The 114,536-nt window shown below is 71.2% G+C and carries 103 protein-coding genes, 3 rRNA genes, 2 pseudogenes and 1 riboswitch (1 of these 109 running past the window's edge); of the genes and pseudogenes, 41 read left to right on the forward strand and 67 right to left on the reverse strand.

What is annotated here, in order from left to right:
* Positions 1-327: 327 nt before the first annotated feature.
* The 3 genes from RI138_RS05195 to RI138_RS05205 are packed head-to-tail and all read right to left on the reverse strand — an operon-like array spanning position 328 to position 3,466.
* Positions 328-1,293, reverse strand: coding sequence for a helix-turn-helix transcriptional regulator (locus RI138_RS05195; protein ID WP_311118951.1), 966 nt, complete (start codon positions 1,291-1,293; stop codon positions 328-330).
* Positions 1,294-1,340: 47 nt separating this feature from the next.
* A complete protein-coding gene (locus RI138_RS05200) occupies positions 1,341-2,186 on the reverse strand; it encodes a transferase (protein WP_311118952.1) in 846 nt (281 codons plus the stop codon).
* Positions 2,183-3,466 (reverse strand): glycosyltransferase family 4 protein, encoded by a 1,284-nt coding sequence (locus RI138_RS05205; RefSeq protein WP_311118953.1) that lies wholly within the window; start codon positions 3,464-3,466, stop codon positions 2,183-2,185. Before RI138_RS05205 ends, RI138_RS05200 begins: the two co-directional genes overlap by 4 nt.
* Positions 3,467-3,803: 337 nt before the next feature.
* Between RI138_RS05205 and RI138_RS05210 the strand changes: the two genes are divergently transcribed.
* Entirely contained in the window at positions 3,804-4,583 is a 780-nt protein-coding gene (locus tag RI138_RS05210; protein WP_096627756.1) for a hypothetical protein, read from the forward strand.
* 137 nt (positions 4,584-4,720) lie between these two features.
* The gene (locus RI138_RS05215) at positions 4,721-5,044 is read left to right on the forward strand and encodes a hypothetical protein (RefSeq protein ID WP_311118954.1); all 324 of its coding nucleotides are present in this window, start codon (positions 4,721-4,723) and stop codon (positions 5,042-5,044) included.
* 65 nt (positions 5,045-5,109) lie between these two features.
* On the opposite strand, the gene der is transcribed toward RI138_RS05215, so the two are convergent.
* The 5 genes from der to aroH form a co-directional block, all read right to left on the reverse strand.
* The gene (gene der, locus RI138_RS05220) at positions 5,110-6,582 is read right to left on the reverse strand and encodes a ribosome biogenesis GTPase Der (RefSeq protein WP_311118955.1); all 1,473 of its coding nucleotides are present in this window, start codon (positions 6,580-6,582) and stop codon (positions 5,110-5,112) included.
* Between the two features lie 68 nt (positions 6,583-6,650).
* A complete protein-coding gene (locus RI138_RS05225; protein WP_311118956.1) occupies positions 6,651-7,307 on the reverse strand; it encodes a lysophospholipid acyltransferase family protein in 657 nt (218 codons plus the stop codon).
* A complete protein-coding gene (gene cmk, locus RI138_RS05230) occupies positions 7,304-7,999 on the reverse strand; it encodes a (d)CMP kinase (protein WP_311118957.1) in 696 nt (231 codons plus the stop codon). Before cmk ends, RI138_RS05225 begins: the two co-directional genes overlap by 4 nt.
* A gap of 122 nt (positions 8,000-8,121) precedes the next feature.
* Positions 8,122-9,207 carry a prephenate dehydrogenase gene (locus RI138_RS05235; protein ID WP_311118958.1) on the reverse strand — a complete coding sequence of 362 codons (1,086 nt, stop codon included), beginning with the start codon at positions 9,205-9,207 and terminating at the stop codon, positions 8,122-8,124.
* Entirely contained in the window at positions 9,204-9,566 is a 363-nt protein-coding gene (gene aroH, locus RI138_RS05240) for a chorismate mutase (protein ID WP_096633025.1), read from the reverse strand. Before aroH ends, RI138_RS05235 begins: the two co-directional genes overlap by 4 nt.
* Positions 9,567-9,855: 289 nt before the next feature.
* Here aroH and RI138_RS05245 point away from each other — a divergent pair, with 289 nt between their 5' ends.
* Together RI138_RS05245 and RI138_RS05250 are read left to right on the forward strand one after the other, a co-directional pair.
* On the forward strand, positions 9,856-10,272 hold the full coding sequence (locus RI138_RS05245; RefSeq protein WP_096633026.1) for a Rieske (2Fe-2S) protein: 417 nt from the start codon (positions 9,856-9,858) through the stop codon (positions 10,270-10,272).
* An 81-nt stretch (positions 10,273-10,353) separates the two neighbouring features.
* Entirely contained in the window at positions 10,354-11,088 is a 735-nt protein-coding gene (locus tag RI138_RS05250) for a nucleotidyltransferase domain-containing protein (RefSeq protein ID WP_311118959.1), read from the forward strand.
* Here RI138_RS05250 and RI138_RS05255 read toward each other — a convergent pair whose 3' ends face one another.
* The 11 genes from RI138_RS05255 to RI138_RS05305 form a co-directional block, all read right to left on the reverse strand.
* On the reverse strand, positions 11,089-12,114 hold the full coding sequence (locus RI138_RS05255) for an ADP-ribosylglycohydrolase family protein (protein WP_311118960.1): 1,026 nt from the start codon (positions 12,112-12,114) through the stop codon (positions 11,089-11,091).
* On the reverse strand, positions 12,111-12,863 hold the full coding sequence (locus RI138_RS05260) for an NUDIX hydrolase (RefSeq protein ID WP_311118961.1): 753 nt from the start codon (positions 12,861-12,863) through the stop codon (positions 12,111-12,113). Before RI138_RS05260 ends, RI138_RS05255 begins: the two co-directional genes overlap by 4 nt.
* Before the next feature lie 143 nt (positions 12,864-13,006).
* On the reverse strand, positions 13,007-14,254 hold the full coding sequence (locus tag RI138_RS05265; protein WP_311118962.1) for a pseudouridine synthase: 1,248 nt from the start codon (positions 14,252-14,254) through the stop codon (positions 13,007-13,009).
* Positions 14,254-14,910: an SMC-Scp complex subunit ScpB gene (scpB, locus tag RI138_RS05270; RefSeq protein ID WP_311118963.1), complete on the reverse strand. Its 657-nt coding sequence runs from the start codon at positions 14,908-14,910 to the stop codon at positions 14,254-14,256. Before scpB ends, RI138_RS05265 begins: the two co-directional genes overlap by 1 nt.
* A complete protein-coding gene (locus RI138_RS05275; protein ID WP_311118964.1) occupies positions 14,907-15,950 on the reverse strand; it encodes a segregation and condensation protein A in 1,044 nt (347 codons plus the stop codon). The genes scpB and RI138_RS05275 overlap by 4 nt, the downstream gene beginning before the upstream one ends.
* A gap of 82 nt (positions 15,951-16,032) precedes the next feature.
* A complete protein-coding gene (locus RI138_RS05280; RefSeq protein ID WP_311122806.1) occupies positions 16,033-16,596 on the reverse strand; it encodes a hypothetical protein in 564 nt (187 codons plus the stop codon).
* Positions 16,593-17,711: a ParA family protein gene (locus tag RI138_RS05285; protein WP_096632213.1), complete on the reverse strand. Its 1,119-nt coding sequence runs from the start codon at positions 17,709-17,711 to the stop codon at positions 16,593-16,595. Before RI138_RS05285 ends, RI138_RS05280 begins: the two co-directional genes overlap by 4 nt.
* A 368-nt stretch (positions 17,712-18,079) precedes the next feature.
* The gene (ald, locus tag RI138_RS05290) at positions 18,080-19,195 is read right to left on the reverse strand and encodes an alanine dehydrogenase (RefSeq protein WP_311122807.1); all 1,116 of its coding nucleotides are present in this window, start codon (positions 19,193-19,195) and stop codon (positions 18,080-18,082) included.
* A gap of 143 nt (positions 19,196-19,338) precedes the next feature.
* A complete protein-coding gene (locus RI138_RS05295; RefSeq protein ID WP_311118965.1) occupies positions 19,339-21,471 on the reverse strand; it encodes a tetratricopeptide repeat protein in 2,133 nt (710 codons plus the stop codon).
* Between the two features lie 198 nt (positions 21,472-21,669).
* Positions 21,670-22,296 carry an NUDIX domain-containing protein gene (locus RI138_RS05300; RefSeq protein WP_096632211.1) on the reverse strand — a complete coding sequence of 209 codons (627 nt, stop codon included), beginning with the start codon at positions 22,294-22,296 and terminating at the stop codon, positions 21,670-21,672.
* Between the two features lie 85 nt (positions 22,297-22,381).
* Entirely contained in the window at positions 22,382-24,037 is a 1,656-nt protein-coding gene (locus RI138_RS05305) for a CTP synthase (protein WP_096632210.1), read from the reverse strand.
* Between the two features lie 442 nt (positions 24,038-24,479).
* Here RI138_RS05305 and RI138_RS05310 point away from each other — a divergent pair, with 442 nt between their 5' ends.
* Together RI138_RS05310 and RI138_RS05315 are read left to right on the forward strand one after the other, a co-directional pair.
* Positions 24,480-26,282: a glycoside hydrolase family 15 protein gene (locus tag RI138_RS05310; protein ID WP_096632208.1), complete on the forward strand. Its 1,803-nt coding sequence runs from the start codon at positions 24,480-24,482 to the stop codon at positions 26,280-26,282.
* Between the two features lie 185 nt (positions 26,283-26,467).
* Positions 26,468-28,093, forward strand: a complete 1,626-nt coding sequence (locus RI138_RS05315) for a PucR family transcriptional regulator (RefSeq protein ID WP_311118966.1) — start codon at positions 26,468-26,470, stop codon at positions 28,091-28,093.
* Between the two features lie 7 nt (positions 28,094-28,100).
* On the opposite strand, the gene RI138_RS05320 is transcribed toward RI138_RS05315, so the two are convergent.
* The 5 genes from RI138_RS05320 to RI138_RS05340 all read right to left on the reverse strand — a co-directional run bounded on the left by RI138_RS05320 (position 28,101) and on the right by RI138_RS05340 (position 33,638).
* Positions 28,101-29,198, reverse strand: coding sequence for a glycosyltransferase family 4 protein (locus tag RI138_RS05320; RefSeq protein WP_311118967.1), 1,098 nt, complete (start codon positions 29,196-29,198; stop codon positions 28,101-28,103).
* A gap of 518 nt (positions 29,199-29,716) precedes the next feature.
* Entirely contained in the window at positions 29,717-31,462 is a 1,746-nt protein-coding gene (gene recN, locus RI138_RS05325; protein WP_096632205.1) for a DNA repair protein RecN, read from the reverse strand.
* Positions 31,463-31,589: 127 nt separating this feature from the next.
* Positions 31,590-32,495, reverse strand: a complete 906-nt coding sequence (locus RI138_RS05330) for an NAD kinase (protein ID WP_096632203.1) — start codon at positions 32,493-32,495, stop codon at positions 31,590-31,592.
* Complete coding sequence (locus RI138_RS05335) at positions 32,492-33,307, reverse strand: TlyA family RNA methyltransferase (protein WP_311118968.1); 816 nt, start codon at positions 33,305-33,307, stop codon at positions 32,492-32,494. Before RI138_RS05335 ends, RI138_RS05330 begins: the two co-directional genes overlap by 4 nt.
* A gap of 7 nt (positions 33,308-33,314) precedes the next feature.
* Positions 33,315-33,638 carry a hypothetical protein gene (locus tag RI138_RS05340; RefSeq protein WP_096632200.1) on the reverse strand — a complete coding sequence of 108 codons (324 nt, stop codon included), beginning with the start codon at positions 33,636-33,638 and terminating at the stop codon, positions 33,315-33,317.
* Between the two features lie 42 nt (positions 33,639-33,680).
* On the opposite strand from RI138_RS05340, the gene RI138_RS05345 reads away from it, so the two are divergent.
* A complete protein-coding gene (locus RI138_RS05345; RefSeq protein ID WP_311118969.1) occupies positions 33,681-34,028 on the forward strand; it encodes an SCP2 sterol-binding domain-containing protein in 348 nt (115 codons plus the stop codon).
* A gap of 124 nt (positions 34,029-34,152) precedes the next feature.
* On the opposite strand, the gene RI138_RS05350 is transcribed toward RI138_RS05345, so the two are convergent.
* Both RI138_RS05350 and RI138_RS05355 read right to left on the reverse strand, forming a co-directional pair.
* Entirely contained in the window at positions 34,153-34,953 is an 801-nt protein-coding gene (locus RI138_RS05350) for an ABC transporter ATP-binding protein (RefSeq protein ID WP_311118970.1), read from the reverse strand.
* A 197-nt stretch (positions 34,954-35,150) separates the two neighbouring features.
* Positions 35,151-36,182, reverse strand: a complete 1,032-nt coding sequence (locus RI138_RS05355; protein ID WP_311118971.1) for an HAD hydrolase-like protein — start codon at positions 36,180-36,182, stop codon at positions 35,151-35,153.
* Positions 36,183-36,252: 70 nt separating this feature from the next.
* On the opposite strand from RI138_RS05355, the gene RI138_RS05360 reads away from it, so the two are divergent.
* The gene (locus RI138_RS05360; protein ID WP_096632193.1) at positions 36,253-37,545 is read left to right on the forward strand and encodes a DUF1015 domain-containing protein; all 1,293 of its coding nucleotides are present in this window, start codon (positions 36,253-36,255) and stop codon (positions 37,543-37,545) included.
* 75 nt (positions 37,546-37,620) lie between these two features.
* On the opposite strand, the gene RI138_RS05365 is transcribed toward RI138_RS05360, so the two are convergent.
* From RI138_RS05365 to RI138_RS05390, 6 genes are all read right to left on the reverse strand, one after another.
* Positions 37,621-38,373 (reverse strand): tetratricopeptide repeat protein, encoded by a 753-nt coding sequence (locus RI138_RS05365; RefSeq protein WP_311118972.1) that lies wholly within the window; start codon positions 38,371-38,373, stop codon positions 37,621-37,623.
* On the reverse strand, positions 38,373-39,620 hold the full coding sequence (locus RI138_RS05370; RefSeq protein ID WP_311118973.1) for a hypothetical protein: 1,248 nt from the start codon (positions 39,618-39,620) through the stop codon (positions 38,373-38,375). Before RI138_RS05370 ends, RI138_RS05365 begins: the two co-directional genes overlap by 1 nt.
* A 212-nt stretch (positions 39,621-39,832) precedes the next feature.
* A 5S ribosomal RNA gene (gene rrf, locus RI138_RS05375) occupies positions 39,833-39,949 on the reverse strand.
* A 111-nt stretch (positions 39,950-40,060) separates the two neighbouring features.
* A 23S ribosomal RNA gene (locus tag RI138_RS05380) occupies positions 40,061-43,181 on the reverse strand.
* 308 nt (positions 43,182-43,489) lie between these two features.
* Positions 43,490-45,014 (reverse strand): 16S ribosomal RNA (locus tag RI138_RS05385).
* Together the 16S, 23S and 5S rRNA genes form the textbook arrangement of a ribosomal RNA operon.
* A gap of 657 nt (positions 45,015-45,671) precedes the next feature.
* Complete coding sequence (locus RI138_RS05390) at positions 45,672-46,325, reverse strand: DNA-3-methyladenine glycosylase (protein ID WP_311118974.1); 654 nt, start codon at positions 46,323-46,325, stop codon at positions 45,672-45,674.
* An 87-nt stretch (positions 46,326-46,412) separates the two neighbouring features.
* Here RI138_RS05390 and RI138_RS05395 point away from each other — a divergent pair, with 87 nt between their 5' ends.
* From RI138_RS05395 to RI138_RS05405, 3 genes are all read left to right on the forward strand, one after another.
* Positions 46,413-47,195 (forward strand): sporulation protein, encoded by a 783-nt coding sequence (locus tag RI138_RS05395; RefSeq protein WP_096628248.1) that lies wholly within the window; start codon positions 46,413-46,415, stop codon positions 47,193-47,195.
* A 106-nt stretch (positions 47,196-47,301) separates the two neighbouring features.
* Positions 47,302-47,838 carry a YbhB/YbcL family Raf kinase inhibitor-like protein gene (locus RI138_RS05400; RefSeq protein ID WP_311118975.1) on the forward strand — a complete coding sequence of 179 codons (537 nt, stop codon included), beginning with the start codon at positions 47,302-47,304 and terminating at the stop codon, positions 47,836-47,838.
* A gap of 138 nt (positions 47,839-47,976) precedes the next feature.
* On the forward strand, positions 47,977-48,486 hold the full coding sequence (locus tag RI138_RS05405; protein ID WP_096628244.1) for an HNH endonuclease: 510 nt from the start codon (positions 47,977-47,979) through the stop codon (positions 48,484-48,486).
* Between the two features lie 100 nt (positions 48,487-48,586).
* Here the strand turns inward: RI138_RS05405 and RI138_RS05410 are convergent, their stop codons facing one another.
* The 4 genes from RI138_RS05410 to RI138_RS05425 all read right to left on the reverse strand — a co-directional run bounded on the left by RI138_RS05410 (position 48,587) and on the right by RI138_RS05425 (position 51,858).
* Positions 48,587-49,354, reverse strand: coding sequence for a sulfite exporter TauE/SafE family protein (locus tag RI138_RS05410; RefSeq protein ID WP_311118976.1), 768 nt, complete (start codon positions 49,352-49,354; stop codon positions 48,587-48,589).
* A gap of 84 nt (positions 49,355-49,438) precedes the next feature.
* Positions 49,439-50,413 (reverse strand): SPFH domain-containing protein, encoded by a 975-nt coding sequence (locus RI138_RS05415; protein WP_096628242.1) that lies wholly within the window; start codon positions 50,411-50,413, stop codon positions 49,439-49,441.
* Positions 50,414-50,510: 97 nt separating this feature from the next.
* Positions 50,511-50,939, reverse strand: coding sequence for an NfeD family protein (locus RI138_RS05420; RefSeq protein WP_311118977.1), 429 nt, complete (start codon positions 50,937-50,939; stop codon positions 50,511-50,513).
* Positions 50,940-51,060: 121 nt separating this feature from the next.
* The gene (locus RI138_RS05425; RefSeq protein WP_096628238.1) at positions 51,061-51,858 is read right to left on the reverse strand and encodes an ABC transporter ATP-binding protein; all 798 of its coding nucleotides are present in this window, start codon (positions 51,856-51,858) and stop codon (positions 51,061-51,063) included.
* Positions 51,859-52,003: 145 nt separating this feature from the next.
* Between RI138_RS05425 and RI138_RS05430 the strand changes: the two genes are divergently transcribed.
* Entirely contained in the window at positions 52,004-52,795 is a 792-nt protein-coding gene (locus tag RI138_RS05430) for a hypothetical protein (protein ID WP_096628236.1), read from the forward strand.
* 265 nt (positions 52,796-53,060) lie between these two features.
* Here the strand turns inward: RI138_RS05430 and RI138_RS05435 are convergent, their stop codons facing one another.
* The 3 genes from RI138_RS05435 to RI138_RS05445 all read right to left on the reverse strand — a co-directional run bounded on the left by RI138_RS05435 (position 53,061) and on the right by RI138_RS05445 (position 55,254).
* Positions 53,061-53,312 carry a chaplin gene (locus RI138_RS05435; RefSeq protein ID WP_311118978.1) on the reverse strand — a complete coding sequence of 84 codons (252 nt, stop codon included), beginning with the start codon at positions 53,310-53,312 and terminating at the stop codon, positions 53,061-53,063.
* A 159-nt stretch (positions 53,313-53,471) separates the two neighbouring features.
* The gene (locus RI138_RS05440) at positions 53,472-54,116 is read right to left on the reverse strand and encodes a response regulator (RefSeq protein ID WP_096628233.1); all 645 of its coding nucleotides are present in this window, start codon (positions 54,114-54,116) and stop codon (positions 53,472-53,474) included.
* Positions 54,109-55,254 carry a GAF domain-containing sensor histidine kinase gene (locus tag RI138_RS05445; protein WP_311118979.1) on the reverse strand — a complete coding sequence of 382 codons (1,146 nt, stop codon included), beginning with the start codon at positions 55,252-55,254 and terminating at the stop codon, positions 54,109-54,111. The genes RI138_RS05440 and RI138_RS05445 overlap by 8 nt, the downstream gene beginning before the upstream one ends.
* A 1,005-nt stretch (positions 55,255-56,259) precedes the next feature.
* Here RI138_RS05445 and RI138_RS05450 point away from each other — a divergent pair.
* Positions 56,260-57,027 carry a transglycosylase SLT domain-containing protein gene (locus RI138_RS05450; protein WP_311118980.1) on the forward strand — a complete coding sequence of 256 codons (768 nt, stop codon included), beginning with the start codon at positions 56,260-56,262 and terminating at the stop codon, positions 57,025-57,027.
* 83 nt (positions 57,028-57,110) lie between these two features.
* Here RI138_RS05450 and RI138_RS05455 read toward each other — a convergent pair whose 3' ends face one another.
* On the reverse strand, positions 57,111-59,711 hold the full coding sequence (locus tag RI138_RS05455) for an ABC transporter ATP-binding protein/permease (protein WP_311118981.1): 2,601 nt from the start codon (positions 59,709-59,711) through the stop codon (positions 57,111-57,113).
* Between the two features lie 469 nt (positions 59,712-60,180).
* On the opposite strand from RI138_RS05455, the gene serB reads away from it, so the two are divergent.
* Positions 60,181-61,428, forward strand: coding sequence for a phosphoserine phosphatase SerB (gene serB, locus RI138_RS05460; protein WP_096628226.1), 1,248 nt, complete (start codon positions 60,181-60,183; stop codon positions 61,426-61,428).
* Positions 61,429-61,561: 133 nt separating this feature from the next.
* Here the strand turns inward: serB and RI138_RS05465 are convergent, their stop codons facing one another.
* From RI138_RS05465 to RI138_RS05480, 4 genes are all read right to left on the reverse strand, one after another.
* Positions 61,562-62,080, reverse strand: a complete 519-nt coding sequence (locus RI138_RS05465) for a SixA phosphatase family protein (RefSeq protein WP_311118982.1) — start codon at positions 62,078-62,080, stop codon at positions 61,562-61,564.
* Between the two features lie 101 nt (positions 62,081-62,181).
* Complete coding sequence (locus RI138_RS05470) at positions 62,182-62,388, reverse strand: hypothetical protein (RefSeq protein ID WP_096628223.1); 207 nt, start codon at positions 62,386-62,388, stop codon at positions 62,182-62,184.
* A gap of 176 nt (positions 62,389-62,564) precedes the next feature.
* The gene (locus RI138_RS05475) at positions 62,565-62,681 is read right to left on the reverse strand and encodes an SGM_5486 family transporter-associated protein (RefSeq protein WP_096628221.1); all 117 of its coding nucleotides are present in this window, start codon (positions 62,679-62,681) and stop codon (positions 62,565-62,567) included.
* Positions 62,682-62,698: 17 nt separating this feature from the next.
* Positions 62,699-64,090: a CynX/NimT family MFS transporter gene (locus RI138_RS05480; RefSeq protein ID WP_311118983.1), complete on the reverse strand. Its 1,392-nt coding sequence runs from the start codon at positions 64,088-64,090 to the stop codon at positions 62,699-62,701.
* Positions 64,091-64,206: 116 nt separating this feature from the next.
* On the opposite strand from RI138_RS05480, the gene RI138_RS05485 reads away from it, so the two are divergent.
* Positions 64,207-64,881 carry a FadR/GntR family transcriptional regulator gene (locus tag RI138_RS05485; protein WP_096628217.1) on the forward strand — a complete coding sequence of 225 codons (675 nt, stop codon included), beginning with the start codon at positions 64,207-64,209 and terminating at the stop codon, positions 64,879-64,881.
* 13 nt (positions 64,882-64,894) lie between these two features.
* Here RI138_RS05485 and RI138_RS05490 read toward each other — a convergent pair whose 3' ends face one another.
* The 3 genes from RI138_RS05490 to fabG form a co-directional block, all read right to left on the reverse strand.
* Positions 64,895-65,281 carry a hypothetical protein gene (locus tag RI138_RS05490; protein WP_311118984.1) on the reverse strand — a complete coding sequence of 129 codons (387 nt, stop codon included), beginning with the start codon at positions 65,279-65,281 and terminating at the stop codon, positions 64,895-64,897.
* Positions 65,282-65,490: 209 nt separating this feature from the next.
* Complete coding sequence (gene fabI / locus RI138_RS05495; protein ID WP_006123573.1) at positions 65,491-66,258, reverse strand: enoyl-ACP reductase FabI; 768 nt, start codon at positions 66,256-66,258, stop codon at positions 65,491-65,493.
* Positions 66,259-66,263: 5 nt separating this feature from the next.
* Entirely contained in the window at positions 66,264-66,983 is a 720-nt protein-coding gene (fabG, locus tag RI138_RS05500) for a 3-oxoacyl-[acyl-carrier-protein] reductase (protein ID WP_096628214.1), read from the reverse strand.
* 216 nt (positions 66,984-67,199) lie between these two features.
* Here fabG and RI138_RS05505 point away from each other — a divergent pair.
* The 3 genes and pseudogenes from RI138_RS05505 (at position 67,200) to tyrS (ending at position 71,619) form a co-directional block, all read left to right on the forward strand.
* Positions 67,200-68,818, forward strand: a pseudogene (locus tag RI138_RS05505) (TldD/PmbA family protein).
* Between the two features lie 82 nt (positions 68,819-68,900).
* Complete coding sequence (locus RI138_RS05510) at positions 68,901-70,295, forward strand: metallopeptidase TldD-related protein (protein WP_311118985.1); 1,395 nt, start codon at positions 68,901-68,903, stop codon at positions 70,293-70,295.
* A gap of 52 nt (positions 70,296-70,347) precedes the next feature.
* A complete protein-coding gene (tyrS, locus tag RI138_RS05515; protein WP_311118986.1) occupies positions 70,348-71,619 on the forward strand; it encodes a tyrosine--tRNA ligase in 1,272 nt (423 codons plus the stop codon).
* 146 nt (positions 71,620-71,765) lie between these two features.
* Here tyrS and RI138_RS05520 read toward each other — a convergent pair whose 3' ends face one another.
* The gene (locus tag RI138_RS05520) at positions 71,766-72,131 is read right to left on the reverse strand and encodes a cupin domain-containing protein (protein ID WP_311118987.1); all 366 of its coding nucleotides are present in this window, start codon (positions 72,129-72,131) and stop codon (positions 71,766-71,768) included.
* A 188-nt stretch (positions 72,132-72,319) separates the two neighbouring features.
* On the reverse strand, positions 72,320-72,598 hold the full coding sequence (locus tag RI138_RS05525) for a GlsB/YeaQ/YmgE family stress response membrane protein (protein WP_311118988.1): 279 nt from the start codon (positions 72,596-72,598) through the stop codon (positions 72,320-72,322).
* 218 nt (positions 72,599-72,816) lie between these two features.
* Between RI138_RS05525 and RI138_RS05530 the strand changes: the two genes are divergently transcribed.
* Both RI138_RS05530 and RI138_RS05535 read left to right on the forward strand, forming a co-directional pair.
* Entirely contained in the window at positions 72,817-73,194 is a 378-nt protein-coding gene (locus tag RI138_RS05530; protein WP_311118989.1) for a DUF3099 domain-containing protein, read from the forward strand.
* A 271-nt stretch (positions 73,195-73,465) separates the two neighbouring features.
* Positions 73,466-73,720: a hypothetical protein gene (locus tag RI138_RS05535; protein WP_311118990.1), complete on the forward strand. Its 255-nt coding sequence runs from the start codon at positions 73,466-73,468 to the stop codon at positions 73,718-73,720.
* A gap of 3 nt (positions 73,721-73,723) precedes the next feature.
* Here the strand turns inward: RI138_RS05535 and moaA are convergent, their stop codons facing one another.
* The 3 genes from moaA to RI138_RS05550 form a co-directional block, all read right to left on the reverse strand.
* Positions 73,724-74,713, reverse strand: coding sequence for a GTP 3',8-cyclase MoaA (moaA, locus tag RI138_RS05540; protein ID WP_096628203.1), 990 nt, complete (start codon positions 74,711-74,713; stop codon positions 73,724-73,726).
* A gap of 234 nt (positions 74,714-74,947) precedes the next feature.
* The gene (locus RI138_RS05545) at positions 74,948-76,591 is read right to left on the reverse strand and encodes a solute symporter family protein (RefSeq protein ID WP_311118991.1); all 1,644 of its coding nucleotides are present in this window, start codon (positions 76,589-76,591) and stop codon (positions 74,948-74,950) included.
* On the reverse strand, positions 76,588-76,956 hold the full coding sequence (locus RI138_RS05550; RefSeq protein WP_311118992.1) for a DUF485 domain-containing protein: 369 nt from the start codon (positions 76,954-76,956) through the stop codon (positions 76,588-76,590). The genes RI138_RS05545 and RI138_RS05550 overlap by 4 nt, the downstream gene beginning before the upstream one ends.
* A gap of 376 nt (positions 76,957-77,332) precedes the next feature.
* Between RI138_RS05550 and RI138_RS05555 the strand changes: the two genes are divergently transcribed.
* Positions 77,333-78,871 (forward strand): S8 family peptidase, encoded by a 1,539-nt coding sequence (locus tag RI138_RS05555; RefSeq protein WP_311118993.1) that lies wholly within the window; start codon positions 77,333-77,335, stop codon positions 78,869-78,871.
* Positions 78,872-78,992: 121 nt separating this feature from the next.
* A complete protein-coding gene (locus RI138_RS05560; protein WP_311118994.1) occupies positions 78,993-80,492 on the forward strand; it encodes a CoA transferase in 1,500 nt (499 codons plus the stop codon).
* Here the strand turns inward: RI138_RS05560 and RI138_RS05565 are convergent.
* Together RI138_RS05565 and RI138_RS05570 are read right to left on the reverse strand one after the other, a co-directional pair.
* Complete coding sequence (locus RI138_RS05565; RefSeq protein WP_311118995.1) at positions 80,479-81,159, reverse strand: lysoplasmalogenase; 681 nt, start codon at positions 81,157-81,159, stop codon at positions 80,479-80,481. The genes RI138_RS05560 and RI138_RS05565 overlap by 14 nt on opposite strands.
* Positions 81,156-82,088 carry a sterol desaturase family protein gene (locus RI138_RS05570; protein WP_311118996.1) on the reverse strand — a complete coding sequence of 311 codons (933 nt, stop codon included), beginning with the start codon at positions 82,086-82,088 and terminating at the stop codon, positions 81,156-81,158. Before RI138_RS05570 ends, RI138_RS05565 begins: the two co-directional genes overlap by 4 nt.
* A 150-nt stretch (positions 82,089-82,238) precedes the next feature.
* Here RI138_RS05570 and RI138_RS05575 point away from each other — a divergent pair, with 150 nt between their 5' ends.
* The 8 genes and pseudogenes from RI138_RS05575 (at position 82,239) to RI138_RS05610 (ending at position 91,057) form a co-directional block, all read left to right on the forward strand.
* Positions 82,239-85,334 (forward strand): NACHT domain-containing protein, encoded by a 3,096-nt coding sequence (locus RI138_RS05575; RefSeq protein ID WP_311118997.1) that lies wholly within the window; start codon positions 82,239-82,241, stop codon positions 85,332-85,334.
* 66 nt (positions 85,335-85,400) lie between these two features.
* Positions 85,401-86,423 (forward strand): DEDDh family exonuclease, encoded by a 1,023-nt coding sequence (locus tag RI138_RS05580; protein ID WP_096628190.1) that lies wholly within the window; start codon positions 85,401-85,403, stop codon positions 86,421-86,423.
* 63 nt (positions 86,424-86,486) lie between these two features.
* A complete protein-coding gene (locus RI138_RS05585) occupies positions 86,487-86,720 on the forward strand; it encodes a hypothetical protein (protein WP_006123591.1) in 234 nt (77 codons plus the stop codon).
* An 87-nt stretch (positions 86,721-86,807) separates the two neighbouring features.
* Positions 86,808-87,155: pseudogene (locus RI138_RS05590) on the forward strand (SURF1 family protein); the annotation flags it as partial.
* Positions 87,156-87,295: 140 nt separating this feature from the next.
* Positions 87,296-87,529, forward strand: coding sequence for a hypothetical protein (locus RI138_RS05595; protein ID WP_006123591.1), 234 nt, complete (start codon positions 87,296-87,298; stop codon positions 87,527-87,529).
* An 87-nt stretch (positions 87,530-87,616) separates the two neighbouring features.
* Positions 87,617-88,423: an SURF1 family cytochrome oxidase biogenesis protein gene (locus RI138_RS05600; RefSeq protein WP_096628189.1), complete on the forward strand. Its 807-nt coding sequence runs from the start codon at positions 87,617-87,619 to the stop codon at positions 88,421-88,423.
* An 80-nt stretch (positions 88,424-88,503) separates the two neighbouring features.
* Positions 88,504-90,297 (forward strand): glycoside hydrolase family 15 protein, encoded by a 1,794-nt coding sequence (locus tag RI138_RS05605; protein WP_311118998.1) that lies wholly within the window; start codon positions 88,504-88,506, stop codon positions 90,295-90,297.
* 4 nt (positions 90,298-90,301) lie between these two features.
* Positions 90,302-91,057, forward strand: a complete 756-nt coding sequence (locus tag RI138_RS05610; protein ID WP_311118999.1) for an SDR family oxidoreductase — start codon at positions 90,302-90,304, stop codon at positions 91,055-91,057.
* Positions 91,058-91,095: 38 nt separating this feature from the next.
* Here RI138_RS05610 and amaP read toward each other — a convergent pair whose 3' ends face one another.
* Genes amaP through RI138_RS05635 form a run of 5 tightly spaced genes read right to left on the reverse strand, consistent with a single transcriptional unit; the run spans position 91,096 to position 93,419 of the window.
* A complete protein-coding gene (gene amaP, locus RI138_RS05615; RefSeq protein WP_311119000.1) occupies positions 91,096-91,674 on the reverse strand; it encodes an alkaline shock response membrane anchor protein AmaP in 579 nt (192 codons plus the stop codon).
* A 5-nt stretch (positions 91,675-91,679) separates the two neighbouring features.
* A complete protein-coding gene (locus tag RI138_RS05620) occupies positions 91,680-92,369 on the reverse strand; it encodes a DUF6286 domain-containing protein (RefSeq protein ID WP_311119001.1) in 690 nt (229 codons plus the stop codon).
* The gene (locus RI138_RS05625; RefSeq protein WP_311119002.1) at positions 92,366-92,713 is read right to left on the reverse strand and encodes an Asp23/Gls24 family envelope stress response protein; all 348 of its coding nucleotides are present in this window, start codon (positions 92,711-92,713) and stop codon (positions 92,366-92,368) included. The genes RI138_RS05620 and RI138_RS05625 overlap by 4 nt, the downstream gene beginning before the upstream one ends.
* Positions 92,710-92,901 carry a hypothetical protein gene (locus RI138_RS05630; protein ID WP_096628179.1) on the reverse strand — a complete coding sequence of 64 codons (192 nt, stop codon included), beginning with the start codon at positions 92,899-92,901 and terminating at the stop codon, positions 92,710-92,712. The genes RI138_RS05625 and RI138_RS05630 overlap by 4 nt, the downstream gene beginning before the upstream one ends.
* A gap of 56 nt (positions 92,902-92,957) precedes the next feature.
* Entirely contained in the window at positions 92,958-93,419 is a 462-nt protein-coding gene (locus tag RI138_RS05635; RefSeq protein WP_311119003.1) for an Asp23/Gls24 family envelope stress response protein, read from the reverse strand.
* A 95-nt stretch (positions 93,420-93,514) separates the two neighbouring features.
* Here RI138_RS05635 and RI138_RS05640 point away from each other — a divergent pair, with 95 nt between their 5' ends.
* Entirely contained in the window at positions 93,515-94,219 is a 705-nt protein-coding gene (locus RI138_RS05640) for a hypothetical protein (protein WP_311119004.1), read from the forward strand.
* A gap of 83 nt (positions 94,220-94,302) precedes the next feature.
* Here the strand turns inward: RI138_RS05640 and RI138_RS05645 are convergent, their stop codons facing one another.
* The 3 genes from RI138_RS05645 to RI138_RS05655 all read right to left on the reverse strand — a co-directional run bounded on the left by RI138_RS05645 (position 94,303) and on the right by RI138_RS05655 (position 97,380).
* Complete coding sequence (locus tag RI138_RS05645; protein ID WP_096628174.1) at positions 94,303-95,094, reverse strand: enoyl-CoA hydratase/isomerase family protein; 792 nt, start codon at positions 95,092-95,094, stop codon at positions 94,303-94,305.
* A 145-nt stretch (positions 95,095-95,239) separates the two neighbouring features.
* On the reverse strand, positions 95,240-95,461 hold the full coding sequence (locus RI138_RS05650; protein ID WP_006123601.1) for a helix-turn-helix domain-containing protein: 222 nt from the start codon (positions 95,459-95,461) through the stop codon (positions 95,240-95,242).
* Between the two features lie 320 nt (positions 95,462-95,781).
* Entirely contained in the window at positions 95,782-97,380 is a 1,599-nt protein-coding gene (locus RI138_RS05655) for an ABC-F family ATP-binding cassette domain-containing protein (RefSeq protein ID WP_096628172.1), read from the reverse strand.
* Between the two features lie 202 nt (positions 97,381-97,582).
* Here RI138_RS05655 and ypfJ point away from each other — a divergent pair, with 202 nt between their 5' ends.
* Both ypfJ and RI138_RS05665 read left to right on the forward strand, forming a co-directional pair.
* Positions 97,583-98,473, forward strand: a complete 891-nt coding sequence (gene ypfJ, locus RI138_RS05660; protein WP_311119005.1) for a KPN_02809 family neutral zinc metallopeptidase — start codon at positions 97,583-97,585, stop codon at positions 98,471-98,473.
* Between the two features lie 117 nt (positions 98,474-98,590).
* Complete coding sequence (locus RI138_RS05665) at positions 98,591-99,004, forward strand: VOC family protein (RefSeq protein ID WP_311119006.1); 414 nt, start codon at positions 98,591-98,593, stop codon at positions 99,002-99,004.
* 25 nt (positions 99,005-99,029) lie between these two features.
* Here the strand turns inward: RI138_RS05665 and RI138_RS05670 are convergent, their stop codons facing one another.
* From RI138_RS05670 to RI138_RS05680, 3 genes are all read right to left on the reverse strand, one after another.
* Positions 99,030-100,382 (reverse strand): hypothetical protein, encoded by a 1,353-nt coding sequence (locus RI138_RS05670; RefSeq protein ID WP_311122808.1) that lies wholly within the window; start codon positions 100,380-100,382, stop codon positions 99,030-99,032.
* 185 nt (positions 100,383-100,567) lie between these two features.
* The gene (locus RI138_RS05675) at positions 100,568-101,695 is read right to left on the reverse strand and encodes an alpha/beta hydrolase (RefSeq protein WP_311119007.1); all 1,128 of its coding nucleotides are present in this window, start codon (positions 101,693-101,695) and stop codon (positions 100,568-100,570) included.
* Positions 101,696-101,828: 133 nt separating this feature from the next.
* A complete protein-coding gene (locus RI138_RS05680; protein WP_311119008.1) occupies positions 101,829-102,488 on the reverse strand; it encodes a class II aldolase/adducin family protein in 660 nt (219 codons plus the stop codon).
* Positions 102,489-102,765: 277 nt separating this feature from the next.
* Here RI138_RS05680 and RI138_RS05685 point away from each other — a divergent pair, with 277 nt between their 5' ends.
* The 7 genes from RI138_RS05685 (at position 102,766) to RI138_RS05715 (ending at position 111,362) form a co-directional block, all read left to right on the forward strand.
* Positions 102,766-104,034 carry an inorganic phosphate transporter gene (locus tag RI138_RS05685; RefSeq protein WP_311119009.1) on the forward strand — a complete coding sequence of 423 codons (1,269 nt, stop codon included), beginning with the start codon at positions 102,766-102,768 and terminating at the stop codon, positions 104,032-104,034.
* A 12-nt stretch (positions 104,035-104,046) separates the two neighbouring features.
* Positions 104,047-104,292: a hypothetical protein gene (locus RI138_RS05690; RefSeq protein WP_311119010.1), complete on the forward strand. Its 246-nt coding sequence runs from the start codon at positions 104,047-104,049 to the stop codon at positions 104,290-104,292.
* Between the two features lie 154 nt (positions 104,293-104,446).
* Positions 104,447-104,601: riboswitch (cobalamin riboswitch) on the forward strand.
* 127 nt (positions 104,602-104,728) lie between these two features.
* A complete protein-coding gene (locus RI138_RS05695) occupies positions 104,729-105,706 on the forward strand; it encodes a cobalamin biosynthesis protein (protein ID WP_311119011.1) in 978 nt (325 codons plus the stop codon).
* A 40-nt stretch (positions 105,707-105,746) separates the two neighbouring features.
* Positions 105,747-107,378 (forward strand): cobyric acid synthase, encoded by a 1,632-nt coding sequence (locus RI138_RS05700; RefSeq protein ID WP_311119012.1) that lies wholly within the window; start codon positions 105,747-105,749, stop codon positions 107,376-107,378.
* The gene (locus RI138_RS05705; protein WP_311119013.1) at positions 107,375-109,411 is read left to right on the forward strand and encodes a putative cobaltochelatase; all 2,037 of its coding nucleotides are present in this window, start codon (positions 107,375-107,377) and stop codon (positions 109,409-109,411) included. The genes RI138_RS05700 and RI138_RS05705 overlap by 4 nt, the downstream gene beginning before the upstream one ends.
* Positions 109,411-110,010 (forward strand): cob(I)yrinic acid a,c-diamide adenosyltransferase, encoded by a 600-nt coding sequence (cobO, locus tag RI138_RS05710; protein WP_015607771.1) that lies wholly within the window; start codon positions 109,411-109,413, stop codon positions 110,008-110,010. Before RI138_RS05705 ends, cobO begins: the two co-directional genes overlap by 1 nt.
* On the forward strand, positions 110,004-111,362 hold the full coding sequence (locus tag RI138_RS05715; protein ID WP_311119014.1) for a cobyrinate a,c-diamide synthase: 1,359 nt from the start codon (positions 110,004-110,006) through the stop codon (positions 111,360-111,362). The genes cobO and RI138_RS05715 overlap by 7 nt, the downstream gene beginning before the upstream one ends.
* Before the next feature lie 47 nt (positions 111,363-111,409).
* Here the strand turns inward: RI138_RS05715 and RI138_RS05720 are convergent, their stop codons facing one another.
* Positions 111,410-112,132 (reverse strand): ZIP family metal transporter, encoded by a 723-nt coding sequence (locus RI138_RS05720; RefSeq protein WP_311119015.1) that lies wholly within the window; start codon positions 112,130-112,132, stop codon positions 111,410-111,412.
* 176 nt (positions 112,133-112,308) lie between these two features.
* Between RI138_RS05720 and cobC the strand changes: the two genes are divergently transcribed.
* Positions 112,309-113,934 carry an Rv2231c family pyridoxal phosphate-dependent protein CobC gene (cobC, locus tag RI138_RS05725; RefSeq protein ID WP_311119016.1) on the forward strand — a complete coding sequence of 542 codons (1,626 nt, stop codon included), beginning with the start codon at positions 112,309-112,311 and terminating at the stop codon, positions 113,932-113,934.
* Positions 113,935-114,069: 135 nt separating this feature from the next.
* Here the strand turns inward: cobC and RI138_RS05730 are convergent, their stop codons facing one another.
* On the reverse strand, positions 114,070-114,536 hold the 3' end of the coding sequence (locus RI138_RS05730) for an SCO1860 family LAETG-anchored protein (RefSeq protein WP_311119017.1). It continues 547 nt past the right edge of the window; only the last 467 of its 1,014 coding nucleotides appear in the window; the start codon falls outside the window, past its right edge; its stop codon occupies positions 114,070-114,072.

The following is a 114,536-nucleotide window of genomic DNA, read 5'->3' on the forward strand; positions in this document are numbered from 1 at the left end:
ACGCCGTGCATCTCCGGATGCCGTGGCGGTCACGCTTGTGTCACAGGATTCCCACACCTGTATACCGGTGGCTTTTCACTCGAACGGGCCGCCCGGAAGCATCTGTACGAAATGACCGACGCCCCGGATCGGCCCGGTGACGGAGGTCGTGACGGCACTCCGGAATCACCGGGATGACCTTCTTCTTTTCCATCCGGGCGGGTCATCACCCGAATGGCCGGGCACCGCGATTTTCCCCGTTCCTTGAACGGGACCCGCTTTTCTTCACGCTTCTCTCACTTCTCGTGCGGGAGCACGCTTCCCGCACGAGGGCGCACGACCGGAGTCTCACGATCCGCCGAGCGCGCGGGTGAGCCGGTCCCGGGCCTCCCGCATCACCTCGGTGAGCTCGGGCGGTTCGACGACCTCGAAATCGATCCCCATCATCAGCACGTGGATCACCAGCACCTCAAGATTCGGAGCGCCCGCGGTGAGCCGGCAGGTGTCCGCGTCCACGGCCTCCAGCACCCCGGCGGACGGCGACACCCGCCGGGCCGCCTCCGCCAGCGGAGCCTTCAGCAGGATGACCGCCCGGGCCGCGTAGGCGGAGACCGCGACGCCCCGGGAGACGTACGCCGCCAGGTCCTCGGAGGGCGGGGTGCGCGGGGAGAAGCGGGGGCCGTGCGGCGGGGTGGGGGTGATCCGGTCCGCCCGGAAGGTACGCCAGTCCGCCCGGTCCAGGTCCCACGCCACCAGGTACCAGCGGCGCTCGGTGCAGACGAGCCGGTGCGGCTCCACGGTCCGGCGCGAGACCTCCCCGCCGTGGGTGCGGTAGGCGAACCGCAGCCGCTCGGCGTCCCGGCAGGCGCTCGCCAGCTCGGTGAGTACGGCCGGATCGACGGCGGAGGCGTCCGGCCCGTGGACCATCGGCACGGTGAACGCGCCGAGTGCGCTCACCCGGCGGCGCAACCGGTTCGGCAGCACCTGCTCAAGCTTGGCGAGCGCCCGTACGGAGGACTCACCGATGCCCTCGACACCATGGCCGGCCGCCGTGCGCAGGCCCACGGCGACCGCGACGGCCTCCTCGTCGTCCAGGAGCAGCGGCGGCAGCTGCGCGCCCGCCCCGAGCTGGTAGCCGCCGCCGGTGCCCCGGCTGGCGTTCACCGGGTAGCCGAGCTCGCGCAGCTTGTCGACGTCCCGCCGCAGGGTGCGCGGAGTGACGCCGAGCCGGTCGGCGAGATCGGCGCCGGACCAGTCCCGGTGGGCCTGGAGCAGTGAGAGCAGGCGCAGCAGCCGTGCCGAGGTCTCCAACATGCGGGAGAGTCTGCCAGGGCTTGCGGACAGTTTGTGTCCGCAAGCCCTCATCCGGCGGCGGGTGAGGACGCAAGCCGTACGCAGAGATCGTTGTCGGCGGTGTAGCAGGGTGTGGCGAGCACCCCGTCGGCGGCCGCGCGGCCCGGGTAGACGAAGGACTTGTTGCGGGACCAGACGTCGTCCAGGATGCGCGAGATCCTGACCCCGGCCGCCCGCTCGGCCGGAACCAGCCACAGCTGCCAGAGCTGCTCCCCACGCACCGGCCCGGTGACCAGCGCGGCGAACGGCAGAGCGAAGGCGAAGCCGCCGGACGGCGCGCCCGGCGAGCTGAGCGGGAAGCGGTGCACCTGCTCAGGCTCGCCGGGGAGCCGAGCTTCGACGACCGCCGTCTCCCCCGCCGTGACGCCGTACAGCACGCCCTCGGCCGTCATGCCCGACGGGCCGACGGCGATGGCCCCCGCCTCGGCGTGCGGGGCGCGGACCCAGCAGCGCAGTGCGAGCCGGCCGTCAGCGGTCGGGTAGGGGACCCGGGCGCTGACCTCGGGGGTACGGGTGTCCGGGCTGCGGTCGACGAGGGCGCGCAGATCCCGCAGTCCCGGCTCGACGGTCCGGGTGCCCTCGCCCCCGGGCTCCTGGACATAAGCGTCCCAGCGCCCCTCGGTCAGTGCGGTGGTGGACGGCAGGACGGCCCGCAGCCGCCGTCCGGGCCCGGACGGGCTGAGCGGGAGCCGCACCGTACCGCCGGGGCGGCTGCCCGCCGCGCCCCGGCGGCGCAGCAGCAGTACGGCGTCCGGATCGGGGGCGGCCGCGGGGGCCAGGTCGAAGGTGAGCGCTCCGGCCGGATCGGCGGCGCAGTCGGCGCGTACGGCGGCTGTGGCGGTGGCGTCGGTCATGCGGCCCTTCCCCTGCGGAGTACGTCAGCGGCCTTGTAGCGCAGGGCGTACGCCCCGTCGAGCACGCTGCCCCGGGTGCGGTGCAGCGCGGTGCGCAGGGCGCTGTGGCCCCGGCCCTGCGCGCCGCGGGCGACGAGCTCGGTGAACAGGCTCTCGTGGCGCTCGGCGATCCGCGCCGGGTCGAAGCGTGCCGATGCGTCGAGCGCCGCCCGGCCCATCCGGTGGCGCAGTTCGTCGTTCTCGATCAGCTGGAGCAGCGCGGCGGCGATCGCGTCGGGGTCGCCCACCGGTACGAGTCGGCCGTCGGCGCCGTCCTCGATGATCTCGGCCGGTCCGTGCGGGCAGTCGGTGGCGACGACGGGCAGGCCGCCGCGCATCGCCTCGACGATGGTCATGCCGAAGGACTCGCGGTCCGAAGCGACGGCGGCGATCGACCCCTTGGGCCACTCGGCCTCCATCGGGTTGGCCGAGCCCATCAGGAACACGTGGTTGTGCAGGCCGAGTTCGTCGATGAGTGCGCGCAGGGCGGCCTGTTCGTCGCCGGTCGCGTCCCCGCCGCCGTAGATCCGCAGCCGCCAGTCCGGGCGGGCGGCTGAGACCTGGGCGAAGGCCCGTACGAGCAGGTCGTAGCGCTTGACCCGGGTCAGCCGGCCCGCCGCGACGACCCACTTCAGGTCGCCCCCCGCGGGCGGACAGGCGGGCTCGGGGACCGCGTTGGGGATGGCCTCGATCCGGACACCGGGCAGCTTCAGGCGGCTTCGGTAGTCGTCGGCGTCGGCGCGGGTGACCGTGGTGAGCGCGTCGAGCAGGGTGTACCGGTGGGCGATCTCACGGCGCAGCCGGTAGCTGTGGCTGTCCAGCGTCAGGTGCTCCTGCCCCACGCGTACCGGCCCGCGGCGGGTCTGGCGGCTGAGGTGGACGTTGAGTCCGGGGCGGGTCCCGACGACGACGTCCGCCTCGATTCCCTGGAGGTGGGCGGCGATCCGGGCATCGGTGAGCCGACTGTACTGCCTGTGCCGGCTGTCGCCGCGCGGGAACACCGCGGCGGGCCGCGCGTGTTCGGCGGCATCCCCGTCGTAGGCCGCGCTCTTCTTGCGCAGGTCCACGAGGTGGCGCAGCGTCACGCCCTCGGGTGCGCCGAGGGCGGGTGCCTCGCGGTGGCGGAAGACCGACACGATCTCGACGTCGTGCTGTTCGGCGAGCGTGCGGGCGAGCGTGAAGGTCGTCCGGATTGTTCCCCCGATCCCATAAGCATTGTGAAGAAGAAACGAAATATGCATGGTGTCGCTGTTTTCCCCCTGGTCGACCTGATCTGCCAGGCTGCGCTTCCCGGCAGATTTCCCCTCTGTTCACCGGTCTGTTCACCGGCGCTTCCCTCCGAGCTTGACGGGGAACGATGTCGGGAGGTTGCCCGCACCCGGGTAAAACCTCCGGAAGGCGCGCCGCAGGCGGCCACGGACGGCGCTCGACCCGTGCGTCGACTCCTCGACGTACCGATGTGTCGACCTGTGCCGCACTTCCGTCCGCTCCGGTGCGTGACCCCGGCCACAGCTCCCGCGTTGTCTTTTCATGAGTCGGGAACCGCCCGGCCCACGCACCGAGTTCGAGGAGCCACCCGTGCCGCGCATGCTCGACGTCAGCCAGGACGTACGCGCCGAGATCGGCGACGACGAAGCCGACCGGCTGCTCGTCGGCGACGACACCCCCGGCAGTTACGACTGCACTTCCTGCCGCACCCCCGGCGACTCCGACCAGGAACGCACCAGCACGGTGCTGTTCATCGGGGACGAGACCGCCGTGCTCGCGTTCGCCCACGCGACGTGCATCCCTTCGCAGGTCGTCAAGGTCGCGGAAGAACAGCTTCAGGGCGCGGTGCGCAGCATCACCGGCAGCGAGCAGAAGACAACGGAGGGGCTCATGCCCGAACAGGCCGTCCTCGGCATCACCAGCGGACTCGTCCTCATCGAGGACGATCTCCGCCCGGCCCTGGTCGTCGAACCGACCGGTCCGGTCGCCCGGCCCGGCACCGACGGCAGCGGGGGTGACGAATTTCTCCAGCTGCTGCTGGAGCAGGGCTTCCGCCCCGCCGATCTGAACGGGCTCCCCGAGGTCCTCCCCGGCTGGTCCGTGCTGCTGGCGGTGGGCCAGCTGCACGCCGTGCTCCAGCCGAGCGCGGGCGGCGGAAACCCGGTCGCCTGGTGGCAGGCCCACCAGCCGCTCCAGGTGACCGAGGGCTGGCGGGCCGCGGTCAACAAGACGCAGACGGTCCTCGTCTTCGCCGCCCCGGCCGGGACGATCGGCCAGCAGCCGCGCGAGGACCTGCTCCGGGACGCCCTGGAGAAGGCCGCGGTCAACGGGCTCCTGGTCGCCGCCACGATGCCGCTGGCCGGGACCTGAGCATGACCGCCCAGCTCGGGCACCCCCGCCGAACAGCGTTTTCTCCGGTGGGGCCGCATCCGACGGGCGGTGAGGTCGTTGGCACCTACGTGCACTCATACGACTCCCCCCGCCAGCATCAGAGTCAGATCCCCGCCATGCGTCCTTCGCAGGATCCGTCGGGGGGCCTGTCCCCCACCCCGATCTACGACGCGCTGTACTCCGAGTACCGGCGCTCGTTCCGGGCGTTGCCGGGCGACCGGAGCGGCGAGGAGAATCTGGGCTTTCCTGCCTTCGGTGCCGGTCTCTTCGCCTCCAGGACCCCGCTGAGCGGCCACCAGGCCCCGTCCGGGTACGGCGGCCACAGCGGCTACGGGGGGCAGAGCCAGCACACCGGGAGCCTCGGCTCCTGGCAGCGGGTGGGTCGGCACGCGAGTCGGCCCGGCCCAGCGGCGCTGCCGCCGGGGTTGCGGGACTCCTGAGCGCACGAAGCCCCGGACCGCTCCCTGTCAGCGGGGGCGGTCCGGGGCTTCGTCGTGCCGTCGTGCTACTTGTTGCGGCCGCGCTTCTCGCGGACCCGGACGGAGATGTGGATCGGGGTGCCCTCGAAGCCGAACTCCTCACGCAGCCGGCGCTCGACGAAGCGGCGGTAGCCGTGCTCCAGGAAGCCGGAGGCGAAGAGCACGAAGCGCGGCGGCTTGGTGCCCGCCTGGGTGCCGAAGAGGATGCGCGGCTGCTTGCCACCGCGGACCGGGTGCGGGTGGGAGGCGACGATCTCACCGAGGAAGGCGTTCAGCCGGCCGGTGGGGACGCGGGTCTCCCAGCCCTCCAGGGCGGTCTCGATCGCCGGGACCAGCTTCTCCATGTGGCGGCCGGTGACGGCGGAGACGTTGACGCGCGGGGCCCAGGAGATCTGTGCGAGCTCCGTCTCGATCTCGCGCTCCAGGTAGTAGCGGCGCTCCTCGTCGAGGGTGTCCCACTTGTTGAACGCCACGACGAGCGCGCGCCCGGCCTCCACGGCCATGGTGATGATGCGCTGGTCCTGGACGCTGATGGACTCGCTGGAGTCGATCAGGACGACGGCGACCTCGGCCTTCTCCACAGCGGCGGCCGTACGCAGCGAGGCGTAGTAGTCCGCGCCCTCCTGGAGGTGGACGCGGCGGCGGATGCCCGCCGTGTCGATGAACTTCCAGGTGATGCCGCCGAGCTTGATCAGCTCGTCGACCGGGTCGCGGGTGGTGCCCGCCAGTTCGTTGACGACGACCCGGTCCTCGCCCGCGACCTTGTTCAGCAGGGAGGACTTGCCGACGTTCGGGCGGCCGATCAGGGCGATGCGGCGGGGGCCGCCGAGGACGCCGTTGCCGAAGGTCTGGGCCGGAGCCTCCGGGAGGGCTTCGAGGACCGCGTCGAGCATGTCGCCGGTGCCGCGGCCGTGCAGTGAGGAGACCGGGTAGGGCTCGCCGAGGCCGAGCGACCACAGGGCGGTGGCGTCCGCCTCGCCGCTCTGGCCGTCGACCTTGTTGGCGCAGAGCACGACGGGCTTGCCCGCCCGGCGCAGCAGCTTGACGACGGCCTCGTCGGTGTCGGTGGCGCCGACGGTCGAGTCGACGACGAAGACGACCGCGTCGGCCGTCTCGATGGCGTACTCGGCCTGGGCGGCGACGGAGGCGTCGAGGCCCAGCACGTCCTGCTCCCAGCCGCCGGTGTCGACGACCTTGAAGCGGCGCCCGGCCCACTCGGCCTCGTAGCTGACGCGGTCGCGGGTGACGCCGGGCTTGTCCTGCACGACCGCCTCGCGGCGGCCGATGATCCGGTTCACCAGGGTCGACTTGCCGACATTGGGGCGGCCGACGACCGCGAGGACGGGAAGCGGGCCGTGACCGGCCTCGTCCAGGGCGCCTTCGACCTCTTCGAGGTCGAAGCCCTCCTGCGCGGCGAGCTCCATGAACTCCGCGAACTCGGCATCGCCAAGTGCTCCGTGCTCGTGGCCCGAGCCCTCGGAGTGAATCTGGTCGTTCATGAAGTCCGTTCCTCTTTGCATCATCATCGATGGACCGCGATCAGCGCGGTCCACTACTCAAGTCTGGCCTATCGCCCGGTGAGGCGCTTGGCACTTTCCAGGTGGGCGGTGAGCTTCGCCTGGATCCGCAGGGTCGCCTCGTCCAGCGCCCTGCGCGTACGCCGCCCGTCGCCGGCACTCGCGTCGAACGCGTCACCGAAGACGACGTCGACCCGGCTGCGCAGCGGGGGCAGCCCTCGTATCAACCGTCCACGACGCTCGGTGCTTCCCAGGACGGCGACGGGAACGATCGGCGCTCCGCCGCGCACCGCGAAGTACGCGAGTCCGGCCCGCAGTGAGGCGAAGTCTCCCTCGCCCCGGGTGCCCTCGGGGAAGATCCCGAGCGCCCCGCCGTTCTCCAGGACACCCAGCGCGTGGCTGATGGCGGTGCGGTCGACGGTCGTACGGTCCACCTCGATCTGTCCGATCCCGTGCAGGAACGGGTCCAGGGGCCCGACGAACGCCTCTTTCTTGATCAGGAAGTGCACCGGCCGGGGCGCGGTGCCCATCAGCATCGGTCCGTCGATGTTGTGGGAGTGGTTCACCGCGAGTATGACGGGTCCGGTGGCGGGGACGCGCCAGGCGCCGAGCACCCGGGGCTTCCACAGCCCGTACATCAGGCCGATGCCGATGGTGCGCCCGACGGCCGCTCCGCGCAGGGTGGGCGCGGCTGTGGCATCGCTCACGCGGCGACCCGCTTCTCCTCGACGAGGGTGACGACGCACTCGATGACCTGCTGGAGGGTCAGGTCGGTGGTGTCCACCTCGACGGCGTCGTCCGCCTTGGCGAGCGGCGAGGTCTTGCGGCCGGAGTCGGCCGCGTCCCGCTTGATCAGGGCCTCACGGGTGGCGGTCAGGTCCGAGCCCTTGACCTCGCCGCTGCGGCGGGCGGCGCGGGCCTCCGGGGAGGCGGTGAGGAAGATCTTGAGGTCGGCGTCGGGCAGCACGGTCGTGCCGATGTCCCGGCCCTCGACGACGATGCCGCCGGGCGCGGCCGCGGCGATGGAGCGCTGGAGTGCGGTGATGAGGGTGCGCACCTCGGGGATCGCGCTGACGGCGCTGACCTTGGAGGTGACCTCCTGGGTGCGGATCGGCCCGGAGGCGTCCTCGCCGTCGACGGTGATCGTCGGGGCGGAGGGGTCGGTGCCGGAGACGATCACGGGCTTGGCGGCCGCGGTGGCGATCTCCTCCGGGTTGCTCACGTCGATGCCGTTGTTCAGCATCCACCAGGTGATGGCCCGGTACTGCGCGCCCGTGTCCAGGTAGCTCAGGCCGAGCTTGGCGGCGACGGCCTTCGAGGTGCTCGACTTGCCGGTGCCCGAGGGCCCGTCGATGGCGACGATCACGGGGGAGCCTGCGGTTTCCACGGTGGTGGACACCTTCCTGGTACACGGGGCGGGGACGGAGGGGCCGCGCGACGGCCTCGTACCAGGTTACCGAGTACCGGGCGGGCCCTTGTACCCCGTACGGGGGAGGCCGGGACCGCCCCCGTACGGGACCGTCAGCCGCGGATCGACCAGCCTCGCTCCTGGAGCGCCGTGCCGAGCACCGGGGCGGCGCTGGGCTCGACCATGAGCTGGACCAGGCCCGCCTGCTGGCCGGTGGCGTGCTCGATGCGGACGTCCTCGATGTTGACCCCGGCCCGGCCCGCGTCGGCGAAGATCGCGGCCAGCTCGCCCGGCCTGTCGCCGATCAGGACGGCCACGGTCTCGTACACGGCGGGGGCGGCGCCGTGCTTGCCGGGGACCCGGACGCGGCCCGCGTTGCCCCGGCGCAGGACGTCCTCGATGGCGTCGGCGCCCGCGCTGCGCTTCTGCTCGTCGGCGGAGTGCAGGCCGCGCAGCGCGGTCACGGTCTCCTCCAGGTCGGCGGCGACCCCGGCGAGCACGTCGGCGACCGGGCCGGGGTTGGCGGAGAGGATCTCCACCCACATCCGGGGGTCGGAGGCGGCGATCCGGGTGACGTCGCGGATGCCCTGGCCGCACAGCCGTACGGCGGTCTCGTCGGCCTCCTCCAGCCGGGCGGCGACCATGGAGGAGATCAGCTGCGGGGTGTGCGAGACGAGGGCGACGGCCCGGTCGTGGGCGTCGGCGTCCATCACCACGGGGACGGCCCGGCACAGGGCGACCAGCTCCAGGGCGAGGTTGAGCACCTCGGTGTCGGTGTCCCGGGTCGGGGTGAGGACCCAGGGGCGCCCCTCGAAGAGGTCGGCGGTGGCGGCCAGCGGTCCCGAGCGCTCCTTGCCCGCCATCGGATGCGTACCGATGTACGGGGTGAGGTCCAGGCCGAGCGCCTCCAGCTCGCGGCGCGGGCCGCCCTTGACGCTGGCCACGTCCAGGTAGCCGCGGGCCACCCCGTCGCGCATCGCGTCGGCGAGGACGGCTGCGGTGTGCGCGGGCGGTACGGCGATGACGGCCAGGTCGACGCGGCCCTCCGGCGGCCCGTCCGTCCCGGCCCCGAGCGCGGCCGCGGTGCGGGCGGACTCGGGGTCGTGGTCGGCGAGGTGGACGTGGATGCCGCGGCCCGCGAGCGCGAGGGCGGCGGAGGTGCCGACGAGCCCGGTTCCGATGACGAGGGCGGTTCTCACTGGGCGATGTCCTTGCGCAGGGCGGCGGTGGCGCCGAGGTAGACGTGGTTGATCTCGGCGCGCGCGAGGTAGGTCTCGACATGCACGAGGATACGGACGACCCGGGGCATGGCCCCGTCGATGTCCAGTTCCTGGGCGCAGATCAGGGGGACGTCGACGATCCCGAGGCCGCGGGCCGCGGCGGCCGGGAAGTCGCTGTGCAGATCCGGGGTGGCGGTGAACCAGATGCTGATCAGGTCGTCGGCGACGAGCCCGTTGCGCTCCAGGACGGCCGTCAGCAGCTCACCGACCCGCTCGTCCATGTGCCCGGCCTCGTCCCGGTCCAGCTGGACGGCTCCGCGGACCGCTCGTACCGCCACGTCGTACTCCCTCAGTCACTCTTCGCCGCTCGCTCGTGCCTGTCAGCCTAGAGGTGTCCGGGCGGCGGTGATCTCGGTGCTCCGTCCGTGAGACGGACGGGCCGCCGAGATCGTTGCCGGCCATGGTTGTGCCCCTCGTGAGGTGCGCGTACCGGCTCGATGTCGGCCGAAATCACCCTATCTACCACTCGGTCGGGCGTACGGTCCGCCCGGTTGCTTCACCTGGGGCCGCTCCGCCGCCACGATGGCCTGCACCCACCGCCCCACCCCCGTCACCGAAGGAGAGCCCATGAACGCACGGCGAAGGACGGTGCTGGTCGCGGGCGCGGCGGGCACCGCCGCCCTGGCGACCGGCTGCGGATCATCCGGAGACGAGGGCGGGGCCGGGGAGGCCACGGGTACGCCGACCGCGTCGGAGGGCGCGGAACTCGCCGGGACCGCGGACGTCCCGGTCGGCGGCGGCACGATCCTCAAGGAGCAGAAGATCGTGCTGACCCAGCCGGTGGAAGGCGAGTTCAAGGCGTTCTCCGCCGTCTGCACCCACCAGAGCTGCCTCGTCTCGACGGTGCGTGACGGCACCATCAACTGTCCCTGCCACGGCAGCAGGTACAGCATCGCGGACGGGGCGGTGGAGGCAGGCCCGGCGCCCCGTCCGCTGCCTCCCGAGCAGATCACCGTCTCGGGCGGCACGATCCGCTCGGCCTGACCGGTCCGCCCGGGCCGGGAGCCGCGTACGCCCCCGAAATGGGCGGGCGGGGGCGGCCCTGCCTCCCGTAGCCTCCCGGCCATGATCACCATTGCCGACGAGATGCTCGTACGCGACCACACGGTCTACGCCTGTGTGATGGGCTCGCGCGCGTTCGGGCTGGCCACCGAGGACAGCGATACGGACCGGCGCGGGGTGTTCCTCGCGCCCACCGCGCTGTTCTGGCGCTTCACCAAGCCCCCGACGCATGTCGAGGGCCCCGCGCCGGAGCAGTTCTCCTGGGAGCTGGAACGCTTCTGCGACCTGGCGCTGCGGGCCAACCCGAATGCCCTGGAGTGCCTGCACTCGCCGCTGGTGGAGTACGTGGACGACACCGGCCGCGAGTTGCTGGCGCTGCGCTCGGCGTTCCTGTCGCGCCTCGCGCACGACCGCTTCGTCCGCTACGCGCTGGGACAGCGCCGGAGGCTGGAGGCGGACGTCCGGAATCACGGGACGCCGCGCTGGAAGCACGCGACGCATCTGCTGCGGCTGCTGGCGAGCAGCCGGGACCTGCTGCGGACCGGTGAACTGCACGTCGACGTCGGTGAGGCGCGGGACGGGCTGCTGGCGGTGAAGCGGGGCGAGGTGCCCTGGCCGGAGGTGGAGCGCCGGATGAACCGCCTCGCCGAGGAGAACGACGAGGCGGCGGCCCGCTCCCCGCTGCCGGCCGGCCCCGACCGGGCGGCGGTGGAGGACTTCCTGGTCCGGACCCGGCGGGCATCCGCGGCCCGGGAGACGGCCGGGACGCCGGGCGTCCACGGCCCGGACCGAGGGTGATCAGGAGTCCCAGAGCGCCGCGAGGGAGAGCAGGTCGCTGCGGTACTCGATGCGCTCCGACCACTCCTTGGGCCAGGCGGCCGCGCCCAGGTGCGCCCCGGCCAGTGCGCCGGTGAGGCAGGCGATCGAGTCGGAGTCGCCCCGGGTGCAGGCGGCCCGGCGCAGGGCGGTGAGGGGCTCCTCGGGGAAGAGCAGGAAGCAGTGCAGGGCGGTGGCGAGGGCCTCCTCCGCGATCCAGCCGTCCCCGGTCCGCTCGCAGGGGTCGGTCTCCGGCGACGGGTCGCGCAGGGCGTCCTGCACGGTGGCCAGCGCGGTCAGGCACTCCTCCCAGCCACGGCTGATGAAGGCCTCGGGCGAGGCGTCGTGCGTGAAACGCCACAGGTCGCCGAGCCACCGTGTGTGGTAGCGGCCGCTGTTCTCGTACGCGTAGCTGCGCAACTGGCCGATCAGGCCGAGCGGTTCGGCTCCCTGGGCGAGCAGGAACACCGCCCGGGCCAGCAGGTCGGAGGCGGCCAGCGCGGTGGGGTGGCCGTGGGTGAGGGCGGCCTGGAGCTGGGCGGCTCCGGCGCGCTGTTCGTCGCTCAGTCCGGGGACGAGGCCGATCGGGGCGACGCGCATGTTGGCGCCGCAGCCCTTGGAGCCGGTCCGGCTGGCCTCCTGCCAGATCCGGTCGCCGTCGAGCAGTTCGCACGCCTCCAGGCAGGTGCGGCCGGGGGCGCGGTTGTTGTCGGGCGAGTGGTACCAGGCGACGAACTCCGCGCGGACCGGGCCCACCATCCGCTCGGGGGTGAGCAGTCCGCTGTCCATGGCGGTGCGGATGCCCCGGCCGAACGCGATGGTCATCTGGGTGTCGTCAGTGACGAAGGCGGGCTTCGGCAGCTCCATCCGCCGCCAGGGGCCGCACTTGGCGAGGATCGAGGGGACGTCGTTGAACTCGGTGGGGAAGCCGAGGGCGTCGCCGAGCGCGAGCCCGGTGAGTACGCCGGTGGCGGCCTGCTTGGTGAGGGGCGGGGTGGTGACGGTCATCCGTCTCGTCCTTTCCGTGCGGCGGGGTGGGGCCTGGTGGCGGGCGGGCGCAGGAGCGGTGGGTGCAGGGCGGTGGCGTCGCCCGCCCGGTAGAGCGCGGCGGGTTTCCCGCGTCCGCCCGTGCGGCGCGGGGGGCCTTCGACGGGCCGGACGAAGCCGGGCGCGCCCAGGACCTTGCGCCGGAAGTTGGGGCGGTCGAGCTCGACGCCCCAGATGGTCTCGTAGACCTGCTGGAGCTCGCCGAGGGTGAACTCGGCGGGGCAGAACTCGGTGGCCAGGCAGGTGTATTCGAGCTTGGCGCCGATCCGGTCGCGGGCGTCGGCGAGGATCCGGTCGTGGTCGAAGGCCAGCGGTCCGGTGCGGGCCGCGTCCTCCCAACGGGCGCTCACCGCGTCCCCGCCGCCGTGCGGTTCGGGCAGGTCCGGCAGGAGCGCGGCGTACGCGACGGAGACGACCCGCATCCTCGGGTCGCGGTCCGGGTCGGTATAGGTGCGCAGCTGTTCGAGGTGGAGGGCGCCGACGGTGCCCGGGCCGAGACCGGTCTCCTCGGCGAGTTCGCGACGGGCGGCACCCTCCGCCGACTCGCGCGGCAGGAGGAACCCGCCGGGCAGCGCCCACCTGCCCCGGAACGGCTCCTGGCCGCGTTCGACGAGCAGCACGTGCAGCCGGGTCTCACGGACGGTGAAGACCGCGAGGTCGACGGTGACCGCGAACGGGGCGAAGGCGTGCGGGTCGTAGCCCTCGGACACGGAATCCCTCCTAATAGTCACTCTGACTATAAAGGATGGACGGGGACGGCAGAAGGCCCGCGGCCGGTCCTGTTCGAGAATCCTGAACAGAACCGGCCACGGGCCTTCAAGCGGAACCCGGATTCCAGCGGAACCCGGTGCGGCTACAGGCCGACCTCGCGCATCAGCATGCCGACCTCGGTGTTCGTCAGGCGGCGCAGCCACCCGGACTTCTGGTCGCCCAGCGGAATCGGCCCGAACGACGTCCGTACGAGGCGCTCGACCGGGAAGCCCGCTTCGGCCAGCATCCGGCGCACGATGTGCTTGCGGCCCTCGTGGAGGGTCACCTCGACCAGGTAGTTCTTGCCGGTGTTCTCGACCACGCGGAAGTGGTCGGCGCGGGCGTAGCCGTCCTCCAGCTGGATGCCGTCCTTGAGCCGCTTGCCGAGGTCGCGCGGCAGGGGGCCCTGGATGGCGGCCAGGTAGGTCTTCTTGACGCCGTACTTGGGGTGCGTGAGGCGGTGGGCCAGCTCACCGTGGTTGGTGAGCATGATGATGCCCTCGGTCTCGGTGTCCAGCCGGCCGACGTGGAACAGCCGCGTCTCGCGGTTGGTCACGTAGTCGCCGAGGCACTGGCGGCCGTCCGGGTCCTCCATCGAGGAGACGACCCCGGCGGGCTTGTTCAGCGCGAAGAAGAGATAGGACTGCGCGGCGACGGTCAGGCCGTCGACCTTGATCTCGTCCTGGTGCACATCGACGCGCATGCCCTGCTCGACGACGATCTCGCCGTTGACCTCGACCCGGGCCTGCTCGATCAGCTCCTCGCACGCGCGGCGCGAGCCCATGCCGGCCCGGGCGAGGACCTTCTGCAGCCGCTCGCCCTCCTGCTCGGCGCCCGGGTGGGTCTTGGGGAGCTTGATGTCGGGCTTGTTCGCGTACCGGTCGCGGTTGCGCTGCTCGATCTTGGCGTCCAGCTCGCGCGGGCGCGAGGGCGCACCGCGACGGAAACCGCCGCTGCGGCCGCCGCCCTGCGCGGGCTTGGGGCCGCCCTTGGCGCCGCCGCGCGCCGCCGCGCCGCGCCCCTTGCGGGGGCCGTCCTGCTCGGGCCGGGCGCCGGGGGCGTCGTTGCCCACGTCGTAGCGGCGCTCCTCGGGGCGGGGACGGCGAGGACGCTTGTCCTTGTCCTGCTCGTCGCGACCGCCCTGGAAGCCCGGACGGCCGCCCTGGCCGCCGGAACGACCGCCCTGCGCGCCGCCGCGTCCGCCCTGGCCACCGGGGCGTCCGCCCTGGCCGCCGCTCTGGCCCTGGCGGAAGGACCCGCCGCCGCTGCGGCCGCCTCCGCCCGCGCCGTTCCCACTCCTGGGGGGCCGGCCGCCGCTGCCGCTTCCGCTGTTCCTGCCACTGCTTCGCATCAAAATTCCGTCTTGTCGTCTGCGTGAGTATCCGGGGTGTCCGGTGCGTCCGGATCGAACGACGGCACACCCTCTAGCGTCTCAGCCTCGATCGCGTCCGCCTCCGGGAGGAAGGGCGCGAGCTCCGGGAGCTCGTCCAGGCCGCGCAGGCCCATTCGCTCCAGAAAGTAGTTCGTCGTCCTGTACAGGATCGCACCTGTTTCGGGTTCCGCGCCCGCCTCGGCCACCAGGCCCCTCTGGAGGAGGGTCCGCATGACGCCGTCGCAGTTGACCCCGCGCACCGCCGAGACCCTCGACCGGCTCACCGGCTGCCGGTAGGCGACCACCGCCAGGGTCTCCAGCGCGGCCTGTGTGAGCCGGGCGTGCTGGCCGTCCAGGACGAAGCCCTCCACGGCCGCCGCGTACTCGGGACGGGTGTAGAAGCGCCAGCCGCCCGCCACGAGCCGCAGGTCGAAGCCGCGGCGCTGCACGGTGTACTCGTCGGCCAGCTCCCGCAGCGCGTCCGCCACGGCCCTGCGGGGCCGCTGGAGCACCTTGGCCAGCTGGTCGACGGTGGCGGGCTCGTCGACGACCATGAGGACCGCCTCCAGGGCGGGCTTCAGGTCGAGCGCGGCGACCGCCCCCTCGCCCTCCACCTGAGTCGGCTGCTCGCTCATTCCCGTACGTCCTTCTCATCGGGGGTCCCGTTCAGCGCCTGGATCTCCTGGTCGAACTCGTCCGTCACCACCGGCTCCGCGTCCGCCCCGCCGCACCAGGCCACCAGCAGGTCTCCCAGCGCCTCGTCCTGGTCCAGGGTGACGGCCTTCTCGCGGTACAGCTCCAGCAGGGCGAGGAAGCGGGCGACCACGGTGAGGGTGTCCGGCGCGTCCTCGGTCAGCGTGCGGAAGCTCACCGCCGCCCCCGCCTCGCGCAGCCGCTCCACCACGATGCCCGCCTGCTCCCGCACGCTGACCAGGGGGGCGTGGATGTGGTCCACGTACACCTGGGGCTTGGGCTTCGGCTGCATCGCCTTCACCGCGAGCTTCGCGAAGCCCTCGGGTCCGATGCTGATGACGACCTCGGGCAGCAGCTCCGCGTGGTGGTCCTCCAGGCCGACGGTACGGGGGTGGCGGCGGGCCTCGGACTCCAGACGGCCCTGGAAGATCTCGGCGATCTGCTTGTACGCCCGGTACTGGAGCAGCCGCGCGAAGAGCAGGTCCCGCGCCTCCAGGAGCGCGAGGTCCGCCTCGTCCTCCACCTCGGCGGCGGGCAGCAGCCGGGCGGCCTTGAGGTCGAGGAGGGTGGCGGCGACGACGAGGAACTCCGTGGTCTGGTCGAGGTCCCCGTCGGGGCCCATGGCGCGGATGTACGCCATGAACTCGTCGGTGACCTTGGAGAGCGCGACCTCGGTCACGTCCAGCTTGTGCTTGGAGATCAGCTGGAGAAGCAGGTCGAAGGGGCCCTCGAAGTTCACCAGCCGGACGGTGAAGCGCTTGTCGTCGGCCGCCGTGCGCTCAGCCGCGGACTCCGGTACCACGGCGACGGCTTCCGGCTCCCGTACCGGCTCCGGCTCGGCCGCCGGTACCTCGGCAACGGCTTCCGGCCCCCGTACGGCTTCCGGAGCCGCCGCCACCGCCTCCACGGCTGCCGCTGCCGCCCCCGGCCCCCGCCCGAGCGCACGGCGGCGCGGGACGGCGGGGTCGGCGGGCGTCGGCATGGTGGTCCAGGGGTGGGGCGGGGCGGGGACGGGCCCCGCCGGTCGGCGGGCCCCAACCGGCAGGCTACCCGCGCCGTGCCGCTCAGCGGCCGCGCAGCCGCCGCACGAGGATGCTCGCGTCGCCCCGGGACTCCAGGTCTGCCAGGACCACCGCCACCGCCTCGCGGACGATGCGGCCGCGGTCGACGGCGAGGCCGTGTTCACCGCGCAGGACGAGCCGGGCGTGTTCGAGGTCCATCAGCTCCTCGGCGGAGACGTAGACCGTGATCTTCTCGTCGTGCCGCTCCCGGCCGCTGGGGCGGCGGTTCGCCCCGCGTCCGCCGCCGCGCCTGCGCTGCGGCTGGACCGCCGGGGGCTGCTCCGCCGGGGCCGCGGAAGCCGCGGGGCGATCGCCGGAGGCAGTCTTGGCGGAGGAGGAACGTTCGCCCTCGCCCCGGCCGCGCGTGTCGTCGCCGTCGGCGTCGGCCGCGGTGTGCTCCTCGCGGTCGGCGGACGCGGCCCGGCCGGAGGGATCGCTCTCTCCGGCGGGCGCCGGGACGCGCGGCTCGGCGTTCGCCTTGCGCCGCCTGTCCGCCGGGGAGGAGGGCTGGAGGCCCATCCCGCCTCCGGTGGTACGGAACAGCTCGTCGGCACCGGGCAGACTCACTCGGCGTGACACCGGGCGAGCACCTCCCTGGCGAGCTGGCGATAGGCGGCGGCGCCGACCGAGTTGGAGGCGTACGTGGTGATGGGCTCACCGGCGACCGTGGTCTCCGGGAAGCGGACCGTGCGCCCGATGACCGTGTGGTAGACGTGGTCGTCGAAGGCCTCGACGACGCGCGCCAGGACCTCGCGGCTGTGCACCGTACGGGAGTCGTACATGGTGGCGAGGATGCCGTCGAGCTCCAGCTCCGGGTTGAGCCGCTCCTGGACCTTCTCGATGGTCTCGGTGAGCAGCGCCACCCCGCGCAGCGCGAAGAACTCGCACTCCAGCGGCACTATGACCTTGTGAGCGGCCGTCAGGGCGTTCACGGTGAGCAGGCCGAGCGAGGGCTGACAGTCGATCACGATGTAGTCGTAGTCGGCCATCAGCGGCTTCAGGGCGCGCTGGAGCGTGGACTCGCGGGCCACCTCGCTGACGAGCTGCACCTCGGCCGCGGAGAGGTCGATGTTGCTGGGCAGCAGGTCCATGTTGGGGACCGCGGTCTTGAGCAGGACCTCGTCGGCCGCCATGCCCCGCTCCATGAGCAGGTTGTAGACGGTGAGGTCGAGCTCCATCGGGTTGACCCCGAGGCCGACCGAGAGGGCGCCCTGCGGGTCGAAGTCGACGAGCAGGACCCGGCGTCCGTACTCCGCGAGGGCGGCACCCAGGTTGATGGTCGACGTGGTCTTGCCGACGCCGCCCTTCTGGTTGCACATCGCGATGATCTTCGCGGGGCCGTGGTCGGTCAGGGGACCCGGGATCGGGAAGTACGGCAGGGGCCGTCCGGTCGGGCCGATGCGCTCGCGGCGCTGACGCGCGGCGTCGGGCGCGAGGGTGGCCGCGTACTCCGGGTCGGGCTCGTACTCGGCGTCGGGGTCGTAGAAGTGCCCCTCGGGCACCTCGGCGAAGTCGGCGAAGCTGTCGGTGTCCCGGCTGCTCTCGTTGCCGGCCGTGGCGTTCACGTGTGGGCCGTCCATCATCTGGGGGGCTGTCGTCATGTGCTGTTGGGTGGCGAAGGTGCGGACAGCGACGGAGCCGACAGCTTCGAGCCCGATCGGGCTCAGACCCCGTGCAGGCATCCCTGGTTGACCACCCCCGGGAGTAATTGTCGACTCATTCACAAGTCGTCTTACCTCCTTGGACGTGACCAGGAAACTTATCGATAGGTCAGCGTGGCACCATGCCGACGATTGGCGACTCTATGGCGTGTCACCGGTCCGCAGCAACACAATCCGCCGGACCCGGCCCGATGTGTCGGCAATCGAACGTCTCGCTGTCAAGGGTGCACAGCGTCCAAGCCGCACATTTCGCCGCTGCACGAAACGGGTAAAGGGTTACGTTCGAGGCGAGTTGCGCAAGGGCCTCGGCGGGCCCGACGCACGTCCGGCCGGACCTTGCTCGGCAAGGTCCGGCCGGACGTGCGATGTTGACGGAAGAGGTTGACCCGTCAGCCGAGGAGGGTGCTCAGCTCGACGTGCGGGAGGTCGTGCGCCTCGGCCACCTCGCGGTAAACCACCTGGCCCTCATGGGTGTTGAGGCCCTTGGCGAGTGCGGCGTCCCGGCGCAGCGCTTCGACCCAGCCGCGGTTCGCCAGCTCCACGATGTAGGGCAGCGTGGCGTTGGTGAGCGCGTAGGTGGAGGTGTTGGGCACCGCGCCAGGCATGTTGGCGACGCAGTAGAAGACCGAGTCGTGGACCCGGAAGGTCGGCTCGGCGTGGGTGGTCGGGTGCGAGTCCTCGAAGCAGCCGCCCTGGTCGATCGCGATGTCGACAAGGACACTTCCGGGCTTCATCTTGGCGACGAGCTCGTTGGTGACCAGCTTCGGGGCCTTGGCTCCGGGGATGAGCACGGCGCCGATGACGAGGTCGGCCTCGACGACGGCCTTCTCCAGCTCGAAGGCGTTGGAGACGACGGTCTTCACCTTGGTGCCGAAGATCTTGTCGGCCTCGCGGAGCTTGTTGATGTCGCGGTCGAGCAGCGTGACGTGGAAGCCGAGGCCCACGGCGATCTGCGTGGCGTTCCAGCCGGAGACACCGCCACCGATGACGACGGCCTCGCCGGCGTGGGTGCCGGGGACGCCACCGGGGAGCACACCGCGGCCGCCGACCGAGCGCATCAGGTGGTACGCGCCGACCTGCGGGGCCAGGCGGCCCGCGACCTCGGACATCGGGGCGAGCAGCGGGAGCGCGCGGTTGGCGGTCTCGACCGTCTCGTACGCGATGGCGGTGGTGCCGGAGGCCAGCAGCGCGTCGGTGCACTCGCGGGAGGCGGCGAGGTGCAGGTAGGTGAAGAGCGTCTGGTCCTTGCGGAGGCGGTGGTACTCCTCGGCGACCGGCTCCTTGACCTTGAGCAGCAGGTCGGCGGCGGCCCAGACCTCGTCGGCGGTGGGCAGGATCTGCGCACCGGCGGCGACGTACTCCTCGTCCGGGATGGACGAGCCGACGCCGGCGTTCTGCTCGATGACGACCTGGTGGCCGTGGCGGACGAGCTCATGCACTCCGGCGGGGGTGATCGCCACCCGGAACTCGTTGTTCTTGACTTCGCGGGGGATGCCGACCTTCACGTCGATCACGGTCCTTGGCTCGGAGGGTCATCCGGGCACATCGGTGCAGACCCGGACATATACAGCATAAATGGAGACGCCACGAAGGAACGCGGCAGAGCCAGTCTAATGAAGGACTTCGCGCTGTCTAGCCTTACAAAGCATTAACTTTCTGTCGAAGCACTACGGATTTCGCAGGTGGAGCCCTCCTCGCCCAGCAATCTATCGGCCGCGCCCCGGTGCAGCCGGGCCGCCGCCGGATCCCCCAGCCGGTCCAGCGTGTCGGCAAGACGCAGCTGGAGCGCCGCCTGAAGCCGCACGTCACCGGCGCGCCGGGCCAGCTCGACGGCCTCCCGGCAGGTCTGGAGCGAGTCGTGCGGCCGGCCCGCGTACTCCTGGACCCGGCCCGCCTCGCTGAGCGCCCGCGCCTGCGCCGCCGGGTCGCCGAGCCTGCGGTGGCCCGCCGCGGCCGCCCGCCAGTTCCGCAGCGCCTCGCCGTAGCGCCCGGCGTACGTGTGCACGGCGCCGAGCCGCCCGTAGAGGCGCGCCTCGTCCGCCCGCTCACCCTGGGTGAGGCGCTGGGAGAGTGCCCGGCCGTACCAGTCGGCGGCCCGGTGGTAGTCCCCCAGCTCCTCGTACGCGCCGCCTACGGATTCCATCGCGCGGCCGGTGGCGTACAGGTCCTTCGCGGCCCTTCCGGCGTCCAGCGCGGCCCGGTAGCGGGTCAGCGCCTCGCGGGTGCGACCGGTGCGGGCGTCCAGATCGGCGAGGTTCAGCAGGGCGGCCGCCTGCTCCCGGGGCAGTTCGCGGCGCTGCGCCACGTCGAGGACCAGGCCGTGCAGCCCGTACAGCTCGGGGGCGGCCGCCTCCGTCCCCCGGTGCACGGCCAGGGCCCGCACCAGGGCGGCCACCAGCCGCCGGGCCAGGGTGTCGAGCTCCCCGTCCGCGACGGCGAGCCGGGCGGAGGCCAGCAGGGCGGGCTGCCGCTTGCGCAGCCAGGCGCCCGCCTCCTCCGCGTTCGGGAAGCGCAGCGAGCGGGGCAGCCCGGCGAGCTTGCGGCGGGCGGTGGAGCCCTCCGGTTCGGTGACCGCCCGGCAGGACTGGAGGCGGCGCACGGTCCGCTCCAGCATCCGGGCGCGGGCGAGCTGGATCTCGGCGGGCCGGTCCCGGTCCTCCAGGAGGGCCCGCAGCATCGGGGCGAGGCAGCCGGGCACCGCGTACTGGGGGTGGGCGGCGCCGTCCGTCCGCAACAGGCCCAGCCGCACGAAGTCGTCCAGCGTCGAGCGGGCGGCCGAGACCGAGCAGCCCGCCAGCGCGGAGGCCGTGTGGGCGTCGGCGAGCCCGGCGGGCGCGAGGGCCAGCAGACGCAGTATCCGGGCGGCGGCCCCCGGCAGGGAGTCGTGGACGAGCCGGAAGGCGCGGGCCAGCGGGCGGGCGGCGGTGGGCTGCTGCTCGCCGGAGTCGGGCAGCTCGTGCAGCTGCTTGGCGACGTCGGCCACCGAGGCCATCGGGTGGGCGGCGAGCAGCCCTCCGACCAGGGTGAGCGCAGCGGGCTGCCCCCCGCACTCCTCTGCCAGGGTCTGGGCGGTGCGGGGGTCGACGGTGATGCGGACCTGCCCGATGGCGCGGGCGAGCAGTTGTACGGCCGCGCCCGCCTCCAGTCCGCCGAGGGTGCAGGGCCGCACGTCGGGGATGCCGGTCAGGGGTCCTGTCGCGGTGGCGACGACCAGGCAGTCCGGGTTCTCCGGGAGCAGCGGGTCGACCTGTTCGGCGTCGGCCGCGTCGTCGAGCAGCAGGACGAGCCGGCGTACGGCGAGGGCCTCGCGGACCATCTCGGACAGCTCGTCCTGATCGGCACCGGGCGGGACGGCCACCCCGAGGAGGCCGAGGATCTCCCCGGCGGTGCGCTCGGTGGGGACGGCTTCGCCGCCCGGGTCGGTGAGGCCGACCCGGATCACCCCGTCGGGGTAGTCGCCCGACCCCGTACCGGGAACGGCCCACGGCAGCGCGCCCGTCGCGGAGGCGGCGGGCCCGGCGGTGTCGGTGCCGGTGAGGGCTCCGGCCAGCTCCTCGGCAAGTGCGCTGCGGCCGGAGCCGGGACGCCCCGCGATGAGCAGGACGCGGGCACGGGGGGTCTTGCGGCCCGCGAGGGTGTCCAGTCCGGCCCGCTCGATGTCCTCGCGCAGGGCCTTCAACTCACGTTCGCGGCCGAAGAATCGGGGCGGAGCGGCACCGGACGGCTCCTCGGTCGCCGGGGCCTTTGCCAGGCCGCTGGTGTCCACCGCCTGATCGGTCACGAGCCACGCTCCCACTTCGCTGCACGCAGTGCCCGCCGGATCTCCGGTCGGGGCCTTTCGAGCGTAGTTCAGCGGTGGCGAGGATCACCGCAGAGCGGGGCGGAGGGCGGGGGAACATCCCCCGATCGGATCAGCATGTCTTCGGATCGGCATTTCTTACGATCGTCCGACCGGGGGGGAAAGGGAACGAACGGGCTGTCAGGCCTCGAAGGGCCGGGCCGGCCAGGGCGCCTCGGCGGGGCGCAGCGAGTCGATCCCGTCGCCCGCGAGGACGGCGGTGAGCGCGAGCGCCCCGACGACCAGACAGTTGTTGTGCAGGTCCCCCGCGATCACCGAGCGGACCAGCTCGGGCAGCGGTACCCGGGCGTGCTCCATGTCGGCCTCCTCCTCGGAGACCGCGTACCGCTCGCCCTCCGCCTCGGAGAGGTCGCGGGCCAGGAAGATCCGTACGGCCTCATCGCAGCCGCCGGGCGTGGTGTAGACGTCGGTCAGCACCCGCCAGTCCTCGGCCTTGACGTGTGCCTCCTCGTACAGCTCGCGCTGGGCGGCGTGCAGGGGGTTCTCGCCGGGGACGTCGAGCAGCCCGGCAGGGATCTCCCAGAGCCGCTGGCGTACCGGGTGGCGGTACTGCCGCAGGACGATGACCCGGTCCTCGTCGTCGAGCGCGAGGACCGCGACGGAGCCGGGGTGGACCTGGTAGTCGCGGCCGTGGACGGAGCCGTCGGGCATCACCACCTGGTCGGTGCGGACGCTGGTCTTGTTGCCGGTGAAGGGGGTCACGGTCGCGTTGACCTGCCACTCCTCGGGCGTGTCCTGGATACCCATGTGCGTCCTCCCACGTACAAAAACGAGAAACCGGGGCACGCGTCCGTGAAGGACCCGTACCCCGGCCAACCGTAGTACCTCTCGGCTACTCGCCTGCGCCGACCTTGCGCGCGACGGCCGCCTTCACCAGGCCCGCGAAGAGCGGGTGGGGGCGGGTCGGGCGGGAGCGGAGCTCCGGGTGCGCCTGGGTGGCGACCAGGTAGGGGTGCACCTCGCGCGGGTACTCGACGTACTCGACGAGCTTGTTGTCCGGGGAGGTGCCGGAGAAGACCAGTCCGGCCTTCTTCTCCAGCTCGGCGCGGTAGCCGTTGTTGACCTCGTAGCGGTGGCGGTGGCGCTCCTCCACGTACGGCTCGTTGTCGTAGGCCTCGCGCACCAGGGAGCCCTCGGCGAGCTTGGCCGGGTAGAGGCCGAGCCGCATGGTGCCGCCGAGGTCGCCCGCGCCCTCGACGTAGGCGAGCTGCTCCTCCATGGTCGAGATGACCGGGTGGGAGGTGGCGGCGTCGAACTCGGTGGAGTTGGCGTCGGGGATCTCGGCGAGGTTGCGCGCCGCCTCGATCACGATGCACTGGAGGCCGAGGCAGAGGCCGAGGAGGGGGACCTTGCTCTCTCGGGCGTAGCGGATGGCGCCGACCTTGCCGTCGACACCGCGCTCACCGAAGCCGCCGGGGATGCAGATCGCGTCGACGTCGCCGAGGTGCTCGGCGGCGCCGGCGGCGGTGCGGCAGTCGTCGGAGGTGACCCACTTGACCTTGACCCGGGCCTTGTTGGCGAAGCCGCCGGCGCGGATGGCCTCGGTCACCGAGAGGTAGGCGTCGGGCAGGTCGATGTACTTGCCGACCAGCGCGACGGTGACCTCGTGGTCGGGGTTGTGGACCCGGTCCAGCAGGTCGTCCCAGGTGGTCCAGTCGACGTCCCGGAACGGCAGGTCGAGCTTGCGCACGACGTAGGCGTCCAGGCCCTCGGTGTGCAGCACCTTGGGGATGTCGTAGATCGACTTGGCGTCGATCGCGGCGACCACGGCGGCCTCGTCGACGTCGCACATCAGCGAGATCTTGCGCTTGATGGAGGTGGGGACCTCGCGGTCGGCGCGCAGCACGATGGCGTCGGGCTGGATGCCGATGTTGCGCAGGGCGGCCACCGAGTGCTGGGTGGGCTTGGTCTTCAGCTCGCCGGAGGGGCCGATGTAGGGCAGCAGCGAGATGTGCACGACGAAGACGTTGTCCCGGCCGACCTCGTGGCGGACCTGGCGGACGGTCTCCAGGAACGGCAGCGACTCGATGTCGCCGACCGTGCCGCCGACTTCGGTGATGACGACGTCGACGTCGTCGGTGGCCATGCGCCGGATGCGGTGCTTGATCTCGTTGGTGATGTGCGGGATGACCTGGACGGTGTCGCCCAGGTACTCGCCGCGCCGCTCCTTGGCGATGACCTGCGAGTAGACCTGGCCGGTCGTCACGTTGGCGGAGCCGTCGAGGTCCACGTCGAGGAAGCGCTCGTAGTGACCGATGTCCAGGTCGGTCTCGGCGCCGTCGTTGGTGACGAACACCTCACCGTGCTGGAAGGGGTTCATCGTGCCGGGGTCGACGTTGAGGTAGGGGTCGAGCTTCTGCATGGTGACCCGCAGGCCCCGTGCCTTGAGCAGGGCACCCAGGCTGGAGGCAGTCAGACCCTTGCCGAGGGAGGAGGCGACACCCCCGGTGACGAAGATGTGCTTGGTCGTCGTGGATGTGGGCTGCATAGCCAAAGGGGGCTCCCGTGGTCGCGATTCTGAGGTGCGTACCGGCCGCCGAACCGGGGATTCCGGGGGTGCCGTCGCTGCGGTTCGGGGGCCTCGTCCGCTCTCGCGAACGACCACCGGTCCACGGGCTACCAGGGTAACAGCGACGAGGGGAGGCTGCTTCCGGCCACACCCTGCACAGGGGCCTCACACCATCACCCCAGTCGTTTCACGTCCCACCCGATCAGCTCAGAGATGTTGCGGGGACCGTCGCGCGGATCTTCGCGGTGCGTCGTATCCTGCTCAAACACTCTCTGCCGAGACGGCCGGGCGGCGGCACCACCCAGGCCGCCCACCGGTACAGGACTCGTCGGATCTTCCCGGGTGAAAGACCCTACGACCCCCTTGACCCGCAGTAAGCGCCCTTTGACGGGGCGACATGGCCGTTCGACTGGAGACGCACGTGGCCGGGCGCATCGAGGATTACGCACTCATCGGAGACATGCAGACCGCGGCGCTGGTCTGCCGGGACGGCACGGCCGACTGGCTGTGCCTTCCCCGCTTCGACTCGCACGCCGTCTTCGCAGGACTGCTGGGCACCGAGGAGCACGGCTTCTGGCGCCTGGGCCCCGCGAGAGCGGAGGGAGCCGAGCCACCCTCCGCCGACCGGCGGCGATACCGCGGTGACTCCCTCATCCTGGAATCGGAGTGGGACACACCGCGCGGCACCGTACGGGTGACCGATTTCATGCCCCCGCGTGACGGCGCTCCGCAGCTCATCCGGATCGTGGAGGGCGTGAGCGGCCGGGTGCCGATGCGCTCCGAGCTGCGCATGCGGTTCAGCTACGGCCGGGTGACGCCGTGGGTGCACAAGGTCGACAATCGCACGGTCGCCGTCGCCGGACCGGACTCCGTCTGGCTGGACACCGAGGCGGACACCTATGGCCGGAATCTGACCACGTACTCCGACTTCACCGTGGCGCCCGGCGACCGGGTGGCGTTCACGATCAGCTGGCAGCCCTCGCACCACGAGCCGCCGGCCCTCCCCGACCCCGAGGGGTCCCTGGAGGCGACCGAGCTGTTCTGGCGCGAATGGGTCGACCAGTGCACGTACCACGGGCCCTATCGGGAGGCGGTCGTCCGCTCCCTGATCACCCTCAAGGCCCTCACGTACGCCCCGACCGGCGGCATCGTCGCCGCGCCGACCACCTCGCTGCCCGAGGAGATCGGGGGCGTACGGAACTGGGACTACCGCTACACCTGGCTGCGGGACGCCGCGATCACCCTCTCCTCGCTGCTGCGCACCGGCTATCGGGAAGAGGCCCGTGCCTGGCGCGAGTGGCTGCTGCGGGCGGTGGCGGGCGACCCGGAGAACCTCCAGATCATGTACGGCATCGCGGGCGAGCGCGAGCTCGGTGAAGCGGAGCTGGACTGGCTGCCCGGCTACGAGAACTCCGGCCCTGTCCGGGTCGGCAACGGCGCGGCGAACCAGCTCCAGCTGGATGTGTACGGCGAGGTCACCGAGGCGCTGCACCTGGCGCACATGACGGGCCTGACCCGCAACGACTACGCCATGGGCCTCCAGCTCAAGCTGATCGAGTACCTGGAGAAGCACTGGGAGGAGCCCGACGAGGGCATCTGGGAGGTGCGCGGCCCGCGCCGCCACTTCGTGCACTCCAAGGTGATGGCCTGGGTCGCGGTCGACCGGACGATCAAGCTGGTCGAGTCCGGGGACGTCGAAGGCCCGCTGGAGCGGTGGTACGAGCTGCGCGACGACATCCACCGGGATGTCTGCGAGCGCGGTTACGACAAGGAACGCAACACCTTCACCCAGTCCTACGGCTCCAAGGAGCTGGACGCCTCCTTGCTGCTCATCCCGCAGATGGGCTTTCTGCCGCCGGACGACAAGCGCGTCATCGGCACGATCGAGGCGATCCAGCGGGAGCTGTCCACGGAGGACGGCTTCATCCTGCGCTACCCCACGGAGGGTGAGGACGCGGGCGTCGACGGTCTGGAGGGCGACGAGGGCGCGTTCCTGGCCTGCTCGTTCTGGATGGCCGACGACCTCGCGATGATCGGCCGGGTCGACGAGGCGCGTCAGCTGTTCGAGAAGCTGCTGTCGCTCCGCAACGACCTGGGCCTGCTGGCCGAGGAGTGGGACTCCAATCTCCAGCGCCAGGTGGGGAACTTCCCGCAGGCGTTCAGCCATGTCCCGCTGATCGACACGGCGCTGCGGCTGACGGCGAGCGGCGCGTACGTCGGCTGAGCTCCCGAAGAGCACCGGCGCCGGCCCTGGCAGGTCGGCGGCATCGCGATCGGCGGGGACGTCGCCTGAGCACGGCGATTCCGCCTCCCCTGCCATGCGCACCGCGTACCCCGGGCGGTAGCGTCCTGAACAGGACGACCACCCGGGGTATCGGGTGCGGAAACAAGGGGAAGCGGGCCGGGTACGTGGAGAGCCACAGCGGAATCACCGTGCAGCGGGCGCTGGAGCTGCCGGGGCTGCGCGCCGGGCTCCCGGAGGTGGTGGCGGGCGCCGACCGGCTGAACCGTACGGTGCGCTGGGTGCACGCGGGCGAGGTCCCGAACATCGCCTCGCTCCTCAAGGGCGGCGAGCTGCTCCTGACCACCGGTCTGGGCCTCGGCACCCGCCCCGCCGAACAGCGCGCGTTCGTCCGCCGCCTCGCCGACCGGGGCATCGCCGCCCTGGTCGTGGAGCTCGGCCCGCGCTTCGGCAGGCTGCCCGCCGCCATCGTGGACGCCGCCCGCACGGCCGCTCTGCCGCTGGTCCAGCTGCACCGCGAGGTCCCGTTCGTCGAGGTGACCGAGGAGGTGCACACCGAGATCGTCAACGGCCACTACGCGCTGCTCCAGCAGGCGGAGGAGGTGCACCGGCACGCGACGCGGGCGCTGCTCGACGGGGGCGGGGTGCCGCAGGTGCTCGGGATCCTCGCCGACTTCACCGCCAACCCGGTCTTCCTGGAGACGCCCGACGGCCAGCTCCTGTACGCGGCCTCCACCGGCACGGGCCCGGTGGGCGCGGACCCGCTCCAGGTCTGGGAGGGCATGCGCGGCGACCGGGCGGCCCGGGAGAGCCCGCCGTCGGGTGCGGTCCTGGTGGATGTGCCGGGCGGCGGTCCGGAGACCGGTGCGGTACGGGCCCGGCTCGTGCTCCTCGCGGTGTCCGGGCCGCTGGCGACCGTGCACCGGATGGCGGCGGAGCGCGCGGCGGGCCTCCTCGCGGTGGTCCTGATGCAGGCCAGGCAGGAGGAGGAGCTGGCCGCCCGGGGCCGGGGCGACTTCCTCACCGACCTCGCGGAGGGCCGGATCGCCCCGGAGGACGCCCCCGCCCAGGCCCGGGTGCTCGGCTTCCGGCCCGGGGACACCCCGCTGCTCCCGGTCGTGATGCGGCTGGCGCCCGAGCTGTCCCCGTCCGGCAACTGGGCACTGCTGGCCCGGGCGGTCCTGGAGGAGCTGGCGTCGGTCGGCGTTCCGGTGCTGCTGGGGGTGCGGCCGGTCGAGGGACGGGTGCCGCTCCTGCTCGGGCTGCGCTCGGAGGGGGAACGCACAGCGGTCGCGGACCGGGTCGCGGCGGCCCTACGGGCGGGCGTGGTGCGGGCGGGGCTGGACCGCACCGGTTCGCATCCGCCGGTGGTCGTGGTCGGCGTCGCGGGCGGCTGGGCCGCTGCGGGCGCGGGGCTGCGGCATGCCTCGGAGACGGCGACGGCCGCGCAGGGCCTGGACGACCGGCCCTGGTACGACGCGCGGCGGCTCGACATCGACCTGCTGCTGTGGCGGCTGCGGGACCATCCGGACCTGGCGGCGTTCGTGAACCGGGCGATCGGTCCGCTGCGCGAGCACGACCGCACCTCGCGCCCGCCGCTGCTCCCGACGCTCCAGGCGTATCTGGCGCACGCGGGCCGCAAGGCGGAGACCGCCCGCGAGCTGCACCTCAACCGCCAGACCCTCTACAACCGCCTCGCCCGGATCGGCGAGCTGCTGGGCACGGACCTGGACGACCCGCAGACGGTGCTGGCGCTCAGCCTGGCGCTGCGGGCCCGCCGCCACACGACGTAAGGCCTTCTCAGCGACCGCGCCCCGGGGCCAGGGGCTGCGCCAACTCGTCGTACACGCTCAGGACATGGGCGATCGTGTCGTCCTCGGTGGGCCAGCCCGCCGCCTGGACCCGCCCGGCCTCGGCGAGCCGGGCGAGCGCGCCGGGGTCCCCGAGCAGCCGGACGACCGTGCGGGCGAGCGCCTCGGCGTTGCCGTACGGGACCAGCTCCGCTGCCTCGCCGACCAGCTCGGGCACGCCGCCGACGGCGGTGGCCACCAGCGGCACGCCCGTCCGCAGCGCTTCCTGCGCCAGCAGGGAACGGCCTTCCCACCGGCTGGGCAGCAGAGCGAGATCGGCGGCGGCGAGCAGCTCCCCCACGTCGTCCCGGCAGCCGACGAGGCAGACGGGCAACTCCTCTTCCCCGATCCGCTGTTGCAGGGCCGCACGCTCGCGCCCCTCCCCCGCGATGACGAGCAGCGGTACGGGGTCGAGGCGGCGCCAGATCCGGGCGGCGTCCAGCAGGGTGTCGAAGCCGTGGTGCGGGACGAGGCTGCCGACGGCCATCAGCAACGGCCGGTCGACCGCACCGAGTTCGGCCCGCACCTTGCTGTCGTCGACGCCCCCGGCCAAGCGCGGGAGCGGGGCGGTGACCGGGGCGAGCCGGGCATCGCGCGCGCCCCGCACCCGGGCCCGGTCCACCAGGTCCGACGAGGGGGCGAGGACCACGGCCGCAGCCCGCGCGGCACGCCGTTCCAGCAGGTGCAGGATCTGACGGCGGGCGCCCTCCGCGTACCGCCGGGTGTGCCAGGTCATGACCAGGGGCACGCCCCGCCCGCTCAGTGCCAGGGCGGTACGGGAGGCCGCGTGCAGCCCGTGCGCGTGGACGACGTCGGCGCCGGTGCACGCGGCCCGCAGCGCGGCGACGGCGGCCGGGTCGCTGCGCCGGGGCACCGGAAGGAAGCGGGCTCCCGCCGCCGTGAAGTCGTAGGCCCGGTCCACCGCGGACGGGGCGCAGACGGTCACCTGAACCCCGCGCGCCACCAGCCCGGCGGCCAGCGAACTGACGTGCGCGCTGCTGCCCGCGCTGCCGCCGCCCAGAACTTGGACCGTACGCAGCTGTGACACGTTGATTGGCTCCCCGGGGTCACCGAGTCGGCGGTAAGTACAGCGCCAAGGATGCCAGTCCGTAGGCGCGTTCCGGGACCGCCGGAACGTTGCTGCCGCACCCGCAGCGACAACCGGCCACACGGCACCACCCTTACGGGTGAACATCACGTCGCACTGTTGCCGCCGGTCGCCGTCCGTCCGCCACGGCGCCACCACGCCGACGGCCACACGGCGAACACCCCGGCGGCACATGCCCGGGCCGGGCGCGGCGGCGATCCCGGCGGCGGCACCGAGCGCGGCCGCCGGTCCGGCGTACAGGGTGACGGTCCGTCCGGCGTGGCTGGTCCGCTGCCAGACGGCATCCGTACGGCGGCTCAGCGCCGCGTACACCCTTGCGGCCGACGAAGCGGCAACTCCCGCACCGACGCGACCTGCGACGGCGGTCCTCCTCACGTACTCACCCAAGAGGGAAGCGTGGATACGCCTGCGGGGCCGGGCGGGGAGCCTCCCCCGTCCGGCCCCGCCGAGCGGCAGGCCTACCCGTCCTTGCGCGCCGTGGCGAGCAGCTCCTCCGCATGGGCGCGGGCCGTCTCCGAGTCCTCCTGGCCCGCCAGCATCCGGGACAGCTCCCGGACCCGGTCCTCGCCCTCCAGGACAGTGACACCGCTGCGGGTCACCGAGCCGTCCACGGTCTTCTCCACGAGCAGCTGCCGGTCGGCGAAGGCCGCGACCTGCGGCAGGTGCGTCACGACGACCACCTGCGCGGACCGGGCGAGCTTGGCGAGGCGCCGCCCGACCTCGACCGCCGCCTTGCCGCCGACGCCCGCGTCGACCTCGTCGAAGAGGTACGTGGGCACCGGGTCGGAGCCCGCGAAGACGACTTCCACCGCGAGCATCACCCGGGACAGCTCACCGCCCGAAGCTCCCTTGGCGATCGGCCGGGGCTGGGCCCCTGGGTGCGGGGCGAGCAGCAGCTCCACCTCGTCGGCGCCCGAAGGGCCGTAGACGACGCTGCGCCCGCCGATGTCGATGCCGGACTCCTCGTCCGCCGACTCGGTCTGCCGGATGGCGAAGGAGACCCGGGCGTGCGGCATGGCGAGCGATGCCAGTTCCCCGGTCACCGCCTCCGCGAACCGGGCCGCCGCCTCCGTCCTCGCATCCGTCAACGCCTGCCCCAGCACGGAGAGTTCAGCCCGCAACGCATCCCGCTCAGCCGTCAGCTCGCCGATTCGCTCGTCGTCGCCCTCCAGCTCGGTGAGCCGGCCCGCACCCTCCTGCGCCCAGGCGAGTACGGCCGCGATGTCCTCGCCGTACTTGCGGGTCAGGGCGGTCAGCGCGGCCCGGCGCTCCTCCACGGCGGCCAGCCGCAGCGGATCGGCCTCCAGCTGGTCGGCGTACCCCGCCAACTCGCCGGACACATCGGCGATCAGGATCGAGATCTCCCCGATCCGGTCGGCCAGCGCGGCCAGCGCCGGGTCATGGGCCCGAACCCCGTCCAGGGCCTGCCCGGCGGCGGCCACGACGGTCGTCGCGTCGATGCTCTCGGGGTCCTCGGGGTTGCCCGCCAGCGCGGTGTGCGCGAGGGAGGCGGCGGAGGCGAGGGCCTCGGCGTGCCCGAGCCGTTCCGCCTCGGCGGCCAGTTCGACGTCCTCGCCCGGCAACGGCTCGACGGCGGCGACCTCGTTCAGCCCGAACCGCAGCAGATCCGCCTCCTGGGCCCGCTCCCGCGCCCGGGTGGTCAGCTCCTCCAGCTCAGCGGCCACGGCTCGCAGCCGCCGGTAGGCCGCCGCGTACTTGGCGTGCGGGACCTCCACGCCGTCCCCGGCGTACCGGTCCAGCGCCTGCCGCTGCCGAGCGGGCTTGAGCAGGCCCTGCTGGTCGGTCTGCCCGTGCACGGCGACCAGCTCGTCCGCCAGCTCCGTGAGGACCCCGACCGGCACGGATCTGCCGCCGAGATGGGCCCGTGAGCGTCCTTCCGCCGAAACGGTACGGCTGATGAGCAGCGCACCGTCGTCGAGCTCCGCCCCGGCCTCCTCGGCCCGCAGCGCCGCCGCGTCGCCCTCGGACACCGTGATCCGGCCCTCCACGACCGCGGCCTTGGCCCCGACCCGTACGAGGGCGGGGTCGGCGCGCCCGCCGAGCAGCAGCCCGAGGCTCGTGACGACCATGGTCTTGCCCGCGCCGGTCTCACCCGTCACCGCGGTGAAACCGGGTGACAGCTCCACCACCGCGTCGTCGATGACTCCGAGCGACCGTATCCGCATCTCCTCCAACACGGACATGACCTTACGAGGTCCCGGGCCGCGCGCGCGACGGCCCCCGCTCCCGGATTCACTCTCCCGAGCGTTCCCGAGCGCTCCCGAGCGTTCCCGGGGGCCGCCGGGAGGCCGCAGGGCATCGCGGGAACCGTCAGTGGGGCGCGCCTCGCCACCCCGAGACGGGCAGCGCGAACTTCGCCACCAGCCGGTCCGTGAACGAGGCCTGGTGCAGCCGCGCCAGCCGTACGGGCACCGCCCCGCGCCGCACCTCGACCCGCGCCCCGGCGGGCAGCTCCACGGTCCGCCGCCCGTCGCACCACAGCACCCCGTGCGGGGTGTGCGGCTGGACCTCGACGGCGAGCACGGAGGACGGGGAGGTCACCAGCGGCTTGGCGAACAGGGCGTGGGCGCTGATCGGGACCATCAGCAGGGCCTCGACCTCGGGCCAGACCACGGGCCCGCCCGCCGAGAAGGCGTACGCGGTCGAGCCGGTCGGGGTCGCACAGACGATCCCGTCGCAGCCGAACCCGGTCACCGGCCGCCCGTCGATCTCCAGGACGACTTCGAGCATCCGCTCGGGCGACACCTTCTGCACGGCCGCCTCGTTGAGCGCCCAGTCGGTGTGCACGACATCGCCGTTGCTGTGCACCAGGACGTCGATCGTCATGCGCTCCTCTACCTCGTAGTCGCGGGTGACGACCCGGGAGACCACCTTGTCGAGGTCGTCGCGCTCCGCCTCCGCGAGGAAGCCGACACGGCCGAGGTTGACGCCGAGCATCGGCACCCCGGAGGCGCGGGAGAACTCCGCACCGCGCAGCAGGGTGCCGTCACCGCCGAGGACGATCAGCAGCTCGCAGCCGTCCACGGCGGCGGGGCTGGTGTCCGTGACCGTCTCCACGGTGTCCGGGAGCGGCAGATCGGCCGCCTCGGTCGCCAGGACGCGCACGCCGAGCCCGTTGCGCAGCAGCCCCTGTACCACGAGCTCCGCGCTGCGGATCGCGGCCGGACGGCCGGTGTGCGCCAAAAGAAAGACTGTTCGTGCCGCATTCGTCGTCAACGAGGCCCCTCCACCACTGCACGGTCGACATCCGCGGGATCCAGCTCAGGTGCACCGGCCCGCAGCCACAGAAAGTACTCGACGTTCCCCGACGGGCCGGGCAGCGGACTGGCCGTCACCCCCCGCACCCCGAGGCCCAGACCCCAGGCCCGGCGCGCCACTTCACGTACCGCCTCGGCACGCAGCTCCTCACTCCGCACCACCCCGCCGCTGCCGAGCCGCTCCTTGCCCACCTCGAACTGCGGCTTGACCATGAGGACCAGATCCGCGTCGGGCGCCGCGCACCGGGCGAGGGCGGGCAGCACGAGGCCCAGCGGAATGAAGGACAGATCCCCCACCACCAGGTCGACCGCCTCCCCGTCGATGTCCTCCAACGTCAACTCCCGCACGTTGGTACGGTCCTTGACGACGACCCGTTCATCGGACTGGAGCGACCAGGCCAGCTGCCCGTACCCGACGTCCACGGCGACGACCTGCCGGGCCCCGGCCCGCAGCAGTACGTCGGTGAACCCGCCGGTCGACGCCCCGGCGTCCAGCGCCCGGCGCCCTTCGACGGCCAGCCCCAGCGGGACGAAGGCGGCGAGCGCCCCGGCCAGCTTGTGTCCGCCGCGCGAGACGTAGTCGGGGTCGTCGTCGTCCTTGGTGACGACGATCGCGGCGGCCGTCTCGACCTGCGTGGCGGGTTTGGTCGCGGTGGTGCGGCCGACGGTGACCCGCCCCGCGGCGATCAGCTGACTCGCGTGCTCGCGCGAGCGGGCGAGCTTGCGGCGTACCAGCTCGGCGTCGAGGCGGCGACGTGCCACTCCTGCCACGTTCGGTTCAGCTCCTGTTGTCGTGCGTGTCGTACGCGGGTGTCGGTACGGGCCCGGGCGGGCCGGGTACGGCGGCCGGACGGGCGTCCAGCGAGGTCAGCGCGGACTTGAGCCCACGGTGTACATCCTCGTACACCTCGATGTGCCCGTCCGCCGGGAGGTGGTCCGCATCGGCCAGACGCTCCAGCGGCCCGTCGACCTCCGCCCGGCCGGTGGGGGTGCGTACGACCCCGAGGGGAGCGGGCCCGGCGGGCTCCCCGGTCGCCGACGCGTCCGGCTCCCCGGGCGTGCTCACGGGCGGCGTTCCCGTCTCCGGCATCCTGTCGCTCATGCCGGAACGCTACATCGACGGGCCGGTGTACCGTCGAGCACGATGGCGACCAAGGCGGAGTGCCGCAGTGCACTGAGAAGACTCTCCGACAACCTCGCAGCCGCCGAGGGCGACGTGCGCAGCACCGCCGGCCTCGACCGCTCGCTGAGCTGTCACATCAAGGACCTCGACATCACGTTCACCGGCCTGCTGGCCGATGGCCGTATCCAGGTGCAGGACACGGTCGAGGGGCCGCCCCGGGAGAAGGCCGGAATCAGGCTCGCGATGACGAGCGACGACCTGGTGGCCCTGGTGGACGGCGACCTGAACTTCGCGAAGGCGTGGGCGTCGGGCCGCGTACGCCTGGAGGCGGGCTTCAGGGACCTGCTGAAACTGAGATCGCTGCTGTAGCCGATCAAGCGCGCCCGGCCGCACGTCCAAGGACGGCCGGCGGCGAGATCGAGCCCGTCCGGCGATGGAGGGCGAACCGCCGCCCAGGCGTCCCCGCACACCTCGGACCGCCGCTTCGCACGCCTCAGACGGCCACTTTCCGACTCTTCCGGGCCGCGGGCACGACGAGCGGCGTCCCCGTCTCCGGGTCGTCGATCACCTGGCACCGCATCCCGAACACCCGCTCCACCAGCTCAGCGTCGACCACGTCCGAAGGCGCCCCCTCCGCGACGATCTCGCCGTCCCGCATGGCGATGAGATGCGTGGCGTACCGCGCGGCGTGGTTCAGGTCGTGCAGCACGGCGACCAGGGTGCGTCCCTGCGTCTCGTGGAGCTCCGCGCACAGATCCAGTACGTCGATCTGGTGCTGGATGTCGAGATACGTCGTCGGCTCGTCGAGCAGCAGCAGCGGGGTCTGCTGGGCCAGCGCCATGGCGATCCAGACCCGCTGACGCTGACCGCCGGACAGTTCGTCGACGTACCGCTCGGCCAGCTCGGCGACCCCGGTCGACTCCATGGACTCCTGGACCACCCGCTCGTCCTCCGGCGACCACTGCCGCAGCAGCCCCTGGTGGGGGTAGCGGCCGCGGGCCACGAGGTCGGCGACGGTGATCCCGTCGGGGGCTATGGAGGACTGCGGCAGCAGCCCCAGCGTGCGGGCGACCTTCTTGGCGGGCAGCTGGTGGATGGCCTGCCCGTCCAGCAGCACCTGCCCCTGGCTCGGCTTCAGCATCCGGGCGAGCGCGCGCAGGAGGGTCGACTTGCCGCAGGCGTTGGGCCCGACGATCACGGTGAAGGAGTTGTCGGGAATCTCCACCGAGAGGCTCTCGGTGATGACTCGCTGGTCGTAGCCGAGGGTCACCGATTCTGCGGTGAGGCGCTGCATGGTGGTACTCCCGGAGTTTGGTGAGGTGAGGTGAAGTGCGCGGCGCCGGGCACAAGCAGACCACCGAGCAGCACCAAGTTAGGTTAACCTATCTCCCTCTTCACGCCACTGGCCCCGGACCGCCGCCCCGCCCCCGCAACACCCCGCCGGGCAAGGAGAATCACGCGAGGGACAGCGGGCAGCGGCCGGGACACCACTCAGAACCCGAGTGCGGCGACAGCCTTCCCCGTCTCCAGCTCGCACCCGCCCGCACCGGCGAAGGTCCAGGCTGCCGCGCAGAGCGCCCGCAGCCCGTCGAGCGGGTCGCCCTCGCCCTCCAGGACCAGCGTGTCCCCGTGCACGGAAGCCCTCCACCCCTCGCACCGGTAGGTCTCCCCGTCCCCCGTCACCTCGGGCTGCCCGGTCAGCAGCCCCCGCAGGTCCCGGTCCACATAGGTCGGCCGGTGCTGCGGCGGGGCGGCGAGCAGCTGGGCGGCGTCGGTCACCCCGGTCAGGACCAGCAGCGAGTCCACGTCCCCGTTGAACGCGCCCTCGATGTCCGTGTCCAGCCGGTCCCCGACGACGAGCGGCCGCTTCGCACCGGTCCTCAGCACGGTCTCGCGGTGCATCGGCGGCAACGGCTTGCCGGCCACCTGCGGCTCGGCCCCGGTGGCGATCCGTACGACCTCGACGGCGGCCCCGTTGCCGGGCGCGATGCCCCGGGCGCTCGGAATGGTCAGGTCGGTGTTGGACGCGAACCACGGCAGCCCGCGCCGGATCGCGTAGCTCGCCTCCGCGAACCGCCCCCACGCCAGGTCCGGCCCGCCGTACCCCTGGGCCACCGCGGCCGGGTCGTCGTCCGCCGACTCCACCGGCACCAGCCCGCGCTCTCGCAGCGCGACCCGCAGCCCCTCCCCGCCGATCGCCAGCACCCGGGCCCCCGGCGGCAGCTGATCGGCCACCAGCCGGGCGACGGCCTGGGCGGAAGTGATCACGTCGGAGGCCTCGGCCGGCACCCCCAGCCGCGTGAGGTGCTCCGCCACCGCGTCCGGAGTCCGCAGCGCGTTGTTGGTGACGTACGCGAGGTGCATGCCCCCGGCCCGCGCGGCGGCCAGCGAGTCCACGGCGTACGCGATGGCCTCCCCGCCCGCGTACACGACTCCGTCCAGATCGAGGAGGGCCGTGTCGTACGCCTCGCTCAGCGCCGTACTGCTCCCCGACGGCCGGGACCTGTCCTGCTGGTGGCTCATATGGCTCGCTCCTCTTCCACGCTTCTGACCCGATCATCGCGTATGCCCACGGCACACATACGATGCCCTGATGAACACTTCAGGTCCCGACGCCCAGGGGCTGCGGCTGATCCCGTTCCGCGGACTGCGTTACGTGCCCGAGCGCGTCGGCAGCCTTGCCGCCGTGACCTCGCCCCCGTACGACGTGGTGGTCCGGCCGGACGGGCTGCATCACCTGGAGTCCGCGGATCCGCACAACATCGTGCGCCTCATCCTCCCCCAGGCCGACACGGCCCGGGAACGGCACCGACAGGCGGCCGCCACCCTGGACCGCTGGCTGGCCGAGGGGGTCATCGCCGCGGACCCGGACCCGGTGCTGTACGTCTACGAGCAGCGCAACGACGAGATCCTCCAGCGGGGCCTGATCGGCGCCCTGGCGCTCTCCCCCGCCTCCGAGGGCATCGTGCTCCCGCACGAGGACGTCATGGACGACGTCGTGGCGGACCGCGCGGAGCTGATGCGGACGACGGGGGCCCATCTGGAACCGCTGCTGCTGACCTACCGCGGCGACGACCGCTCCGACGACGGCACACCGACCGGCGCGGCAGCGGTGATCGAGCGCACGGTCCTGGGCGAGCCGCTGCTCGCCACCACGACGGAGGACGGCTTCCGGCACCGCCTGTGGGCCGTGACGGACCCGGCCGAGCGGAGCGAGATCGAGACAGACCTCGCCCGGCACCAGGCTCTCATCGCGGACGGCCACCACCGCTGGGCCACCTACCTCCGGCTCCAGCGGGAACAGACCGCTCCCGGCCCGTGGGACTACGGCCTCGTCCTCCTCGTGGACACGGCCCGCCACCCGCTCCAGGTCCGGGCGATCCACCGGCTGCTGCGCGGTCTGCCGCTTTCCCGCGCCCTCGATGCGCTGACCGGCCTCTTCCGCGTCACCCCGGTGGACGGGCCGCTTCCCCGGGCACTCGACGCGCTCGCCGACGCGGCGGCGCAGGGCAACGCGTTCCTCCTCGCGGGCGACGGCGGCTTCCATCTCGTGGACCGGCCCGACCCGGCGCTGCTGGCCAGGACCGTCCGGGCGGACCGGCCCGACGCCTGGCGCACCCTGGACGCGACGGTCCTGCACTCCGCGCTGCTCGACGAGGTGTGGCGGATCCCCGACGCCCCCGAGCACATCGGCTACATCCACGACACGGCGGCAGCCGTCGAGCAGGCCGAACGTCTCGGCGCGACGGCGGTACTGATGCATCCGGTACGCGAAGAGGTCGTCCGGGACCTGGCCCGGCAGGGCGTCACCATGCCCCGTAAGTCGACCTCGTTCGGTCCGAAGCCGGCGACGGGCCTGGTCATGCGGAGCCTCACCGTCGACTGACGCCGGACATGACGAAGGGGGCGGCACTCCGGCCGGAGTGCCGCCCCCTTCGTCATCGCTTACCGACTTCGTGGCCTACTGACCCGTGACGGAACCGTCCACGGGACCGTCCTCGCCGTCCTCACGGTCGTCGTCCCGCGCGGTCTCGCGGCTTTCGGCCGCTTCCCCGGTGAGACCGGCAAGACCGGCGACGTCGTCGGCCCCGTCGTCGCTGAGTGCGTCGACGAACTCCACACCGTCCAGCTCGGCCAGCCGGTCCGACGCGTCCGTCGCGCCGTCCTTGTCGGCCTCCATCGCCTTGCCGAACCACTCCCGCGCCTCGTCCTCGCGCCCCGCCTCCAGCAGGGCGTCGGCGTACGCGTAGCGAAGACGCGGCGTCCACGGCTGGACGGAGTTGGACGCCAGCTCGGGGCTCTGGAGGGTCACGATGGCGGCGTCGATCTGGCCCATGTCCCGGCGGGCTCCGGCGGCCACCAGCCGCATCTCGACCTGCCCGGCCTTGTCCAGCTTCTGCACCTCGGGCTCACCGGCCATGGCCATCGCCCGCTCGGGCCGCCCGAGTCCACGCTCGCAGTCCGCCATGACGGGCCACAGCTCCACGGACCCGGTCATCCGCCGGGCCGCCCGGAACTCCGCGAGCGCCTCGGCGTACTTCTGGGTCGCGTACGCCGCGAACCCGGCCGCCTCACGCACCGCCGCGACCCGCGAGGCGAGCCGCAGAGCGATCCGGGCGTACGCGTACGCCTGCTCGGGGTCCTCGTCGATGAGCCGGGCCACCATGACGAGGTTGCGCGCGACATCCTCGGCAAGGGTCTTCGGCAGGCTCATCAGCTCCTGGCGTACGTCCTTGTCGATCTCGTCGCCGGTGACGTCGTCGGGGATCGGAAGCCGCTTGATCGGCTCACGGTCCCGGTCGCGGTCGTCACGCCCGCGGAAGCCACCACGGTCCCGGTCGTCACGCTGCCCGCCACGGTAGCCGCCGCGGTCCCGGTCCCGGTCGTCACGCCGGAAACCACCGCCGGAACCGCCGCCGCGGTTGTCATCACGGCGGAAACCGCCGCCGGAACCGCCACCGCGGTTGTCGTCACGGCGGAAACCACCGCCGGAGGGCCGGTCATCCTCACGACGCGGACCGCGCGGCCGGTCATCACGCCGCTCGAAGCCACCACTGGGACGCCCGCCACGGTCATCACGCTGCTGACCACCGCGGTACCCACCACGGTCGTCATCACGACGGAACCCACGATCGCGGTCACCGTCACGGCCCCGGTCACGGTCGTCACGCCGGAAACCACCACCGGAACCGCCGCCCCGGTTGTCATCACGGCGGAAGCCGGCAGGGCGGTTGTCGTCACGGCGGAAGCCACCACCCGAACCGCCACCACGGTTGTCGTCACGGCGGAAGCCGGCAGGGCGGTTGTCGTCACGGCGGAAGCCGCCGCCGGAGGGCCGGTCGTCGTCACGACGGGGGCCGCGCGGCCGGTCATCGCGCCGCTCGAAGCCACCGCTGGGACGCCCGCCTCGGTCATCACGCTGCTGACCACCGCGGTACCCACCACGGTCGTCATCACGACGGAACCCACGATCGCGATCACCGTCACGGCCCCGGTCACGGTCGTCACGCCGGAAACCACCACCGGAACCGCCGCCCCGGTTGTCATCACGGCGGAAACCGCCGCCGGAACCGCCACCGCGGTTGTCGTCACGGCGGAAACCACCGCCGGAGGGCCGGTCATCCTCACGACGCGGGCCACGCGGCCGGTCATCACGCCGCTCGAACCCGCCGCCGGAACCCCCACCACGGTTGTCATCACGCCGGAAACCACCACCGGAACCGCCACCGCGGTTGTCGTCACGGCGGAAACCACCGCCGGAGGGCCGGTCATCGTCACGACGCGGGCCACGCGGCCGGTCATCACGCCGCTCGAAGCCACCACTGGGACGCCCACCACGGTCATCACGACGCGGCCCCCGGTCACGGTCGCGATCCCGGTCGTCGCGGCGGAAGCCACCGCGGTCGTTGCCACGGCTGTCGTTGTCACGTCGAGGTGCGCCGGAACCGGACCGGTCGTCACGACCACCGCGGTAACCGCCCCTGTCACCGCCGTCCCGGCGACGCGGCTCGCGCTCCGGACGGTCGTCGGGAGAGTTGGTGGACATGGGTGTGACTCCTGTCGTCGGGTACCACAGACATTCTCGCGCAGCCGACCTTCCGACGCGCTTCGACAAAAACAAAAGGACCCCTGGTCCCAGCGTGAACGCTGGGACCAGGGGTCCTTGAAAGATTGTTCGGCGGCGTCCTACTCTCCCACAGGGTCCCCCCTGCAGTACCATCGGCGCTGAAAGGCTTAGCTTCCGGGTTCGGAATGTAACCGGGCGTTTCCCTAACGCAATGACCACCGAAACCCTATCGGGTTCTAGCGAACAAGCACACTCTTCAATTAAGTAGTGAAACTGTTCAACCGGAGCGATAACTGTTCGCAACCCGGGAACAACACAGTGGACGCGAGCAACTGAGGACAAGCCCTCGGCCTATTAGTACCAGTCAGCTCCACCCGTTACCGGGCTTCCACATCTGGCCTATCAACCCAGTCGTCTACTGGGAGCCTTAACCCCTCAAGAGGGTGGGAATACTCATCTCGAAGCAGGCTTCCCGCTTAGATGCTTTCAGCGGTTATCCTTTCCGAACGTAGCCAACCAGCCATGCCCTTGGCAGGACAACTGGCACACCAGAGGTTCGTCCGTCCCGGTCCTCTCGTACTAGGGACAGCCCTTCTCAATATTCCTACGCGCACAGCGGATAGGGACCGAACTGTCTCACGACGTTCTAAACCCAGCTCGCGTACCGCTTTAATGGGCGAACAGCCCAACCCTTGGGACCGACTCCAGCCCCAGGATGCGACGAGCCGACATCGAGGTGCCAAACCATCCCGTCGATATGGACTCTTGGGGAAGATCAGCCTGTTATCCCCGGGGTACCTTTTATCCGTTGAGCGACAGCGCTTCCACAAGCCACTGCCGGATCACTAGTCCCGACTTTCGTCCCTGCTCGACCCGTCGGTCTCACAGTCAAGCTCCCTTGTGCACTTACACTCAACACCTGATTGCCAACCAGGCTGAGGGAACCTTTGGGCGCCTCCGTTACTCTTTAGGAGGCAACCGCCCCAGTTAAACTACCCATCAGACACTGTCCCTGATCCGGATCACGGACCCAGGTTAGACATCCAGCACGACCAGAGTGGTATTTCAACGACGACTCCACAACCACTGGCGTGGCCGCTTCAAAGTCTCCCACCTATCCTACACAAGCCGAACCGAACACCAATATCAAACTGTAGTAAAGGTCCCGGGTCTTTCCGTCCTGCTGCGCGAAACGAGCATCTTTACTCGTAGTGCAATTTCACCGGGCCTATGGTTGAGACAGTCGAGAAGTCGTTACGCCATTCGTGCAGGTCGGAACTTACCCGACAAGGAATTTCGCTACCTTAGGATGGTTATAGTTACCACCGCCGTTTACTGGCGCTTAAGTTCTCAGCTTCGCCAACCCGAAAGTCAGCTAACCGGTCCCCTTAACGTTCCAGCACCGGGCAGGCGTCAGTCCGTATACATCGCCTTACGGCTTCGCACGGACCTGTGTTTTTAGTAAACAGTCGCTTCTCGCTGGTCTCTGCGGCCACCCCAGCTCACCGAGTAAATCGGATCACCAGTGATGGCCCCCTTCTCCCGAAGTTACGGGGCATTTTGCCGAGTTCCTTAACCATAGTTCACCCGAACGCCTCGGTATTCTCTACCTGACCACCTGAGTCGGTTTAGGGTACGGGCCGCCATGAAACTCGCTAGAGGCTTTTCTCGACAGCATAGGATCATCCACTTCACCACAATCGGCTCGGCATCAGGTCTCACCCTTAATGTGTGACGGATTTACCTACCACACGGGCTACACCCTTACCCCGGGACAACCACCGCCCGGGCTGGACTACCTTCCTGCGTCACCCCATCGCTTACCTACTACAAGTCTGGTTCATCGGCTCCACCACTACCCTCAACTCCGAAGAGATCGGGCCGGCTTCACGGACTTAGCATCGCCTGATTCAGTACTGGGCGTTTCAAAGCGGGTACCGGAATATCAACCGGTTGTCCATCGACTACGCCTGTCGGCCTCGCCTTAGGTCCCGACTTACCCTGGGCAGATCAGCTTGACCCAGGAACCCTTAGTCAATCGGCGCACACGTTTCTCACGTGTGTATCGCTACTCATGCCTGCATTCTCACTCGTGAACCGTCCACAACTCGCTTCCGCGGCTGCTTCACCCGGCACACGACGCTCCCCTACCCATCCACACAGGCGTTGGCCCTATATGTGTGAATGACACGACTTCGGCGGTACGCTTGAGCCCCGCTACATTGTCGGCGCGGAATCACTTGACCAGTGAGCTATTACGCACTCTTTCAAGGGTGGCTGCTTCTAAGCCAACCTCCTGGTTGTCTCTGCGACTCCACATCCTTTCCCACTTAGCGTACGCTTAGGGGCCTTAGTCGATGCTCTGGGCTGTTTCCCTCTCGACCATGGAGCTTATCCCCCACAGTCTCACTGCCGCGCTCTCACTTACCGGCATTCGGAGTTTGGCTAAGGTCAGTAACCCGGTAGGGCCCATCGCCTATCCAGTGCTCTACCTCCGGCAAGAAACACACGACGCTGCACCTAAATGCATTTCGGGGAGAACCAGCTATCACGGAGTTTGATTGGCCTTTCACCCCTAACCACAGGTCATCCCCCAGGTTTTCAACCCTGGTGGGTTCGGTCCTCCACGAAGTCTTACCTCCGCTTCAACCTGCCCATGGCTAGATCACTCCGCTTCGGGTCTAGAGCGTGCAACTCAAACGCCCTATTCGGACTCGCTTTCGCTACGGCTTCCCCACACGGGTTAACCTCGCTACACACCGCTAACTCGCAGGCTCATTCTTCAAAAGGCACGCAGTCACGACTGCATGTGCAAGCACACACAGCGACGCTCCCACGGCTTGTAGGCACACGGTTTCAGGTACTATTTCACTCCGCTCCCGCGGTACTTTTCACCATTCCCTCACGGTACTATCCGCTATCGGTCACCAGGGAATATTTAGGCTTAGCGGGTGGTCCCGCCAGATTCACACGGGATTTCTCGGGCCCCGTGCTACTTGGGTGGTTCTCAAACGAGCCGTTGATGTTTCAGCTACGGGGGTCTTACCCTCTACGCCGGACCTTTCGCATGTCCTTCGCCTACACCAACGGTTTCTGACTCGCCGACCAACCGGCAGATTGATCAAGAGAACTCCCACAACCCCGCATGCGCAACCCCTGCCGGGTATCACACGCATACGGTTTGGCCTCATCCAGTTTCGCTCGCCACTACTCCCGGAATCACGGTTGTTTTCTCTTCCTGAGGGTACTGAGATGTTTCACTTCCCCTCGTTCCCTCCACACTGCCTATGTGTTCAGCAGCGGGTGACAGCCCATGACGACTGCCGGGTTTCCCCATTCGGAAACCCCCGGATCAAAGCTTGGTTGACAGCTCCCCGGGGACTATCGTGGCCTCCCACGTCCTTCATCGGTTCCTGGTGCCAAGGCATCCACCGTGCGCCCTTAAAAACTTGGCCACAGATGCTCGCGTCCACTGTGCAGTTCTCAAGCAACGACCAGCCACCCATCACCCCGTCCCTAAGGACGAGTTCACTGGGGCCGGCGTCGAAGGCAGCCTTATCGGCCGTACCTTCAGACACCCAACAGCGCGCCCAGTACCCGGAATTCATACGGTTCGCTTTCCACGCCCCGAAGGGGCAGTACTCACGACCCGGCTGAACCACCAGGTACTGAATAGTCAACGTTCCACCCATGAGCTGACCACCGTCGAACATTTGCCGACGTAGTGGCTCTGGATCCCTTACGGAATCTAGATGCTCCTTAGAAAGGAGGTGATCCAGCCGCACCTTCCGGTACGGCTACCTTGTTACGACTTCGTCCCAATCGCCAGTCCCACCTTCGACAGCTCCCTCCCACAAGGGGTTGGGCCACCGGCTTCGGGTGTTACCGACTTTCGTGACGTGACGGGCGGTGTGTACAAGGCCCGGGAACGTATTCACCGCAGCAATGCTGATCTGCGATTACTAGCAACTCCGACTTCATGGGGTCGAGTTGCAGACCCCAATCCGAACTGAGACCGGCTTTTTGAGATTCGCTCCGCCTCGCGGCATCGCAGCTCATTGTACCGGCCATTGTAGCACGTGTGCAGCCCAAGACATAAGGGGCATGATGACTTGACGTCGTCCCCACCTTCCTCCGAGTTGACCCCGGCAGTCTCCTGTGAGTCCCCATCACCCCGAAGGGCATGCTGGCAACACAGAACAAGGGTTGCGCTCGTTGCGGGACTTAACCCAACATCTCACGACACGAGCTGACGACAGCCATGCACCACCTGTATACCGACCACAAGGGGGCACCATCTCTGATGCTTTCCGGTATATGTCAAGCCTTGGTAAGGTTCTTCGCGTTGCGTCGAATTAAGCCACATGCTCCGCTGCTTGTGCGGGCCCCCGTCAATTCCTTTGAGTTTTAGCCTTGCGGCCGTACTCCCCAGGCGGGGAACTTAATGCGTTAGCTGCGGCACCGACGACGTGGAATGTCGCCAACACCTAGTTCCCAACGTTTACGGCGTGGACTACCAGGGTATCTAATCCTGTTCGCTCCCCACGCTTTCGCTCCTCAGCGTCAGTAATGGCCCAGAGATCCGCCTTCGCCACCGGTGTTCCTCCTGATATCTGCGCATTTCACCGCTACACCAGGAATTCCGATCTCCCCTACCACACTCTAGCTAGCCCGTATCGAATGCAGACCCGGGGTTAAGCCCCGGGCTTTCACATCCGACGTGACAAGCCGCCTACGAGCTCTTTACGCCCAATAATTCCGGACAACGCTTGCGCCCTACGTATTACCGCGGCTGCTGGCACGTAGTTAGCCGGCGCTTCTTCTGCAGGTACCGTCACTTTCGCTTCTTCCCTGCTGAAAGAGGTTTACAACCCGAAGGCCGTCATCCCTCACGCGGCGTCGCTGCATCAGGCTTTCGCCCATTGTGCAATATTCCCCACTGCTGCCTCCCGTAGGAGTCTGGGCCGTGTCTCAGTCCCAGTGTGGCCGGTCGCCCTCTCAGGCCGGCTACCCGTCGTCGCCTTGGTAGGCCATTACCCCACCAACAAGCTGATAGGCCGCGGGCTCATCCTTCACCGCCGGAGCTTTTAACCCCGTCCCATGCGGGACAGAGTGTTATCCGGTATTAGACCCCGTTTCCAGGGCTTGTCCCAGAGTGAAGGGCAGATTGCCCACGTGTTACTCACCCGTTCGCCACTAATCCACCCCGAAAGGCTTCATCGTTCGACTTGCATGTGTTAAGCACGCCGCCAGCGTTCGTCCTGAGCCAGGATCAAACTCTCCGTGAATGTTTACCCGTAATCGGGTGCACACACACGAGAGCGGAACAACCGGTCGGAATAAGACCCGCTGTTCACAGCGTCCTCGCTGTGTTGTTGCCTACCGCCGCACATGGCGACCGTAGGACTTTCAAAGGAACCTCCAACCTGCACCAGGTGCAGGCCGGGGTATCAACATATCTGGCGTTGACTTTTGGCACGCTGTTGAGTTCTCAAGGAACGGACGCTTCCTTCGGTCCCGTTTCACCGGGGCCCTCCGGGCGCTTCCCTTCGTTCTTGCGTTTCCGACTCTATCAGACTCTTTCGTGTCCGATTCCCGGTCGAAGCGGGGTGCTTTCGAGGTTCTTCGCTTTCGCGTTTTCCCTTTCCGGCGGTTCCAACTTTACCAGACTCTTTTTCGTTCCGTTTCCGGTCCGAATTCGATTTCCGGTGGCCTGTGGAGGGCCTTTGCCTTTCGGCGTGTTCACTACGTTAGCCGATTCCCTTGGCAGCTCATAATCGAGCCTGTCGAGCGAATTACGGGCATGCCAAATTCGCACCCGCCAGGGTGAGTCGTAGGTAGTGGTGTGGCCGCTTCGAGTGGCTCGGTCCGGTCCGAGGGACCGTGCCGACAGCTGTACCCGTGTCAAGCGGCTCGGACTACATTAGGCCTCCGCCGAGGGTGCGTCAAGTTGTCCTGCGGCTCGCCCGATGGCGTGGCGCGTGGGCGCGGTACGGGCTCACCGTGGGGTCTCCGTCGATCCAGAAGCGCCAGGGCTGGTGGGCCCCGTCGCCGCCCACGCCCGTGCGGGGGCCGCTGCGTACCAGGTCACGGGGTGGCGGGGTGCCGTGCAGTACGGACAGGGCGGGGGCGGGGCCGTCGAAGAGGTCGCTGCCGTTCAGCTCTCGGTCGACGTCGAGGGCGGTGGCCAGGCGGGCGGGGCCTTTGGCCAGTTCCTTGTCGCTGCGGGCCGAGATGCGCCGCTCGCGGGCGAGGCCGACGCCGACGTCGATCTCGCCCGCCCGGAGCAGGACCCCGCTCGCCCGGCCTTCCGGACCGCAGACCAGGTTGAGGCAGTGCCACATCCCGTACGTGAAGTAGACGTACGTATGACCGGGCGGGCCGAACATCACGCTGTTACGGGGGGTGCGGCCGCGGTAGGCGTGCGAGCCCGGGTCGACCTCACCCGCGTACGCCTCCACCTCGGTCAGGCGCAGCTCGATCGTGCCCCCCGCGCTGTGCCGGACCAGGGTGCGGCCCAGGAGGTCGGGGGCGACCTCCAGGACGCAGCGGTCGAAGAAGTCGCGTGTGAGGGGTGCGCGGTCGGGGCTCGTGGTCATGGGGTCCGAGGGTACTGGGATCGCCCGCACGGGAACCGGCTACGGTCGTGGCGCGTATGTAGGGGTCAGGACCTAGAAGGAGTGACTATGGGCTTCAAGCGGCTGCTCGCGAGCATGGGTGCCGGTGGCGCGTCGGTGGAGACCGAGCTCACCGAGGTGAACGTCGTCCCCGGTGGGGTCGTCCAGGGCGAGGTCCGCATTCAGGGCGGATCGGTGCCGCAGCAGATCGAGGGGCTCAATGTCGGGCTCCAGGCGCGGGTCGAGGTCGAGAGCGGGGACCAGGAGACCAAGCAGGACATCGAGTTCACCAAGCTTCAGCTCGGCGGGGCCTTCGAGGTCCAGGCGGGCGCGGTGCACGTGGTGCCGTTCGGCCTGGAGATTCCCTGGGAGACGCCGGTCACGATGTTCGGCGGCCAGCAGCTGCGCGGGATGAACATCGGGGTGACCACCGAGCTGGAGATCGCCCGCGCGCTGGACTCCGGTGACCTGGACCCGATCAACGTGCACCCGCTGCCGGCGCAGGAGGCCATCCTGAACGCCTTCGGCCAGCTGGGCTTCGGCTTCCGCAGCGCGGACATGGAACGGGGTCACATCCGCGGTACGCGTCAGCGGCTGCCGTTCTACCAGGAGATCGAGTTCGTTCCGCCGACGCAGTACCGCGGGCTGAACCAGGTGGAGCTGACGTTCGTCGCCGACGACCGTGAGATGGACGTCGTCCTGGAGATGGACAAGAAGCCGGGGCTGTTCAGCCAGGGCAGCGACTCCTACCGCGCGTTCCAGGTGGGGCTGCACGACTACCACCGGACGGACTGGGCGGCGTACCTCAACCAGTGGCTGGCCCAGGTCGGCGGTCAGCGCAACTGGCTCTAGGGCGAAAGGCCCTAGGGTCGGGTGGGGAAACCTGCCGAAGACCTGCGCGGCGGGCGGCTGGGGAGCCGCTCGTCGGCAGACGAGCCGATCAGGAGAGGTACGAGACGTGACCGAGCCGACGAGGGCCCCGCTGCCGCACGATTTCCATCCGGAGGTTCCGGCGTTCACCTTGGTGAGCGACGATCTCGCGCCGGGGGCCGTGCTGGGTGACGCTCAGGTGCTTGCGGCCGGGAACACTTCGCCGCAGCTGCGGTGGGACGGGTTCCCGGAGGGCACCAAGAGCTTCGCCGTGACGTGTTTCGACCCGGACGCGCCGACAGGGAGCGGATTCTGGCACTGGGTGCTCTTCGACATTCCGGCGTCGGTGACCGAGTTGCCGGCCGGTGCGGGCAGCGGGGCGTTCGCGGGGCTGCCGGAGGGGGCCGTGCAGGCCCGTAACGACTACGGGTCGAAGGACTTCGGCGGTGCCGCGCCGCCGGCCGGGGAGAACCACCGCTATGTGTTCACCGTGTACGCGGTGGACACCGAGAAGCTCGGGATCGACAGTGACGCGTCGCCCGCCGTGGTCGGGTTCAACCTCCGGTTCCACACGCTGGGGCGTGCTCAGCTGATCGGTGAGTACGAGGCTCCTGTCAGCGATTAGTTCGTTTGCTGTTTGCCCTGCTCTGGTCTTGGAGAGATCAGAGCAGGGCATTTTTTATTGCGTTGTCCATCGCGGCCTGCCCAGCCAGAGTTGATCCGGGCCTGCCAGGGGGCGGGCGGCACACGGGAGGTGGGCAGGATGCGTGACACGCTGGTTCTCAATGCGAGCTTCGAGCCGCTGTCGACAGTGACGCTCAACCGTGCGGTGGTCCTGATCCTGACGGACAAGGCCGTCGTCGAGCAGTCGCATCCCGAGCTCCGTATGCGTGGTGCCGCCGTGGATATTCCGGCGCCCCGGGTGATCAGGCTCTGCCGGTATGTACGGGTGCCGTTCCGAAGACAGGCCCCGTGGTCCAGGAGGGGCGTGCTCGTGCGGGACCAGTACCGGTGCGCGTACTGCGGGCGGCGGGCGTCCACCGTCGACCATGTGGTGCCGCGTGCCCAGGGCGGGCAGGACACCTGGCTGAACACGGTGGCCTCCTGCGCCGAGGACAACCACCGCAAGGCGGCCCGGACGCCGCAGCAGGCGGGGATGCCGCTGCTGAAGCAGCCGTTCGTCCCCTCCCCCGCCGAGGCGATGCTGCTGGCGATGGGCGCAGGTGACCGGGCGGCACTTCCCGAGTGGCTGGACCGGGCAGCGGTGGCGTAGCGCGCGGAGGTTCCGCGCGGCTGCGTGGGGCCGTGGCGTGATCGACGTACGCCGTGTGCGGTTGGTGTGGGCCCGTCCCTGTGGGGCGGGCCCACGTATGTCAGCGGAGCAGCAGCTGGACGATGGCCACCGTGCCGACGGCGACGATGAGGGCGCGCAGGACGGTGGGGCTGAGGCGGCGGCCGACCTTGGCGCCTATCTGGCCGCCGATGGCCGAGCCGACGGCGATCAGGAGGACGGCCGTCCAGTCGAAGTGCGCGACGAAGAGGAAGAACAGCGCGGCGATGCTGTTGACGACGGCGGCCAGGACGTTCTTGACGGCGTTGAGGCGCTGCATGGTGTCGTCGAGCAGCATGCCCATCAGGGAGAGGTAGATGATCCCCTGGGCGGCGGTGAAGTAGCCGCCGTAGACGCTGGCGAGCATCAGTCCGACGAAGAGGAGCGGGCCGCCGTCGGGGCGAGCGGTGGTGCCGGTGTGTTCGCGGCTGCGCTGTACGGCTTTGCTGATGCGGGGTTGCAGGATCACCAGGACCAGGGCGAGCGCGACCAGGACCGGGACGATCGTCTCAAAGGCAGTCGAGGGCAGGGCGAGCAGGAGGGTCGCCCCGGTGAGGCCGCCGACGGCCGCGCCGGCGCTCAGTTTGAGGACGCGTCGGCGTTGCCCGGCCAGTTCCTTGCGGTAGCCGATGGCTCCGCTGATGGAGCCGGGGATGAGGCCCAGTGCGTTGGACACGGTCGCGGTGACCGGCGGGAGGCCGGTGGCGAGCAGGACGGGGAAGGTGATCAGGGTGCCCGAGCCGACGATCGTGTTGATCGTGCCCGCACCGACTCCGGCCGCGAAGACCGCGAGTATTTCCCAGATGGACAAGGCCATCTCCTTCGATGGTCAGTGACGCCTCCCCGCCATGAAGGTCGAGGGGCCTCACTGATCATGCACGAAGGGGTCGGGGTGTCAGTGGACCGGGGGTTCTTCGCGTCGTTCCACCGCGGGGGCACCGGAGTTGCCGTTGCCGCCGTTGCTTCCGTTGCCGCCGGTGTTGAAGCCGGGCATGCCGCCGCCGAGGTTCCCGAAGGCTCCGCTGAGGCCCTTGAGAGCGTCGCCGATCTCGCTGGGTACGATCCACAGCTTGTTGGCGTCGCCCTCGGCGATCTTCGGGAGCATCTGGAGGTACTGGTACGAGAGCAGCTTCTGGTCCGGGTCTCCGGCGTGGATGGACTCGAACACCGTCCGGATGGCCTGGGCTTCACCTTCGGCGCGCAGGGCGGCGGCCTTGGCCTCGCCTTCGGCGCGCAGGATCGCGGACTGCTTCTCGCCTTCGGCGGTGAGGATCTGGGACTGCCGGATGCCCTCGGCGGTGAGGATCGCGGCGCGCTTGTCGCGGTCGGCGCGCATCTGCTTCTCCATCGAGTCCTGGATGGAGGTCGGCGGCTCGATCGCCTTGAGCTCGACGCGGTTGACGCGGATGCCCCACTTGCCGGTCGCCTCGTCGAGGACGCCGCGCAGGGCGGCGTTGATCTCCTCGCGGGAGGTGAGGGTGCGCTCCAGGTCCATGCCGCCGATGATGTTGCGGAGGGTGGTGACGGTGAGCTGCTCGATCGCCTGGATGTAGCTGGCGACTTCGTAGGTGGCGGCTCGTGCGTCGGTCACCTGGTAGTAGATGACGGTGTCGATGTTGACGACCAGGTTGTCCTGGGTGATCACCGGCTGCGGCGGGAAGGGCACGACCTGTTCACGGAGGTCGATCCGGTTGCGGATCGAGTCGATGAACGGGACGACGATGTTCAGGCCCGCGTTCAGGGTGCGGGTGTAGCGGCCGAAGCGCTCCACGATGGCGGCACTGGCCTGCGGGATGACCTGGATCGTCTTGATCAGGGCGATGAAGACGAGCACCACCAGAATGATCAGGACGATGATGATCGGTTGCATCGTGTCTCTCGTGTCCTTCGGTTGATCAACATGATCGACTTCGAGTCTCGCAGAACTCGGGCCGCCTCGTGGGTCGTTCGGTCACATGGCAGCTCGGTCACATGACGACGGCCGTCGCCCCGTCGATGTCGACGACGTCGACCTGGCGGCCGGGTTCAAAGACCTGTTCGTCGTCGAGCGAGCGGGCCGACCAGACCTCGCCGGCGAGCTTGACGCGGCCGCCGGAGCCGGATACACGCTCCAGCACGACTGCCTGACGCCCCTTCAGGGCGTCGATGCCGCTTGCCTGACCGGCCTGTCCGGCCCGGTGTCTCGCGGCGATCGGGCGCACGACGGCGATCAGTGCGACCGACACCACGACGAAGACCAGCACTTGGGCGACGACTGCGCCCCCGAGGGCGGCGATGACCGATGAGGCCAACGCTCCGACGGCGAACATGCCGAATTCGGGCATCGCGGTCAGGACGAGGGGAATACCCAGTCCCACCGCGCCGATCAGCCACCACACCCATGCGTCGATATCCACATGGTCATCGTAGGACTGTCGGACCGTCACCGACAGGGCGCACGGGTGGCCAACTGCGGTGAGGCGGTGGCCGGGTGGGATGAGCGGGGTGGGTGGAGTGGGTTACGGGGTGATCAGGTACTCAGGTCAGGGGGAGGCCGTGGGCGGTGTAACGGTCGCCGGTGTGCTCGACGATGAGCGGCAGGCCGAAGCAGCGCGAGAGGTTGCGGGAGCTGAGCTCGGTCTCCATCGGACCCGCCGCGAGGATCTTGCCCTGGCGGATCATCAGGACGTGGGTGAACCCGGGTGCGATCTCCTCGACATGGTGGGTCACCATGATCATGGAGGGGGCGAACGGGTCGCGGGCGAGGCGGCCGAGGCGGCGGACGAGGTCCTCGCGGCCGCCGAGGTCGAGTCCGGCGGCGGGCTCGTCGAGGAGCAGCAGCTCGGGGTCGGTCATCATGGCGCGGGCGATGAGCGTGCGCTTGCGCTCACCTTCGGAGAGCGTGCCGAACTTGCGGTCCAGGTACTCGGTCATGCCGAGGCGGTCCAGGAAGGCGCGGGCGCGCTCCTCGTCGACGGCCTCGTAGTTCTCGTGCCAGGTGGCGGTCATGCCGTACGCGGCGGTGAGGACCGTCTGCAGCACGGTCTGGCGCTTGGGCAGCTTGTCGGCCATCGCGATGCCCGCCATGCCGATCCGGGGGCGCAGCTCGAAGACGTCGGTGCCGACGCCGCCCAGCTGCTCACCGAGGACGGTGGCCGTTCCCCTGCTGGGGAAGAGGTAGCTGGACGCGAGGTTGAGGAGGGTCGTCTTGCCGGCCCCGTTGGGGCCCAGGATGACCCAGCGCTCCCCCTCCTTGACCGACCAGGAGACGTCGTCCACCAGAGCGCGTCCGTCGCGGACCACGGATACGTCCACCAGCTCCAGTACATCGCTCATGAGCGCGTTGTCTCCCCATGCAGTCTCGTCGATCGTCGCGTGCCGGTGGGCACGGCTCCCAGGGAAAACCTACGCCACCGCGCGAGCGGTCCGGGCGTGAGGTCCGTACCCCGTGCATCGGCCGGGCGTTCCCTAGGCTGTCTCCATGCTTGTCGAACCACGTTCAGGGTTGTTGGCCGCCTGGGGAAACGCGCTTCTCGCGGGACTTGTCTCGCCGGACGAAGCCGCCCTCGCGATTGTCGGGGAGGACGCGGTGCACCGCGTCGAGGGGCTGCCGGGTGAGGCGGGTCCGGTCGGGCTCACGCTGGCGCTCGGCCGGTTGCGGGGGCTGGGGGCGACCGGTTTCCGTGTCGCACTGCCGGCGCCGGGGCATCCGCTGGGGCTGAGCGGTCCGCCCGACTTCAATGCGCGTGCGCTGGAGGCGGAGGAGGCGGTGGTCGCGTACGGGGTGCCGTACGGGCTGGTGCCGGAGGTAAGCGAAGTGGGGCCGGAGGGGGACCTGCACGTCGAGGTGGTGTGGCGGGTGCTGCCGGTACGGGAGGCGCCGCCGGCGGATGTCCCGTCGCTGGGCGAAGCGGAGCGGGAGCTGGCCGAGGCGTTGCGGGATGCGACGGCGGTGCTCTCCCGGCTGGACGTGGCCGGGTCCGGGCCGGTGGCGGAGGCGGCGGTGGACGCGTACCGGGCGCGAACGGAGCGGGGGCGGGTGCGCGATGTGCTGGCGCCCGGGTATCCGCCGCGGGCGGCGCGGGTGCTGGAGATGGCGCAGCGGGTGGGGCTGCTGGTCTCGGTGGCGTACGAGAACGGGCACGGTGGTGCGGTGAGCGCGTCGGAGATCGCGGCGCGGGGGGAGGCGTTGCGGCCGGTGGAGCGGGTGGCTCGGCGGGCTCAGGTGGCGGCGTACAACGCGTATGTGGAGGGCGGGGAGGTTCGGCGGTAGGCCCGCGGGCGCTTGCCCTCTGCGCCCCCTGTCTTCATGCGCCGGACGGCCTGGGGCGCGGTTGGGCTGGCCGCCCGTTGCGCTCGGGGGCCCGGGGCGGGGTTCCGTCCTCGAACGACGGACGGGCTGGAGCGGGGTGCCGAACCCGTGGCACCGGGTGGAGCGGGTACCGGGACGGTTGGGGTGGGGCGAGGGGCGGTACGGCGAAAGCCGGACGGGCCCTTGGGGATGGAAGGGTGTCCGGCTTTCGGGGGTGGAGCTTGGGTCAGTGGTTCAGGCCGAGGTTGCCGAAGGCCGGGTTGAGCAGGCCGACCACGTTGACGGTGTTGCCGACCACGTTGACCGGGATGGCGACCGGGACCTGGGCCAGGTTGCCGCTGGCGACGCCCGGGGAGTGGGTGGCCAGGCCGTGGGCGTCGGCGCCGCTGTGGACCGTGGCGGAGGCAGCACCGGCACCGGCGGCGATGAGCCCACCGGCGATCATCGTGACGGCAGCGGCCTTCTTCAGGTTCTTCACTTCAGGTTCCTCCTAGAGAGGCTGCGGCAAGCCGCCGCAGCACGCCCTGGAGAACGCCGTGCGGCCCGGAAGGATGCGCCGTACGGGTGACATACACCCGACAGTATGAATCTCGGTCCGGGTGGGAACCCGGTCGGACCGTCGGCCGCCCGGCGCGCTTCAGCCCGCGGCTCCGTGGCGTACCGCCCACAGCGCGGCCTGGGTCCGGTCCGCCAGATCGAGCTTCATCAGGATGTTCGAGACGTGGGTCTTGACCGTCTTCTCGGAGAGGACGAGTGCGCGAGCGATCTCACGGTTCGAACGTCCGTCCGCAATGAGGCTGAGGACTTCGCGCTCCCGTTCGGTCAGGGTGCTCCCCCGGCCCGTCCCGGTGCCCGTGTTGTCGTCGGCGAGGAGCGCGCCGGCGACCTCCGGCTGGAGAAGAACGTGACCCGCGTGGACCGAGCGGATCGCCCCGGCCAGGGCGTCCGGATCGACGTCCTTGTAGACGTAACCGGAGGCTCCGGCGCGCAGTGCGGGGACCACCGTGCGCTGTTCGGTGAAGCTCGTGACGATGAGCACCTTGGCCGGGTTGTCGAGCTCGCGCAGCCGACGCAGGGCCTCGATGCCGTCGGTGCCCGGCATCTTGATGTCCATCAGGACCACGTCGGGGCGGAGCTCCTCGGTCCTGGCGACTCCCTCCGCACCGTCGGACGCCTCCCCGACGACCTCTATGTCGTCCTGGATCTCCAGGAACGTACGCAGGCCACGGCGGACCACCTGGTGGTCGTCGACCAGCAGCACCCTGATGATCTTGTCAGCCACCGGGGACCTCCATCTCGATCGTGGCGCCCTTGCCGGGCTCCGAGGCAACGGTGAGTCGGCCGCCGACGCTGCTCGCCCGGTGGCGCATGGAGACGAGGCCGAGGTGGCGGCCCGCCCGCCGGACAGCGGTGGGGTCGAACCCCCGGCCGTCGTCGGTGACGCGCAGGACGGTCGCGGGGCCGTGCCGGGCCAGGGTGACGCTCACTCGTTCCGCGCCGGAGTGGCGCAGGGCGTTGTGCAGGGCCTCCTGGGCGACCCGGAGCAGCGCCTCCTCCTGGGCGGCGGGCAGCGCGCGCACCCCGCAGCTCTCGAAGGCGACCTCGGCGGTGTGCGCCCGGTCCAGGACCTGGATCTGGGTGCGGAGTGTGGCGATGAGCCCGTCCTCGTCGAGCGCGGCGGGGCGCAGCTCCACGACCGCGGCCCGTAGCTCGTCGACCGCTTCGGCGGCGAGGACGGCGACCTGCTGGAGCTCGCCCTTGGCGCGGGCCGGGTCGCGGTCGACGAGGGCGGTGGCGGCCTGGGCGGTGAGGCGGAGCGAGAACAGCTTCTGGCTGACCGCGTCGTGCAGCTCGTGGGCGAGGCGAGAGCGTTCCTCGGCGATGGTCAGCTCGCGGCTGCGCTCGTAGAGGCGGGCGTTGGTCAGGGCGATGGCCGCGTGCTGGGCGAGGATCGAGAGGAGTTCCTCGTCCTCGGCGGTGAAGCCGCAGCCGCCGTCGGGCTTGGGGCACTGCTTGTTGGCGAGGAACAGGGCGCCGATGATCTCGTCGCCGTCCGTGATGGGCAGGCCGAGGAAGTCGGACATGTCGGGGTGGGCGTCGGGCCAGCCCTCGAAGCGGGGGTCCTCGCGGACGTCGGCGAGGCGTTCGGGCTTCGCCTGGTGCAGCATCGCGGCGAGGATGCCGTGCTGCCGGGGCAGGGGGCCGATGGCCTTCCACTGCTCGTCGCTGACCCCGTCGACCACGAACTGGGCGAAGCCCCCGTGGTCGTCCGGGACGCCGAGGGCCGCGTACTGGGCGTCGAGCAGCTCGCGGGCGGAGGCGACGATCGTCTTGAGGACGTCGCCCACTTCGAGGTGCCGGCTCATGGCGAGCAGCGCGGCACTCACCGCGGCGAGGCCCGACGGTGGGCGATGACTCATGGGATCACCGTACCGGCGGGGGCCGCGCGGCCGTATCGGGCGGGGGCGGTGACGGACGGGCGGGAGGCCTAGGGCCCGGGCCACCGGTCTCCTCGGGCGAAGGTCCTAGGACTTGAGGACCCCATGGGCCGTGGCCGCCCGGGGCCTGCGTCGACGTGCCGGGTACGGGTGCGGGTGCGGATGCAGCTCGCGGGCGAGGCGCGGCGGGCGGCGCGCTTCCTGCGGTGAAGCCGCCGGGGTCCTCCCGGCGGACGCCGAGGAGCGAACGGAGGAGACGGTCACGATGCCGGTGGCGGTGATCACGGGCGGTTCGAAGGGGCTGGGGCGCACGCCGGCCGGGGCGCCGGCGGCGCGGAAGCCGGGATCTGGTGCTCGACGCACGGGACGCCGGGGTTCGGGAGGACACAGCGCGGGAGCGCGCCGAAGTACGGGAGGGCACAGCGCGGGAGCTGGGCGCGGAAGCGAGTCGGCTGTCACCAGGCGCGGACCGGAGCGACGGCACACACGCCCGCCCGCGTCGGCATCCTGCCTGGCCTTGAGCTGGGGCATCGCGCCGAGCCACGGCCAGCCCTGCCGGACGGTCCGCTCCCGCTGACCTTCCCGCCCACCCCTGCTTGGCGGCGCTCCAGGGGCGGCACCTCTGGCACGAGTTCGGGGTGTCCACCTCGTCCTGCCGGATGAGGAACATAACGCTCCGGATTGCTTCAGCAACGAGTGGTGAGACTGTTACCTCGCCGATGTGAGCCCGGGCATAGGGCCCACGTCACTTACGAACGTCCCTAGTTGACACATAAGCGCGTTTTGGGCCAGCACGAGCTGGGGTTATTTCGGGCGAACGGGACCCCCTCCGAGCACCCACTCCACTACTCGCCTTCGTACGTCACACCTTTGCCACAGCATTTTGCGGCCGCTAAGAATTGCCCTCGTCCCCGACGGAGGTACGCGCCACCACCTCCGGTCTCGTCCTCCGTGAGGACACCTGAGCATTCGAAGAGGTATCCCTGCATGTCCGCGAACCGCATTCCCAGTCGTCTTCGTCGTCTGAACAAGGTCCAGAAGATCTCCGTGGCCGGTGTGTCGGCCCTGGGCGTCGCCGCCCTGACCTTCTCGCTCGTCCCGTCGAACGCCGAGGCCGAGATTGCTCCGCAGGCAGCAGCCGCCGCTGCGCCCGTGGCTCTCACCGCCGCCGCGGGTTCCGCACAGGCCAAGACCGTGCAGAACAGCATGATCGAGCAGCACTCCACCGCTGAGCAGCTGGTGAAGGCCGCCGACGCCGCCAAGGCGAAGGCCGCCGCCGAGACCAAGGCCGCCGCTGCCAAGGCCAAGGCCGCGTCCCAGGCGAAGGCCAAGGCCGCTGCCGCCGCCAAGGCCAAGGCCGCCCAGGCCAAGGCCGACGCGAAGAAGCGCGAGTCCGAGGCCGCCAGCCGCTCCACCGCGCGCAAGCCCGTCTACGCCAACAACCTCGACGGCTGGATCCGCGAAGCCATGGCGATCATGAAGAAGGAAGGCATCCCGGGCTCCTACGACGGGATCCACCGCAACATCATGCGGGAGTCCAGCGGTAACCGCTGGGCCATCAACAACTGGGACATCAACGCCCGCAACGGCGTCCCCTCCAAGGGCCTGCTCCAGGTGATCCAGCCGACCTTCGACCGCTACCACGTGGCGGGCACCAAGAAGGACCTGTACGACCCGGTCGCCAACATCGTCGCGGCCTGCAACTACGCGGCCGACCGCTACGGCTCCATGGACAACGTGAACGGCGCGTACTGATCCCAGCAGCACTCAGGCCGCAGTACACATGCCGGAGGGCGGCACCCCGCGGGGTGCCGCCCTCCGGCATGTCGCGACCGGTACTACTTGCGCATGACCTCGGGCTCGTGGCGGCGCAGCAGGCGTGCCACCGCGATGCCGCAGATCACGCCGAGCGCGAGCAGGACGGTGATGTTGATGCCCCACTGGCTCGCGGTGTGCTCCCACAGCGGGTCGAGATCGGTGGGGTTCTTCGGGTCCCACGGCGGCATCAGGTGCGCCAGGTCCAGCGTGGTACCGGCCGCGGCCATCGCCCAGCGGGACGGCATCAGCCAGGCGAACTGCTCCAGGCCCGGCGATCCGTACACCTGGAAGAGCACGCCGGTGAAGACGACCTGGATGATCGCGAACATGACCAGCAGCGGCATGGTCTTCTCGGCGGTCTTCACCAGCGAGGAGATGACCAGGCCGAACATCATCGAGGTGAAGCCCAGCACGATGATCGAGAGGCAGATCTCGACGGCCGGGGGCATGATCAGGCCCTCCGCCGGGAGATCGCGGGTGGCGAAGCCGATGCCGCAGATGATCACGCCCTGGAAGGCGGTGATCACGCCGAGGACGATCACCTTGGACATCAGGTACGCGGAGCGGGACAGGCCGGTGGCCCGCTCCCGTTCGTAGATGACCCGTTCCTTGATCAGCTCTCGTACGGAGTTGGCGGCGCCGGAGAAGCACATGCCGACCGCGAGGATCAGCATGATCGTGCCGGCCTTGCCGTTGAACCGGGACGGCGGGGTGGGCTCGGCTAGACCGAACTCCGCCGGGATGACCACGCTGACCACGCCCAGCACCGCGGGCAGGATCAGCATCAGACCCATGAAGCCCTTGTCGGACGCGATGACGGAGGAGTACCTCCGGATCAGCGTCCACAGCTGAGCCATCCAGCCCTGCGGCTTCGGCGGGCGCATCTGCTGCGGGGGCGGCATGTTGACCGGCTGGGCCGCGACCGCGTCGATGTCGGCGGCGTACATCTGGTAGTGCTGCGAACCGCGCCAGCGGCCCGCCCAGTCGTAGTCGCGGTAGTTCTCGAAGGCGGAGAAGACGTCGGCCCAGCTGGTGTAGCCGAAGAAGTTCAGCGCTTCCTCCGGCGGACCGAAGTAGGCGACGGAACCGCCGGGCGCCATCACGAGGAGCTTGTCGCAGATCGCCAGCTCGGCGACCGAGTGCGTGACCACGAGCACCGTGCGGCCGTCGTCGGCGAGGCCGCGCAGCAGCTGCATGACGTCGCGGTCCATGCCCGGGTCGAGGCCGGAGGTCGGCTCGTCCAGGAAGATCAGCGAGGGCTTGGTGAGCAGCTCCAAGGCGACCGAGACGCGCTTGCGCTGGCCGCCGGAGAGCGAGGTGATCTTCTTGTCCTTGTGGATGTCGAGCTTGAGCTCGGCGAGGACCTCGGTGATCCGGGACTGGCGCTCGGCCTCGGTGGTGTCCGCGGGGAAGCGGAGCTTGGCCGCGTACTTGAGGGCCTTGGTGACGGTCAGTTCCTTGTGCAGGATGTCGTCCTGCGGGACCAGACCGATGCGCTGGCGCAGCTCGGCGAACTGCTTGTACAGGTTTCGGTTGTCGTAGAGGACGTCCCCCTGGTTGGCGGGCCGGTAGCCGGTGAGCGCCTTGAGCAGGGTGGACTTTCCGGAGCCGGAGGGGCCGATGACCGCGATCAGCGACTTCTCCGGGACGCCGAAGGAGACGTCCTTCAGGATCTGCTTCCCGCCGTCGACCGTCACCGTGAGGTGGCGGGCGGAGAAGGAGACCTCACCGGTGTCTACGAACTCTTCCAGCCGGTCCCCGACCAACCGGAACGTCGAGTGACCGACGCCGACGATGTCGTTCGGGCCGATGAGCGCCGAGCCGGACTTCTGGAGCGGCAGACCGTTGACGTACGTGCCGTTGTGCGAGCCGAGGTCGCGGATCTCGAAGCGGCCGTCGGGCGTCGCGTGGAACTCAGCGTGGTTGCGGGAGACCTGGAGGTCGGAGACGACCAGCTCGTTCTCCAGCGCACGACCGATGCGCATGACCCGGCCGAGGGCCAGCTGGTGGAACGTGGTCGGGCTGCGGTCACCGTAGACCGGCGGCGCGCCCGCGGCGGCGCCCTGTCCCGGTCCGCCCGGATGCGCCGGGTTCTGCTGATGCGGCACCTGCTGGTGCTGGGCCTGGTGGGCCGGGGGCTGCTGGTGCGGCACCTGCTGCTGAGGCGCCTGCGGCTGCTGCCAGGCCTGCTGCTGGGGCGGGGCCTGGTGGGCCGGGGGCTGCTGGTGTCCGGGCCAGCCCGCGCCGCCGCCCTGGGGCTGCTGGTGCGGAGCCTGCTGGGCGCCGGCACCCTGGCCGCCGCCGACACCCGCGCCCGCGGCGGCCGTGAGGCTCACCCGGGGGCCGTCGGTGGCGTTGCCCAGGTGCAGCACGGAGCCGGGGCCGATTTCCACCTGTTGAATCCGCTGGCCCTGCACATAGGTGCCGTTGGTGCTGCCGTGGTCCTCGATGGACCAACTGCGGCCGTTCCAGCTGATCGTGGCGTGCCGCCACGACACCCTGGCGTCGTCGATCGTCAGGTCGCCCTGCGGATCACGTCCGAGGGTGTACGGCCTGGACGGATCGAGCGTCCAGGTGCTGCCATTCAATTCCAGTACGAGTTCCGGCACTCCGCGCCCCACTAGTTGTCCCCCGTGTTACCCCCGTCGCAGGGAGTCTAGGGATGCTGAACATCGTGGGGAACTATTCCAGGGTCGGCCCCCGATCCGAAAGTCGGGAGGGTGAAGACCGCGCGGAGGCCTGCTCAGAGGCTCCGGTCCCGGCAGGAAAACCACCCCGGAACGGGAGAAGAACGAATGAAGGTGCTCTTACCGCCTGATGAAGCTTCAGTGACTTCATAACGGGCCATACGGGACACCCGGAGCGGCCGAACGCAAGACCTGTACCGGCCAGATCTGCGGGGTCCGCGCGTCCCCGGGCGCGTATCCCTGTGTCCTCGGGCGCGAATCCCCCTGTTCCTTGGGCGCGCATCCCGTCGCTTTCGGGCGCGTATACCTCCCGACTGCCGCACGCGGAGCCTCACGGTTTTCCGTCCGGCACTCGGGACAGGCAGCCGGGGAGGGCGGCCGGACCGATACGGTGGGAACCACCATGAGCGCATCTCAGCCACCTCAGCCACCCGCGTCACCTCAGCCCCTCCCGGGCAGCGACGCACCCACCCTGCTCGTCAAGATCTTCGGCAAGGACCGGCCCGGGATCACCGCCGGGCTCTTCGACACCCTCGCCGCGTACGCGGTCGACGTCGTGGACATCGAGCAGGTCGTCACCCGTGGCCGCATCGTGCTGTGCGCCCTGGTCACCGCGCCCGTCGCGGGCGGGACGACCGAGGGCGACCTGCGGGCGACCGTGCACAGCTGGGCCGACTCCCTGAAGCTCCAGGCCGAGATCATCTCGGGTATCGGCGACAACCGCCCCCGCGGGGACGGCCGTTCCCACGTGACCGTGCTGGGGCACCCGCTCACCGCCGAGTCGACCGCCGCCATAGCGGCCACGATCACCTCGACCGGCGGGAACATCGACCGTATCTTCCGGCTGGCGAAGTACCCGGTCACCGCCGTCGAGTTCGCGGTGTCGGGGACCGGGACCGGGGAGCTGCGGACCGCGCTGGCGACCGAGGCCGCGGAGATCGGTGTGGACGTCGCGGTGGTCTCGGCCGGGCTGAGCCGCCGGGCCCAGCGCCTGGTGGTCATGGACGTCGACTCCACGCTGATCCAGGACGAGGTGATCGAGCTCTTCGCGGCGCACGCGGGCTGCGAGGACAAGGTCGCCGAGGTGACCGAGCAGGCGATGCGCGGCGAGCTGGACTTCGAGCAGTCGCTGCACGCCCGGGTCGCACTGCTGGCGGGCCTGGACGTCTCGGTGGTGGACAAGGTCCGCGCCGAGGTACGGCTCACCCCCGGCGCCCGCACCCTGATCCGTACGCTGAAGCGGCTCGGGTACCAAGTGGGCGTCGTCTCCGGCGGGTTCACCCAGGTCACGGATGACCTGAAGGAACGGCTCGGCCTCGACTTCGCCTCCGCCAACACCCTGGAGGTGGTGGACGGCAAGCTCACCGGACGGGTCGTCGGCGATGTCGTGGACCGGGCGGGCAAAGCCCGGCTGCTGCGCAGCTTCGCCGAGCAGGCGGGGGTTCCGCTGGCGCAGACGGTGGCCATCGGGGACGGGGCGAACGACCTCGACATGCTGAACACCGCCGGGCTCGGCGTGGCGTTCAACGCCAAGCCGGTGGTCCGCGAGGCGGCGCACACCGCGGTGAACGTGCCGTTCCTGGACACCGTGCTCTATCTGCTCGGCATCACCCGCGAAGAGGTCGAGGCGGCGGACGGCCTCGTCGACTGACGCCCACGGGCCTGCGGGCTCCACGGGCGTGCGGGCTCACAGGCTCAGGCATGCAGGCTTACGGGAAGAGGCCCCGGCACCGAGGAGGTGCCGGGGCCCTGTGCGCGGTCGCGACCGCGTGCGTTCCCGCTGCTCAGCCGTTCGGTGTCCAGTACTCCGTGAGCTTGCCGGCCCCGTGCTCCACGCTCTTCCAGGAGCCGGGGAACTCCACCACGGCGTAGGCCGCCGTCGGGAATCCGTCCCGGGTCATCCTGGCCAGGGTGTCGCCCTCGGCCGATCCGGAGAGGGCGTCGGCGGCTCCGTGCATCCCCGGGTTGTGGCCGATGACCAGCAGGTTACGGACGTCGTCCGGGGTCTCGTTGAACAGGGCGATCAGGTCGCCGAGGGAGGCCTCGTACAGCCTCTCCTCGTAGACGGTCCGGGGGCGCTGGGTGAATTCATGCACCGCCAGCTTCCAGGTCTCCCGCGTCCTGACTGCGCTGGAACAGAGGGCCAGATCGAAATCGATGCCGGAGTCGGCGAGCCTGCGGCCGGCCACGGGCGCGTCCTTGCGGCCGCGCTCGGCCAGTGGACGCTCATGATCGGAAGCCTGTGACCATTCCGCCTTGGCATGCCGGAGAAGGACGATCCTGCGAGGTGTCTCGACGCTCATACACCTCAGCTTCGCATGAAATGCGGCCTGTGGCGCAGGGTGTTGACGTGCTCGTCCGGGGAGTTGACGCGCTGGTCCGGGGGCCTGGGGGTGCCTTCGCCTCAGCGGGCGAGCAAGTGGAACGTGTGCTCGATCAGCTGTCCGAGCGCGGGGGCGCTCGTGGCGGCGTGGGCCTGTCCGGGGTTGATGATCATCAGGAGGAGGGCGGCGAACGCGACGGCGGGCAGGGCGACGGCCCACCAGGGCAGCCGGACCTCGACGCCGTCCGCGGCAGGCCGGGGGGACCTTGGGTGCGTCGGTGTCGCCATGTCCGCCTCCGTGGGGCTTCGGGTCGTCGGTCGTTACCGAAGAACCTACGGTTCGGAGGCAGGCGGTCCCATCCGGTGACCCACCCACTTCACCCTGACCCTGGCCCCCTAGGGGACGGTGGGGCTGGCCCCACCCCCGCCCGGGGGACGTCACCTCCTGACACCAGGAGGTGACGTCAGGGGGAGGCGATCGCGGCGATCACACCGATGACCACGGTCACGAGAATCATCGCCCCGAACACGAGGAGAAGCTTCTTCTGGCCGTTCTGAGGATTCGGATCGAGCACTGGCATGGGGCCAGTCTCGCATCTCAGCACTCGTTCTCGATCGTCCGGTCCCGGCCGGCCAGGATTCCGGCCGCCATCTGGGGAATCATCAGGCCCGCCATCAGGGCGATCGGCAGCCCCCAGCCGCCACTGTGCTGGTAGAGCACGCCAACGAGAAGCGGGCCCGGAATCGAGAGCAGATAGCCGGTGGACTGGGCGAAGGCCGACAGCCGGACCACGCCCGCGCCGGTCCGCGCCCGCATGCCGATCATCGTGAGGGCCAGTGGGAAGGCGCAGTTGGCCACGCCGAGGAGCAGCGCCCAGGCCCAGGCCCCGGCGGCCGGGGCGAGGTAGAGGCCTCCGTAACCGATCAGGCCGCACAGGCCGAGGACGACGACGATGGGGCCCTGCTGCTTGAGCCGGGAGGCGACGCGGGGGATGACGAAGGCGAGCGGGACACCCATCGCCATGGTGACCGCGAGCAGGACGCCCGCCGTGCCCGCGGAGACCCCGGCGTCGCGGAAGATCTGCGGCATCCAGCCCATGGTGATGTACGCGGCGGTGGCCTGGAGCCCGAAGAAGAAGGCGAGGCCCCAGGCGGTCCGGCTGCGGGTGATCCGAAGCGCGGGCGCCTCGGCGGGGCGGATGCCGGATGCCCCGGTGGGGACGGTGGCAGGCCTGTCGGCGCGGCGGGTGCCGGGCGCCCCCGCCAAACGGTCTCCGGTCGCCCCGGGTACCCCCGCCGGGCGGTTTCCGGGCTGGCCGGGTGCGGGGGTGCGGTCGCGTACGAGGACGATCCAGGGCAGGACCGCGAGGGCGGCGAGCACGGCCCAGATCGCCAGGCCGGACTGCCAGTCGCCGCCGAGTGCGCCGGTGAGCGGGACGGTGACGGCGGCGGCCAGGGCGGTACCGAGGGCCAGGGCCATGGAGTACAGGCCGGTCATGGTGCCGACGCGGTCGGGGAACCAGCGCTTGACGATCACCGGCATCAGGATGTTGCTGACGGCGATGCCCATGAGGGCCAGCGCGCTGGCGGCCAGGAATCCGGCGGTGGAGCCGGCGTACGGACGGATCACCAGACCGGCCGCGATGGCCGCCATGCCCGCGCAGACGACGGTGCCCGCGCCGAAGCGGCGGGCGAGGCGCGGCGCCATGACCCCGAAGACCGCGAAGCAGAGCGGCGGTACGGAGGTGAGGACACCGGCCACGCTGCCGCTCATGTGCAGCCCCTCGCGGACCTCTTCGAGGAGGGCGCCGAGGCTGGTGATGGCGGGGCGGAGGTTCAGGGCGGCCAGGACGAGTCCCACGGCGATCAGGCGCAGCAGCCAGGGCGCGGGGGCCTCGCCCGTACCGGGGAGCCGCGGGGCGCGGGGGTCGTGGGGTGTGCGTGCGGCGGGGCCGCGGCTCAGGGTCGGGGTCTGTGTCTCGTCCGGCATGGAGTCATCATAGAATCATGGGATGATTGATTGTCCAATCCCGCCGATCCTCCGGATCCCCCGGCTCCCCTGAGAGAATCCGGCCCGGACCTGACAGCTCATGAGCAAGGAGCACCATGGCTCTGACGTCTCCACGGCGTTCGGCACTCTCCGACCAGGTGATCGCCCAGTTGCGGAACCAGATCACCTCGGGCGAGTGGCCGGTCGGCTCGCGGATCCCGACCGAGCCCGAGCTGGTCGAGCAGCTGGGCGTGGCTCGCAACACCGTGCGCGAGGCCGTGCGGGCCCTCGCGCACAACGGGCTGCTCGACATCCGGCAGGGGTCGGGCACCTATGTGATCGCCACGAGCGAGCTGGCCGGGGTGATGCACCGCCGCTTCGCGGCCGCCGACCCCCGTCACATCGCGGAGCTCCGCTCGACGCTGGAGTCGTCGGCGGCACGGCTGGCGGCCGCCCGGCGCACCGAGCGGGATCTGCGGCAGCTGGACACGCTGATGGTGCGGCGCGAGGAGGCCTGGGCCTCGGGCGACGCGGAGGCGTTCGTCGCGGCCGACGCGACGCTGCACCTGGCGGTCGTCGCCGCCTCGCACAACGACGTACTGACGGAGCTCTACGCGGACCTGGGGGATCTGCTGCGCGACTATCTGCGCGGCGACGTGGGTCCTGAGCTGCGGCCGGAGAACCACATGGACCACGCCCGGCTGGTCGAGGCGATCCGGGCCGGGGACGCGGAGACGGCGGCGGCCGAGGCGGCGGGCCACGCGCTGAACTGCCTCGCGGACCGGGTGTAGCCCGCCCGGGCCCTCACAGCGGGGCCGGGCGGTGGCTGACCCAGGCCGCCGCGACCTCCTTCCAGCAGCGGTCCTCCAGCCGTACGGTCCGGCCGGGCTCCACCGCGACCGCCGCGCCGTCCGCGTCCACGTCCCACCAGCGCTCGCACTCGGTGTGCAGCTGGACCAGGTCGGTGGAGGGGTAGGGGTTGTGGCAGTACGCGACGACCCGGGAGCCCTTGATGGACGTACGGCACTCGGAGCCGGCCGGTTCGGGCTTCGGGGGCGCCTCTCCCGTACCGGAGTCAGCCGTACCGGAGTCGGCGCCGCGGGCGGCGTGGACTCCCAGCGGTACGGCGAGGGCCGCGACGGCGACCGATGCGGCCAGCAGGAGACGGGTTCGGCGACGCGTGGGGCGCACAGCGATCTCCCTCCCGCAGCCTGACAAGAAGTCCGGTTCCTCCACATTCTGCGGTGGATCGGTCGGCTTTTCGACCTGAGCGGCGGCGGGGCCACGCACCGTAACGGCCTCCGGCCGCGTACCGCCCCGGGAAAGCCGGGGAGGGTACGCGGCCGGAGGCCGAGGACCGGGGTTCCGTACAGGTCGGGTGACCAGAGGTTCCGTACGGGTCAGGCGCCCATCATGTGCACGCCGCTGTCGACGTGGATGATCTCGCCCGTCGTGCGCGGGAAGAAGTCGGAGAGCAGGGCGACGATGCTGCGGCCGGCCGGCTCCGGGTCGTTCATGTCCCAGGCGAGCGGAGCACGGGTGTTCCAGACGTCGGCCAGCTCCTCGAAGCCCGGGATGGACTTGGCGGCCATGGAGCGGAGCGGTCCGGCGGAGATCAGGTTGCAGCGCAGCCCGTCCTTGCCCAGGTCACGGGCGAGGTAGCGGGAGGTGGCCTCCAGGGCGGCCTTCGCCGGGCCCATCCAGTCGTACTGCGGCCAGGCGTACTGGGCGTCGAAGGTGAGGCCGACGATCGAGCCGCCCTCGCTCATCAGCGGCTTGCAGGCCATGGCCAGCGACTTCAGCGAGAACGCCGAGACGTGCATCGCGGTGGCGACCGACTCGAACGGCGTGTTGAGGAAGTTGCCGCCGAGCGCGTCCTGCGGCGCGAAGCCGATGGAGTGGACGACGCCGTCCAGGGAGCCGAGCTCCTCGCGCACCAGACCGGCCAGCCGGTCCAGGTGCTCCTGGTTGGTGACGTCGAGCTCGATGACCTTGGCCGGCTTCGGCAGCTTCTTGGCGATGCGCTCGGTCAGGGTGGGGCGGGGGAAGGCCGTGAGGATGACCTCGGCACCCTGCTCCTGGGCCACCTTCGCGGCGTGGAACGCGATGGACGACTCCATCAGCACCCCGGTGATCAGGATGCGCTTGCCGTCGAGAATTCCGCTCATGGTGATCAGTGACCCATGCCCAATCCGCCGTCAACGGGAATGACGGCTCCAGTGATGTACGACGCGTCGTCGGAGGCGAGGAAGCGCACCGCGGCGGCGATCTCCTCGGGCTGCGCGTAGCGGCCGAGCGGCACCTGGGACACGATGCCCTTGCGCTGCTCCTCGGTGAGCGCCTGGGTCATGTCGGTGTCGACAAAACCGGGGGCGACGACGTTGAAGGTGATGTTCCGCGAACCGAGTTCACGGGCCAGCGACCGGGCGAAGCCGACGAGCCCGGCCTTGGAGGCCGCGTAGTTGGCCTGACCGGCGGAGCCGAGGAGGCCGACGACGGAGGAGATGAGGACGACACGGCCCTTCTTGGCGCGCAGCATCGCACGGTTGGCGCGCTTGACGACGCGGAAGGTGCCGGTGAGGTTGGTGTCGAGGACGGAGGTGAAGTCCTCCTCCGACATCCGCATCAGCAACTGGTCCTTGGTGATACCGGCGTTGGCGACCAGCACCTCCACGGGACCGTGCTTGTCCTCGATCTCCTTGTAGGCCTGCTCCACCTGCTCTGCGTCGGTGATGTCGCAGCGGACCGCGAGGACACCGGCCTCGGTGAGGGCTTGGGGAGGCTCCCCGGAGCGGTAGGTGATCGCGACCTGGTCGCCGTTGTCGGCGAAGGCGCGGGCGATGGCGAGGCCGATGCCCCGGTTTCCTCCGGTGACGAGAACCGAGCGGCTCAACGGATCACCCTTTCCTTGGCGGTCTGGTACGTCGAAAACCTATCGGTACCGTGTGCCGATCGGGGAATCGGGCCCTGACAGTGGCTTGTCCGGGGGGCTGTGGGGTTCCTACAGTCCGCACTGTTGCGTGCTGGGCCCACGCAGTCGCGATATCCCCCGGTGTGGTCACCCTCCGGCATGGTTCACTGCCGTGGTGTATCGAGAAGGGAACTCCCTGTGCCCCACGAGGTAGATCAGTCATTCCTGGCCCTCCCGTCGCGCGCCCTCGCCGATGCGGCGCTCGCCCGGGCGCGAGCACTCGGCGCCACCCATGCCGACTTCCGCCTGGAGCGGGTACGCAGTGCCTCCTGGCGGCTGCGGGACGCCCGGCCGGCCGGCGCGTCGGACAGCACGGATCTCGGGTACGCGGTGCGGGTGGTGCACGGCGGGGCCTGGGGGTTCGCCTCGGGCGTCGACCTGACGATGGACGCGGCCGCGAAGGTGGCCTCGCAGGCCGTGTCGATGGCCAAGCTGTCGGCGAAGGTGATCACCGCCGCGGGCTCCGACGAGCGTGTGGAACTGGCTGACGAGCCGGTGCACGGCGAGCGGACCTGGGTCTCCGCGTACGACGTCGATCCCTTCTCCGTACCGGACGAGGAGAAGGCGGCGCTGCTCGCGGAGTGGAGTGGGCGGCTGCTGGGTGCGGAGGGCGTCGCGCATGTGGACGCGTCCCTGATGACCGTGCACGAGAACAAGTTCTACGCGGACACGGCGGGCACCGTCACCACGCAGCAACGAGTGCGCATCCACCCGCAGTTCACCGCCGTCGCGGTGGACGGCACGACCGGTGAGTTCGAGCGGACACGGCGGGCACCGTCACCACGCAGCAACGAGTGCGCATCCACCCGCAGTTCACCGCCGTCGCGGTGGACGGCACGACCGGTGAGTTCGATTCGATGCGGACCATCGCCCCGCCGGCCGGGCGCGGCTGGGAGTATCTGACCGGCACCGGCTGGGACTGGAACGCCGAGCTGGAGCAGATCCCCGGGCTGCTGGCCGAGAAGATGCGCGCACCGAGCGTCGAGGCGGGCGACTACGACCTGGTCGTCGACCCGTCGAACCTCTGGCTGACCATCCACGAGTCGATCGGCCACGCCACCGAACTGGACCGGGCGCTGGGGTACGAGGCGGCGTACGCCGGGACCTCGTTCGCCACCTTCGACCAGCTGGGCAAGCTGGCGTACGGCTCCCCCGTGATGAACGTGACGGGCGACCGCACTGCCGAGCACGGGCTCGCGACCATCGGTTACGACGACGAGGGCGTCGAGGCGCAGTCCTGGGACCTGGTCAAGGACGGCACCCTGGTCGGCTACCAGCTGGACCGCCGGATCGCGAAGCTCACGGGGCTCGGCCGCTCCAACGGCTGCGCGTACGCGGACTCGCCGGGCCATGTCCCCGTACAGCGCATGGCGAACGTGTCGCTCCAGCCGGACCCGGGCGGGCTGTCCACGGAGGATCTGATCGGCGGGGTGGAGCGCGGGATCTACGTGGTCGGCGACCGGTCCTGGTCGATCGACATGCAGCGCTACAACTTCCAGTTCACCGGGCAGCGGTTCTTCCGGATCGAGAACGGCCGTCTCGCCGGGCAGCTGCGCGATGTGGCGTACCAGGCGACGACCACGGACTTCTGGGGCTCGATGGAGAAGGTCGGCGGCCCCCAGACATACGTCCTGGGCGGCGCGTTCAACTGCGGCAAGGCCCAGCCGGGCCAGGTCGCGGCGGTCTCGCACGGCTGCCCCTCCGCCCTCTTCCGGGGCGTCAACATCCTCAACACGACGCAGGAGGCCGGACGATGAGCGGCGACCACGGAACCGGCTGGGGGCCCGGGGGTCGTCCCCCGGGTCAGCACAGTCTCAACACGACGCAGGAGACCGGACGATGAGCCGCGTCAGCAAGCCCTACGAGATCGTCGAGCGGGCCCTTGAGCTGTCCACCACGGACGGCCTGGTGGTCATCGCCGACGAGCACTCCTCCGCCAATCTGCGCTGGGCGGGCAACGCGCTCACCACGAACGGGGTGACCCGGGGGCGGACCCTGACCGTCATCGCGACCGTCGACGGGGCCGAGGGCACGGCGTCCGGTGTCGTCTCCCGGTCCGCCGTGACCGCCGACGACCTGGAGCCGCTGGTGCGGGCCGCCGAGGCCGCCGCGCGGGGTGCGGGTCCGGCCGAGGACGCGCAGCCGCTGGTCAGCGGGGTGCCCGCCTCCCCCGACTTCACGGACGCGCCCGCCGAGACCGGCTCGGAGGTCTTCGCGGACTTCGCCCCGGCGCTCGGCGACGCCTTCGCCCGGGCCCGCTCGGGCGGCCGCGAGCTTTACGGGTTCGCGAACCATGAGCTGACCTCCACCTACGTCGGCACGTCGACGGGGCTGCGGCTGCGCCACGACCAGCCGAACGGGACGCTGGAGCTGAACGCGAAGTCGCCGGACCGGGTGCGTTCCGCGTGGGCTGGCCGGGCGACCCGGGACTTCAAGGACGTCGATCCGGCGGCGATGGACGCGGAGCTGGCGCAGCGGCTGCGCTGGGCGGAGCGGCGCATCGACCTGCCCGCCGGGCGGTACGAGACGCTGCTGCCGCCGACGGCCGTCGCGGATCTGCTGATCTACCAGCTGTGGTCCTCGACCGCGCGGGACGCGGTGGAGGGCCGGACGGTGTTCTCCACGCCGGGCGGCGGTACGCGGCTGGGCGAGACGCTCGCTCCGCTCCCCCTCACCCTGCGCAGCGACCCGTACGCGCCGGGCCTGGAGTCGGCTCCCTTCGTGATCGCCCACTCCTCCGGCGACAGCGGTTCCGTCTTCGACAACGGGCTGCCGCTGGCCCCGACGGAGTGGGTGCGGGAAGGAAAGCTGGCGCGGCTCACGACGACCCGGCACACGGCGGGCCTCACCGGGCTGCCGGTCAACCCGGCCATCGACAACCTGCTGCTGGAGGGCGGTGGCGAGCGGTCGCTGGAGGAGATGGTGGCCGCGACGACCGGGCGGGCGCTGCTGCTGACCTGTCTCTGGTACATCCGCGAGGTGGACCCGGCGACGCTGCTGCTCACCGGGCTGACCCGGGACGGCGTCTATCTGGTGGAGGACGGCGAGGTGGTCGGCGAGGTGAACAACTTCCGGTTCAACGAGTCGCCGGTGGACCTGCTGTCGCGGGCGTCGGAGGCGGGGCGTACGGAGAGGACGCTGCCGCGTGAGTGGGGCGACTGGTTCACCCGGGCCGCGATGCCCGCGCTGCGCATCCCCGACTTCAACATGAGCTCGGTCAGCCCGGGCGTGTGACCCGCCTAGACTGACACCTGGATTTCTACCATTCATAAGGAGCACCGGAACCGTGACGGACATCGTCGACGAGCTGAAGTGGCGCGGGCTGTTCGCCCAGTCCACTGACGAGGACGCATTGCGCAAGGCTCTCGCGGACGGTCCCGTCACCTTCTATTGCGGCTTCGACCCGACCGCGGCGAGTCTCCACGTGGGGCACCTGGTGCAGGTGCTCACCATGCGGCGGCTCCAGCAGGCCGGGCTGAAGCCCCTCGCGCTGGTCGGCGGGGCCACGGGGCAGATCGGTGACCCGCGCCCCACCGCCGAGCGCACGCTGAACGACCCGGAGACCATCGCCGCCTGGGTGCAGCGGCTGCGGGGGCAGATCGAGCCCTTCCTCACCTTCGAGGGCCCGAACGCGGCGACGATGGTCAACAACCTGGACTGGACCGCGGGCATGTCCGCGATCGAGTTCCTGCGGGACATCGGGAAGCACTTCCGGGTCAACAAGATGCTCACCAAGGACTCGGTCGCCCGGCGGCTGGAGTCGCAGGAGGGCATCAGCTACACCGAGTTCAGCTACCAGCTGCTCCAGGGCATGGACTTCCTGGAGCTGTACCGCCGGTATGGCTGCACCCTCCAGCAGGGCGGCAGCGACCAGTGGGGCAACCTCACCGCGGGCATCGACCTGATCCACCGGCTTGAGCCGGGCGCCACCGTGCACGCGCTGGCGACGCCGCTGATGACGAAGGCGGACGGGACGAAGTTCGGCAAGTCCGAGAGCGGCGCGGTCTGGCTCGACCCGGAGATGACCACTCCGTACGCGTTCTACCAGTTCTGGCTGAACGTGGACGACCGGGACGTCTCGCGCTACCTGCGCATCCTCAGCTTCAAGAGCCGTGCGGAGCTGGAGGAGCTGGAGCAGCTGACCGAGGAGCGGCCGCAGGCCCGCTCGGCGCAGCGCGCGCTGGCCGAGGAGCTGACGACGCTGGTGCACGGCGGTGCGCAGTGCGCGGCCGTGATCGCGGCGTCGAAGGCGCTGTTCGGGCAGGGCGACCTGGCCGAGCTGGACGAGGCGACGCTGAGCGCGGCCCTGTCCGAGGTGCCGCACGCCAAGGTCGCCGAGCTGGCGCCGCTGGTGGACCTCCTGGTGGAGGTCGGTCTCGCGCCGAGCAAGTCGGGGGCCCGCCGGACGGTCAAGGAGGGCGGTGCCTACGTGAACAACGTGAAGGTCGCCGACGGTGAGGTCGCGCCGGACGCCGGGGAGCTGCTGCACGGGCGCTGGCTGGTGCTGCGCCGGGGCAAGAAGAACCTGGCGGCGGTGGAGGTCCGCCCGGCGGGCTGACCCTCCGGGCACCGTACACACAGCGCCGCGGCCGGACACTTTCTCGTGTGTCCGGCCGCGGCGCTGTGGCATCGGAGCCCGGCTGGGCCGTCGTGCGGGGCGGTCTCCGGCACGTGGGTCGCCGACCGGCCCTCACGGGACGTCCGTCATCCTCCCTGCGCCTTGATGTGGTCGAGGACCTCGTTGAAGTCCTTGGTAGGTGAGAAGTCGATGTACTCGCAGTCTTCGAGCGCCACCGGGGCGTGTCCGGGCGGCCAGTAGAACGCCTCACCCGCCTCGTAGAGATCGTCGCCGTGGGGCGTCCGCATCTTCAGCCGGCCCTTGAAGAGATAACCCCAGTGCGGGCACGGGCAGAGGTCGTCGGCCAGTCCCTTGAGAGCGGGACCCATGTCGGTGCCCTCGGGAAACCTCACAAAGGCGACGGACAGGTCTCCACCGACATCCTGAACGCGCAACTCCACTCCGTCACCTTCAATGACGACAGGAGCGTCCTTTCGTGTCGTCGCTGTCATGGCTCCTCCTTGCTCACCTGTTGAGGAGACAGCAAGAACTTCCTCCCACCAGTCTGGGCCCGGCAACGGCACACGGCGAGCCCGGTACCCGGCCCGGGGGACGGCGGCAGAGCGCGCGCATGACAGCGCCGCGGCCGGACACGCCTTCTCGCGTGACCGGCCGCGGCGTTTCCGATGACCTCTGCGGGTCAGGTTCTCTGTTGCTTGTTGCCCCGGAGCGCCTGCCAGGCCATGTCACCGATGGCGACGACCGCCACAGCGCCCGCCAGCTGAAGCAGGTGACGGATCCAGTCGATGCCCCTGGTGTCCTCGACACCGATCCAGCCGGCCACGGCGTTGCCGAGGATGCTGCCGATGATGCCGAACACGGCCGTCAGCCAGAGCGGGATGTCCTGCTTGCCCGGCAGGATGGCTCTGGCGATGACGCCGAGCACCAATCCCACGATGATTGCCCACAACCAGCTCATTTCGCCTCCTCGTGCGGCGCGGTGTGCGCGTCCGCCCAGTCTTGGGCCGCCTCCGGCCGGGCGCATGCGGGGCAGGGCCGTACGGGGGGTGTCCCCCATTCGGGCCCCCGTCCGCGGCAGCGGGGGCCCGCCCCGGTCGCTCGCCCGGCCGGGGCCCGGCGTACCGTGGATGCGGGCCGGTCCGGGGGCGTCCGGCGACGAGATCTGGTGGTGGAGCGATGCTGCGGAAGAACGACGATGCCGAGGTCTTCCGGATCACCGGCGCACGTCAGGGGCTGGCGGACGACGTCCGCGGCAGACAGCGGCGCTATGTGATCTCGATGTCGGTGCGCACGGTGTCGGTGGTGCTGGCGGCGGTGCTGTGGAACGTCGAGCGGCATGTGGCGATCGTGGCGCTGGTGCTGGGCGTGCTGCTGCCGTACGTGGCGGTGGTCATCGCCAACGCGGGCCGGGAGAACGCGCCTTCGCTGCCGACGACGTTCGTCCCGATGCCGATGCGGCCCGCCGTGGAGGCGGCTCCGGCGGCCGGCCGGGCGGAGTCCGCAGGTCCCAAGGACGCGGGCGGGCGGGTCCCGCCGCCCAAGGAGCACAGCTGAGCCCGTATATCCCGGGAAGCTCAGGAAAAGCTCAGATCAATCATGACGTTCCGGTGCACCGCACCCCGGTCCCCGTGACATACTGCGAGTGCGCTCCGCATCCCCCGTCGGAGCGACGGACCGACGCCGGGCAGCTCCCCCCGTGGCTGCTCGGCGTCGCCCTTTCTCCGGCCGGGGATGCGTCAGCAAGCTCGTGGAGCACCTGACTTCCTGACCTAAGGGCTGTCCCGCGATCCCTGGCGGGCGCGCGACAGCCCTTAGGCTGGACGGCGTGATCTTTTCCGAGACGTCCGCCGAGAGTCCCACCGGTGCCCCGATCTGCTCCGCCAAGGCCTGCCGGGCCGCCGCTGTGTGGGTGCTCGCCTGGAACAACCCCAAGCTGCACACGCCCGAGCGGCGCAAGACCTGGCTGGCCTGCGACGAGCACCGGGAGCACTTGTCGCAGTTCCTGGGCGTACGCGGGTTCCTCAAGGACGTCGTGGCGCTGAAGGACTGGGAGTCCGGGGACGGCGCCCAGGGCGGCTGAGCCTCAGCCGCCGATCGCCGACATCGGGCGGTCGGGCTGGAGGAAGGACGGGTCGTCCAGTCCGGAGCCCGCCTTCTTGCCCCACATGGCCAGCTTCCAGAGCCGGGCGATCTCCTCGTCCGGCGCGTCCGAGCGCAGGGCCCCGCGCAGGTCGGTCTCCTCGCGGGCGAAGAGGCAGGTGCGGACCTGGCCGTCGGCGGTGAGCCGGGTGCGGTCGCAAGCGCGGCAGAAGGGGCGGGTGACCGAGGCGATCACGCCGACGCGGTGGGGTCCGCCGTCGACGGTCCAGCGCTCGGCGGGGGCGGATCCGCGGGCCTCGTCGTCCTCGGCGGTCAGGGTGAAGCGGGTGCGCAGCGAGGCGAGGATGTCCCCGGCGGTGATCATGCCGTCGCGCTTCCAGCCGTGCTGGGCGTCCAGGGGCATCTGCTCGATGAAGCGGAGCTCGTAGTCGTGGGCGATCGCCCAGGCGAGCAGCTCGGGGGCCTCGTCGTCGTTGAGTCCCGGCATCAGGACGGAGTTGACCTTCACCGGGGTCAGTCCGGCCTCGCGGGCGGCCTCCAGGCCCTCCAGCACGTCCTTGTGGCGGTCCCGGCGGGTGAGGGTCTTGAAGACGTCGGGGCGCAGGGTGTCCAGCGAGACGTTGACCCGGTCGAGGCCCGCGGCCTTGAGGGCGGTGGCGGTCCGCTTGAGGCCGATGCCGTTGGTCGTGAGCGACATGCGGGGGCGGGGGGTGAGCGCGGCGCACTGCTCGACGATGGAGACGAGGCCGGGGCGGAGCAGGGGCTCGCCGCCGGTGAAGCGGACTTCGGTGATGCCGAGCGAGGTCACGGCGATACGGATCAGGCGCACGATCTCGTCGTCGGAGAGCAGCTCGCTCTTGCCGAGCCACTGGAGACCCTCTTCGGGCATGCAGTAGGTGCAGCGCAGATTGCACTTGTCGGTCAGTGACACGCGCAGGTCGGTGGCGACCCGATCGTAGGTGTCGATGAGCACGGTGGGTCCCTCCCCCGGTGGTGTCCGCGGTGACGCGGTCGTTCATTCCGGCCGGCGTCTTCTGCCGTCTCTTCCGAGACTACGTGAGACCGGTGACATCGAGGTGGCCCGTTTGCCACGAGGTGCGGCCGGGCCGCGTCGTAGGACTCTACGACGCGGCCCGGCCGCTGTGGTGGGCGAAGCGCCGAACGGCCTCGCCCGGGGACGGCCGCAGGGCGCGTCCCGGGGGGTGTCTCAGTGGGCTCCGATGCCGGTGAGGGACTTGACCTCCAGTTCGGCGTACTTGTCGGTGTCGGCCTTCTCCTTGGAGATCAGCGAGCCGATCCAGCCGAGCAGGAAGCCGAGCGGGATCGAGATCAACCCAGGGTTCTCCAGCGGGAACCAGGCGAAGTCGACGCTCGGGAACATCGAGCTCGGCTTGGAGGAGACGACCGGCGAGAACAGCACCAGGAGGACTGAGGAGGCGAGGCCGCCGTAGATGGACCAGAGGGCGCCCTGCGTGGTGAAGCGCTTCCAGAAGAGGCTGTAGAGGATCGTGGGGAGGTTGGCGGAAGCGGCGACCGCGAAGGCCAGGGCGACCAGACCGGCCACGTTCAGGTCGCGGGCGAGCGCGCCGAGCGCGATGGAGACGATGCCGATGGCGACGGTGGCCCAGCGGGCGGCGCGGACCTCCTCCTTCTCGGTGGCCTTCCCCTTCCGGATCACGTTGGCGTAGATGTCGTGCGCGAAGGACGAGGAGGAGGCGAGGGTGAGTCCGGCGACGACAGCGAGGATGGTCGCGAAGGCGACGGCGGAGATCACCGCGAGGAGGATGGCGCCGCCGGTGGATCCGGAGCCGCCGCCGATCTCCAGGGCGGCGAGTGGCGCGGCGGTGTTGCCCGCCTTGTTGGAGGCGATGATGTCGCCGGGCTTGAGGATCGCGGCGGCGCCGAATCCGAGCACGATCGTCATCAGGTAGAAGGCGCCGATGATGCCGATCGCCCAGTTCACGGACTTACGGGCAGCCTTGGCGGTGGGCACGGTGTAGAAGCGGATCAGGATGTGCGGCAGGCCCGCGGTGCCGAGGACCAGGGCGATGCCGAGCGAGATGAAGTCCAGCTTCGAGATGCCGGAGACGCCGTACTTCAGGCCGGGCTCCAGGAAGGCCGCGCCCTTGCCGCTGTTGCTGGCGGCGGTGCCGAGCAGGTCGGAGATGTTGAAGTTGAACTTCAGCAGGATCAGGAAGGTGATGAGCAGGGTGCCCGCGATGAGCAGGACGGCCTTGACCATCTGCACCCAGGTGGTGCCCTTCATGCCGCCGATGGTGACGTAGAGGATCATGAGCACGCCGACCAGGGCGACGATGACGATCTTCCCGAAGTCGCTGGTGATGCCGAGCAGCAGCGAGACGAGGACACCGGCACCGGCCATCTGGGCCAGCAGGTAGAAGATCGAGACGACGATGGTGGAGGTGCCCGCGGCGGTACGGACGGGGCGCTGGCGCATCCGGTAGGCGAGGACGTCGCCCATGGTGTAGCGGCCCGAGTTCCGCAGCGGTTCGGCGACCAGGAGCAGGGCGACGAGCCAGGCGACGAGGAAGCCGATGGAGTAGAGGAAGCCGTCGTAGCCGAAGAGGGCGATGGCTCCGGCGATGCCGAGGAAGGACGCGGCGGACATGTAGTCGCCGGAGACCGCGAGGCCGTTCTGGAATCCGGTGAACTGGCGGCCGCCCGCGTAGAAGTCGGCGGCGCTCTTGGTCTGGCGGCCCGCCCACACGGTGATGAAGAGGGTCGCCACGACGAACGCGGCGAACAGTGTGATGATCATCGGCCGGTGCTCGCTCGCCCCGTCGGCGGCGAGCTGGACGGCGGGGTACGCGGCGGCGTGGGCGGCGCTCATGCGTCGGCCTCCATACGGAACTTGATCGCTTCGGCCTTCGGGTCGAGCTTGGCGGCGGCGTGCCGGGAGTAGAGCCAGGCGATGAGGAAGGTGGTGGCGAACTGGGCGAGTCCGAGGACGAGCGCCACGTTGATGTTGCCGATGACCTTGGTGGCCATGAATCCGCCCGCGTAGTTGCAGAGCAGGACGTACAGCAGATACCAGGTCACGAAGGCGACGGTGAGCGGGAAGGCGAAGGAGCGGTACGAGCGGCGCAGGTCGGCGAATTCCTCGCTCGCCTGGGCCGCCAGGTACGCCTCCGCCGTGGGCTGGACAGGGCCGGTGTACGTACTGCCCTCGGGCGGCGGCGGTGCATCGGTAGCCACGGAATCTCCTCGCGACGCGGGTGCGGTGATCTGGGGGACGTTGGGTGTCATGGGAGGCCTCGCTGCCGGGGGACGGTGATGTGCCTCCTGGACAACGGCACGGAGGGCGCGACGAAGCGGTTCACCGCGTCTTTCGCCTTCTCGGCTGCGTTCGTTCGTCTTCTCGGAGGTGTCCTGTTCGTCCTCTCGGGCGTGCCCCGGCGGGTCGGGTTGTCCGAAAGCCACCCGTTCGCATTCGGCCGCATCGGTCACTCTTCGAACTAACTTGCCCGCAAACGTTGATGTCTCGTGAAGATCAGCGATAGCTTCACTCGTCATGTACGCGACCGAACACGCCAGGTGTCCGGTCGACCGGCACGGATGATGTGGAGAACCCATGGCTCATCTGGCATCGAGGCGGACCCGCGCACTCGCGGTACCCCTCGGACTCGCGCTGACCGCCTCGCTCGGCTTCCTGCCGGCGGCGTCGGCCACGGCGGCGCCCGTCGGCGAGCAGACCGCCACGACCGTGCGGACCGACGGGCCGAAGCTGTCCTACGTGGTCAACACGCGGGGCGGCCACGGCACCGTCAAGCACGTCAAGAAGGCGATCGCCAAGGCAGGTGGCACGGTCGTCGTCGCCTATGAGCAGATCGGCGTCATCGTCGTCCACTCGCAGAACCCGGCCTTCGGCGACACGATCCGCAAGGCACGCGGTGTGAAGTCGGCCGGAGCCACCCGCACGAACCCGATCGTGCCGCAGGCGACCAAGGACGTCGGCGCCATAGCGCAGCCGCTCACCGCCGAGCAGGCGGCGGCCGCCGCAGCGGACGCGCGGGCCGACGAGGACCCGCTGGAGCCCCTCCAGTGGTCGCTGCCCGCGATCAAGGCGGACAAGGCGCACGAGAAGTCGCTGGGCTCGAAGCGGGTGACGGTCGCCGTCATCGACACGGGCGTGGACGACACCCACCCGGACCTGGCCCCGAACTTCGACCGCCGCGCGTCGGCCAACTGCGTCACGGGCGCACCGGACACCACCGCCGGCTCCTGGCGTCCGGCGGCGGGCGAGAGCGACCACGGCACGCATGTGGCGGGCACCATCGCCGCCGCGAAGAACGGCTTCGGGGTGACCGGTGTCGCGCCGGGCGTCAAGGTCTCGGGCATCAAGGTGTCGAACCCGGACGGGTTCTTCTACACCGAGGCCGTCGTCTGCGGGTTCCTCTGGGCCGCAGAACGCGGCGTCGAGGTGACCAACAACAGCTACTACACCGACCCGTGGCTGTTCAACTGCAAGAACGACCCGGACCAGGGCGCCCTGGTCGACGCCCTCACCCGCGCCGTGAAGTACGCGGAGCGCAAGGGCACGGTCAACGTCGCCGCCGCGGGCAACTCCCGCCACGATCTGGCGGTCGACGCGATCGAGGACAAGACCAGCCCGAACGACACCGAGCCGGTCACCCGGACGATCGACCCGAGCGCCTGCCCGGACATCCCGACCATGCTGCCGGGCGTCGTGACCGTCTCCGCCACGGGCGCGAAGGGCCTCAAGTCCTCGTACTCGAACTACGGCAAGGGCATCATCGACGTGGCGGCCCCGGGCGGTGACTCGACGGTCTACCAGACCCCCGAGCCCCCGGCCGTCAACGGGCTGATCCTGTCCACGCTGCCGGACGGCAAGTTCGGCTACAAGGCCGGTACGTCGATGGCCTCCCCGCACGTCGCGGGCGTCGTGGCCCTGATCAAGTCCAAGCACCCCTACGCCTCGCCCGCCGCGGTGAAGATGCTGCTGACGCTCCAGGCGGACGCCAAGGCGTGCGGTGAGCCGTACGACATCAACGGTGACGGGGTCATCGACGCGGTCTGCGAGGGCGGCAAGCACTACAACGGCTTCTACGGGGCCGGAGTGGTCGACGCGCTGGACGCGGTGCGCTGGTAGCAGCGGGCGACAGCACGTCAGCGGGGTGTGTCCCCGGGGAGTTCATCCCCGGGGGACACACCCCCGCTCCTCTTGCCCCTCGCCTCTCCTCCTCTCGACCGGCCGGTGCCATAGTTCGTGCATGACGCACACATCGGCACCGGGCGCATCGGCACCGGACGCGGCAACCCCCTGGGCGGCACTCGGCGGGGACCCCGCCCTGTTGGACCGGGTGGACACGGGCGGTCCCGCCGGGCTGCTGGGCGCGCGGCTGCCCGTCATGGAGCTGGCCCGTTCGGCCGTCGCGGTCTGCGCACTGGCGGCCGCCGAGCTGGCCGCGCACCGGAGCGGCGTACCGGTCCCCCGGGTGCGCGTGGACGACGGTGCGGTGGCGACGGCCTTCATCAGCGAACGGCATCTGCGGATCGACGGACGGGCGCCGGTCTCCTTCGCCCCGCTCTCCCGGTTCTGGCGCACGGCGGAAGGCTGGGTGCGCACCCACGCCAACTACCCGCACCACCGGGCGCGGTTGCTGAGCGCCCTGGGGCTGCCCGAGGACGCGACGCCCGAGACCGTGGCCGGGGTGTTCGCGGAGCGGCAGGCCGTGGAGATCGAGGAGACGGTGTACGCGGCGGGCGGCCTGGCCGTCGCGCTCAGGTCACCGGAGGAGTGGACGGCCCATCCGCAGGGCGCGGCCGTCGCCGCCCGCCCCCTGGCGACCCTGGACCGGCTGGGCGCCCCGACGGCGCCGCGCCCGCTCACGTCCCCGAGCGCCTCGCTCGGCTCCCCCGCCGCCGGTCTGCGGGTCCTCGATCTCACCCGGGTCATCGCGGGCCCGGTCGCCACCCGCACGCTCGCCCTGCTGGGCGCTGACGTACTGCGGGTGGACGCGCCGCAGTTGCCGGAGAGTCAGGACGCGCACAGCGACACGGGGTTCGGCAAGCGGTCCACCCGGCTGGACCTGGGAACACGCTCCGACCGGGCCGTCTTCGAGGAGCTGCTCGCCTCGGCCGACGTCCTCGTCACCGGATACCGGCCGGGGGCCCTGGACGCGTACGGGCTGGCCCCCGACGCACTGGCCGAGCGCCACCCGGCCCTGGTGCTGGCCCAGTTGTCGGCCTGGGGCACGGCGGGGCCGTGGCACGGTCGGCGCGGCTTCGACAGCCTCGTCCAGGTCGCCACGGGCATCGCGGCGGTGGAGGGCACCCCGCAGGAGCCGGGCGCGCTGCCCGCCCAGGCCCTCGACCACGGCACCGGCTATCTGCTGGCGGCGGGGGTGCTGCGGTCGGTGACGGAACAGGGCCGGGAGGGCGGTACGCGGTTGCTGCGGGCGTCCCTGGCGGGGACCGCGCAATGGCTGCTGAGCGGTGGGCGCGGGGGCGGGTCGCAGGACGAGGCCCGTGCCGTGGACGCGTCGTACGTTCATGCGGAAGACCGGGCGGGCTCCGTAGGCACGTCCTACAACTCCTCCGCCTACCTCACCACCACCGCGGCCGGTCCGCTGGGCGAGATCCTGCACGCCCTGTCGCCGGTGGCGCTCCCGGGCGGCGACGGCGGCCCTGCGGACTGGTCACGCCCGCCGGGACGCCTCGGTGCGGACGCACCCGAGTGGCGTACGCGTACGGGCCCTACGGCGAACTGATCCCGCGCCCCGCCGCACCCTTCGTGAGCACCCCGAGGGTGAGCAGGGACTGCGCGGCGATGTAGGTGAGCATCACCCAGAAGTCGGGGGCGGGCAGCTGGGGCCACTCGGCGATACCGGTGGCGATGAGAGCGTCGGAGATCAGGAAGAGCGCCCCGCCCGCCGCCGCGTACGGCCCGAACACCCCGGCCCGCCAGGCCATGGCGGTGAGCAGCAGGCTGTAGCCGGTCAACGGAATCCGCAGGCCCGCGGGGATGTCCGGCCAGATCAGGACAAGGAAGACGGCCAGGACGAGGAGATATCCGATCGCGGTGGCCAGCGGCGCGCGGGCCCGGTCGCGGCCGAACAGCCTCAGATAGCAGACGTGGCCGACGGCGAAGGAACCCATGCCGCACAGGAACGCCAGCTCGTTGTCGGCGAGCAGGAAGACGTCCCCGCCCCACCCGAACAGCAGGGCCGCGACCAGCAGCCGGGGCGCGCCGCGCAGGGCCGCGTACCCGGCGAGCAGCGGCATCAGCAGCGGTTTGGCGACCAGGTGGGCCGTCTCGGTCCCGGTGAGGAGCCCGGCCAGGTCGGCGGCGGCCACGAGGAGGAAGGCGAGGAGTACGGGACGGGCGAAACGCTCGGCCGCGCGGGAGCGGGCGGGCCGGTGGGCCGTGGCGCTCACAGGGTGCGTTCCGGGGCGGAGGGGGCAGGGGCGGCCTGCACGGGTACGGAGACGGGCGCCGCAGCCCCGGCCGCGATGGTCTCGGCTCCCGCCTTCGTCGCAGGCTGCCAGCCCGGCCCCCCGAAGATCCGCCCGGCCCGCTCGCTCCAGGTGTCGGCGGCCCGCACGTCCCGGGCGATGGCGGCGTACTCATGGGTCGCGACGCGCAGCGGGTTGTGGGTGGAGATGTTCTTGGTGAGCCCGTACACGGGCCGCTCGGTCTCGGCCGCGAAGGACCCGAACATCCGGTCCCAGACGATCAGGATGCCGCCGTAGTTGCGGTCCAGGTAGCTGCCTTGCGAGGCGTGGTGGACGCGGTGGTGGGAGGGCGTGTTGAGGACGTACTCGAAGGGGCGGGGGAGCTTCCCGACCCGCTCGGTGTGGACCCAGAACTGGTAGACGAGGTTGGCCGACTGGCAGAACGCGAGCGCCGCCGGGTGCACCCCGCAGGCGATCAGCGGCAGATAGAAGGGCCAGACGGTCGCGGAGGTCCAGGGCTGGCGCAGTGCGGTGGTGAGGTTGAACTTGCGGCTGGAGTGGTGGACCACATGGCAGGCCCACAGGATGCGGATGACGTGGTGGCCGCGGTGGGACCAGTAGTAGAAGAAGTCCTGGGCGAGGAGCATCAGCAGGACGGTCCACCACAGCACGGGCACTCGCATCGGCGTCAGCTCGTAGACCGCCATGTAGATCGCCAGGATGGGGATCTTCCACAGAAGGTCGAAGCCCAGGCTGCCGAGCCCCATGGTGACGCTGGTGGCGGCGTCCCTGGCCTCGTACCCGGCGGCCTCCTCGTCCGGATGGAGACGGTAGCTGACCATCTCGATCACGGTGAGCAGCACGAAGGCCGGTATTGACCACAGCACGACATCGGGCAGGTTCGGCTCCATGCGAGCACCGTAGGGCCGCCGGTCGGTGAGGGCTAGACGTTGTTACCCACAAGTATGCGAGACCTGGTGTCAGCAGCCTTTGGCACCTTCTGCCAATGGCGCGGGCCGTAGGATTTGCGGAGCGCGCGTCATCGAGGGGGAGGAACGCTCGTGTCCGGTACGGAAGTTGCCCTGGTTCGGCTGGCCACGACGGTGGTCGGTGCGGCCACCAAGGCGCTGTTGACCCCCAAGCCCGGCGCGGGCCTGGTCCAGGACCCGGTCCGCCCGCTCCCCCGCCCGCCGAAGCCGGACCGGCTGGCGAAGGTGCTCGCGGGACGGATGTCCGAGTCCTACGCGGATCTCCCCGAGCACGAGCGACTCGCCGCGCTCATTGCCGTACAGGACACGTTCGCCACGGGGGGCGAGCTGGATGCCGGGCGGCTGTTCGCGGTGGAGCTGGACCCGGAGCGGCTGCGCGCAGAGCTGTCGGCCCCGGCCACCGGGCTCTCGGAGCGCGCCCTCGACCTGTACGAGGACCTCCTCGGCCGCTGCTGCGCGCATCTGGTGGAGCAGCTGACCGCACACCCGTCGTTCGCGGCGCGGGCGGCGGTGGAGCAGGTCCGTGCGGCGGGGCGGGGGCGGGAGCTGGTGGAGGACGTCCGGGCCCGGGTCGGCCCGCGCCCGGACGCGGCGGACCTGGAGTTCGAGGGGCGGTACGCGGAGTTCATGGCGACGGCCAACAGCCGGGTGGAGCTGTTCGGGCTGACACTGGGAAGGTCGGCGGGGGGATGGCCATTGGAGACGGCGTATATCGGTCTTGAGGTCAGCGGGGAGTACGAGACGCCCGACCGGCTCGGTCTGGATCATCCGGTCCGGACGACGGTCAGGATCGAGCAGGCGCTCGGCGAGCGGGACCGGTTGCTGCTGCGCGGCCCGGCCGGTTCCGGCAAGAGCACGCTGGTGCAGTGGCTGGCGCTGAACGCGGCCCGGCAGACGTTCGGCAGCGACCTGGCCGACTGGAACCGGTGCGTGCCCTTCGTCCTGCGTCTGCGCGCCTTCACGGCCCTCGACGCCCTGCCCGCCCCGGCGGACTTCCTGCGTGCGGCGGGCGTCCCGCTGCACGGCTCGGCCCCGGCCGGCTGGGCGGACCGGCTGATGCAGCAGGGCCGGGCGCTGGTCCTGGTCGACGGGGTCGACGAGGTGCCGGACCGGCTGCGCAAGCGCACGGAGCGCTGGCTGAAGGACCTGATCGTCGCCTACCCCCGGTCCAGGTACGTGGTGACGACCCGCCCTTCCGCCGTCCCCGAGACCTGGCTCTCCGGCTCCGGCTTCGAGCCGCACACGCTGCTGACGATGGGCCGCGCCGACATCCACGCCTTCATCGGGCACTGGCACCGGGCGGCCCGGTCGGAGTGCCGGACGGAGGCGGAGCGCGCCGAGCTCGACCCGTACGAGAAGGCGCTGCGCCGTGCGGTGAGCACCCGCCGGGACCTGGGGCTGCTCGCGACGAACCCGCTGATGTGCGCCCTGCTCTGCGCGCTGAACCGGGACCGCCGGATGCAGCTGCCCCGGGCGCGCAAGGAGCTGTACGACGCCGCCCTGGACATGCTGCTGGTCCGCCGCGACACCGAGCGCGAGATCGTCGGGGTGGAGGGAGTCGACCTGACCCGCGAGGAACAGACGGCCCTGCTCCAGCGCCTCGCGTACTGGCTGATCCGCAACGGCCTGGTCGAGGCCCGGCAGGAGGAGGCGGTGGCCCTGGTCGCGGACTGGCTGCGGGCCATGTCCCAGGTCCGGGGCACCCCCGACCAGGTCTTCGCCCACCTCCTCAACCGCAGCGGTCTCCTCCGCGAACCGGCCCCGGGCGCGGTCAGCTTCGTGCACCGCACCTTCCAGGACTACCTGGGCGCGAAGGCGGCGGTGGAGGCCCGCGACTTCGGGGTTCTGGTCCGCCATGCCCACGAGGACCAGTGGGACGACGTGGTGCAGATGGCGGTGGGGCACGCGCGGCCGGACGAGCGGGCTGCGCTGCTGACGTCCTTGCTGGAGCGCGCCGACGAGGATCCCGGCCACGAGCACCGGCTGATCCTGCTGGCGGCGGCGAGTCTGGCTCATGCGCCGGAACTGCATCCGGTGGTACGGGCGGGAGTGGAGGAACGGACCGAACGGCTGTTGCCGCCGGACAGCCAGGAGTCCATCGATGAGCTGGCCAAGGTGGGCGGCCTGGCGCTGGAACTGCTGTCGTCGATGCTGGACGAGCTGACGGAGAGGCAGGCGGCAGCCGTGGTGCGGACGGCCGCGGAGGTGGGCGGGGAGACGGCGTACGAGCTGGTGAAACAGTTCCGGGACGACGAAAGGATCCCGGTCACCCACGCGGTGTCCACCGCATGGGAGCAGTTCGACCCGGAGGTCTACGCGCGGGAGATGATGGCCGTCCGTACCTGGGAGGACGCCTACGCGTTCGTCAGGACAGACGCGCAGCTCGCCGCGCTGCGCCACATCCCGACCCTGCGCAGCGTGCATCTGACGGGCGACTTCCACGATCTGTCGCACGTGACGGCCCGGACCGACGTGGAACAGGCTTTCGTCCACAGCAACAGCCGAATCGCCGACGCACGCCCCTTCACAGCGATGCCGCAGCTGCGCGAGATCGGTCTGAGCCGGTGCCCGCAGATCCGGAACATCGAACCACTTGCGCAGCTGGGGCTGAAGTGGCTCTCCCTCGTCGAACTCCACCCATCGTTCGACCCGGCACCGCTGACGGAGATGCCGGATCTCCGCTACCTGGCGCTCGGCCACCCCTTCCTCATGGAGAGCATCGGCGAGCTTCCCGTCTGCGACCAGGTGACCACGCTCGACCTGATGGGGCAGACCCGGTATCTGAACCTGGAGGGCCTGGAGCACTGGACGAACCTGCGAACGCTGGGCCTGCACGGTGCGACCCACCTGCGGCAGCTCTGCCGGACGCCGTCGCTGTGCAACCTGGAGCAATTGCATGTCTTGCAGACGTCCAGCCTGGACCTCAGGCTGCTGACACCCCTCACCACCCTGCGTGGACTGCGCCTGTTCGCGAGCAGCGTGACCTCCGGCCTCGCCCCTCTCACCGAGCTTCCGTCCCTCACTTTCCTTGCCCTCTACGGAAACGAGCAACGCTTCGACCTCACCCCCCTCGCCGCCTCCGAGCACTTGACGATCCAACTGGCTCACGACACCAGCGTGACCGGCACCCGCCTCTTCCCGCCCGAACGCATCGTCCGCCTCCCCTGACCCCCCGCTGACCTCCCGCCCGGGGACAGCCGAATAGGGGACTGTCAGTCGCGGCCCGTATTCTCTGTGACCATGCTCGACGACCGCCAGACAGCCGCACCGTGGCCGACCGCCTACCCCCAGGGGTACGCGGTCGTCGACGTGGAGACCACCGGACTCGCCCGCGACGACCGGATAGTGTCCGCCGCCGTCTACCGGCTGGACGCCCTGGGCGATGTCGAGGACCACTGGTACACGCTGGTGAATCCGGAACGCGACCCCGGGCCCGTCTGGATCCACGGGCTGACCAGCGACGTGCTCGCAGGGGCGCCGCTCTTCCCGGAGGTCGCCGCCGAGCTGTCCGCGCGGCTCGCGGACCGGGTGCTCGTCGCGCACAACGCGGCGTTCGACTGGTCGATGATCGCCCGGGAGTACGCCCGGGCCTCGGTGGTCGCCCCGGTCGAGCAGCGGCTGTGCACGATCGCGCTCGCCAAGGAGCTGCGGCTGCCGCTGCCCAACCACAAGCTCGCCTCGCTCGCCGCGCACTTCGGCGTCGTACAGCAGCAGGCCCACCACGCACTGGACGACGCCCGGGTGCTGGCCGAGGCGTTCCGGCCGAGTCTGCACGCGGCGGCCCGGGGCGGGGTGCGGCTGCCGTTGCTGGAGTGCCGGCCGCTGACCGAGTGGTCCGACTCCCCCGTCGCCCCGCGCGCCGGGTACCGGCCCTCCCGGCAGCCGAACAGCTGGCGGCCCTCGCGCAAGCGTCCCGCCTGCCCGTATCCCAATCCGGGGCGGTACGAGAAGGAGATGCCGCTGAAGCAGGGGATGCGGGTGGCGTTCTCCGGGGACACCTCGATCGACCGGGAGCTCCTGGAGGACCGGGCGGTGGAGGCCGGTCTGCATGTGGCGACCAGCGTGTCCCGGCTGACGAGCCTGCTGGTGACCAACGACCCGGACGCGGCCACGTCCAAGACGCAGAAGGCGAAGGCGTTCGGCACGCCGATCCTGGAGGAGAGCGCCTTCACGCATCTGCTGCGCGATGTGGCGCCCGCCGACCCGGGCGCACCCGGCTCGGTGCCGCCACAGGCGCCCGCACCGTCATCGGAGTGAACCGGGCACGACTCGCCACGCGCCCGCTCGCCCGTCGCCGCCGGGCATCCCACCCTGTGGCGCATGGCACGTTGCGAGGTTTGCGGAAACGACTACGGCATGTCCTTCGAGGTGCACGCGCAGGGCGCGGTGCACGTCTTCGACTGCTTCTCCTGCGCCATCCACCGCATGGCGCCGATCTGCGAGCACTGCCGGGTCCAGGTGATCGGGCAGGGTGTCGAGGCCGACGGGCACTGGTACTGCGGGGCCCACTGCGCCCGCGCCGAGGGGAAGGCGGGCATCGTGGACAAAGTGTGAAAGGTGTGACGAAATCACTCATCGCCGGGCAGGGCCGGCCGTACCCCTGAGTGCTGCACCCCATGACCCCGGTTGTACGGTCATGGGGTGTACCGCTTCCTGTTGACCCGGCAGTGGGTGATCCTCACCCTTCTCGGGCTCGTACTGATGCCGACGATGGTCGAGCTGGGTTTCTGGCAGTTCCACCGGCACCAGCACCGGGTCGCGCAGAACGAGCTGATCTCCCGGAACCTCGAAGCGCCGCCGGTCCCGGTCACCGATCTCACCTCCCCCGGGCACACCGTTCCGCGCGCCGACTTCTGGCGGACGGTGACCGCGACGGGCACGTTCGACACCGAGCACGAGGTCGTCGTCCGCCGGCGGACCTCGACGGACGACCAGATCGGCGTCCATGTCCTGACCCCGCTGGACCTGAGGGACGGCGGCACCGTCCTGTGCGCGATGTGGCGCCCGCCGACCCGGGCGCACCCGGCTCGGTGCCGCCACAGGCGCCCGCACCGTCATCGGAGTGAACCGGGCACGACTCGCCACGCGCCCGCTCGCCCGTCGCCGCCGGGCATCCCACCCTGTGGCGCATGGCACGTTGCGAGGTTTGCGGAAACGACTACGGCATGTCCTTCGAGGTGCACGCGCAGGGCGCGGTGCACGTCTTCGACTGCTTCTCCTGCGCCATCCACCGCATGGCGCCGATCTGCGAGCACTGCCGGGTCCAGGTGATCGGGCAGGGTGTCGAGGCCGACGGGCACTGGTACTGCGGGGCCCACTGCGCCCGCGCCGAGGGGAAGGCGGGCATCGTGGACAAAGTGTGAAAGGTGTGACGAAATCACTCATCGCCGGGCAGGGCCGGCCGTACCCCTGAGTGCTGCACCCCATGACCCCGGTTGTACGGTCATGGGGTGTACCGCTTCCTGTTGACCCGGCAGTGGGTGATCCTCACCCTTCTCGGGCTCGTACTGATGCCGACGATGGTCGAGCTGGGTTTCTGGCAGTTCCACCGGCACCAGCACCGGGTCGCGCAGAACGAGCTGATCTCCCGGAACCTCGAAGCGCCGCCGGTCCCGGTCACCGATCTCACCTCCCCCGGGCACACCGTTCCGCGCGCCGACTTCTGGCGGACGGTGACCGCGACGGGCACGTTCGACACCGAGCACGAGGTCGTCGTCCGCCGGCGGACCTCGACGGACGACCAGATCGGCGTCCATGTCCTGACCCCGCTGGACCTGAGGGACGGCGGCACCGTCCTGGTCAACCGGGGCTGGGTCCCCGCCGCACCGAACCAGACGGCCTACCCGGACGTGCCGCCCGCACCCCGGGGCGAAGTGACCGTCACCGGGCGGCTCAAGGCGGACGAGACGACCGGCAGCAGCGGCATCAAGGACCTGGCGGGGCTGCCGGACCGGCAGGTCATGCTGATCAACAGCGAGCAGCAGTCGCAGCTGCTGTCCCGGCAGGTCCTCGGCGGGTACATCGAGCAGACCGCCCCGCAGCCCTCGGGGAACCGGCCCGAGCAGATCGCGTCCCCCGACGACAGCTCGATCGGTGCGCACATGGCGTACGCGGTCCAGTGGTGGCTGTTCGTCGCCGCCGTTCCGGTCGGCTGGCTGATCCTCGTACGGCGGGAGTTGCGCGACCGGGCGGAGGCGGCGGCCAAGGACGCGACGACGGCCGACGCCCCCGAACAGCCGGAACCCGCGAGCGCCTGAGGCCGGGCCCGGAGCTGCGCCCGACGGCGGCACACCGTCGGTCTGCTTAACCGGGGCCCGGTTCGGGAACACGCCAGAGCGTGACCCCACGCATCGAGGACTACGCCCTGATCGGCGATCTCCAGACCGCCGCCCTCGTCGGCAGGAACGGTTCCGTCGACTGGCTCTGCCTGCCCCGCTTCGATTCCGGAGCCTGCTTCGCCGCGCTGCTCGGCACCGAGGAGAACGGCCACTGGCGCATCGCCCCGCAGGGCGCGGGCCCCTCGGACACCTGCACGCGGCGGGGCTACGCGGGTGATTCCCTGGTGCTGGAGACGTACTGGGAGACGCGGACCGGCACCGTCAAGGTCATCGACTTCATGCCGCAGCGCGACACGGCGCCGGATCTGATGCGGATCATCGAGGGCGTCAGCGGCAGCGTCGACATGAGCTCCGTGCTGCGGCTGCGCTTCGACTTCGGGTCCGTGGTGCCCTGGGTACGCCGGTCGCACGGCCACCGGGTGGCGGTCGCGGGGCCCGACTCCGTCTGGCTGCGCAGCGAACCACCGGTCAAGACGTGGGGCCAGCAGTTCAGCACCTGCTCCTCGTTCACGGTCACCGAGGGCGAGAGCGTGGCCTTTGTCCTGACCTGGCACCCCTCGCACGCACCGCGCCCGAAACTGATCGACCCCCGCAAGGCGCTGAAGCACACCCTGCACGACTGGGCGAAGTGGACCGAGAGGTGTACGTACGAGGGGCCGTACCGCGAGGCCGTTCTGCGCTCGCTGATCACGCTGAAGGCCCTGACCTACGCCCCGACGGGCGGCATCGTGGCAGCCCCCACCACCTCCCTGCCGGAGGAGATCGGCGGAGTACGGAACTGGGACTACCGCTTCTGCTGGCTGCGGGACGCGACGCTCACTCTCGGGGCGATGGTCGCGGCGGGCTATCTGGACGAGGCGGCTGCCTGGCGGGACTGGCTGCTGCGGGCCGTCGCCGGGGACCCGGCGGACCTCCAGATCATGTACGGGCTCGCGGGCGAGCGGCGGCTGCCCGAGGTGGAGCTGACCTGGCTCACCGGCTACGAGAACTCCCGGCCGGTGCGCACCGGCAACGCGGCCGTCCACCAGCGCCAGCTGGACGTCTACGGTGAGGTCATCGACGCGCTGCGGCTGGCCCGCGACGCCGGTCTGGACAGCAAGCCGCACGCCTGGAACCTCCAGCTCAGCCTGCTCGGCTTCCTGGAGTCGAGCTGGCGCGAGCCGGACGAGGGGCTGTGGGAGATCCGCGGCGCACGGCGGCACTTCGTGCACTCCAAGGTGATGGCCTGGGTCGCCGCCGACCGGGCGGTGCGCTCGCTGGAGGAGAACCCCGAGCTGCCCGGTGACGCCGACCGCTGGCGGGCGATGCGGGACGCGGTGCACGCCGAGGTGTGCGACAAGGGGTACGACCCCGAGCGGAACACCTTCACCCAGTCCTACGGGTCGCGGGAGCTGGACGCCGCGACGCTGCTCATCGTGCGGACCGGATTCCTGCCGCCCGACGACCCCCGGGTGATCGGCACGGTCGACGCGGTCCGCGCCGAGCTGGGCAGCGACGGGCTGGTCCGCCGCTACAGCACCGAGGGCGTCTCCGTCGACGGGCTGCCCGGCGACGAGGGGGCGTTCCTCGCCTGCTCGTTCTGGCTGGTGGACGCGTTGCAGCGGATCGGCAGGCCCGGGGAGGCACGGGAGCTGTTCGAACGACTGCTGGAACTCCGCAACGACGTGGGGCTGCTGGCCGAGGAGTACGACGTCACGGCCGGGCGGCAGCTGGGCAACTTCCCCCAGGCGTTCAGCCATATCGGACTGGTGAACTCCGCTGTCGACCTCACCGGGGACGACCCGGCAGGATAGGGCCATGGATCTTGGACTTGAAGACCGCGTGTACATCGTCACCGGCGCGACCCGGGGCCTCGGCAACGCCACGGCACACGCCCTGGCCGCCGACGGCGCCAAGGTGATCATCACCGGCCGGGACGAGAGGAGCGCCACGGAGGCCGCCGACGCGCTGGGCCCGGACGTCGTCGGGCTCGCCGCCGACAACGCCGACCCGAGCGCGGCCCAGCGCCTCGTGGACACGGCACGGGAACGGTTCGGACGGCTCGACGGCATCCTCATCAGCGTCGGCGGACCGGCCCCCGGCTTCCTCGCGGACAACACGGACGACCAGTGGCAGACGGCGTTCGAGACGGTGTTCCTGGGAGCGGTACGGCTCGCCCGGACGGCGGCCGCGGCGCTCGGGGAGGGCGGGGTCATCGGATTCGTGCTCTCCGGATCGGTGCACGAGCCGATCGCCGGGCTGACCATCTCCAACGGGCTGCGCCCCGGTCTCGCCGGCTTCGCCAAGTCGCTCGCCGACGAGCTGGGCCCGCGCGGCATCCGGGTCGTGGGCGTGCTGCCCGCCCGGATCGACACCGACCGGGTCCGCGAGCTGGACGCCCTGTCGGGCGATGCCGAGGCCGCCCGCACCGCCCACGAGGCGCGCATCCCGCTGCGGCGCTACGGGACGCCGGAGGAGTTCGGGAAGACCGCGGCCTTCCTGCTCTCCCCCGCCGCCTCGTATCTGACGGGGATCATGGTGCCGGTCGACGGGGGTTCGCGGCACGGGTTCTGACCGGACGGCCCTTGAGGCCCGCGTACGCCCATGGGCCGTCAGGACACCCGTTCCGCACGGTGCTTGACGGCCTTGAGGCGGACCTCGGCGGGGAGCTCGTCCAGACCGGCCGACCGGCGGGCATGCGTCAGCGCCCCGTCGGCCACCGCGTTCAGGGTCCCCAGGGGTGCGGCGTGCGGCTCCAGCAGCAGCCGCATACGGACTTGGGGCGCGGCCCTGCGGCCGGTCAGGGCCGCATGCGCACGGGACACCCCGTCCAGCTCACCCGCCTCCCCGGCGAGCACGCCCTCCAGGGCCCGGCCGCGCAGCTGCGCCCCTTCGCCGTCACTGCTGTCCACCAGCACCTCGGCGAGGCGGCCACGGCGCAGCTGGGCGAGGAACCACCACAGGGCCAGGACGACCAGGACGGCGAGGACCGCGATCACGGTCGGCCACCACCAGCCCTCCTCGCGCCAGCGGCCCCGGTCGGCATCGCTGAGGAGAACATCGTCCTTGCCGTCCCAGGGCCACCAGGACGGCACGGATGCACCGAGTCCGGCAGCCAGCACGGCTCCGCCGAGGACCACCAGCAGCAGCCCGGCCAGGGCCAGCAGGACCCGGTTGACGGTGGAGCGCATACGGCTCATCCCTTCTTCGCCGGACGGTGCACCTGGACGGATAGGCCCGGCGGCTTCGCCAGGCCCAGCTCCTGGACGGCCCTCTCCAGCGCGGAATCCAGGTCGGTCCGTACGTCGTCGAGTTCCCTGAAGTGCGAGAGTGCCCGCACCTTCGCCTTGCGGCGTCCCATGCTGACCCGTACGGACTGCACACCGGGGACCTCCACGGCCCGGTCGCGCAGGACCATCGCGGCGGCGGCCCGGTCGAGCCCGGCCCGTACCCCGGCGCGCTCGCGGCGCATCGGAAGCAGATCGCGCAGTCCGGGGGTGAGGGCCAGGAGGATCAGCCAGAGGCCGACCGCCGCGGCCACCGCGGCGCCGACGAGCACGAGGACGTCGTTCAGGGGCCGTTCGGCCAGGTCGTCGGCGAGGGAACGCCGCCATTGCATGGCCGGATGGTCGGCCCGTACGGCGGCGATGTCGTAGAGCAACAGCCCGGCCGCGCCCAGAAGGACGAGGGCCAGCACGGCGGCCGGGATCCGGCGCGCGGACCAGAAGCGGCCCGCCGGTCCGCCGTCGCCCTGCTCCAGGGTGGGGACCGGCTCGTGGGCAGCGAGGTCCGTGCCCGGCGCGAGCGGGTACGCGTCGCCGCCGCTGTCCTGGTCCACCGTCGGCATCCGCCGGGTGGAGCGGGTCGGTTCGCCTGGTTCGGTCATCGGATTCTCCCCTGTGCTCCGCTCGCCACCGGGTGCAACCGCTCGACCTGCACGGCCACCTCGGGCACCTCCATGCCGGCCAGCGCCTTGACCCGCTGGGCGACCTGGCGGCGCACCGCGCCGCACTGGCGGCCGATGTCACAGGGGTAGCCGAGCTCCAGGCTGACCCGGACCCGGGCGGCGTCGCGGTGCACGGTGACCGTGGCGCGGGGGGACTCCCCCTCCTGGGGCGGATCGCCTACGGCCTCCTTCGCCGCCTGGGCGGCGATCTTGGCGACGACCCGGTCAGCGATCCGGGTCTCGCCCCGTTCGGCGGCGGCGACCCGCCCGGTCACCGCCGTCACCGCCGTCGGTCGCCGCGCTCGCGACTCCGGAAGAAGTCGCCGGGTTCCAGGTCGCCGTCCATGAACCGACCGGCGATGAAGCCGATCGCGCCCAGTGCGGCCACCAGTACGAAGGCTCCGAATCCGCCGAAGTACCCGGCGAAACCGAGCGCCATGCCGGCCAGCAGACCGACCACAGCCATGCTCATCGTGACTCCTCAACTGCCTTGTCGCGGGGTGTCTCTCGGCGGAGAACGCGGGAGAGCTACTGGACGCGCTGCGCTGACTCGTCCTCGTCGTCCTCCTCGTCGGGCAGCTTGACGTCGCTGACCGCGATGTTCACTTCGACGACTTCGAGGCCGGTCATCCGCTCCACCGCGGCGACGACGTTCTCCCGTACGTCGCGGGCCACGTCCAGGATCGCGACGCCGTAGTCGACGACGATCTCCAGGTCCAGGGCCGCCTGGGACTCGCCGACCTCGGCCTTCACTCCACGGGTGACGGACTTGCCGCCGCCGGGTACCCGGTCCCGGACCGCGCCGAACGTGCGCGACAGGCCGCTGCCCATCGCGTGGACTCCGACCACATCGCGGGCCGCCATTCCGGCGACCTTCTCGACGACGCCGTCGGCTATGGTCGTGCGGCCCCGGGTGCCGGGGGCGCCGCCGCCGCGCTTGCCGAGGGCCTTGTCGCTGTCGGGGTTGGTGCGCTGAGAGGTGTCAGTCATCGCCGCTCTTCCCTTCGGGGGGCAGGGTTGGACTTCCTTGCCCACGTTAAGTGCGCTTTCCCCATTCCGCGCCATGGATGCGGCAGGCTGGGGCGATGACTACGGCGCGGAGCCCGCAGAGGGCCGACGGACGGACCGCTGCGGTGCGGCAACGGCTGGGGCTGGGCAGACTGCTGCCGCTGGGCGGCCCGGCGGACGGCGCGTGGATCGTGGAGACGGCGGCGGCCTCGGTGCTGCGCGGGGCGGCGGCCGTGCCCGGGACCGTGCTGGGGAAGCTACGGATCGGCTCGGCGGAGGAACGGGAGGGGGAAGGAGCACCTCCGGCTCCGGCGAACGCGCTGCCGTCCCGGCGCCTGCGGATCGAGGCGGAGTTCTCGGCCGTCGTGGACCGGCCGCTGCACGATGCCGCGGCGGCGCTGCGCGAGGCGCTGATCACGGCGGCGGCCGCCCGGCTGGGGCTGGAGATCGCCGAGGTGGATCTGAGGGTGACGGCATTGTTCGACGAGGATGCACCCGATCAGGTGACGGCGGCCGCGCCTGCGGCCCCCCTCGCGGAGGCGGACGGGCCGGTGGCCGCCGCGGCCGCCCGGGCTCCGGGCGTCGTCTCGCTGACCAGGGCCCTGGGCCGGGCGGTGCACACCGCCCGGGACCACGTACGGATCGAGGTGGCGACGGCCGCGGACCGCCGGGCGCTGGATGTGGCCCGGTCGGTGCGTACGGCGGTGGCGGCGGCCCTGGAGGACCGGCAGCTCGTGACCGTGGTGGTCACGGACGTGGTGGAGCCGGGCCCCGGAAGCTGAACCCGTGGCCCGGCGCGGCTGTCGGCGCGCCGACAGGGCGCCGGCAGCCGGTGGGTGTGTCGGTCGGTGCGCCGGCGGGCGCGTCAGTCGGTGATGCCCGCCAGGTCGCGGAGCCTGCGGCCCTGGGCGGCGCGCTCGGCGACGCGCTGCTCCTCGTAGTCACGCGAGAGCGCACCGCCGAGGAGTGCCTTGGTCTCGACGACGGCGTCGCGGGGGGCAGCCACCAGGGCGGCGGCCAGATCGCGTGCGGCGGCATCGAGCTGGTCGGCGGGGACCACGAGATTGGCGAGACCGGTGCGCTCGGCCTCCTCGGCATGCACGAAGCGGCCGGTGGCACAGATTTCGAGCGCGCGGGCATACCCCACGAGGTGCACCAGGGGGTGGGTACCCGTGAGGTCGGGAACGAGACCGAGACTGGTCTCGCGCATGGCGAACTGCACGTCCTCGGCAACGATCCGCAGGTCGCAGGCGAGGGCGAGCTGGAAGCCGGCCCCGATGGCGTGTCCCTGGACCGTCGCGATCGACACGATGTCGTTGCGGCGCCACCAGGTGAACGCTTCCTGGTACTCGGCGATGGTCGCGTCGAGCTCGGCCTCGGGGCCGCGCGCCATGTCGAGGAACGACGGCTCGCCGTCGAAGCCCTCGGGCGTGAACGCCTGCCGGTCGAGGCCCGCGGAGAAGGACTTGCCCTCGCCGCGGAGCACCACGACCCGCACCGTGCCGGGCAGCACCCGTCCGGCCTCGGTCAACGCCCGCCACAGAGCGGGAGACTGAGCGTTGCGCTTGGCCGGGTTGGTGAGCGTCACCGTGGCGATGGCGTCATCGACAGTGAGCCGTACACCGTCCTTGTCGAACACCGTGTCGAGCGAGGTCATGGGGCGCCTCCGGATCGGGGTGCAGTCAGCACTCAGAACTAAGTGACTGAACAGTAACCACCCGGACGACCTCGCGGTCAGCCGGGTGGCCACCTCGAATTCCGTTGAGCCCCGGAGACTTCGGACCTCAGGACGCCTGCGGCCCTCAGGCCGAAGCGGCCTTCTTGCCCCGTGTCGCGCCGCCGCGTCCTCGCAGCGTCACTCCGGACTCACTGAGCATCCGGTGGACGAACCCGTAGGAGCGGCCCGTTTCCTCGGCCAGCGCCCGGATGCTCGCACCGGAGTCGTACTTCTTCTTCAGGTCTGCCGCGAGCTTGTCACGCGCGGCGCCGGTCACCCGGCTGCCCTTCTTCAGAGTCTCGGCCACCCGTGCCTCCTCATGGGAAGTGCGCTCTGGACTCTCATGATCACCCCTCTCGCGCTTCCTGGCCACCCATTCGGCAAGGTCGATGCGACCGGATTTCCGGGCAAAGAGCACGCCGACACGAACGGAATCCCTTATTCCGAGGGGTGCACGAGGGCGCACGGCCCCGACCGGAGGAAGAACTTCCAGGTCAGGGCCGTACGGGGAACAGCGGCCGAAAAGGGGGCGCACAGCGAGTGAGCGCCCGGCGCACCACCGGAGTACGAGACACCCTCACGCAGATGATGGATCACGCGTAGGCCGAATGATCTATCCCCGGTGGATCAGGCGAGGGCGACGAGGTCCCGGTAGTCGGCACCCCAGAGGTCCTCGACGCCGTCCGGGAGCAGGATGATGCGCTCCGGCTGGAGGGCCTCGACCGCGCCCTCGTCGTGGGTGACGAGGACGACCGCGCCCTTGTAGGTGCGCAGCGCGCCGAGGATCTCCTCGCGGCTGGCGGGGTCGAGGTTGTTCGTCGGCTCGTCGAGCAGCAGCACGTTGGCGGAGGAGACGACCAGGGTCGCGAGCGCGAGCCGGGTCTTCTCACCGCCGGAGAGCACACCCGCGGGCTTGTCGACGTCGTCACCGGAGAAGAGGAAGGACCCCAGCGTCTTGCGGACCTCCACCAGGTCGAGGTCGGGGGCGGCGGAGCGCATGTTCTCCAGGACGGTGCGCTCGGGGTCGAGGGTCTCGTGCTCCTGGGCGTAGTACCCGAGCTTGAGCCCGTGGCCCTGGATGATCTGGCCGGTGTCGGGCTTCTCGGCGCCGCCGAGCAGGCGCAGCAGCGTCGTCTTGCCCGCGCCGTTGAGGCCGAGGATGACGACGCGGGAGCCCTTGTCGATGGCGAGGTCGACGTCGGTGAAGATCTCCAGCGAGCCGTACGACTTGGACAGGCCCTCGGCCATCAGCGGGGTCTTGCCGCAGGGAGAGGGCTCGGGGAAGCGCAGCTTGGCGACCTTGTCGGAGACCCGGACGGCCTCCAGGCCGGCCAGCAGCCGGTCGGCGCGCTTGGCCATGTTCTGGGCGGCGACGGTCTTGGTGGCCTTGGCGCGCATCTTGTCGGCCTGCGAGTTGAGGGCGGCGGCCTTCTTCTCGGCGTTCTGGCGCTCGCGCTTGCGGCGCTTCTCGTCGGCCTCGCGCTGCTGCTGGTAGAGCTTCCAGCCCATGTTGTAGACGTCGATCTGCGAGCGGTTGGCGTCGAGGTAGAACACCTTGTTGACGACCGTCTCGACCAGCTCGACATCGTGGGAGATCACGATGAAGCCGCCGCGGTAGGACTTGAGGTAGTCGCGCAGCCAGACGATCGAGTCGGCGTCGAGGTGGTTGGTCGGCTCGTCCAGGAGCAGGGTGTCGGCGTCCGAGAAGAGGATCCGGGCCAGCTCGACACGGCGGCGCTGGCCGCCGGACAGGGTGTGCAGGGGCTGACCGAGGACCCGGTCGGGGAGGTTGAGCGCGGCGGCGATGGTGGCGGCCTCGGCCTCGGCGGCGTACCCGCCCTTGGTGAGGAACTCCGTCTCCAGGCGCTCGTACTTCTTCATCGCCTTCTCGCGGGTGGCGCCCTTGCCGTTCGCCATCCGGTCCTCGTTCTCGTGCATCTTGCGCAGGATCTCGTCGAGACCGCGGGCGGAGAGGATGCGGTCCCGGGCGAGGACGTCGAGGTCGCCGGTGCGCGGGTCCTGCGGGAGGTAGCCCACCTCGCCGGACTTGGTGATGGTGCCGCCCGCGGGGGCGCCCTCGCCCGCGAGGCACTTGGTGAGGGTGGTCTTGCCCGCGCCGTTGCGGCCGACCAGGCCGATGCGGTCGCCCTTGGCGATGCGGAAGGAGGCGGACTCGATGAGGATGCGGGCGCCGGCGCGCAGCTCGATGCCGGTGGCGGTGATCACGGAAAAACTCCAGGGCAGTATGGACGGCGGAGGGACGAGGGCGGAGGTCTCTCGACGCCGCTAATGCACAAGGAGAATGGCCATGAGCCCCATTCTACTGGCGGTGTGCAACTGCTTTTCCGCGTGCCCGCCGGGATGAACCGTCCGATACTCGGCGCAGGGCGGCACCGCGCCGCCCGCCCCAGGCGAGGGTGGTGCGAGCGTGCGGTTCGACGACGACGCCGATCTGGACACGTCCGAGGTCCAGGACGTGCGCGGCAGCCGGATCCCGGGCGGGAGGGCCACCGTGGGCGGGGGCATCGCCGGGGTGATCGCCCTGATCCTGGGGCTGCTCTTCGGTGTCGGGCCGGATCAGCTCGGGCTCACCTCGGACGGCTCCGACCCCACGACGAGCTCGTCGTCCGCCGCCCAGGTGCGGCAGAGCTGCCTGAAGGGCCGGGACGCGAACAGGCGGGACGACTGCCGGACGGTGGCGGTGGTCAACAGCGTGCAGGACTTCTGGCGCCAGGAGTTCCAGCGGCGCGGCGGTACGTACGGGGACGCGCGGACGGTCCTGTTCAGCGAGCGGGTGGGCACCGCGTGCGGGGCGGCGACCTCGGCGGTGGGGCCGTTCTGCTGCCCGGGTGACCGCAGGGTCTATCTGGACCTGGGCTTCTTCGACGACCTGCGGACGAAGTTCGGCTCCAGCGGCGGGCCGTTCGCCCAGGCGTATGTGGTGGCGCACGAGTACGGCCACCATGTGCAGAACCAGACGGGCACGCTGAGCCGGTCTCAGGACGGGCGGCAGGGCGCGGACAGCAACGCGGTGAGGGTGGAGCTCCAGGCCGACTGCTACGCCGGGGTCTGGGCGCACCACGCGACGACGACGCCGGACGAGTCGACCGGGCGGCCGCTGGTCACGGAGCTGACCCGGGCGGACATCCGGGACGGCCTGGACGCGGCGGCGGCGGTCGGGGACGACCGGATCCAGGAGCGGTACCAGGGGCGGGTCACGCCGGAGTCCTGGACGCACGGCTCGGCCGCGCAGCGGCAGCAGTGGTTCTCCACGGGGCTGCGGACCGGGGACATGGCGCAGTGCGACACCTTCACCTGACCTGCGGAGATCTTCTTCGGACCTGCCTCAGGAGGGCATTGTCAGTGCCCGGTGGAAGACTGAGACGCACATCACAGCACGCGGTACGGCAAACGGATGTCAGAAGAGGTGAGTGCCATGGCAGGCGCGGCGAGCGGGGTTCCGACGATCTACCCGACGATTCTGTACGACGACGCGAAGGCGGCGATCAGGACGCTGACGCAGGGCCTCGGTTTCGCCGAGGAAGCGGTCTACGAGGGCGAGAACGGCAGTGTGCTGCACGCCGAGCTGTCCTGCGGCAACGGCAGGGTGATGCTCGGCTCCAAGGGGGGTGACGGCGCGTTCGCGCGGGCGATGGCGGGCGCGGGCCCGGCGGGGGTCTACGTGGTGGTCGACGAGGTGGACGAGCACTACGCCCGGGCCAAGGATTTCGGTGTCGAGATCCTGATGGAGCCGACCGACCAGGACTACGGTTCCCGGGACTACATGGCCCGGGACGCGGAGGGCAATGTGTGGAGCTTCGGGACGTACGCCCCGGGGTCCGCCGGCTGAGCGGCTGACCCCGGCGGCGCGGGGATCAGGCGCCGCCGGTGTGGACCTGGAAGGCGGCCCGGCGGACCGCCTTGGCCAGGGCCGGGTCCGGGTGTGCGGCGGCCAGCGCGACCAGGACCTGCACGGTGCGCGGGTGGCCGACGGCCCTGACCTCGTCGAGCAGCGCCGGGACGGTGCCCTGGACGGCGGAGTCGAGGTGGCGCACCAGGAGCCCGGTCTCGCCGTGGTCGGCGACGGCGGCTGCGGTGTCGACCCAGAGCCAGGTGGCCTCCTCCCGGCTGAGGACGTCCTGGGCGTCGTCGGGGTCGTTGCCCTCGTACTCGGCGAGCCAGAGCAGCGCGTAGGGGCGCAGCGAGGCTTCGGCGAGCACGGCCCGGACCTCGGGTTCGGCGGGGGCGCCGACGACCCGCAGTGCCTCGAAGGCCAGTCCGCGCAGCAGCGCGTCCTCGCCCCGGGCGACGGCCAGCAGTTCGGCGACGGCGGTGCCGACCGTACGGGCGGCGAGCCAGGCGCGGTATTCGTCGCGGGCCGGTCCGGGGGTGAGCCGGGCGCAGCCGAGGAGCATGTCGGCGGCGGCCTGCTCGATGTTCCCTGCGGGGCTCTGGGCGGCCACGCAGATCTGCTCCAGCTTGACCCAGACCGCCCAGTTGCCGAGCGGGGTGAGGGTGGCGTGCCCGTTGCCGAGGGTCAGCGCTCCGACGGCGGCGAGGCCTTCCAGGGCCCAGTCGAGCAGCAGGGCGTTGAGTTCCTCGGCGCTGCGGGCGGGGCCGGTGGCGGTATCGGCGGGGGCCTGGACGCCCGGGGCGGCGAGTGCGGCCGTTCTGCCGGGGCCGAGGGGCACTTCGCAGCGCTCCTCCTGGAGTTCGGCGACGCGCTGGCCGAGGAGGTCCAGGAGGGCGGGGACGGCGACGGGGCCGGCGGAGAGCTGGAGGAGGGAGAGCACCTGGGGCACGGCCTCGACGGCTTCGGCGACCGCACCGGTCTCGATGCCCTCGGGGGCGGGGTGGACGAGCGACCAGGCGTCGAAGAGTGCCACCCAGCCGCGGAGCACGGCGGAGTCGTCCCGGTCCCAGGCCCGCAGCCGCCAGCCGGGGCGGGCGGTGTCGCCGTGCAGCTCGATCAGCCCGGCCAGCCGGGCCCGGTCCCAGCCCGCTCGTACCTGCGCCGGGGAGAGGTGCAGGGCGGCGGCCGCCCGTTCGGGGGCGTGGGCGGCGAGCGGGGCGGCGGTTCCGGGGCCCGGGTTCCCCGGGGTCCCGGCGGCCCAGTGGGCGATGCGTACGGCGTCGGCGAGCACTGCCCTGGCCTGGTGGGCCAGTTCCGTGCGCGGCGGGGTGCCCTCGGGCGGCCGCGGGGCCGGCCTGGTGCGCCGGGTGGTCACGGCCTTGCGGGCGGTGGCAAGGGGTCGCGGGCGGACAAGTCGCAGCCTGGAGTCGCGCGGGGTACGGGACGTCACGGGGAGCAGTCTTGCCCCTGACGGCCCGAAAGCCCAAACGGAAGGCGTTTCACCGGCAGACGCAAGGCCTCGCCGGTACCGCCGACAGGGGGGCCGATCACCGCATCGGCTCACATCAGGGGCGTGAGGAAGCGGCGCAGGGTCTCCTCGTAGCGGGCCGGGTCCGCGTTCCACATCGCCGCGTGCGGAGCCTGCGCCACGGCGTGGAGGCTGACCAGGTCCGGACGGCGGGCGACGAGTTCACGGGAGGGCCCCCAGGGGGCGATCGAGTCGTCGGGCCCGTGCAGGATCAGGGTCGGGGTGCGCAGCGCGTCGGGCACCGAGGTGTCCAGCAGCGGGGCGCCGCTCATCCCGGTCCGGCCCTGGGCGGCGCGGACCGCCAGCGGCAGCAGAGCGGCCGGGACGCCGCGGGCCGCGGCCAGGGCGCGCAGGGTGACCGGCCAGTCGAGCACCGGGGAGTCGAGGACGAGGCCGCTGATCCGGTCGCGGAGCGGGGATTCGACCGCGGCGAGCAGGGCCATCGTCGCGCCGGTGGACCAGCCGTGCAGGATCACGTTCGCGGCCCCGTAGCGCAACGCGTGGCGCAGGGCCGCGTCGACGTCGCGCCACTCGGAGGCGCCGAAGTGGCTGAGGCCGTCGGCGGAGCGGGGGGCTCCGGGGTCTCCCCGGTAGGCGAGGTCGAGCACGGGGAAGCGGTGCCGGTGGAGGAAGCCCATCAGGTTCATGGGGTGGGCCCGGGTGGTGCCGAGGCCGTGCACGGTGATGACCCAGGTGCGGCGTGCGCCGGGCACGTACCAGGCAGGCAGCGTTCCGAGCTCGCCGGGGATCTCCACCTCCCGGTGGTCGAGGCCGAGGTCGCTGCCCGGGTCCCCGTCGTACAGCTCGGTCGTGAGCCGGACCTTCGCGCCCGGTTCGAGGAGGCCGTGGATGACCCGCTCCAGCCTGCGCACGACGGTGTCGGCGGCGGCGGAGGCCCCTTCGACGACGGGCCCGACCACCGCGTGGACATCGGGGCCTGCCAGCCCGTACGTACCGGGCCGGAGCGCGGAGAAGGAGCGGGTGAGGGTGACCTGTCCGGCCGCGGTGGCGTGCACGGTGAGTCTGCGGTCGGCGGGCAGGGACCGCCCGGGGGCCGCCTTGAGGGCGGCGTCGCTGGCGTACCGGCCGGCCGCGACCGCTGCCGCACCGGCGCCGAGGATCGTGGTGACGGCCGTTGCCGTCGCAGTTGCCGGGCGCACGGCTCCAGTGTCGGGGGGCGAACGGCGGGGTGCCAGCGGGCGGGGGCCGTGCGGGGCGGGCACGAGCCGTGCGGGGCCCGCGCCCCGGGTCCGCCCGCGCCCCGCGCCCCTCCCCGCGCCCGGGCGCTCCGGATCAGCCCGGCTGGCCGTAGGTCCTGAGCGCCTCGGTCACCTCGGCGAGCTGGGCCTCGCTGAGCAGGGCCGGGGTCCGGCCCGGTACGGAGTCGGCCGTGAGCCAGAGCCGGCACAGCCACTCCAGCTGGGCCGTGCGCTCGTAGGCCTGGTCGAGGGTGTCGCCGTAGGTGACGGTGCCGTGGTTGGCCAGGAGGCAGCCGGTGCGGTCGCGCAGGGCGGCGAGCATGGCGTCGGCCAGCTCCGGGGTGCCGTAGCGGGCGTAGGGGGCTGTGCGGACGGGACCGCCGAGGATGGCGGCCGCGTAGTGCACGAGCGGCACCTCGGGCAGCAGCGTGGAGACGGCGGTGGCGTGCACCGCGTGGGTGTGGACCACGGCGGCGGCGCCGGTCTCGCGGTAGACCGCGAGGTGGAGGGGGAGTTCGCTGGTCGGCCGGAGGTCCCCGATGACTTGGCGGCCGTCGAGGTCGACGCCGACCGTGTCACGGGGGCCGAGCCGGTCGTAGGGCACCCCGCTGGGCGTCACCAGGACCAGGTCTCCGGCACGGGCGGACACATTGCCCGAGGTGCCGACTACGAGGCCGTCCGCGGCGCTGCGGCGGGCGGTCGCGACCACCTCCTCCCAGACCCGGGCGACGGATTCCGGCTGCTGCTCGCTCATGGGGCGAGCGTAGGGGCGGGAGACGGAAACCGGAACGTCGTGCCCCACGTGACCGGGATCTCTTCCGGGGCCGGAAACGCCCGCCAAAAACTTCACCAACGAGCGGTAAAGGGCAGACCAGACGGCGCCCCAGGGGACTCCCACCGCCCCTCCCGCACACAAGCGGAATCAGTCGCCCCTGGTTGGGGTCACCACAGCGCCCTGCTCAGTTCATCTTCCGTTCACCCAGGTTGCCTACGGTCCACGAGCCACTGACGCCGAACGATTGCCTGGGTAAATGGAACACATCACGCTGCTGCTTGCGATTGTGGTCGTAACAGCTCTCGTGTTCGATTTCACGAACGGTTTCCACGACACCGCCAACGCGATGGCGACCACCATCTCGACCGGCGCGATGAAGCCCAAGACAGCGGTGGCGATGTCCGCCGTTCTCAACCTGATCGGCGCCTTCCTGTCGGTGGAGGTCGCCAAGACGATCTCCGGCGGGATCGTCAACGAAGACGGCATCAGAACCGAGGTCATCTTCGCGGCGCTCGTCGGCGCCATCCTGTGGAATCTCCTGACCTGGCTGGTCGGCCTGCCCTCCAGCTCCTCCCACGCCCTGTTCGGCGGTCTGATCGGCGCCGCGGTCATGTCGGCCGGCTGGTCCTCGATCAACGGCGGCACCGTCGTCACCAAGGTGCTGCTGCCCGCGATCGCCGCTCCGCTCGTCGCCGGTCTCGCAGCGATGCTGGCCACGCGGCTGACGTACCGGATCAACCGGAACGTCACCGACCCGAACCAGCTCAAGTCGACGGCCAAGGGCTACCGGACCGGGCAGATCGCCTCGGCCGGTCTCGTCTCGCTCGCCCACGGCACCAACGACGCCCAGAAGACGATGGGCATCATCACCCTGGCCCTGGTGACCGGCGGCGTCCTCGCCCCCGGCTCCAACCCGCCGATGTGGGTCATCGTCTCCGCCGGTGTCGCCATCGCGCTCGGCACCTACCTCGGCGGCTGGCGCATCATCCGCACCATGGGCAAGGGCCTGACCGACCTCCAGCCGCCGCAGGGCTTCGCCGCCCAGACCAGCGCGGCGACCGTCATCCTGGCCTCCTCGCACCTCGGCTTCTCGCTCTCCACCACCCAGTCCTGCTCGGGTGCCGTGATGGGCGCGGGCCTCGGCCGCAAGGGCGGCGTGGTCCGCTGGTCCACCGCCACCCGGATGTTCGTCGCCTGGGGCCTCACGCTCCCGGCCGCGGGTCTGGTCGGCGCGGGTGCCGAGTTCCTCACCAAGCAGGGCCCCTGGGGTGTCGCCGTCACCGCGGCCATCCTGGTCGGCGGCTCCTTCGCCATCTGGCTGGCCTCGCGCCGCCAGCCGGTCGACCACACCAACGTCAACGACACCGAGGAAGCGGCGGCGAACGAGCCGCAGGGCGTCGTCACCACCGCCATCGCCGCGGTCTCCCCGCCCCCCGCGGGCGCACCGGTCTCCGACCTCTCGACCACCATCCCGGCCCCGGCCGCGGCACCCGACGACACGCCCCGCCCCGCGGCCACGGTGTAAGGACAGATCCGTATGAAAATCGACTGGGCAGCTCTCGCCTCCGTCTTCGGTGTCAGTCTCGTGATCACCGTCGCGCTGGTCGGCGTCTTCACCCTGGGCATCGTCGCCCTCTCCAAGCTGTCGGCCCCGGCCGGCGGCAGCGGCTCCGGGAGCGGTGCCTCCGGCGGTACCGCCGCGCTGGCGCGCACCAGCGCGTACGCCTGCTTCGCGGCGTGCGCGGCGGCGGTCTCGTACGGGATCTATCTGATCGTCGCCTGACGCGTCCCACGGCACCCCTCATCGGGCCGGACACACCTCGTGTGTGTCCGGCCCGATGTGCGTCTGCGCACACCTGGCCTCCGCAGGTCAACAGCAAGTTGACGGCTGTTCTCGCAGCGTGGTGGACTGCCGGAGCCATTCACGGCGACAGCAGAGGAAGCCGGTGCGAATCCGGCGCGGTCCCGCCACTGTCACCGGGGAGCACTCCCCCACACCGGACGTCACGACCTGTCGGGACACCGGATGTCACGGCCCGTCGCGCACGGGCTGGAAGGCCGGGGGAGCTGCGGATCCGGGAGCCAGGAGACTCTCGTCGCCGCTCTCGTCGAACCAGGGCGCGGACCCTGAGTTAAGGACCTATGCCATGTCCGGCCGCCGTGCGCCGCATCCAGTGCCCCCTCACTCCGGAACGCCCCGACCCACGACGGGCTGAGCCGTGCGTGCCGATCGCCTCTTCGCGTACGGCGCCACGGCCGGAATGGTCGCCGACGCGCTCTTCGGCGACCCCCGGCGGGGCCACCCCGTCGCCGGGTTCGGCCGGGCCGCCGCGCGGGTGGAGTCCCTGCTGTGGCGTGACGACCGGGGCCGGGGCGCGCTGCACACCCTCATGTGCGCCGGAGGCGCCGTGGGGGCCGCCGCGCTGGCCGCCCGTGCGGTACGGGAGCGCCCCGCGCTCGCCGTCGCGCTGACCGCCGCCGCCACCTGGTCGGTCGTCGGCGGTACGTCGCTGGGCCGGGAGGCCCGCGCCATCGGGGGCGCGCTGGCCGCCGGGGACCTTGAGGTCGCCCGGGAACGGCTGCCGCATCTGTGCGGGCGCGACCCGCACTCCCTGGACGGGCCTGGGATCGCCCGCGCCGTCGTGGAATCGGTCGCCGAGAACACCTCGGACGCCGTCGTCGGCGCGCTCGTGTGGGGCGCCGTCGGCGGGGTGCCCGGACTCGTCGGCTTCCGGGCCGTGAACACGCTCGACGCGATGGTCGGCCACAAGTCGCCCCGCCACCGCCGTTACGGATGGGCCTCGGCTCGCCTGGACGACCTCGCTGGGTGGCCCGGCGCCCGGCTGACGGCCGCGCTGGCCGTGGTGGCGGGCGGGCGGCCGTCCGAGGCCGTACGCGCCTGGAAGGCGGACGCGGGGCGCCACCCGAGCCCGAACGCGGGACCGGTGGAGGCCGCGTTCGCGGGGGCGCTCGGCGTACGACTGGGGGGAACGCTGGCGTACGCGGGGCGCGTGGAGCACCGGCCCGTACTGAACGGGGAGTCCGGCCGGGACGTGCGCGGCGACGACATCGAACGCGCGGTGCGGCTGTCGCGCCGGGTGAGTGCGCTGGCCCTGGGTGTGTGCGTGGCGGCGCGGATGGTCGCGGGGCGGGCCGCCGGGCGGTCGGCTGCGGGACGAAGGCGGGGGCGGTCATGAACGGTCCGGCACGGAACGCGGTACGGGAACGGGAGCGGGCATGAGTGGTGGGCTGCTGGTCGCGGGGACCACATCGGACGCGGGCAAGAGCGTCGTCACGGCGGGCATCTGCCGCTGGCTGGTGCGCCGGGGCGTGAAGGTCGCGCCGTTCAAGGCGCAGAACATGTCCCTCAACTCCTTCGTGACCCGCGAGGGCGCGGAGATCGGGCGCGCCCAGGCGATGCAGGCGCAGGCGGCCCGGGTGGAGCCGACCGCCCTGATGAACCCGGTGCTGCTGAAGCCGGGCGGCGACCGGTCCAGCCAGGTGGTCCTGATGGGCAGGCCGGTCGGTGAGATGAGCGCCCGGGGCTACCACGGGGGGCGTCAGGAGGCGCTGCTCGGGACGGTCACGGACTGCCTGGAGCAGCTGCGGTCGGCCTATGACGCGGTGATCTGCGAAGGGGCCGGTTCGCCGGCCGAGATCAACCTCCGCCGGACCGACATCGTGAACATGGGCATCGCGCGGGCGGCCCGCTTCCCCGTGCTGGTGGTCGGGGACATCGACCGGGGCGGGGTCTTCGCCTCGTTCTTCGGGACGACGGCGCTGCTCGGCGCCGAGGACCAGTCGCTGGTCGCGGGCTACCTGGTGAACAAGTTCCGGGGCGATGTCTCGCTGCTGGAACCGGGGCTGGACATGCTGTACGGGCTGACCGGGCGACGGACGTACGGAGTTCTGCCGTACGCCCACGGACTCGGCATCGACGAGGAGGACGGCCTGCGGGTGTCCCTGCGGGGTGCGGTACGGGAGTCGGTCGTGGCTCCCCCGCACGGTGAGGACGTGTTGCGGGTCGCGGTGTGCGCGGTGCCGTTGATGTCGAACTTCACGGACGTGGACGCGCTGGCCGCCGAACCGGGCGTCGTGGTGCGGTTCGTGGACCGGGCCGAGGAGCTGGCCGACGCGGACCTGGTGGTCGTGCCCGGGACGCGGGGCACGGTGAAGGCGCTGGCCTGGCTGCGCGAGCGGGGTCTCGCGGACGCGCTGGTGCGGCGGGCGGCGGAGGGCCGGCCGGTGCTGGGGATCTGCGGCGGGTTCCAGGTGCTCGGTGAGCGGATCGAGGACGAGGTGGAGTCGCGGGCGGGGGTCGTGGACGGGCTGGGGCTGCTGCCGGTGACCGTCCGCTTCGACCGGGCCAAGACGCTGGCGCGGCCGGTGGGTTCGGCGCTGGGTGAGGTGGTGGAAGGGTACGAGATCCACCACGGGGTGGCCGATGTGCGGGGCGGGGAACCGTTCCTGGACGGGTGCCGGGTGGGTGCGGTGTGGGGGACGCACTGGCACGGGTCGCTGGAGAGCGACGCGTTCCGGCGGCGGTTCCTGGCGGAGGTGGCCCGGGCCGCCGGGCGACGGTTCGTTCCTGCGCCGGACACGAGTTTCGGGGTGTTGCGGGAGGAGCAGTTGGACCGGCTGGGGGATCTGGTGGAGGAGCATGCGGATACGGACGCGCTGTGGCGGCTCATCGAGGGCGGGGCGCCGGCCGGGTTGCCGTTCGTGCCGCCGGGGGCGCCGCCGTTGGGGGCGGGTACGTCGTCGGAGAGCCGGAGCGCTGCCCCGGACCCCGCTCCTCGATCGCCGGAGGGGCTTGTAGTGACCGCTCACGTCAAAGCTGAAGAGCATGTCAACGAGGAGGCCAAGTGAGTACGCCGTATCCCTTCACCGCGATCGTCGGGCAGGACGACCTGCGGCTCGGGCTGTTGCTCAACGCCGTCAGTCCGGCCGTCGGCGGGGTGCTCGTGCGGGGCGAGAAGGGGACCGCCAAGTCCACCGCCGTCCGGGCGCTGGCCGCCCTCATGCCCGAGGTCTCCGTCGTACCGGGGTGCCGGTTCTCCTGTGATCCGGTGGCCCCCGATCCGGCGTGCCCCGATGGGCCGCACGCGGATGCCCCCGGTGTGTCGCGCCCGGCGCGGACCGTCGAGCTGCCCGTCGGGGCGTCCGAGGACCGGCTCGTGGGGGCGCTGGACATCGAGCGGGCGCTCTCGGAGGGAGTGAAGGCGTTCGAGCCGGGGCTGCTGGCCGACGCACACCGGGGGATTCTGTACGTCGACGAGGTCAACCTGCTCCACGACCACCTGGTGGACCTGCTCCTGGACGCGGCCGCCATGGGTGCCTCGTACGTCGAGCGCGAAGGCGTCTCCGTACGGCATGCGGCACGGTTCCTGCTGGTCGGGACGATGAACCCGGAAGAGGGCGAGCTGCGGCCCCAGTTGCTGGACCGGTTCGGGCTCACCGTGGAGGTGGCCGCGTCCCGGGACACCGACGAGCGGGTGGAGGTCGTGCGGCGCCGGCTCGCGTACGACGACGACCCCGAGGGCTTCGCCGCGCGCTGGGCCGCGGAGGAGAGCGCCCTTCGGGAGCGCATCGCCGCCGCGCGTGCCCTGCTGCCCCGCGTCGTGCTCGGTGACGGCGTGTTGCGGCAGATCGCCGCCACCTGCGCCGCGTTCGAGGTCGACGGGATGCGGGCCGACATCGTGATGGCCCGTACCGCGACCGCGCTCGCCGCCTGGGCCGGACGCGAGGAGGTCACCGCCGACGACGTACGGCAGGCCGCCCTGCTGGCGCTCCCCCACCGGCGTCGCCGCAACCCGTTCGACGCGCCGGGGCTGGACGAGGACAAGCTCGACCAGACCCTCGACGAGGCCGGTGAGCAGGACAGCGACCCGGGAGACTCCGACGACGATCCCGATGGCGGCGGCAACGACGACGGTGGCGGTGGCGGTGGCGTGCCGCCCCAGGCCGATGGCGACCGCACTCCTCCTCCGGCCGGCGAAGGCGGCGACACGCCGTCGCAGGCCCCCGAAAGCGCTCCCGACGCGCCCGGCCGGTCCGCCGGGGCCGAGCAGCAGCCGGTGGCCGCCGCCGAGCCGTTCCGTACGAAGATGCTCAGCGTGCCGGGGCTCGGTGAGGGGGCTGCCGGGCGGCGCTCCCGGGCCCGTACCGAGCACGGCCGTACCACCGGCGCGCGCCGCCCGCAGGGGTCGCTGACCAAGTTGCACCTGGCCGCGACCGTGCAGGCCGCCGCCCCGCACCAGCGCTCGCGCGGGCGCTCCGGGCGCGGGCTCGTGGTGCGCCGGGACGATCTGCGGCAGGCGACCCGGGAGGGGCGTGAGGGCAACCTCGTGCTGTTCGTCGTTGACGCCTCCGGGTCGATGGCGGCCCGGCAGCGGATGAGCGCGGTCAAGGGGGCCGTGCTGTCGCTGCTGCTGGACGCCTACCAGCGGCGGGACAAGGTCGGTCTGGTCACCTTCCGGGGCAAGGACGCCGAAGTGGCGCTGCCGCCGACCTCGTCCGTGGACGCGGCCGCCTCGCGCCTGGAGTCGCTGCCGACCGGGGGCCGCACCCCTCTCGCCGCCGGGCTGCTCAAGGCCCACGACGTGCTGCGGGTGGAGCGGCTGCGCGATCCGTCGCGGCGGCCGCTGCTCGTCGTCGTCACGGACGGCCGGGCGACCGGCGGGCCCGAGCCCGTGGCGCTCGCGGGGCGGGCCGGGCGGCTGCACCGCTCCGAGGGGACGGCCTCGGTCGTCGTGGACTGCGAGTCGGGGTACGTACGCCTCGGTCTCGCCGGGGAACTCGCCCGGGAACTGGGAGGCACCGCCGTCACGCTCGACGAGCTGCGGGCCGACTCGATCGCCGGGCTCGTCAAGGACGTCACCGCAGCCGGGAGGGCCGCTTAATGCCGCAGGGACAGCCGACATCGGTGCCGGACGACGGGCTCACCACCCGTCAGCGGCGCAACCGCCCGCTCCTGTTCGTCCACACGGGCATCGGGAAGGGCAAGTCGACGGCCGCTTTCGGGCTCGCGCTGCGGGCCTGGAACCAGGGCTGGCCGATCGGGGTGTTCCAGTTCGTGAAGTCCGCGAAGTGGAAGGTCGGCGAGGAGAACGCGCTGAAGGTGCTGGGCGCGAGCGGCGAGGGCGGCACCGTCGACTGGCACAAGATGGGCGAGGGCTGGTCCTGGGTCCAGCGCGACGGTCAGCTCGACAACGAGGAGAAGGCCCGCGAGGGCTGGGAGCAGGTCAAGCGCGACCTGGCGGCCGAGACGTACAAGCTGTATGTGCTCGACGAGTTCGCCTACCCGATGCACTGGGGCTGGATCGACACCGACGAGGTCGTCGAGGTGATGCGGAACCGTCCCGGCACCCAGCACGTGGTGATCACCGGCCGCAACGCGCCCGACAAGCTCATCGAGGCCGCCGATCTGGTGACCGACATGTCGAAGGTCAAGCACCCGATGGACGCGGGGCAGAAGGGCCAGAGGGGCATCGAGTGGTGAACGTCCCCCGCCTGGTCATCGCCGCTCCGGCCTCGGGCAGCGGCAAGACCACCGTCGCCACCGGCCTGATGGCCGCCTTCGCCGCGCGCGGGCTGGCCGTCTCGCCGCACAAGGTGGGCCCGGACTACATCGATCCGGGCTACCACTCGCTGGCGACGGGTCGCCCCGGCCGCAATCTCGACGCGTACATGTGCGGGACGGATCTGATCGCCCCGCTCTTCGCGCACGGGTCGGCGGGGTGCGACCTCGCCGTGGTCGAGGGCGTGATGGGGCTGTACGACGGCGCCTCGGGGCAGGGGGAGCTGGCATCGACCGCGCAGGTGGCGAAGTTGCTCAGGGCTCCCGTGGTGCTGGTGGTCGACGCCTCCTCGCAGTCCCGGTCGGTGGCGGCCCTGGTGCACGGGTTCGCCTCCTGGGACCCGCGGGTGCGGATCGGCGGGGTGATCCTGAACAAGGTGGCCTCCGACCGGCACGAGGCGCTGCTGCGCGATGCGCTGGACGAGTCGGGGCTGCCGGTGCTCGGTGTGCTGCGGCGCGCCCCGCAGGTCGCCACGCCCTCACGTCACCTGGGTCTCGTCCCGGTTGCCGAGCGGCAGGGCGACGCGGTGGATGCCGTACGGGCCATGGGTGAGCGGGTGCGTGCCGGGTGCGACCTGGACGCGCTGATGGCGCTGGCCCGGACCGCGCCCGCGCTGCCGGACGAGGCGTGGGAGCCGGCGTACGCCCTCGGCGCCCCCGTGCGGGGGCCCCGCCCCGTCGTCGCCGTGGCCGGCGGGGCGGCGTTCACCTTCGCGTACGCGGAGCATGCCGAACTGCTGACGGCGGCCGGTGCGGAGGTCGTGGTCTTCGACCCGCTGCGCGACGAGAAGCTTCCGGCCGGTACGGCGGGGCTCGTGATCGGTGGCGGGTTCCCGGAGATGTACGCCCCCGAGCTGTCGGCGAACGAGCCGCTGCGGCGGGCGGTGACCGAACTCGCCCTGGGCGGCGCCCCGGTGGCCGCCGAGTGCGCGGGGCTGCTGTATCTGGCGCGGGAGCTGGACGGGAAGCCGATGTGCGGGGTGCTGGACGCCGAGGCCCGGATGTCGGAGCGCCTCACGCTCGGGTACCGGGAGGCGGTGGCGGTGTCGGACAGTGCGCTGGCGGTCGCCGGGACCCGGATGCGCGGTCATGAGTTCCACCGGACGGTCCTGGAGCCGGGGGCGGGGGCCACGCCCGCCTGGGGCATGCACCAGCCGGAGCGGCGGGTGGAGGGCTACGTCCAGCGGGGCGTGCACGCCAGCTATCTGCACACCCACTGGGCGGCAACGCCCGGCGTGGCGCGGCGGTTCGTCGAACACTGCCGGGCGCGGTGAGCGGCGGCGCGACCGGCGCGCCGGGGCTTGCGGGGCGTACGCGCGGCTCACTCCGCGATGCCGACGACCAGCCAGATGAAGCCCACGCCCCCGATGGTGCAGAGAAGGGTGGAGCGGCCGGGATGGGTGTGGTGCGCCTCGGGAAGGATCTCCGCGGCGGCCAGGTAGAGCAGCGCCCCGCCGAAGAAGCCGAGATAGCCGCCGAGCAGTTCCTCCGGAAGGGTGAACAGCAGCGTCGTCGCGGCGCCCACGACCGGGGCCACGGCAGCCGCGAACAGCATCAGGAGCGCCTTGCGGCGGGCGTTCCCGTAAAGACTGGTGAGGGTGTACGTGTTGAATCCGTCGGCGAAGTCATGACTGATCACCGCCAGCGCGACGGCCACGCCCATGGAGCCGCTGATCTGGAACGCGGCGCCGAGCGCGACGCCGTCCATCAGGCTGTGGCCGACCATCGCGGCCGCCGCCGTCAGCCCCACCTGCGGTACGCGTCGGCCGCTCGCCCCATGGGCCACCTGGCGTGCGGCCAGCAGCCGCTCGACCAGATGGGCCACCAGGAAGCCGCCGACGAACAGCAGCAGAGCGGCGGGCACCCCGAAGACCGGGGTCCCCGCGGCCTCGATCGCCTCCGGCAGGAGGTCGAGGCCGACCACGCCGAGCATCAGGCCGCCCGCGAAGCCGAGCACCAGATGGCGGCGGTCGGTGACGCGTTGCGCGACCCAGCCGCCGGCCAGAGTCATCAGGAACGCGCCGAGCGCGACGAACACCGCCATGGGGTCTTGCTAGCCGATCGACCCCTTCGCCCGCATCTCAGGGTGTCCTTACCCGCGGTGTCCGCCGCCCCTCTCCCCGCCGGACCGTGCCGCCGGGCCCGTGGCCGTATACGGAACGGCCCCGCCCCTCCCCTGTACGTACTGAACCGTCTGACCTGAAAGGCAGGACTCCGCCCATGACCGGAGCAACCGTCGGCCCCGGACCGGAGCCCGGCGCCCGCAGTCTGGTCGTGGGGGTCGGCGCGCGCCGCGGTGTCCCCGGCGACGAGGTGTTCGCCCTGATCGAGGCGGTGCTGAGCGGGGCCGGGCTGAGCGCGGCGGACGTCGTGGAGGTGGCGACCGTCGACGCGAGGGCGGGCGAGCCGGGGATCGTGGCGGCGGCGGCCCGGCTCGGGGTGCCGGTGCGGACCCATCCGGCGGCGGCCCTGGCGGCCGTGCGCGTCCCGCACCCCTCGGGCGCGGTGGCCGCCGCGGTGGGCACACCGTCGGTGGCCGAGGCGGCGGCGCTGATCGACGCGGACGAGCTCGTGGTGCCGAAGACCCGCGCCGCGGGCGGAAGTACGGGGAAGGACGCGGGCCGGAGTACGGGGGCGAAGGGGGCGGCGACCTGCGCGGTGGCCCGCCGGTTTTCCGCCGCGGCGGGGCCTTCCGATGTTTCCGCCGGGAAAACTTCCACCTCACCGGTGACGGGAGGCCCCTGTCCGTTCACCATGGCTGCCATGACTCCCCCCACACAGAACATCGAGAGCGCCGGGCCCGACCTGCGGCACCACGGCGACGCGGAGGTGCGCGGCGAGAATCTGACCGATCTCGCCGTGAACGTCCGCACCCACACCCCGCCGGAGTGGCTGCGCACGCGCATAGCCGCGTCGATCGCCTCGCTGGCGGCCTATCCGGACGGGTCCTCCGCCCGCGCCGCCGTCGCCGAGCGGCACGGGCTGCCGGTGGAACGGGTGCTGCTGACCGCGGGCGCCGCCGAGGCGTTCGTCCTGATCGCCCGTGCGCTTCCGGCCCGGTATCCGGTGGTCGTCCATCCGCAGTTCACCGAGCCGGAGGCGGCGCTCCGGGCGGCCGGGCACGGGGTGGGCCGGGTGCTGCTGCGCGCCGAGAACGGCTTCCGGCTCGATCCGGCGGCGGTGCCCGATGAGGCGGACCTCGTGGTGATCGGCAATCCGACGAACCCCACGTCCGTGCTGCACCCGGCGGCGCTGCTGGAGCGGCTGGCCAGACCGGGGCGGACGCTGGTGGTCGACGAGGCGTTCATGGACGTCGTGCCGGGCGAACGCGAGGCGCTGTGCGGGCGGACGGACATCCCGGGGCTCGTGGTGGTGCGGAGCCTGACCAAGACGTGGGGGCTTGCCGGGCTGCGGGTCGGTTACGTCCTGGCCGCCCCGGAGACCGTGGCCCTGCTCGCCGAGGCGCAGCCGCTGTGGCCGGTGTCGTCCCCGGCACTGGCGGCGGCGGAGGCGTGCATGGAGCCGAGGGCGCTGGTGGAGGCGGCCGAGGCGGCGGACCGGATCACGGTGGACCGGGCCCATCTGCTGGCCGGGCTGGCCGAGTTCAGCGAGGTGGAGGCGGTGGAGGCGGCCCGGGGGCCGTTCGTGCTGGTGCGTCTGGAGCGGGCGGCGGAGGTCCGGGAGCGGCTGCGGCTGCTGGGCTTCGCGGCCCGGCGCGGGGACACGTTCCCGGGGCTGGGGCCGCAGTGGCTGCGGCTCGCGGTCCGCGACCGGGCCACGACCAACCGTTTCCTCCAGGCCCTGGACCAGGCGGTGCAGGCGCTGCCCGCGAGATCCGGGCGCTGAGAAACCCGCAGGGGGGCGGCATCCGTCGCGCGAACACCGCCCCCCTCCTCGGACTTGCCCCCTCGGGCTTGTCCCCCCCTCAGCCCCCCTCGGGCTTGCCCCCCTCAGGCCGGGGCGGTCAGCAGGCCGGCGCGGTCAGCTCTGGCTGCTGCCGCGCCTGCGGGCCATCACCGTCGCGCCCGCGCCGACGGCCAGCAGCAGGGCGGCTCCGCCCGCGATGTACGGGGTGGTGGCGCTGCCTCCGGTCTCCGCGAGGTTGGCCTCGGTGGGTGCGGTGTCGGAGCCGGTCTGCGTCTTCGGGCCGTCGCCGCTGTTGCCGCCACCGCTCTTGCCGTCATCCCCCTTGTCTCCGGTGGCGCCCCCGTCGCCCTTGTCACCGCCGGTGTCACCGCCCGTGGCGCCGCCGTCCGTGCCGCCCGGCTCCTCGGGCGTCGTGGGCTTCTTCGGCGTCTCGCAGGTCGCCTCGGCGAGGGTGACCTCTCCCTCCACCTCGGCCACATTGAGATTCAGGGGGTTCACCGAGACCTTGAGCCGGAGGGCCGTGGCTGCGGCCGTGCGCTCGGTGGTGACCGTCTTGGAGAGGTCGAGGGCCACCTCGCCCA

Origin of the sequence: Streptomyces durocortorensis (assembly GCF_031760065.1) — a bacterium.
In the GTDB taxonomy this organism is placed as follows: Bacteria; Actinomycetota; Actinomycetes; order Streptomycetales; family Streptomycetaceae; genus Streptomyces.

Coding starts and splice junctions, on each gene's coding strand:
- RI138_RS05195 (WP_311118951.1), bottom strand. CDS start 1,293: ATGTTGGAGACCTCGGCACGGCTGCTGCGCCTGCTCTCACTGCTCCAG.
- RI138_RS05200 (WP_311118952.1), bottom strand. CDS start 2,186: ATGACCGACGCCACCGCCACAGCCGCCGTACGCGCCGACTGCGCCGCC.
- RI138_RS05205 (WP_311118953.1), bottom strand. CDS start 3,466: ATGCATATTTCGTTTCTTCTTCACAATGCTTATGGGATCGGGGGAACA.
- RI138_RS05215 (WP_311118954.1), top strand. CDS start 4,721: ATGCGTCCTTCGCAGGATCCGTCGGGGGGCCTGTCCCCCACCCCGATC.
- der (WP_311118955.1), bottom strand. CDS start 6,582: ATGAACGACCAGATTCACTCCGAGGGCTCGGGCCACGAGCACGGAGCA.
- RI138_RS05245 (WP_096633026.1), top strand. CDS start 9,856: ATGAACGCACGGCGAAGGACGGTGCTGGTCGCGGGCGCGGCGGGCACC.
- RI138_RS05250 (WP_311118959.1), top strand. CDS start 10,354: ATGATCACCATTGCCGACGAGATGCTCGTACGCGACCACACGGTCTAC.
- RI138_RS05255 (WP_311118960.1), bottom strand. CDS start 12,114: ATGACCGTCACCACCCCGCCCCTCACCAAGCAGGCCGCCACCGGCGTA.
- RI138_RS05265 (WP_311118962.1), bottom strand. CDS start 14,254: ATGCGAAGCAGTGGCAGGAACAGCGGAAGCGGCAGCGGCGGCCGGCCC.
- scpB (WP_311118963.1), bottom strand. CDS start 14,910: ATGAGCGAGCAGCCGACTCAGGTGGAGGGCGAGGGGGCGGTCGCCGCG.
- RI138_RS05275 (WP_311118964.1), bottom strand. CDS start 15,950: ATGCCGACGCCCGCCGACCCCGCCGTCCCGCGCCGCCGTGCGCTCGGG.
- RI138_RS05285 (WP_096632213.1), bottom strand. CDS start 17,711: ATGCCTGCACGGGGTCTGAGCCCGATCGGGCTCGAAGCTGTCGGCTCC.
- RI138_RS05300 (WP_096632211.1), bottom strand. CDS start 22,296: ATGGGTATCCAGGACACGCCCGAGGAGTGGCAGGTCAACGCGACCGTG.
- RI138_RS05305 (WP_096632210.1), bottom strand. CDS start 24,037: ATGCAGCCCACATCCACGACGACCAAGCACATCTTCGTCACCGGGGGT.
- recN (WP_096632205.1), bottom strand. CDS start 31,462: ATGTCCGTGTTGGAGGAGATGCGGATACGGTCGCTCGGAGTCATCGAC.
- RI138_RS05340 (WP_096632200.1), bottom strand. CDS start 33,638: ATGAGCGACAGGATGCCGGAGACGGGAACGCCGCCCGTGAGCACGCCC.
- RI138_RS05345 (WP_311118969.1), top strand. CDS start 33,681: ATGGCGACCAAGGCGGAGTGCCGCAGTGCACTGAGAAGACTCTCCGAC.
- RI138_RS05350 (WP_311118970.1), bottom strand. CDS start 34,953: ATGCAGCGCCTCACCGCAGAATCGGTGACCCTCGGCTACGACCAGCGA.
- RI138_RS05355 (WP_311118971.1), bottom strand. CDS start 36,182: ATGAGCCACCAGCAGGACAGGTCCCGGCCGTCGGGGAGCAGTACGGCG.
- RI138_RS05360 (WP_096632193.1), top strand. CDS start 36,253: ATGAACACTTCAGGTCCCGACGCCCAGGGGCTGCGGCTGATCCCGTTC.
- RI138_RS05365 (WP_311118972.1), bottom strand. CDS start 38,373: ATGAGCCTGCCGAAGACCCTTGCCGAGGATGTCGCGCGCAACCTCGTC.
- RI138_RS05390 (WP_311118974.1), bottom strand. CDS start 46,325: ATGACCACGAGCCCCGACCGCGCACCCCTCACACGCGACTTCTTCGAC.
- RI138_RS05395 (WP_096628248.1), top strand. CDS start 46,413: ATGGGCTTCAAGCGGCTGCTCGCGAGCATGGGTGCCGGTGGCGCGTCG.
- RI138_RS05405 (WP_096628244.1), top strand. CDS start 47,977: ATGCGTGACACGCTGGTTCTCAATGCGAGCTTCGAGCCGCTGTCGACA.
- RI138_RS05415 (WP_096628242.1), bottom strand. CDS start 50,413: ATGCAACCGATCATCATCGTCCTGATCATTCTGGTGGTGCTCGTCTTC.
- RI138_RS05425 (WP_096628238.1), bottom strand. CDS start 51,858: ATGAGCGATGTACTGGAGCTGGTGGACGTATCCGTGGTCCGCGACGGA.
- RI138_RS05430 (WP_096628236.1), top strand. CDS start 52,004: ATGCTTGTCGAACCACGTTCAGGGTTGTTGGCCGCCTGGGGAAACGCG.
- RI138_RS05445 (WP_311118979.1), bottom strand. CDS start 55,254: ATGAGTCATCGCCCACCGTCGGGCCTCGCCGCGGTGAGTGCCGCGCTG.
- RI138_RS05450 (WP_311118980.1), top strand. CDS start 56,260: ATGTCCGCGAACCGCATTCCCAGTCGTCTTCGTCGTCTGAACAAGGTC.
- serB (WP_096628226.1), top strand. CDS start 60,181: ATGAGCGCATCTCAGCCACCTCAGCCACCCGCGTCACCTCAGCCCCTC.
- RI138_RS05465 (WP_311118982.1), bottom strand. CDS start 62,080: ATGAGCGTCGAGACACCTCGCAGGATCGTCCTTCTCCGGCATGCCAAG.
- RI138_RS05470 (WP_096628223.1), bottom strand. CDS start 62,388: ATGGCGACACCGACGCACCCAAGGTCCCCCCGGCCTGCCGCGGACGGC.
- RI138_RS05475 (WP_096628221.1), bottom strand. CDS start 62,681: ATGCCAGTGCTCGATCCGAATCCTCAGAACGGCCAGAAGAAGCTTCTC.
- RI138_RS05480 (WP_311118983.1), bottom strand. CDS start 64,090: ATGCCGGACGAGACACAGACCCCGACCCTGAGCCGCGGCCCCGCCGCA.
- RI138_RS05485 (WP_096628217.1), top strand. CDS start 64,207: ATGGCTCTGACGTCTCCACGGCGTTCGGCACTCTCCGACCAGGTGATC.
- fabI (WP_006123573.1), bottom strand. CDS start 66,258: ATGAGCGGAATTCTCGACGGCAAGCGCATCCTGATCACCGGGGTGCTG.
- RI138_RS05510 (WP_311118985.1), top strand. CDS start 68,901: ATGAGCCGCGTCAGCAAGCCCTACGAGATCGTCGAGCGGGCCCTTGAG.
- RI138_RS05520 (WP_311118987.1), bottom strand. CDS start 72,131: ATGACAGCGACGACACGAAAGGACGCTCCTGTCGTCATTGAAGGTGAC.
- RI138_RS05525 (WP_311118988.1), bottom strand. CDS start 72,598: ATGAGCTGGTTGTGGGCAATCATCGTGGGATTGGTGCTCGGCGTCATC.
- RI138_RS05530 (WP_311118989.1), top strand. CDS start 72,817: ATGCTGCGGAAGAACGACGATGCCGAGGTCTTCCGGATCACCGGCGCA.
- RI138_RS05545 (WP_311118991.1), bottom strand. CDS start 76,591: ATGAGCGCCGCCCACGCCGCCGCGTACCCCGCCGTCCAGCTCGCCGCC.
- RI138_RS05555 (WP_311118993.1), top strand. CDS start 77,333: ATGGCTCATCTGGCATCGAGGCGGACCCGCGCACTCGCGGTACCCCTC.
- RI138_RS05560 (WP_311118994.1), top strand. CDS start 78,993: ATGACGCACACATCGGCACCGGGCGCATCGGCACCGGACGCGGCAACC.
- RI138_RS05570 (WP_311118996.1), bottom strand. CDS start 82,088: ATGGAGCCGAACCTGCCCGATGTCGTGCTGTGGTCAATACCGGCCTTC.
- RI138_RS05585 (WP_006123591.1), top strand. CDS start 86,487: ATGGCACGTTGCGAGGTTTGCGGAAACGACTACGGCATGTCCTTCGAG.
- RI138_RS05595 (WP_006123591.1), top strand. CDS start 87,296: ATGGCACGTTGCGAGGTTTGCGGAAACGACTACGGCATGTCCTTCGAG.
- RI138_RS05610 (WP_311118999.1), top strand. CDS start 90,302: ATGGATCTTGGACTTGAAGACCGCGTGTACATCGTCACCGGCGCGACC.
- amaP (WP_311119000.1), bottom strand. CDS start 91,674: ATGCGCTCCACCGTCAACCGGGTCCTGCTGGCCCTGGCCGGGCTGCTG.
- RI138_RS05620 (WP_311119001.1), bottom strand. CDS start 92,369: ATGACCGAACCAGGCGAACCGACCCGCTCCACCCGGCGGATGCCGACG.
- RI138_RS05630 (WP_096628179.1), bottom strand. CDS start 92,901: ATGAGCATGGCTGTGGTCGGTCTGCTGGCCGGCATGGCGCTCGGTTTC.
- RI138_RS05635 (WP_311119003.1), bottom strand. CDS start 93,419: ATGACTGACACCTCTCAGCGCACCAACCCCGACAGCGACAAGGCCCTC.
- RI138_RS05640 (WP_311119004.1), top strand. CDS start 93,515: ATGACTACGGCGCGGAGCCCGCAGAGGGCCGACGGACGGACCGCTGCG.
- RI138_RS05645 (WP_096628174.1), bottom strand. CDS start 95,094: ATGACCTCGCTCGACACGGTGTTCGACAAGGACGGTGTACGGCTCACT.
- RI138_RS05665 (WP_311119006.1), top strand. CDS start 98,591: ATGGCAGGCGCGGCGAGCGGGGTTCCGACGATCTACCCGACGATTCTG.
- RI138_RS05680 (WP_311119008.1), bottom strand. CDS start 102,488: ATGAGCGAGCAGCAGCCGGAATCCGTCGCCCGGGTCTGGGAGGAGGTG.
- RI138_RS05685 (WP_311119009.1), top strand. CDS start 102,766: ATGGAACACATCACGCTGCTGCTTGCGATTGTGGTCGTAACAGCTCTC.
- RI138_RS05690 (WP_311119010.1), top strand. CDS start 104,047: ATGAAAATCGACTGGGCAGCTCTCGCCTCCGTCTTCGGTGTCAGTCTC.
- RI138_RS05700 (WP_311119012.1), top strand. CDS start 105,747: ATGAGTGGTGGGCTGCTGGTCGCGGGGACCACATCGGACGCGGGCAAG.
- cobO (WP_015607771.1), top strand. CDS start 109,411: ATGCCGCAGGGACAGCCGACATCGGTGCCGGACGACGGGCTCACCACC.
- RI138_RS05720 (WP_311119015.1), bottom strand. CDS start 112,132: ATGGCGGTGTTCGTCGCGCTCGGCGCGTTCCTGATGACTCTGGCCGGC.
- cobC (WP_311119016.1), top strand. CDS start 112,309: ATGACCGGAGCAACCGTCGGCCCCGGACCGGAGCCCGGCGCCCGCAGT.